We start from the raw sequence: 115,343 nt of genomic DNA, 5'->3' as shown, positions 1-115,343 counted from the left end.
AAGGCGTCGACGTCCCAGGCGTCCCACATGTTGGGGAAGTCCGGGTGGAGTTGGAGGAGGTTGGCGGCCGTGCCGGGGGCGACGGTCTCGCGGTCGGCGTCGAGGTCGTAGGCGGACACGACCAGGCCGCGGGCGTCGATCTCGATGCGCAGGAGGCCGTTGGCGAGGACGTAGCCGCCCTCGGGCCGTTCGGAGAGGGTCACGCCACCGGGGGGCTGGGCGACGGCCGCGCCCGCGGCGGGCACGCCGTTCCTGCCGTGCGGGGCCGAGTTGAAGACCAGGGGCCGGTCCCCCTCCCCCGCCAGCGCCCGTTGGGCCGCGTCGATGACCTCGTTCAGTTCCGCGGCGATCCGCCGGTAGGTCGCCCGGGCCTCGCGGTGCACCCAGGCGATCGACGAGCCGGGCAGGATGTCGTGGAACTGGTGGAGCAGGACCGTCTTCCAGATGCGGTCCAGGTCCTCGTAGGGGTAGGGGAATCCGGTGCGCACGGCGGCGGTGGCCGCCCACAGTTCGGCCTCCCGCAGGAGGTGTTCGCTGCGCCGGTTGCCCTGCTTGGTCTGCGCCTGGCTGGTGAGGGTGGCGCGGTGCAGTTCGAGGTAGAGCTCGCCGACCCAGACGGGCGGGTTCGGGTACTCGGCCTGGGCCTTGTCGAAGAACGCCTCGGGGGTCTCCCAGACGACGGCCGGCGCGCCCTCCAGGTCGCGTACCCGGGCCGCCTTGGCGACCATCTCGCGGGTCGTGCCGCCTCCTCCGTCGCCCCACCCGGTCGGTGCGAGGGAGTGCCGGGCCCGGCCCTTGTCCTTGAAGTTGCGGGCCGCGTGGGCGAGTTCGCTGCCCTTCATCGAGCAGTTGTAGGTGTCGACGGGCGGGAAGTGGGTGAAGATCCGGGTGCCGTCGATGCCCTCCCACTGGAAGGTGTGGTGCGGGAACCTGTTCGTCTGGGACCAGGAGATCTTCTGGGTGAGGAGCCGGGTCGAGCCCGCCGCCCGGATGATCTGGGGCAGTCCGGCGGCGAAGCCGAAGGTGTCGGGCAGCCAGGCCTCGTCGTTCTCGATGCCGAACTCGTCGAGGAAGAACCGCTTGCCGTGCACGAACTGACGGGCCATCGCCTCCGAGCCGGGCATGTTGGTGTCCGACTCCACCCACATCCCGCCGGCCGGCACGAACCGCCCCTCCGCGACCGCCTTCTTCACCCGCGCCCACACCTCGGGCCGGTGCTCCTTCACCCACGCCCACTGCTGGGCCTGGGACATGGCGAACACGAAGTCGGGCTCGTCCTCGATGAGGGCGGTCATGTTGGCGGTGGTGCGGGCGACCTTGCGGACCGTCTCGCGCAGTGGCCACAGCCAGGCCGAGTCGATGTGGGCGTGTCCGACGGCGCTGATCCGGTGGGCGGAGGGCGCGGCGGGCACGGCGAGGACGTCGGCGAGGAGGGAACGGGCGCGGGCCGCCGTACCGCCCACGTCCTGGAGGTCGACGGCGTCCAGGGCGCGTTCGACCGCGCGCAGGATCTCGTAGCGGCGTGCGCCGTCGGCCGGCAGTTCGGCCATCAGCTCGCCGAGCACCTCCAGGTCGATGACCAGGTTCCACACGGTCTCGTCGAAGACGGCCAGGTCCATGCGGGTGAGCGTGTACTGCGGCTCTTGGCCGGCGGTGTCCTTGTCGCCGAGCAGGGTGGGCCGGAAGGGGTGGTAGTCGAGGATGACGGGATTGGAGGCGGCCTCGATGTGCAGCCGTACCTCCTCGCCGCCCTCGGCCGGGGTGCCGACGCGGACCCACTGGTTGCGTGGGTTGAGGCCCTTCACCGGGGTGCCGTCGGGCCGGTAGACCAGGCCCTCGCACTGGAAGCCGGGCATGTTCTCGTCGAAGCCGAGGTCGAGCAGGGCCTCCACGGTGCGGCCCGCCCACTCCTCGGGGACGGTTCCGGTCACCCGGAACCAGCTGGTGCCCCACGGAGCACCCCACCGGGCGCCCACCGCGATCGGCTCGGGCTCGGCCGCGAGCCCCTCGTCGACCGGCACGGGTTCGCCGGGGGCGTGCCAGACGGCGACGTCGAGCGGCACGGACTCGGGGTACACGGCGGGGCGGATGCGCTCGTCGAGGACGCGCCTCAGGCGGGCTTCGACCAGGCTGCGGTCGTCATGCATGTGGGGTGCTCCGTTTGTTCGTTACCGGTTACCAGGTGTGCGTGACGGTCACGGGGTCCGACGAGGTGTACAGCTCCCCTACCGCGCGCACTTCGAACCGTGCCGCGTCCTCGCCCTGCTCCGGCTGGAGCCCGGTGAGGTAGAAGGCCCGCTGGCCGGTGGCGCCGAGGAAGCGCCGGGAGCCGTCGGGCAGCAGCCGGTGCAGGGTGTGGTGGCGCACCGCGCCGGGGGCCGGGTCCCAGGCGAGGCGGAGGTCGCCGCCGCTCGCCGCGGTGATCCGCGGGGCGGTGGGCGCGCCGGGGGTGCTCACCGCGTCCCGCACGGCGATCCCGCCGAGCCGCCACCGCACGGGTCCGGCGCTCGCCGTGAGGCGGACGCCGAGGGCGTGGACGGTGCCGGAGAGGCCGGTGATCGGGACGGTCGCGGTCGACCAGCCGTCGTCGCCCGATTCCACCGGCAGATAGGTGTACGGCGGTGCCGCGCCGGCGCTGTCCGGCTCGGCGGTGGCGACGGCCAGTTCGACGTCCACGCCGCCGGCGTCGGTCCGGTACGTCAGCTCGACCACCGTCCCGGCCGAGATCGGCAGCCGGGTCGTGTACAGGTCCAGCACCACGGGCTGGTCCGGGTCACCGGCCACCAGCACGCTGCTGCCGCCGCGCCAGGCGTCGGCGAAGTCGAAGGTCACGGTCGGCCTGGTGCCCGCCGTCCGTACCGCCCACCGCCGGGAGGGCAGCCGGTCCTGGAGCCCGAGGTGGTTCCAGGCCGCGTCCGAGGTGACCTGCCCCTCCTCGTACCAGCGCAGTCCGTGCCCGGTGTTGAAGACGCTCGCGAACGGCACCGCCGACACCGTCGACCGGTCCGCCACCGACACGGCCGGCGCCCGCCAGGGATCCGTGCTGTCGGGCTGGGAGGGATCCAGCGACCGCCCGGTCCAGAACCGGTCGTCGGCGGCGTGGAAGTCGCCGGGGGTGCGGGTGGTGGGGAGGTGGTTGCGGGTCCACTCGGGCCGGTAGAAGCCGATGGACGTGACGTGTGCCGAGCCGGCGGGCACGATCGCGTCCCAGTTCACGGAGGTGTTGGAGCCGTTGGACTCGACGTCGACACCGGCCCACAACTCGTAGCGGCTGCGGCCGAGTTGGACCGCCTTGGTGCCGGAGGAGGCGAGGGTCGAGGTGCTCCACCGGAAGTCCACGAACATGTCGTCGGCGGCCTGGAAGAAGGCCTGGTTCTGGCTGTTCAGCGCGCCCTGCCAGCTGACCGTGCCGTTCACGGTCATCGCGTCGTACCAGGTGACACGCTGTCCCTGGGCGGCCGCGAGCGACTTCAGTTCGGTGACGAAGCCGAGCATGTCGGTGCCGAGGGCGGTGTTGCCGCCGCTGGTCTCGGCGTTCACGAACCAGCCGTCGAAGCCGTAGGCGGCGGCCAGGGCGACGAGTCGGTCCGCGAGGGGGTAGTGCCCGGCGGAGTCCTTCTGGACCAGGTCGCGGGTCCACTGGAGCCGGCCGCCGTAGGCCGTGGGCGGCAGGAAGATGTTGCCGAGGACGGGCACGCCGTGCCGGTGGGCGGCGTCGACGATCGGCGCGTTCGGGGCGAGGATCAGCCCCTCGCCGGCCGAGCCGCCCCAGAACACCAGTTCGTCGAGGTACGCCCAGTGGGTGAGGGCGTAGTAGTCGGCGGTGGCCGAGCCCTGGGAGGGGTTGCTGGAGGTGGGGCCGAAGGACACCAGCGACTGGACCAGGGCCTGCCCGGAGCGGGCGGTGGTGTTGGCGGGGGTCGGGGTGAAGCGGGCGGCGAGCGGAACGGAGGCCGCGTTGAAGGCGAGGTCGGGGTCGCCGGCCGCCGTCCAGGTCTTCAGGCTGCGCCAGGTGATCCCGGTGCCGGGACTGCCGGACGGGAAGGAGTCCGGGTAGAAGTAGGCGGCGTACGGCGGGTTGGCCGTGGCGGCGGCCTCGGCGGCCTTCGAGGTCGCGGCCGTGGCGGGGGTGGGTAGAAAGGCCGCCGCGGTGGCGGCGATCAGGACGGTGCGTCTGCTGGGGTTCACGAGCGGGTGCCTCCTTGTGGGGTGGGGAGTACCTGGTCGGGAGTGACGACTTCGGTGATGCCGCGCGCGGTGAGATGGTCCCGGTCGGACGCGCGGGTGTCGAGGACGGTGGTGGGGCGGGCGCCGTCGGCGGCGAGCCGGAACCAGGCGTCGAAGACGGGTCCGCCGGGTGCGCACCGGGAGCGCAGGGCCGGGTCGGCGGGTACGACGAGAGCCGTGCGGCGGGCCGTGGCCGTCGTCGGCTCGGCCGCCGCGAGGACGTGGGCGATGTCCTTGGGTTTGCGGTCGTTGGTCAACAGGCCCAGACCGTATTCGAGTTCGGGGAAGTCGGCGAGGGCGCGGCTGACGTCGTGGGAGCACCACCAGGTGATGCCCCACAGGTCGGGGCAGTCCAGTACGGCGGTGATCGTCGCCTCGGCGAAGGCGGCCGCGTGCTCGGCGGGGATCAGCGGGGCGGGCGCGCCCACCTCCTGGAGCCAGACGGGACGGTCCGGCCGGTCGGCCCAGGCCTTGCTCAACTCCACCAGATACGCGCCGTGCTGGCCGGTCTGCGGGGCGGTGCGGCCGTGGCGCTGGGCGGTGCCGTTGAACACCCAGGAGTGCACCGCGGTGAGGTCGCCGAGCCGGGCCGAGTGGGCGGGGGTGAACGGCTGGTCGTCCTGGTACCAGGCGGCGTCGTAGGAGGCGTGCAGATGGAGCCTGTCCGGGGCACCCTCGGCGCAGGCGGCGAGCAGCCGTACCAGCCATCGCTCCGCCTCCTGCTCGGTGATGCGGTCCGGATCCGGATGCGGGCCGGCGGCGAACTGGTTGACCTCGTTGCCGACGGTCATGCCGATGAAGTTCGGCCGGTCCGCGAGGGCGGCGGCGAGGGTGCGCAGATAGGCGGCCTCCGCGTCCACGGCCTCCGGGTCGGTGAAGAGGTTGCGCCGGTGCCAGGTGCGGGTCCAGGCGGGCAGGAAGTCGAAACTGCTCAGGTGCCCCTGCAGGCCGTCGACGTTGACGTCCAGGCCGCGTTCGGCGGCCGCGTCGGCGAGGGCGAGGAGCTGTTCGACGGCGCGCGGGCGGATCAGGGTGCGGTTGGGCTGGAAGTAGGGCCACAGCGGGAAGACCCTGATGTGGTCCAGGCCGAGCGCGGCGATCGAGTCGAGGTCGGCGCGGACCGAGTCCAGGTCGAAGTCGAGCCAGTGGTGGAACCACCCTTCGCTGGGGGTGTAGTTGACGCCGAAGCGCGGCAGGGCAGGAGGCATGTGCGGTCTCCTTGCGGGAACGGGGGTTCAGCCTTTGACGGCGCCTTCGCCGACCCCGCGGAAGAAGTACCGCTGGAGGCAGGCGAACAGGGCGATCAGCGGGGCCACGGCGATCACGGTGCCGGCGGCGACCAGCCGTTCGTCGTTGGCGAAGGTGCCGTGCAGGTAGTTGAGGCCGATGGTGAGGGTGAACTTGGAGGGGTCGCTGAGCACGATGAGCGGCCACAGGAAGTCGTCCCAGGCGCCCATGAAGGCGAAGATCGCGACGACCGCGACGGTGCCCTTGACGGCCGGCAGCGCGATCCGCAGGAACCGCTGCCAGACGTTGGCGCCGTCGACGTAGGCCGCCTCCTCGATCTCGTAGGGCAGGTTGAGGAAGGCGTTGCGCATCAGCAGCACGTTCATGGCGCCGACCGAGCCCGGCAGCACGACGCCGATCAGGGTGTTGTTGAGGCCGAGTTCGCGCATGGTGGTGAACTGGGCGATGATGATGCCCTCCACCGGCACGAGCATCGCGAGGATGAAGACCAGGGTGGTGATCCGGCGGCCCCGGTAGCGCAGCCGGGCCAGGGCGTAGCCGGCCAGTGCCGAGCCGACGCAGTTGGTGACGACGCTCGCGCTCGCGACCTTCAGCGAGTTGAGCACGTAGTCCCAGACGGGGATGGTGTCGGCGACCCGCTGGTAGTTGTGCAGGGTGGGGTGCTCGGGCAGGAAGCTGGGCGGCGAGCTGAAGATGTCCTCGGTCGGGCCCTTGAGCGAGGTGGACAGCTGCCACAGGAACGGGCCGACGGTGACCGCGAGGACGAGCAGGAGCAGCGCGTACCGCAGGACCAGTTCGCCGACCCGGACGCGGCGGCCGTGCTCGTCGGTCACGCTCATGGGCGCTCCCTGCGGTCCGCGCGCAGCACGAGGAGCATCAGCGTCACCGTCACCACGAAGACGACGACGGAGAGCGCCGAGGCGTAGCCGACCCGGCCGGTGAGTCCGGTGCCGGTGCGCTGGACGAGCATCACGAGGGTGGTGTCCTCGCCGGCCGGGCCGCCGGTCGGGCCCGCCATCAGGTACACCTCGGAGAACACCTTGAAGGCGGCGACCGAGGAGAGCGCGGCGACCAGGACCATCGTGGAGCGCACGGCGGGCACGGTGACGGCGAGGAAGCGGCGCACCGCTCCGGCGCCGTCGACGGCGGCGGCCTCGTGCAGTTCGCGCGGGACGTTGGCGAGCGCCGCCAGATAGATGATCATGTAGTAGCCGAGGCCCTTCCAGACGGTGACCGCCATCGCGCTCAGCAGGAGCAGCCACTGGTCGCTGAGGAAGCCGATCCGGCCGATCCCGACGGTCTCCAGCAGGGAGTTGACCAGCCCGCGTTCGTCGAGCAGCCAGACCCAGATGAGCCCGACCACGACGATCGAGGCGACGACCGGGGTGTAGAACGCCGACCGGAAGAAGGCGATGCCGGGGATGTTCTTCTGCACCAGCAGGGCGAGCAGCAGCGGCAGCACCACGAGGGCGGGCACCACCCCGAGGACGTACAGGGTGCTGTTGCGCAGGCCGGTCCAGAACATGTCGTCGTGGATCAGCTCGCGGAAGTTGGCGAGACCGACGAACTCCCCCGGGATCAGGGTGCGGCGGTCGGTGAACGAGTTGACCACTGTGGAGACGAACGGATAGAGCACGAAGGCGCCGACGACCAGCAGCCCGGGGGCGGCGAACAACCAGGGGCTGGTGGGCAGTTGACGCCGCACCCGCGAGACACCGGCCATCCGCGTCACCCCTGCTGCCGGAGCAGGGTGTCGCAGGCCTTGACAGCGTTGTCGAGGGCCGCCTCGGGGCTCTCCTTGCCCTGCAAGGCCTTGGCGACCTCGTTGCGCAGCGCGGTCTTCATCTGGTCGCTGAACAGCACCGGCGTGTAGTTGACCGCGTTCTTCAGGGACTTGGCGGCGGCGATCCGAACCCGGGTCACGTCGGTGCCGTCCTCCTTGGTGAAGTACGGGTCGTCCAGGGAGCCGGCGGTGCTGGGGAAGATGGCGACCTGCTTGGCGAAGGACATCTGGTTCCGCGCGTCGGTCACGAAGTGCGCGAAGGCGACGGCGGCCGGGGTGTGCTTGGTCTTCGTGTTGACCATCACGCCCATCACGTACATGTTGACGTGCCCGGTGCTGGTGATCTGGTCGGTGATGCCGATGTTCTTGTACAGGGTCGGCGCCTGCTTCTTGAAGTTGTCCAGGTCCAGGGCGCTGCCGGGGTTCATGGCGACGGCCCCGGTGAGGAACTTCTTGCCGGAGGACTCCGGGGTCGCGGTCAGCGCCTGCGGGTCGAGCGCCTTGGCGTCGTACAACTCCTTGTACTTGGTGAGCAGTTCGACGCCCTTGGTGTCGTTGAAGGCGAACCCGGTCCCCGCCTTGTTCATCAGCTCCACGCCGTAGCGCCCGAAGTCCTCGATCGTCGGCACGTTGGCGAGGGTGGCGACCTTGCCGTCGCTCTGCCGCGCCATCTTCAGCGCGTCGGCGAAGAGGTCGTCGTACGTCGTCGGCGGCTGCTCGGGGTCGAGGCCGGCCTGCTCGAACAGGGACTTGTTGTAGAAGAGCGGCCCGGTGTTCAGGTACCAGGGGAAGGCGTACGTCCCGGTCATCCCCGGTATCTGATGACTGGCCCAGGCCCCGTCCAGATACTCGGGCCTGTACTTGGCCGCGGCCTTGTCGAGGTCGAGGGCGAGGCCCGCCTTGGCGAGCGGGGCGACCAGGTCCGGGGAGACGTTGACGACGTCGGGGAGGGTGCCGCCGGCCGCGTCGGCACTGATCTTGTCGGCGTAGCCCTCGGCCGGCTGGTCGATCCACTTGACATGGGTGTCGGGGTACTTCTTCTCGAAGTCCGCGATGACGCCCTCGAAGTACGACTTGAAGTTCGCGCGCAGATTCCAGGTCTGGAAGGTGATGTCGCCCTCGACCTTGCCCGAGGCGTCGGAGGATCCGCCGCCGTCCTCCCCGGAACCGCAGGCACTCAGCGGCAGGGCGAGGACGGCGGCAGCGGCGAGGGCGAAGGCTCTGCGGGAGATGCGCATGGTCCGTTGCTCCTTTGCGGCGGGGTCGGATTTGCGGCGGCGGTCTGAGGTGCCGCGCCAGACCTTGCATGCCGTTTCCGCGCCGCGTCAATGGATTCGGCACAGCTAAAGTCATTAGTGACTCAAAACCCCTGCTCAGAAAGGTGTTGCCAGCGCATTGCGGCAGATCACTAATACGCTTTAGGGTGTTGCCACTCAAGCGCATTAGCGGTTCACGGTCCCGACCGAATGAGGAAGTGAGTTGGCGGAGAAACGCACCCCCGCGCGCCGGCCGACGATGAAGGACATCGCGCGCCGGGCCGGAGTCTCCGAGAGCGCGGTCTCCTTCGCGCTCAACGGCCGTCCCGGGGTCTCCGAGACCACCCGGGCCCGGGTCCACCGGGTGGCCGAACAGCTCGGCTGGCGGCCCAGCACGGCCGCCCGCGCCCTGTCCGGCGAGGGCGCGGCCACCGTCGGCTTCGTCCTCGCCCGCCCCGCGCACTCGCTCGGCGTGGACTCCTTCTTCCTCCAACTGGTCTCCGGCATCCAGGAGGTGCTCGCCGAACGCCACCTGGGCCTGCTCTTCCAGATGGCGGAGGACGTGGCCGACGAGTGCGCGGTCTACCGCCGCTGGTGGGCCGAGCACCGGGTCGACGGCATCCTGGTGGTCGACCCCCGCGCCGACGACCCCCGCCCCGACCTCCTCGACGAACTCGGCCTGCCCGCCGTGGTGATCGGCGGCGCCCCCGACGAACGCCATCCCGGACTGTCCACGGTCTGGGCCGACGACGCGGCCGCGATGGCCTCCGTGGTCGACGAGCTGACCGCACTCGGCCATCGCCGGATCGTGCACATCGCGGGCCTGCCCGGCCTCGCCCACACCCAGCGCCGGATCCGTACCCTGCGCACCGAGGCGGAGGGCCGGGGCCTGTCCGAGGTCCGCTCGGTCACCACCGACTACTCCGACGCCGAGGGCGCCGCCGTGACCCGCCGCGTCCTGCGCACCACCCCGCCCCCGACCGCCCTCATCTACGACAACGACGTGATGGCGGTCGCCGGCGTCGCCGCGGCCGCCGAACTCGGCTACTCCGTCCCCGACGACATCTCCGTCGTCTCCTGGGAGGACTCCGCCCTCTGCCGCATGGTCAAGCCCTGGCTCTCCGCCCTCTCCCGCGACAGCACCGAGTTCGGCCGCACGGCCGCCCGTGAACTGACGTCCTTGCTGGACGGGGGCGCGGCCCGGGCGGTACGGGTACCGGTGCCGCGCCTCGCCCTCCGGGGCAGCACGGCACCGGCCACCCGCTCCTAGACCGACGACCGGTACAGCCCGAACTCCGCGATCCGCACCCCCGCCCGCGCCGCCGTGACCCGTACCCGCCAGCGCCGTGCGCGGACCGGCTCCGTCAGCCGCAGGATCCGGCTCGCGCCGACCGTGCCGGCCGTGGCCACCGGGGACCAGGCGCCCGCCGTGTACGCCTCGACCACAAGGCTCTCCACCTGCTGCCCGAACCGGATGTCCTCGGCCAGCCGGACACGGTCCACGTCCAGCTCGCGGCCGAGGTCCACGGTCACCCCGCCCGGTGTCACGGATCGCCGCGCGCCCCGGGTCAGGTCGGCGGGCAGTTCCCGGTCCACCCGCTCCCGGAACTCACGGAGCCGGACGACGTCCGTGGCGTGCAGCAGGCCGTCGGTGTCCGGTGGGACGTTGAGCAGGAGGACGGCGTTGCGGCCGACCGAGCCGAAGTAGATCTCGGTCAAGTCGTCGACGGATTTGGGTTGTTGGTCGGCGTGGTAGAACCAGCCGTCGCGGATCGACACATCGCACTCGGCCGGCCACCACTGCAGGTAGTCGGTCTTCGGCTGGGCGGTGACCAGGGCCGCACGGCTGCCCTCGTCGGCGGTGTCGTAGGAGAGGGCCCAGTCCGTGCGGCCGTACTGGTTCTCCTTGACCGGGAGGACGCTCCACTCGTCCTCGCGGGCGAGGCCGCCCTCATTGCCGACCCAGCGGACGTCGGGCCCGGTGACGGCGATGGACGCGTCGGGGGCGAGGGTGCGCACCAGCGTGTACCAGCTGTCCCAGTCGTAGTTCTCCACCTTGCCCGGCGGGATGTGGCCCTGGGCGCCGTCGAACCAGACCTCGTCGACCGGGCCGTACTCGGTGAGGACCTCGTAGAGGGTGTTGAGCATGTGGGCGCCGTAGTCGGTGGCGTCGAGGGTGAGGAAGCGGGACGGGGAGCGGCTGTCGCCGTCCACCAGGGTCGGGATCGTACGGGCGGACCGTGCGCTGCCGTTGGCGTACACGCCGTGCAGGTACTGGTTCTCGTCGGCCGGGGAGAGGTAGACACCGACCTTCAGGCCGTACCGGCGCATGGAGTCCGCGAAGGAGCGGAGGACGTCGCCGTGGCCGTCCCGCCAACTGCTCGATCCCACGGTGTGGTCGGTGTAGCGGGACGGGTAGAGGACGAAGCCGTCGTGGTGTTTGACGGTGAGGATGGCGAGGCGGAAGCCGCCGTCGCGCAGGGCCCGGGCCCACTGGTCGGTGTCGAGGCCGGTCGGCTGGAAGACGTTCGGGTTCTCGTCGCCGGTGCCCCACTCCAGGCCGGTGAAGGTGTTCACGCCGAAGTGCAGGAAGGCGGTGCGTTCCAGTGCCTGCCAGGCGGTCTGCCGTGCGGTGGGGCGGACTTGGGAGGCCTTGCGGACCAGGTCGGCCGGGGTGTCGTCGGGGGTGACGGGGATACGGGAGAGGTCGGGGTCCGCGGCGGTGGCGGGGAGGGCCGGGAGGCCTGCCGTCACCGCCAGGGTGGCTGCCGAGGCGACGAAGACGCGCCTGGAGAGATCCATGGGGGTGCTCCTCGGGTCAGGAGAGGTGCCAGAGGGCGGGGGTGCGCTGGTCCGGCGGGTACTGGACCGGTCGGCCGTCGTCGGTCACGGACAGCGCCATGCGGGTGATCGCGTTGATCAGGTGGTAGCCGTCGGCCGCGGGCTCCAACTCCCAGCGCTGCAGGGTGTTCGTGCTGTCGCAGGGCGCCCAGGTCGCCTCGATGCCGGGCTGGAGCGGGACGTTGAGCGTGAGCCTGCCCCCGCTCATCTCCAGGCAGCCGCCGGCCCCGCGCAGGGTCGCGTAGCCGTCCGCCGTGCGGAGCACGGACAGGGTGTACGACAGCCCGTCCGCGCGGAAGGTGTACGTCCCGTCGGCCACCGGTACCGTCGTCAGGTCCCGCCACCCCGGTGCGTGTCCGACGGCCGTGCCGCGCGCGGTGAACTCGGCGTAGGTGGCGTCCGGATGCGGGGCGCCCCAGGTGGCCTGGGCGATGTGGCGCAGGGCGGGCCAGAGTTCGGTGGCCACCTCGTTCTCGGTCTCGCCGCGGCCGTTGTCGGGCCAGAGGCTGATCTTCGCGCCGGTGATGCCGGTGGCGGAGGTGAGTTTCTCGCCCTCGAAGGAGCGGGGGTCCCAACTCTGGTCGTAGAGCGCCTCGGTGTCGCTGTGGAAGCCGCCGCGGACGAGATAGAGGGAGTACGAGGCGTTCATCACCGGGTAGCCCTGGGCGATGAGCGCGCTCGGTTTCACGGCCACGTTCAGCCAGTGCTCCACGGTCGTCCCGGCCGCCACCGGGACGGTGTTGGCTCCGGTGAGGCCGTCGTTCCAGATGCGCAGGTGCCTGCCCTTGCCCGCCGCGTAGGCCTGGACGCGGTTGACGAAGTCGACGTACGCGTCCTGCGGGGTGGCGCCGGGGCCGTACCTGTCCCGCGCGTACTGGAGCATCTGCGGGTACTTGGCGTAGTCCGAGCCGAGCATGTACTCGTCGGCGCCCATGTGCCAGGACTTCGCGGTGAAGACCTGGGCGTACTCGTCCATGAGGCCGGTGTAGTAGTCGAAGGCCTCCGGCCGGGTGACGTCGAGCCGGGCGGGCTGCTTCACGCCGTCGGAGTCCGTCAGTTGCAGGTCGGGGCGGTTCTCGATCCACGGGTCCATGTGGCCCGGGGAGTTGATCTCGGGGATGATCTCGACGTGGTAGCGGTCGCCGAGGGCGACCAGCCGTCGTATCTCGTCCTTGGTGTAGTAGCCCCAGGTGTTCGCCTCGGGATGGGCGTCGCTCTTCACCTTCAGCTCCAGGAGCAGCTGGTTGAGCTTGTGGTACGCCATCTCGCGGACCAGGTTCTCCAGCCAGGGCAGGGAGACGTGGATGTAGCAGGCGCAGACGCCGACGCCCCGTTCGCGGTAGCGCGGTACGTCGACCGTGTGTCCGGCCGGGATCCGGTCGCCCTGGGCGAGGAGCTGGAGGAGGGTGCGGGTGCCGTAGAAGGCGCCGGTCTCGGTCGCGCCGGTGAGGGACAGTTCGCGGCCGGAGCGGAGTTCGTAGCCCTCGGCGCCCAGCGTGGGCCCGGCGGAGGGGCGGACGTCGATCACGATGTCGCCGGGGCGGGAGGCGCCCGTGACGACCGGGACCGCCCCGTGTCCGGCCGTGCGGAGATCGTCGGCGAGGGTGTCGGCGACCCTGCGGCCGGCGGCGCCGGAGGCGACCAGCCGGGTCCCGGGGCCGAACGCGTAACTCCCCTGCTCCGGCGTCCAGTCGGTCAGCGCGGGCACGGTGACCGGGGTCTGCTGTCGCTCCTGCGCGACCGCCGGGACCGGGGTCGCGAGCAGGGTCAGCGCCGCCGCGAGCCCGAACAGCCGCAGCAGTCTCCTCCTGAGCTCACCCATGCCATTCCACCTTGAACACCCAGACATGCCGTCCCGCCCGCCGGGCCGCCTCGGGTACGTCGACGACCAGGGCACCGTCGCGGACGGTCCAGGTCAGCGGCCGGTCGTGGCCGAGCATGGTCACCTTGTCGCCGCTGCGGACCGGCACCGGTGCCTCGACGGTGAGCCGGGCGCCCGGCCGGGTCAGGGAGTGGATGTAGAACGCCTCGTTCGTGCGGACCGTGAACCGCAGGTCCTCGCCGAGTGCGGCCATGCGCGACCAGTACGTCGTGCCGTGGATCGCCTCGCCGTTGACCGCGAGCCAGGCGCCGGTCTCGCGCAAGCGGGTCTGCATGATCTCCGGGATGGTGCCGTCGGCGCGCGGGCCGATGTCCAGCAGGAAGTTGCCGTTCTTGGAGACGATGTCGACCAGGCTGTGCACGATCTCCTCGGCGGTCATGTAGGCGTCGTCCGGGGTCGCGCTGTTGTAGCCGTAGCTGCGGGGGTCCAGGCCGCGGCTGGCCTCCCACTTGGCGACGACCGTGTCCGCGTACGTCGTGTACTCGGGGGTCGTGTAGTCGTGGAAGCCGATGCCCGAGCGGTCGTTGACGGTCACGTCCACCGGGCGGGCGCGGTTCTTGGCGTGGTTGAAGTACTCGGCGAGGACGTCGACGCTGTCGTTCGCGCCGCCGATGTCGCACCAGATGATCTCCGGGTCGTAGCCGTGGATCAGTTCGAGCATCTGCGGGGCCTGGAAGTCCTTCACGTAGTCCTTGCCCGCCGTGTACCCGGTGTACGGCAGCGGCTCCAGCGTGTACGGGTTGCGCGGGGCGTGGCCCATCCAGGGGCTGTCGGGGTTGAACCACTCGGGCATGGAGAAGTAGAGGCCGGGGTGGAGTTCGGGCGTGTGGCGCCGGGACGCGGCGAACAGTTCCTTGACCAGGTCCCGTCGGGGGCCCAGTTTCACGGCGTTGCGGTCGGAGACCTTGGTGTCCCACAGGGCGAAGCCCTCGTGGTGCTTGGACGTCAGCACGTGGTACTGGGCGCCGGCGTCCCGGAACAGCTCCACCCAGGCGCGCGGGTCGAACTTCTCGGCGGTGAACCTGGGGATGAAGTCGTCGTAGGCGAAGTCCTCGCCGTAGGTGTTCCGGTGATAGGTGTAGGTGGGGTTGTTCGGGTCCTGCATCTGGTCCCAGTACCACTCGGCGTACTGCACCCCGACCGGCGCCCAGGCGGGCACCGAGTAGACGCCCCAGTGGATGAAGATGCCGAACTTGGCGTCGTTGAACCAGTACGGCGCCCGGTGGCCGGCCAACGAGGTCTCGGTGGGCCGGTAGTCGGCGGTGCCGAGCGTCAACGTGCGCCGGGCCGAGGTGATGTGGCCGCCACGGCCGTGGACACCGACCGTGCCGTCCTGCTCGGTGCCGGGCGCGGTGCCGGTGCGGTTGCGGATGCCGACGCGGACGCGGGCCTGTTCGCCGGGGTCGAGGCGGCGGACGCGGGCGGGCTCGACGGTGCGGGCACCGGGGACGGCCACGCGGACGGACACCGCGTCGCCGGCCAGGATCGGGACGGTACCCGCGTTGACGACGGTGGCCTCGACGCTCTGGGCGCCGGTGGCGGCCAGCAGGGAGCTGGTGGAGCGGGCGTCGCGCAGGACCAACGCCCTGCCCTGCGCCGCGGGTTGGAGGGAGAGCGCGAAGACGTGCAGGGAGGTCTTGCCGGCCTCGGCCGGATCGGTGACCGGCAGGGTCAGGGCGACCGCCTCGCGCCGCGGGTCGGTCCACACCTCCGAGGTGCCGATCCCGACGCCGTGCTCGTCCTTGGAGCCGTCCGGCCGGTAGCGGTACGGCGCCGCCAGCGGACCGCCCACCGCGTACCAGTCGCCGCCGCTCAGCCCCGCGGTGGTGGTCGTGCCGTCGGCGTAGTGGACGGTGGCCGTGCCGGAGGCGTTGCCGTAGCTGCCGGCGGTCAGGAAGACGGCCGAGAGGTAGTGGCCCGGGGGGAGATCGATGCGCTGGCCCCGCGCGACAACGTTGTTCCTGGCGCCCGCGGCCGCGGCGGGGAAGTCGAAGGGGATGCCGTCGACCTCGACCCGGCCGGCCGGGAGCTCCTCGCCGGGAAAGGTGTAGCCGGAGCCGTCGAAGTCACCGCCCCGGGCGGCGGCGGTGTCGATGCCGTCGTTGTCGTAGAGGGAGTCGAGCGGGACGGGGACCGGGTCGGGGACGGGAACCCAGGAGGCTGCGGCCGCTCCGTCCGCTCCCCCGCCGCTCCTCGCGCCGGCCGGTTCGGCGGCCTGTGCCTCGGCCGTCGCGGAGAGGGAGAGGGCGCTCGCCGCGGCGGCACCGGCCGCGACCCCGAGGACCTGGCGTCTTGGAACAGGAGACATGCTCATGCGCGGCTCCATTCATCGGATGTCTGATGATTGAGCGGGCCCAGAGGCCTGTCAATGGGGCGTGCATGTGCGGGAGTTGAGTCAGTGATCGGATGATCTGCGAAGAAAGTGCGTGGACCGAGTTCCGCCTGGCACGGCGTCCGACCTCGGCCCCCGCGGTCCCCGCTCTCGACGCGCGGCCGGTAACGGGGCAGAGTGCCCTTTCATACCGACGAGTAGGCCCCTTTCCGTACCCCTAGGAGCACCCGTGACCAGCTGGACCGGCCGGACCGCCGCCGAGATCGCCGCCGCCGTCCGCGAGAAGCGGGTCACCCCCCGGGAGGTGGTGGCCGGGCATCTGGAGCGGATCGCCCGGCTGGACGGGCGGATCGGCGCGTTCCGGAAGGTCCGGGCCGACGCGGCGCCGGCGGAGGCGGACGAGGTCGCGGCGCGCGCCGATCTCGCCGAACTCCCCCTTGCCGGTGTGCCGGTGGCCGTCAAGGACAATCTGGCGGTGCGGGGTGAGGCGCACCGGGACGGTTCCGCCGCCACGCCGGACACCCCGGCCGACGCCGACCATGTCACCGTGGCCCGGCTGCGGGCGGCGGGCGCGGTGGTCGTCGGGCTGACGAACGTGCCCGAACTGTGCGTCTTCGGCACCACCGAGGGCGTGCACGGCACCGCGCGCAACCCGTGGGACACCGCGCGCAACGCCGGCGGCTCCTCGGGCGGCAGCGCCGCCGCGGTCGCCGCCGGGATGGTGCCGATCGCGCTGGGCAACGACGGCATGGGCTCGCTGCGCATCCCGGCGGCCAACTGCGGCCTGGTCACGATCAAGCCGGGGTTCGGGGTGGTCCCGGCCGGGATCGGCAACGGCGACTGGTTCGGCATGTCGGAGAACGGGCCGCTCGCGACCACCGTCGAGGACGCCCGGCTGATGCTCTCGGTCCTGGCGGAGAACGGGTTCGAGAGCGCGGAGCAGCGCCCGTCGTACAAGATCGCCGTGTCGGTGCGCAGCCCGCTGGCCGGGGTGAGCGTGACCAAGCCGTATACGAACGCGGTACGCGAGGCGGCCGGTCTGCTGGCCGGCACCGGGCACCGGCCGCGGCCCGCCGAGCCGCCGTATCCGATGTCGCTGAGCATCACCTCGCTGCGGCACTGGACCGCGGGGACGGCGGTGGACGCGGCCGCGCTGGATCCGGCGCTGCTGACCCGGCGGACCCGGGTGCACGCGGCCCTCGGACGCCGTTTCCTCGGCAGCGTGCGGGGCGGCGACTCGCGTGAGCGGCTGCGGGCCCGGCTCGCCCCGTTCTTCGCGGAGCACGATGTCGTGCTCGCCCCGGCCCTGGCCCGCCGCTCCCCCAAGGCGGGCCCCTGGCACGAGCGCGGCTGGCTGCGCAACGTGCTGGTCAACACCAACTACTCGCCGCTGACCCCGCCCTGGAACCTCACCGGCTGGCCGGCGATGTCGGTGCCGTTCGGCTCGCTGCCCTCGGGCGCCCCCTGCGCCGTACAGCTGGTGGGGCGGCCGGGTTCGGAGGCGGTGCTGCTGGAGGTGGCCGGGCAGCTGGAGACGCTGCGGCCGTGGCAGCGGACGGCGCCGCTCGACTGAGCCCGGCCGGCCCTTGGGGTCGACGCCCCCGCTGGCCCGGAACAGCGAAGCCTGACGCGGCTCACAGGGCGCGGTACATGATGTGCAGGCCGACCGGCCCGTGCCGGGGGTGGTCGTAGGCCCGCGGGACCGTGCCGAGGATCGTGAAGCCGAGGGAGGTCCACAGGGCCACGGCTGGGTTGGTCTCGACGACGGCGTTGAAGACCATCGCCCGGTAGCCGTGCGCCCGGGCCTCGGCGAGGACGTGCTCGGCGAGCGCGCGCCCGATGCCCTGGCCGCCCCGGTCCGGATCGACCATGAAGCCGGCGTTGGCGACGCCGGCGGCGGGGCCCCCGTAGTTCGGGGTGAGGTAGGCGGAGCCGACGACGGCGCCGGTGGGGTCCTCGGCGACGTAGACACGCTTCGCCGGGCTCATCCACAAGGCGCGGGCCGCTTCCTCCGAGGTGTCGGGGTCCCATCCGTACGTCTCGGCGGCGGCGACGATCCGGTGCCAGAAGGGCCAGATCTGCGGCCAGTCGGCCGCGGTGGCTTCTCTGATCAGCATGGGCGTGAGTCTCGCACGCCCATGCGCGTCGGCGATCGCGACGGAACTGACCGGCTGGTCAGTCCACGCTGGGCAGGATGTGGGGCTCGGCGAGGTCCTCCTCGTAACCCGCGAGGCGGATCGGGGCGGACCGGGCCCACACGTCGAGGCTGCCGAGCTGTCCGGGCCTGCTGCCGGCGCGCTCCGTGCGTTCCTTGGGGCGCTGCTCGCGATTCGTCTTCTCCGGTGTCACCGCGCACTCCTTATGTGTCGGTCACCCTCGGGGCGTACCGGACGGTCTGCGTACCGGTGCCGGGCGCCCGCGCGGGTCTGGATGGAAGGCCAGTTCGGACGCGGTGGCGCCGGTAACTCAGAAGAGAGCAGGCCGTTGTCTTCCGGCTTGTCCCGGGACGGACCGTGGGTGTGGGTGGGACCCCGTACTGCTGTCCGTCCCCCCTAGATTAACCAAATGAGCGCAGGTCCGCTCGATAGGGAGTGCAAACAAGCTGTAACTATCGCGAGTCGCTCCGCACTTCAGCGGCCCCGAAATACACCCGTTCGTAACATCATGCCCCGTTTACGGTCCACCCGCTCGGCCTAGCCGAACGAACACACCTTCGAAACCGTGGGCCCCCGCTCCCTTCACAGGCTGCGCAGTTCAGGTTGCGTTGGCCGGGTCGAAAACTCGACATGATCCGATGGCGCAGGACAACGGCTGTCTCGCGGAAGGACTGACGCATGGAGCTGCGCAGCGTCGAGGAGCTGATGGATCTGCTGTACGCCTGCCGGCACCAGCGCGCCCTGCGCACCGCGGCCCTGCTGCGCCGTGGCCGCCCCGCCGACAAGGAACTCCAGGTGGCGGGCCTGGTGCACGGCATCGAGGAACTGCTGGGCCCCGCCGACGGCGCCGCGCACGCCGTACGGCACCTGCTCGGGGAGCGCGTCTACCACCTGGTCCGCGGCGACGGCGTCCCCGCCGACGACGACGTCCTGCGGCTGCGCCAGGCCGACGAGGAGAGCCGCGGCGCGAGCTTCGACGCGGGTGTCCTGGAGGACTGGCGGACCGTGCTCGAACTGGTCGCGGCCCGCAACTCCCGCCTCGGGGCTGTCGACTGACGGTTCGTCATGAGACGGTACGGCGATGACGTCGTCGTACGGGCTCAGGGGCAGGGCGGCCGTCGTCACCGGCGGCACGCGCGGGATCGGGCGGGCGGTCGCCGAGGCGCTGGCGGCGGCCGGGGCACTGGTGTGCGTGAGCGCGCGGGACGCCGGCGAGGTGCGGCGGACGGCCGCGGAGCTGGGCGGCATCGGCCTGGCCGGCAGTGTGGCGGAGCCGGAGCACGCCCGGGAGCTGACCCGGCTGGCGCTCGACCGGTTCGGGCGGCTGGACATCCTCGTCAACAACGCCGCGACGAACCGCCCGTACGGACCGCTCATGGACGCCGACCTCGGGGTGTGGCGGGAGGCGTTCACCGTCAACGTCGAGGCGCCGTTGCGGCTGACGCAGTGCGCGTGGCGGGGCTGGATGCGGGAACACGGCGGCTCGGTGGTCAACATCTGCACGGAGGGCGCGGCCCATGTCGGCCCCGACGTCGGCGCGTACGGCACCAGCAAGGCCGCGCTGCTGCATCTGACCCAGCAGCTGGCGGGGGAACTGGCACCCCGGGTGCGGGTGAACTCGGTGTCGCCGGGGCTGGTGCGCACGGAGATGGCGCGGTTCATGTGGGAGCCGCGGGAGGCGGAGATCGCCCGGGGGCTGCCGATGGGACGGATCGGTGAGCCCGGGGACGTGGCGGGTGCCGTGCTGTGGCTGGCGTCGGACGCCGCCGCGTGGGTCACCGGAGCCGACCTGGTGGTGGACGGCGGCACCCGGGTGAGAGCGGCGCACACCGCGCGATAGCGGTCGGCTGTGCCCGAGATCGAGTCGGCAACGCGGCTGCCCCCGACGGGCGACGGGCCCCTGGGTGGGCCCGTATGGGATCGAACCACGAAGTACGCGTGACCTGCGCACCGGGCACACCGGCGCCTGCCTGAACAGTAGGGCGCCGGTGCCGGAGGCCGCCAACGATTAAGCGGGGGTCACCACTTGCCCGGCGCGTAGTCCTTCAGGAAGACGCCGTACACGTCCTCGCCGTCCTCGCCGCGCACGATCGGGTCGTAGACCCTGGCCGCGCCGTCGATCAGGTCCAGGGGTGCGTGGAAGCCCTCCTCGGCGAGCCGCAGCTTGTCGAAGTGCGGGCGCTCGTCGGTGATCCAGCCGGTGTCGACGGAGGTCATGAGGATCCCGTCGGACTCGAACATCTCCACCGCGCTGGTCCGGGTGACCATGTTCATGGCCGCCTTCGCCGCATTGGTGTTCGGGTGCCCGGCGCCCTTGTAGCCACGGCCGAAGACACCCTCCATCGCCGAGACGTTCACCACGTACGACCGGCCGCGCGCCGCCCTCTTCGCGGCCGCCGCCATGGCCGGGCGCAGCGCGCTGATCAGGATGAACGGCGAGGTGTAGTTGCAGAGCTGGGTCTCCAGGAGCTCCACCGGGGAGATCTGGTCGATGGTCTGCACCCAGGTGTTGCTGTCGACGACGTCGGGGACGAGTCCGCCCGCGTCGATGGCGGTGCCGTCGAGGTGCCGGGCGACGCTGGCGTTGCCGGCGACGAGCGCGAGGTCGGCGACCTTCTGGGCGTCGAGGCCGCTGGTGCCGATGGGCAGCGCGGCGATGCCGTCGACGGCGCCGGAGTTGAAGGCGCCGATGACATGGTGGGCGGGGAGCTCACCGGCGGGCAGCGGGGCGCTCTCGCCGTCGACCAGGGCGGCGTAGGCGGCGGGCAGCCGGCGTACGGTCTGGGTCGCGTTGTTGACCAGGATGTCGAGCGGCCCCGCCTCGGCCACCCGCTCGGCCAGGGCGACGGCCTGCGCCGGGTCGCGCAGGTCGATGCCGACGACCTCCAGCCGGTGCAGCCAGTCCGCCGAGTCGTCCATCGCCGTGAAGCGGCGGATGGCGTCCTTGGGGAAGCGGGTGGTGATCGTGGTGTGCGCGCCGTCGCGCAGCAGCCGCAGCGCGATGTACATGCCGATCTTGGCCCGGCCGCCGGTGAGCAGGGCGCGCTTGCCGGTCAGGTCGGCGCGGGCGTCGCGCTTGGCGCGGTTCAGCCGGGCGCAGTCCGGACAGAGCTGGTGGTAGAAGTAGTCGACCTCGACATAGCGGGTCTTGCAGGTGTAGCAGGAGCGCGGGCGCTGGAGTATCCCCGCGACCCGGCCCTCCTCGGTCTGCGAGGAGGGCAGCAGGCCCTCGGTCTCGTCGTCGATGCGCTGCGCGGAGCCGGTCGCGGTGGCCTCGGTGACCGCCTTGTCGTGGGCGGTCTTGGCGGCGCGGCGGTCCTGGCGGCGGCGCTGCTTCACCGTGCGGTAGACACCGGCCGTGGCCCGGCGCACCGTGATGGCGTCCGGGTGGTCGACGTCCAGCTTGTCCAGTTCCTCGAGCACGCCGAGGCAGACCGCGAGCCGCTCGGGGTCGATGCCGGGGCCGTGGACCACCGCGTCCACCGCGTCCTCGGCCGTCGAGCCGTCCTGTGTCACCGTCATCGCGCTGCCGCTTCCCTGATCCACCACCGGCGCTCCGACTCGCGCCCGCTTTCGAACGGGGAATTTTACGGAGCACCGGGCCCCAGGACCAAACCCGCCCGAATGACGGATGACGGACGGCCCCGAGAAGGCCCGCCTCTCCGGGGCCGCGGATCAGGGTGCGGTGGCGGCGTGCGGCCCGTGGTTCGTGTGCGCGGGGAGGTAGATCGTCATTCGGCACGCCGTTCGCATGAGCGGTAGCGGGTTCGATGTACGCGGGCAGCGGTCTTGGGCGGGCGCGCGCTGTTCGCCGCACGGCCGCAGTCGTCCGTCGGCACCCGCCCGTCCGAACGGCGACCGGAGCCGCGGGCTGTGCACCGCCGACACCAGCACCGACACGCCTTCCACGAACCGTGCGCGGCATAACGCCCACCGCCCGAGGCGGTCACGAACCGCGAGCCGCCGCCACAATCCGCCAGTCGCCGACACCGTCACCGCCACCGCCGTGCGCGGCACGATGCACGCCGGTCCACGGGCCACAACCCGCGAACCGCCGCCGCAAACCGTCTCCGCCGACGCTGAACTAACCCCCGCCTTGACGAAGCGAGGGCGGGTAACACAACCGTCTGCCGCCTTCACCGAACCTGTCGCCGCCATGACGAACCGCGGGCGGCGCGCCGGGGTGCGCGCCACCCCGCCGTGGCGGACCCCGTCTGGTGCACGGCGCCGCTGCCGCGGACGGGGGCGCGGCAGCGCGGCGCGCCCCGCCGTCGGCCGGTCGTCAGGTGTCGCAGACCGCGATCAGGGAGTCGACCTCGTCGGTGACCGCGCGGGCGAGGACGTCGAGGTCGGGGACGGCGGTGGCGTCGGCGACGAGGCCGTAGTGGACCTGGTTGCGGTAGGTGGAGATGGCGACGGCGAGGGACTGGCCGGGGGCGAGCGGGGCCAGGGGGTAGACGGCGGTGAGGGGGTGGCCGCCGAGGCGCAGGCCCAGGCCGGGCAGCGGGACGCTGGTGACGAGGATGTCGAACCAGAGCCGGGCGGCCTGGCCGACGAGCGGCCCGCCGAGCCGGTGCCCGAGCGCCGGCACATGGTCGGCGAGCAGGGCGACGGCACCGGCGCCCCGGTTGGGGCCGGCGTCCTTGTTGCGGACCATCGCCGTGCGGACGCGGCCGAGGCGGGCGAGCGGGTCGGGGTCGTCGACCGGGAGCCGTATCAGGTAGCCGGAGAGCCGGTTGCCCTGTGGGGCGACGGTGCGCGGGCGGCGCTTGGAGACGGGGATGAGGGCGCGCGGGGCGACGCCCTCGGTGCCCTCGCCGCGCTCTTCGAGCCAGCGGCGCAGGGCGCCGGCGACGACGGCGATCAGGACGTCGTTGACGGTGCCGCCGACGGCCTTGCGGACGCGGTGCACGTCGTCGATGTCGAGGTCGACCCCGGCGATGGAGCGGGTGCCGGTGGGTTCGGACTTCAGGGCGGCCGAGGAGCTCACCCCGAGCGCGGACAGGGCGACGGAGGCGCCGATGTCCAGGGCCCGGCCCACGTCGGAGAGGGCGCCGCGCACCAGCTCGGGCACCTTGCGGACGTCGGGCAGGGCGATCATCGGGCGCGGCGGCTCGATCGCGCGGGCGGTGCGCTCGGGCAGGTCGAGGGGGTCCATGACCCCGGCGGCCAGTTTGAGGGCGCGCAGCCCGTCGGCGAGGGCGTGGTGGAACTTGAACAGCACCGCGAAGGAGACGCCGTCCTCGCCGGGCAGCACATGCGCCTCCCACGGCGGCCGGCCGCGCTCCAGCGGGCGTTCCATGAGGCGGCCGGCGACGGTCTGGAAGTCGGCGGTCGGGGCGTGCAGCCGGACGTGGTTCAGGGGGTCGAAGTCCGGGTCGGTCTCCCGGGCGGCGCCGCCGAACGCCAGTGGCTGCCAGACGTCTCTGATGCGCATGCGCAGTCCGGGCACGGCGGCGGCGCGGGCCGCGAGCAGATCGGCGGCGTGGGCGCCGGCGGTCGGCGAGTGCGCCGAGAAGACGCCCAGCGCGCCGAGGTGCATCGGGTGCCGGTCGGACTCGATGTTCCAGAACGCCAGATCGAGAGGGGCGAGCAGATCAGCAGTCGCAGTCATCAAAGAGGGTGCCTCGTGTCGACGGAGGGTGGATCAGCAGTCAAACGCCGACTCATGATTACGGTCAAGTACGATCACGCTACGCTCAGTTAACAGCAGATTAAGTCCCGCCCCCTCCGAAAGAGGCGGGACTCAAGGGACACCTGAGGTCACCTCAGCGCCGGTGGCGCCGCCTCGGGTGACGTACCCCACTCTGACGGGCGCGAGCCGACCGTGAACGCCAGCGATCGCAGGGAGCGCAGCGAACCGGTCGTCAGATACGTCCGGCGGTAGTCGGTTCCGTCGGTGCGGGCCCGCTGGATGTAGCGGTCGGCGGCCGAGGTGCCCGGCGCGGTGACCGTGAAGCCGCCGCTCGGCCAGTAACGGCGGTCGAGGCGGACGTCGACCCGGTCGAAGACGGGGGTGGACAGGCCCCAGGTGCTGTAGCCCGGCTGGACGGGGAAGAGGCCGATGGACGACAGCACGTTCCACGCGGACATGGTGCCGAGGTCGTCGTTGCCGGTCATCCCGGTCGGCCCGTCGGTGAACAGGGTCAGCGCCGCGTGCACCACGTCGGTGGTCTTCCAGGGCTGGCCGGTGGAGAGGTAGGTGTACGGCGCGATGAGGTCCGGCTCGTTCATCGGGTTGTAGACGGCCGCGTTGTAGTAGGCGTACGCGTTGCCGTGCACCCAGACCTCGCGGGCGGTCCTCGCGGGGTCGGCGAGCAGCTTGTCGTACGCGAAGAAGGAGTCGAGCCGCCGGTTGGTGGCCTGCTCGCCGCCGATCAGGGAGATCACGCCGGGCAGGTCCTGCGGGACCAGCCACTGGTACTGCCAGGCGGTGCCCTCGTGGAAGCCGATGCCGCGGGCCGGGTCGGGATTGCCGGTGAAGGCGCCGGCGGCGTCGCGGGCGCGGAAGAAGCCGGTGGAGGGGTCGAAGACGGTGCGGTAGTTCTGCGCCCGGGTGGCATAGCGGGCCGCGTCCGCGCCGTGGCCGAGGTCCCGGGCCATCTGGGCGAGCATCGCGTCGGACAGGGCGTACTCCAGGGTGACGGAGGCGCCGTGGTCGTAGTCGGAGTCGCCGACCTTGGTGTGCGGGCGGCCCTTGAGGTAGGGCGCGAAGCCGTCGGCGAGGTACTCGGCGTTGGCCTCCCGGCCGATCCCGGGGTTGGCGGCGGGCGGCACGCCGTCGGCGTTCTTCCTCAGCGCCCGGTACGCCCGCTCCTCGTGCCCCTTGAGCAGGCCCAGCTGGTAGGCGGTGGTCAGGAACGGGGTGACCGGGTCGCCGGTCATGATGTTCGTCTCGACCGTGCCGTAGCCCCACCGGGGCAGCCAGCCGCCCTCCTCGTCGACCTTCAGCACCGACAGCGCCATGTCCCGGGCCTCGCGCGGCGCGAGCAGGGCGAGCAGTTGGGCCTGGGTGCGGTAGGTGTCCCAGAGGGACCAGTTCTGGTAGTAGGTGAACCCCTTGGCCCGGTGGATCCGGCGGTCCCAGCCGGTGTAGCGGCCGTCGGCGTCACTGCCGACGTTGGGGGCGAGGAAGGTGCGGTACAGCGAGGAGTAGAAGGTGCGGCGCAGGGTCGGGTCGCCGCCCTGGACGCGCACGTCGGCGAGCCGTCGCTCCCAGGCGTCCCGGGCCTGCCGTCGTACCGTGTCGAACGAACGTCCGCCCTCGGTGCGCAGATTGACCTCGGCGCCGTGCGGGTCGACGTACGACAGGGCGGTGGTCGCCTCGACCGTACGGTCCCGGGTGGTGTCGAAGCGGACGTAGGCGCCGCCGGCTCCGGTGCGGGAGCCGGGGGTGATCGCGGTGCCGTTCCAGGTGCCGTACGCGGTGAAGGGGCGGTTGAAGCGGGTGACCGTGTAGACGGTGTAGGGGGCGGTGTCCCGGCAGAAGCCGTGGCCGGTGATCCTGGTGCGGACGGTGTGGTCGTCGAGGATCTCGATCTCGCCGCTGACCGGCTTGTGCAGCGACTGGGCCGCGTTGAGCAGGACGTTGGCCTGGTCGGTGGCCGGGAAGGTGTAGCGCTGGACGCCGGTGCGGGCGGTCGCGGTGAGCTCGGCCCGGATGCCGGAGTCGAGGCCGACGCGGTAGTAGCCGGGGCTCGCCTGCTCGTCGCCGTGGCTGAACCCGGCGGCGTACTTGGCGTAGTCCGTCCGGGTCACGTCCCCGGTGGTGGGCAGGACGGGCAGGTCGCCGCCGATGGCGCAGCCCACGCCCGAGAGGTGGACCAGGGAGAAGCCGCGGATCAGGTGCTGGGAGTAGTCGTAGCCGGTGCTGTGCCCGGTGTCCGGGGAGAGCTGCACCATGCCGAAGGGGACGGCCGCGCCGGGGAAGGTGTTGCCCTCGTCCTGGGTGCCGATGAAGGGGTTCACCAGGTCGGTGAGTCGGCCTTCGGCCGGTTCGGCGGCCACTGCGGCGGGGGTGCCGGACAGCACGGACGCTGTCAGCACCCCGGCCAGGCACACCCGTGTGCGCCGGGTCCCTCTCATGTCGGATGACCTCCGAAGCTCGACATCGATGTCTGCATCGTGAGGGGGAAAGACCGAAAAGCCCGGTAAGGAGGGGTTTTCGCGCGCAGCGCGTCGCGCACGTGACGGGCCCGGCGCGCGGTCGGCGCCGGGCCCGTCACGGACGAGAAGATGGGGGTTACGTGACCAGCTGGCCCTTCCCGAGGGCGATGATCCCGCCCTTGGAGACGGTGTACAGCTCCCCGTCCCGTTCCGGGTTGACGCCTATCGTCGCGCCCGGCGGGACCTCCACGTTCTTGTCGAGGACCGCGCCGCGCACCACCGCACCGCGTCCGACGATGACGTTGTCGTGCAGGATCGACCCCTGCACCACCGCGCCCGGGTCGACCCGCACCCCCGGTGACAGCACGGACCGGGTGACCTGGCCGCGGATCAGGCAGCCCGCGCTGATGATGGACTCGCTCGCCATGCCGCCGGCGTTGAACCGGGCCGGGGAGAGCTGGTTGGAGTGCGTGTAGATCGGCCAGTTGCGGTTGAAGAGGTTGAAGGCCGGCCGCTCGGCGATCAGGTCCATATGGGCGTCGTAGTACGCGTCGAGCGTGCCGACGTCCCGCCAGTAGCCGCGGTCGCTCCTGGTCTCGCCGGGGACGTGGTTGGTGCCGAAGTCGTAGAGCTGGGCCTCGCCGCGGGCGGTGAGCTGGGGCAGGATCGAGCCGCCCATGTCGTGCACCGAGTCGTCGTCCTCGGCGTCCCGGTGCAGCGACTCGATCAGGGTCTTGGTGCTGAAGATGTAGTTGCCCATGGAGGCGAACACGGTGTCCGGGGCGTCCGGCAGCCCCGGCGGGTCCGCGGGCTTCTCCAGGAAGGTCTCTATGGTCTGCCCGTCCGAGCCGGGCTTGATCACACCGAACGCCGAGGACTCGGCGCGCGGCACGCGGATGCCCGCGACCGTGACCCCGGCGCCGCCCTCAATGTGCTGCTGGAGCATCTGCCGGGGGTCCATGCGGTAGACGTGGTCCGCGCCGAACACCGCGACGTACTCGGGCTGTTCGTCGTTGACGAGGTTCAGGGACTGCAGGAGCGCGTCGGCGCTGCCCAGGTACCAGCGCGGGCCGAGCCGCTGCTGCGCCGGTACCGGTGTGACGTAGTTGCCGAGCAGGCTGGACATCCGCCAGGTGGTGGTGATGTGCCGGTCCAGCGAGTGCGACTTGTACTGGGTCAGCACGCAGATGCGCAGCACGTCCGCGTTGACCAGGTTGGACAGAACGAAGTCGACCAGACGGTATGTCCCGCCGAAGGTGACAGCTGGTTTCGCGCGGTCGGCGGTCAGCGGCATCAGGCGTTTGCCTTCCCCACCCGCCAGCACGATCCCGAGTACCGAAGGTCCACCACGACGCATGGCCGCTCCCCTCACCCTGGTGCTCCATGCTTGCCCTGGGAGCACATCCGCTAAGCCTGCACCGGGATCGCGTCGAACAGGCGGCCTGTTCGTTACGCCTGTCATTACGCCTGCTTGAGGATCTCCTCGTAGAGCCGGACCGTGCGCCGGGCCACCGCGTCCCAGCCGAACTCGCCGACGGCACGCTCGCGCCCGGCCTCGCCCATCCGCCGGGCCGTCTCCCGGTCGCCGACGACCGCGTCCAGCGCCCGCGCCAGGCCCGCCTCGAAGTCGTCGTCGAGATCGACCAGCAGGCCCGTCTTGCCGTCCTCGACGACCTCCGGGATGCCGCCGACCCGGGACGCCACGACCGGTGTGCCGCAGGCCATCGCCTCCAGGTTGACGATGCCGAGCGGTTCGTACACCGAGGGGCAGGCGAACACGGCCGCGTGCGTGAGCAGTTGGATGACGTCGGCGCGCGGCAGCATCTGGGGGATCCAGTGCACGCCCTCGCGGACCCGGCTCAGCTCCTCGAAGAGCTCGCGGAACTCCCGGTCGATCTCGGGTGTGTCCGGCGCCCCGGCGCACAGCACCACCTGCGCGGCCGGGTCGATGTCCCGTACGGCGCGCAGCAGGTGCGGCACACCCTTCTGCCGGGTGATACGGCCCACGAACAGCACGTACGGGCGGCCCGGGTCGATGCCGATCCGGTCGAGCACGTCGGTGGAGCGGTCCGGCCGGTACAGGGCGGTGTCGATGCCGTTGTGCACGACGTGAACCTTGGCCGGATCCAGGGCGGGGTAGCAGCCGAGGATGTCGGCCCGCATGGCGCCGGAGACCGCGATCACGGCGTCGGCGGCCTCGACGGCGCTGCGCTCGGCCCAGCTGGACAGGGCGTATCCGCCGCCGAGTTGCTCGGCCTTCCAGGGGCGCAGCGGCTCCAGCGAGTGCGCGGTCACGACATGCGGGACGCCGTACAGCATCTTCGCGACATGGCCGGCCAGGTTGGCGTACCAGGTGTGGGAGTGGACCAGGTCGCGGCCTTCGAGACCCGCGGCCATGGCGAGGTCCACGGAGAAGGTGCGCAGCGCGTCGTTGGCGGTGTCCAGGGCGGACCAGGGGCGGTGCCGGACGACGCCGACCCCGCGGCCCTCGCCCCAGCAGTGCACCTCCAGGTCGACCAGGGGCCGCAACTCCCGGGCGAGGAACTCCACATGAACACCCGCACCGCCGTAGACGTCCGGGGGGTACTCCCGGGTCAGCAGTCCGACTCGCACCCGCAACCCCTCGCTCTCCACGGCCGGTTGGTCCATGGTCACCCAGATGCGGCGCGCGGGGAAGAGCGCGGTGGTTGTGTGAAACAACAGTCACCGCAGACCCCGCCGCCCGGTACCCGGTAGTAGAGGCAGCAGCTGCGCCGCCGGAAGGCCGGGCCGGTGCGGGTGCCGGTGGCGCTCAGCCGGGGGTGCGCGAAGAGGGCGTCGGTGAGGGCGCGGGTCCGGGCGGCCGCATCCGTACGGTTGTTCGCACGCGCCCAGCGGCCCAGTTCCCGTGCGGCCCCGGCCAGCGCGGAGCCCGCGTTGCCCCGGAGCAGGCCGGTGGCCACGCCGTAGCGGGCCCGCACGGCCTCCTCCAGGGGTTCGAGATGGCCGTGTACGACGGCCTCGGTGAGCGTGGCCGGATCGGCGCCGCCGGGCAGCGGGCGCACCTCGGTGAGCCAGAGGTCGTCGGGGGCGCCGGCCCCGGTGTCCCAGCGGAGCAGGCGGGGGTCGAGATCCGGGAGGCCGCCGTACCGGACGGCGCAGCCCAGGGCCACGGACCAGAGCCGCGCGGCCAGCGCCTGATGGGCGATGGAGGCCGCGACCCGGAGCTCGGAGGTCCGCAAACCCCTCGCGACAGCCTCGACACGGAAAGTCAGGACATCTCGATAAACATCCGACCTGGGATTTTTATAAGCCTTTGCGAGGGTCGGCAGCTCGTCGATCAGCGCCGCACCCGGATCTCCGGCCGCCGGTCGGACCGTCCGCAGCACGAAGAAGCCGCCGAGCGGCCGGAGCGCGGCAAGATCGGGGTCGAGGTCCACGAACAGCAGTAGTACCAGGGTTCTTAGGATTCCGGCTGCCCGCTCCTCCACCCGGCGTCACCCACCCTGGGGATGATCAGGGCCCTCTCCTACTCCATCGGTAGTACGACTCATTGGGTGCTCAGGTACGACGACGGGAAGCACCGGGGACGGCAGAGTGTTGCTCATGGAAGCCGACCGATCACCGAGCGGGGCCTCAGGGCCGCGCCTGACGCAGAGGAGCCGTACATGAGCGCCCTCGCGTTGTCCGTCTTGCTCTCCTTCGTCTCCGCCGTCGCCTACGCCGGCGGGGCGATCGTGCAGGAGCAGGTCGCGGTCTCCTCCCCCGACGAGCAGTACGCGCCGCTGCGCCGCCCGAGCTGGTGGGGCGCGATGGCGCTCAACGGCCTCGGCGGCCTGCTGCACGTCGTGGCGTTGGCCTACGGCCCGCTGAGCCTGGTCCAGCCGCTGGGCGCGCTCACCATCGTGTTCGCCCTGCCCATGGCGGCCCTGTTCGTCGGCCGCAGGGCCGGGGCGACCGCCTGGCGGGGCGCGATCATGGCCACGGTGGGTCTGGCCGGACTGCTCTCCCTGGTCGGCACCTCCGACTCGCACACCCTGGACTCCGCCGGGCGGATCGGGGTGTCCCTGGTCACCGGCGGCGCGGTGGTCGCGCTGATGATCGCGGGCCGGGCCGCACACCGGCACCCGGCGGTGCGCAGCGTGCTGCTCGCCACCGCGTCCGGCATAGCCTTCGGCATGTCCTCGGTGTTCACCAAGGTCGTGGCCATCGACTGGGACGGCGGGATCGCCGTCTCCGACCTGCTCTGGCTGGGCGTGATCGGCGTCTACGCCGTCGCGGGCGTGCTCATCTCGCAGTCCGCCTACCGCGGTGGCGGCCTCGCGGCCCCGCTCGCCACCCTCACGGTGGTCAACCCGGTGCTGGCGGCCGCCGTCGGCATCACGATGTTCGGCGAGGCCTTCCGCTACGGCACGACGGGCACCCTGCTGGCGCTCGGCTGCGGTGTGGTGGCCGCGGGTGGCCTGATCCTGCTGACGACCGAGCGCCTGGAGCACACCCCGCACCCGGCGGAGACGGTCCCGGAGCCGCTGCCCGAGGCGTCCCCCGAGCCGCTGGTCGAGGCACTGGTGGAACTGGCGGAGGCGGGGCTCGCGGAAGCGGGACTCGCGGCCGCGGGCCCGGCGACGTCAGGTCCGGCCGAGCCGGCTCCGGAGCCGGTGGGCGGCGCGGTGCTCGCCGTCGGCGACGTGGCGGGCCCGGCGGGCCCGGCACGGATCGAGATGCCGCAGCAGCGCACCTCGTCCCCGGCGGAGGTGCCCGACGTCCTGCTGCCCGCCGTCGACTACGTGCACGGCCCGCTCCTCGACCGACGCCGGACGCGGGTCAAATACTGACGCCGCCGGCCCGGAGATAGGCGACCGGGTCGATGTCCGAGCCGAAACCGGGCCCCGTCCGCACCTCGAAGTGCAGATGCGGGCCCGTGGCGTTCCCGGTGGAACCCGAGCGGCCGATCCGCTGGCCGACGGACACGCTCTGCCCGGCCCGCACGGAGATCGCCGACAGATGGGCGTACTGCGAGTAGCGGCCGTCGGCGTGCCGGATCACCACCTGGTAGCCGTACGAGCCGCCCCAGCCCGCCGTGACGACCTGTCCGGCCTCGACGGCCTTCACGGAGGTTCCGGTGGGCACGAGGAAGTCGACGCCGGTGTGGTAGCCCTTCGACCAGTGCGAGCCGGACGCGTGGTACGGCGTGCCGATCGGGGCGTCGACCGGGGCGACGACGGAGTGGCCGGTGCGCGGGGCGGCCTTCTTGGTCTCGGCGGCCGGCTTGGCCTTGGACTCGGTCTTCGTCTTCGCCTTCGGCTTGGCCTTCGTCCCCGTCTTCGTCCCGGCCTTCGTCCTGGCGGCGGCCTCACCGGTCAGGCTGAGCCGCTGGCCCGGCAGGATCAGGTCGGGGTCGGAGCCGACGGTCGCGCGGTTGGCGGCGTACAGCCGGTGCCAGCCGCCGTTGACGTCGTGTTCCTCGGCGATCCCGGAGAGCGTGTCACCGCGCACCACGGTGTACATCTCGGCCTTCCCGGCCCGGGACTGGGGTGTGGTCTGCGGCTGTACGTCCCGTACGGAACTCTTGGCCGGACGGGTACGGGTGCTCTCGGTGTGCACGTCCGGCTCGTCGCCGCCGCGCGTGAGCCCGCCCCGCACCGAACAGACGGGCCAGGCACCCGGCCCCTGCCCGTCGAGGACCTTCTCGGCCACGGCTATCTGCTGGTCCTTGGTGGCGAGGTCGGCACGCGGCGCGTATCTGGTGCCGCCGAACGCCTCCCAGGTGGACTGGGTGAACTGGAGCCCGCCGTAGTAGCCGTTGCCGGTGTTGATGTGCCAGTCGCCGCTGGACTCGCAGGCGGCGACCTTGTCCCAGGTCGACACGGAGGCCGCGTCGGCGCTCCCGGCGGCGGCCAGCGGGATCGCCAGACCGGCGCCGCCCGCCGTGACGGTGAGCGAGGCCCGGTTGATCCGGTTCGGCTGGTACCGGCGGTGCCGGCCGCGTTCGGCCATGTCTGGAGCCCCCCTCGCCACACGCGTCAGGAAGGCCAAAAGTAAGCGCCCCGAACAGGCCATGACAAGACGGCAATCAGCCGCCTCTCGCCCCTGGCGAAACGGCCGTCACGCGGTGAAGGGACGGCGCGGGAACCGGAACTGACGCCTCTTCAACACCACGCGCTCTCCAGCGCCTCTCCCGCACCTCTTCCGTACCTCTCCGAAGCGTTCGGTGAGGCTACTGAGGCGTCGGCCGCTGCCGTCCGTATCTGCAAGTGCGGCCGGTCGAACGGCGAGTCAGGATGGCCTTTGGGCAATACTGGCGGGCACGAGCGACGGCAGCATCTCTTGCACGTGCTACGGGATCGACTTGATCTTTGAGGAGCAGGCGGTATGAGCACTACGGCGCAGATCGGCGTCACGGGTCTGGCGGTCATGGGCCGCAACCTCGCCCGGAACTTCGCGCGCAACGGCTACACGGTGGCGTTGCACAACCGCACGGTGTCCAAGACACACGAGCTGGTGGAGAACTTCGGGGACGAGGGCGACTTCATCGCGGCCGAGACCGCCAAGGAGTTCGTGGCGGCGCTGGAGCGGCCGCGCCGTCTCGTCATCATGGTCAAGGCCGGCGGCCCGACGGACGCGGTGATCGAGGAGTTCGCGCCGCTCCTCGAACCCGGCGACATGATCATCGACGGGGGCAACGCGCACTTCGCGGACACCCGGCGCCGTGAGCAGGCGCTGCGCGAGCAGGGCATCCACTTCGTCGGCATGGGCGTGTCCGGCGGCGAGGAGGGCGCGCTGCACGGGCCGAGCATCATGCCGGGCGGCCCCAAGGAGTCGTACGACTCGCTCGGCCCGATGCTGGAGAAGATCTCGGCGAAGGCGGTGGCGGACGGCGCGCCCTGCGTGACGCATGTCGGCCCCGACGGTGCCGGGCACTTCGTGAAGATGGTGCACAACGGCATCGAGTACGCCGACATGCAGCTGATCGGCGAGGCGTACCAGCTGCTGCGCGATGTCGCCGGGTACTCCCCCGCGCAGATCGCGGACATCTTCCGCACCTGGAACACGGGCCGGCTCGACTCGTACCTGATCGAGATCACGGCCGAGGTGCTGGCGCACGTGGACGCGGCGACCGGCAAGCCGTTCGTGGACGTGGTGGTGGACCAGGCCGAGCAGAAGGGCACCGGCCGCTGGACCGTCCAGATCGCGCTCGACCTGGGCGTGCCGGTGTCGGGCATCGCCGAGGCCGTCTTCGCGCGGTCCCTGTCGGGCCACGCCGATCTGCGGGCCGCGTCCCGCGGGCTGGCCGGGCCGAAGCCGGCACCGCTCTCCGAGGCGGAGGCGGCGGCGTTCGCCGACCGGGTGGAGCAGGCGCTGTACGCGTCGAAGATCGTGTCGTACACGCAGGGCTTCCACGAGATCCAGGCGGGCAGCGACGAGTACGACTGGAACATCGACCTCGGGGCCGTCTCCTCGATCTGGCGGGGCGGCTGCATCATCCGGGCGGCGTTCCTCGACCGGATCCGCGCGGCGTACGACGCCCGCGCCGACCTGCCGAGCCTGCTGTCCGACGAGACGTTCGCGCGGGAGATCGCGGGGGCGCAGGACGACTGGCGCGAGGTGATCATCGCGGCGACCCGGCAGGGGGTGGCGGTGCCCGGCTTCTCCGCTGCGCTCGCCTACTACGACGCCCTGCGGGCCGAGCGGTTGCCTGCGGCGCTCACGCAGGGGCAGCGGGACTTCTTCGGGGCGCACACGTACCGGAGGGTGGACCGCGAGGGCTCGTTCCACACGCTGTGGGGCGGGGACCGGAGCGAGGTCTCGGCGTAGCAGCGGGGGTTCCGCTCGTCGGGTGGGTGCGGGTGAACTGTGGTTTCGCGCAGTTCCCCGCGCCCCTGGCCGGCTGGTGCCTGGCTGATGACGGCTGTCCAGTGCGGGTGCGTGGTGGGATTTTGCGCAGTTCCCCGCGCCCCTGGGGGTGGTCCTGGGCTGGTGGCGGCCGTCGGGTGCGGGTGCGTGGTGGGGTTTCGCGCAGTTCCCCGCGCCCCTGGGGTGGTGCCGGGTTGGTGACGGCTGTCGAGTGCGGGGCTGCCTAACGGCGGTTCTTGGCGTGCCGCTGTGTGATGCCGGTTGGGGGCTCGCTCAGGTGAGGGGTGGGCCCGGCTCGGGGGTGGGGACTGGTTCGGGGTCCGGGGGGATGGGGGATGGTGAGGGGTTCGGTGGGGCGGGGGGTGGTGGGATCGGGGTTGGTTCGGGGGCCGGTGAGGGTTCGGGGGTGGGTACCGGGGTGGGGTAGGGGTCCGGTGGGTGTGGGGTGGTCATGGTGTCCTCCGGCCAGTGGCTGGACTTCGCCTCTGGGGGTCTATGTGCCACCTACCCGACCGGTGGGCCGGGCACTCACGCCGGGCGGACCGCCTTCGCCGCGGTGGCCAGGCCGGGGCGGGGGCTGGACAGGATCGGGACCGTCGTGGTGGTGAGGTCGGCGGCCGGGGTCATGGAGGCCTGGGCGAGGACGATCACGTCGGTGCCGGTGACGGTGTCCGCGGTGGTCGCGACCAGGCGGGCGCAGCCCTCGGTGTCGCCGGCCTCGAAGCGGGTCCAGGCGTCGGGGACGAGCTGGGCGCGGGCGCGGACCGGGCGGTTCGCGCGGCGGGCCTCGTCCTCGATCAGGGCGAGGGTGGGGGCCAGGGTGCTCTCGACGGTCGCGAGGACGGTGACGCGGGGGCCCGCTGCCACCGCGGCGGCGGCCATCGGGCGGTCGCCGCGGACGACCGGTACGGCCACCTCGGCGGCGGCCCGCTCGGCGACCTCGCCGATCGTCGAGCAGGTGCAGAGCACGGCCCGGACATCGGCGTTCGCCGCCGCCCGGCGGAGGGCCGCGGTGACGTCGCCGGCCACCGCCTCGGGGCCCTCGCGGCGGGCCCGGGCCAGGAGTTCCGGTGCCACGAGGTGTCGTAGCTCCAGACCCGGGTGGTGCTCGTCGCGCAGGGCGTCGAAGACGGGGATGTGCAGGGGCGAGGTGTGGAGGAGGGCGAGCATGGGCGGGGCCTCAGAACCGGCCGGGGTGGGCGACCAGCCACTCCTTCGCCGCGCGCAGCAGCTCGGGGTCCGGTGTGGGCGCCACGTCGGGGTGGCGCTCGGCCCACCTGACGACGTACGGGCAGAGCGGGGCCACCGGGGTGTCCTCGCGCTCCGAGATCGCGTACAGCTCACGGGCGAGGGAGCCCGCGATGCCCTTCCCCTCGTGCTCCGGCTCCACGATGGTGTGGACGGGGACGAGGGCCCGGGAGGGCGACTCCAGGACGAAGTACTCGATGTGCCCGACGACCTCGTCGCCGGCGACCGCCTCCAGGCGGCCGGCCGCCCGGTCGTCACGGATCTCGATGTCGCTCATGTCGCCCTCCTGGTCCTCGGTCAGGCCGACACGGCCTGCGGGCTGCGCTGCTGGTCCGACCCCGGTACCGGCTCGGACGGGTCGGCGCCGAGGGCCACGATCCGGTTGCCGTGGTCGACGTGCACGACCCGCGGCCGAAGCGTACGCGCCTCGGCGTCGGTGACCTGAGCGTAGCTGATGATGATCACCAGGTCGCCGGGGTGGACGAGATGGGCGGCCGCCCCGTTGATCCCGACGACCCCCGAGCCCCGCTCCCCCTCGATGACGTACGTCTCCAGCCGGGCGCCGTTGGTGATGTCGACGATGTGGACCAGCTCGCCGGGGAGCAGGTCGGCGGCGTCGAGGAGGTCCACGTCGATGGTCACCGATCCCACGTAGTGCAGGTCGGCCTGGGTGACGGTGGCGCGGTGGATCTTTGACTTGAACATGGTGCGCAGCATTCGCAACTCCCAAAGGACGGCTCCCCGCCAGCTTTCTGCAGGTCAGGGGCGTTCGTCACTGTACATCGGCACGCCTTTGACCCGAAGGCTTTCCGGACGGTCCAGCGGATCGCGAGGGGAGAGACGCACGCCGGCGTCTCCCGGCCGCCCGGGAGCGGCCGGACTGTCACGCCGGACGGGCGCCGGGTTCCGCGACCGCGCTGCTGATGAGGCGGCGGGCGGCCTCGTCGGTACGGGCGATGTCGTGCGTCACCAGGCGGTCCTGGCACAAGCCGCGCAGGCCGGAGACGAGGAGCGTGGCCCCGGCCCGCGCCTGCTGCGGCGAGTGCCCGAGCCTGACGTAGGCCGCGACGATGGGGCCGACCATGACGTCCACGGTCTCGGCCGCGATCTCGCCGTACCGGTCCGGATCGGTGGCGGCCAGGCTGAGCAGCTGCAGCAGCATACGGATCGGCCCTGACTGCTCCCCGACGGTCATCGCTTCCCACAGGGCATGGGCCGCCGCGTGCAGTCCGGCGCTGTCGCTGACGTCGTCGAACATCGCGTGGACATCGGGTCGGCTGGTGGCGAGCGCCTGGGCCAGCAGGTTCTCGCGGCTGCCGAAGTAGTAGAGAAGCATGCGCTTGGTGGTTCCGATCGACTCGGCGAGCGGACTCAACGACATCTGCGCGACACCGTCGCGCTGGAGATGGTGCACCACCTGCTTCAGCAGCTCGGAACGCTTCTCGGCATTGACGGGACGAGGCACGGCTTTGACTGTACCGATCGGTACGAGTATGGTCCAACCGACGTAGACGTACCGATCGGTACATTCATCGAACGACGCCGTCCCGCCGGCCGGGCGCGGACAGCCAGGAGGAGCATCGTGCGACTGGTCGGGGTGGTCCTGTGAAGCACCGGATCGAGCATCCACGAGGCATCTCCGCGGCCAGAGCCCTGGCCGAGACCGTCACCATCCCGGCGGTACTCTTCCTCGGCCTGCTGTTCTGCTTCCCCACGGCCTTTCACCAGCCCCAGCCCGACCACGCGCAACTCGCGATCGCCGGCCGCACAGTGGAACGCAGGGTCGACACCGCTCTGCGGGAGCAGCATCCCGGCCGGTTCGACGTCACCGCCGTGACGGACGCCCGAGCGGCCCGCCAGGCGGTACTGGACCGGGACGCGGTCGCAGGCTTCGCCGCACAGGGCGGACACGCCGTCCTGTATGTGGCCAAGGCCAACGGGGTGGCCCTTGAGCAGGCGCTGACCAAGGGCTTCACCCAGCTCGCGGCGCACAACCACCAGCGGCTCACGGTCACGGACGTGGCACCCACAATGCGCAAGGACGGGTCCGGCACGACCCTGGTGTACTTCGGAATCGCCTGGAACGTCCCCGGCTACATACTCGCCACGACCCTGCTGCGGGCGGTGACCTTCGACCGGCGCAGGAGACTGATGACGGTCGTGGGCGTCGCCGCCCTCTTCAGCGTCACGGGTTTCTACGTCGGAGTGGGGCTGGGCTTCCTCCCCAACGCCCCCGCGGCCCTGGCGATCTCGTTCCTGCTCACCACGGCGGTGGCCACGTTCTCCCTCGGCATGGCACCTTTCGTCAAGCACTTCTTCCCGCTGGTGGGTCTGGGGCTGTACGTCGTACTGAGCGTGCCCTCCAGCGGTCTCGTCCCCGTCCCGCTGCTGCCGAGGTTCTTCCAGGGCCTGCACGCCGTCATGCCGCTGGGCAACGCGGTCGACGGCCTGAGAGGAGTCATGTACTTCAACGATGCGGGGGTGCTGAGGCCCGTCGTCGTGCTGTGCGCGTGGATCATCGCTGGTATGGCGCTGCTGGGCCTCGACGCATGGCGGCACCACCGTGTGGCCGGGCGGCGGGGAGCGGTGGCCGAGCAGGAGGACGTTCCGGAGCCGCCGGTGGAGGACCCGTCCGTGGAGGCGCCCGCGCCGACCGCGCTTCCGGTCCATCCGCACCACTTCGGCGAGCCGTTGCCGATGCTGGAGGGCACTGTCCGCGACCTTGAAAGGCAGCCCGTTCACCGTGCCGCGGTGACCGTCATGGACACCGGCGGCCGGCAGCTGGTGCGGACCACGACGAACTCGCGGGGCGAGTACGCCGTGACCGGCCTGCCCGAGGGCTGTATCAGCGTGGTGGTCTCCCACCCCGGCCGAGATCCGCTGGTCCACCAGAGGTTCCTGCAGTCCGGAGTGGCCGTCCGGGCCGACTTCTCCCTGCGTGACCGGCACAACGGGACGTCGGCTCACGCGGCCCCGCAACGCCTCGATCTCGATCACGCGGGCCACGGATCCTGAGCAGGTGCGGCACCTGCCTTGACAGCGTGCGGAGAGGTGCTCACGATGAAAACTATGGAAACCTATTCCGTTTCAAAAGTTTCCACAGCCGACGAACAACGTGCCGAGGTGATCGTCGAGACGGCCGGCCGGTTGTTCCTGGCACCGGGCTCCGCGCGGGTGAGCATGGACGATCTCGCCCGTGAGCTGGGGATGAGCAAGAAGACGATCTACCGTCACTTCCCGGACAGGAACAGCCTGCTGGCCGCGGTGCTGGACCGGCAGTTCGCGGCGGTGGATCGCACCCTGGTGGCGGCTGCCGAGAACGCTGAAGGGCAGCCGTTCGACGCGCGGGTCCAGCGGTTCCTGATCGCGGCGGGCACCGAGCTCGGGCGGATCGGCGCGGCACAGCTCGCCACGGGGCGCGGCGGCGACGCGATGCTGCGCCGGTACGTGGAACAGCGTGTGGACGCGGTGATCTACCGGCGCATCGACGAGTTGTTCCGGGACGGTCACCGGCGGGGACTGCTGTCGGTGCCGCCCGAGCTGCTCGGTGAGATCACGCGTGGCGCCTTGGAGCGGCTGTTCACCTCCCGGCTGCCGTACGAACTGGAATGGACCGCGGCGGACCTGCTGCGGGCGACCGTCGACACGGTGCTGCACGGGGCGATCCGCTCCGCCGGTCCCGCGCTCGACGGCGAACGACTCGGGACGGTGATTCCGACGGCCCGGGACGACGACGAGGAGGTGAGCCCATGACCGGGACACCCGGCAGGGTGGCACTGGTGACAGGAGCCAGCAGCGGAATCGGCGCGGCCACCGCACGCCTTCTGGCGGTGCGCGGGATGCGCGTCGTCGTCAACTACCTCAGCAACGCCGAGGCGGCCGATGAAGTGGTGGCCGGCATCGAGGCCGCCGGTGGCCGGGCCATGGCCGTGCAGGCCGACGTACGCGAGGTGGCGGCGGTCGAGAGCCTGGTGGAGCGGGTCGGGGCCGCCTGGGGCGGCATCGACGTACTGGTGCACAACGCGCTGATCCCGTACGCGGTCAAGTCGTTCCAGGACATGACATGGGAAGAACTGGGCGGCAAGCTCGACGCCGAGATGCACGCCGCTTTCGCGGTCACCAGGGCTGTTCTGCCCGCCATGACCGAACAGGGCTGGGGACGCATCGTCTACCTCGGTACCGGCCTCAGCCGCCGGCCCCGGAAGGGCATGATCGCGCTGGGGACGTCCAAGGCCGCGCTGGAGCAGTTCGCCCGGTACCTCGCCCAGGAACTGGGACCACAGGGCATCACGGTCAATGTCGTCGCACCCGGCCCGGTGGAGACCCGCACCGCCGATGACGTGCTCGACGACGCGACAAGGCAGCAGCAGGTGGCGGCCACTCCCCTGGGCCGCCTGGCGCACCCGGCGGATGTGGCCCAGGCGGTCGCCTTCTACGCCGCCGAGGACAACGCCTTCATGACGGGCACCACGGCCGCGGTCAACGGCGGAATGGCCATGTACTGACTCCTCGCCGACGCCCCGGCGCACGGCGGTGACACGATCAAGGACAAGCGCTCATGCACACGATCGATCTCGCCTACGTCGGGCGGGGCCTGCACGAGGAACTGGCCGCCTACATCGCCGACCAGGAGAGCTTCTACGCCGACGAGGGCGTCCACGTCTCGCTGCGCGACGGCTGCACGTGGGACGAGGAGCGGTTGCGCCGGTGCGCCACCATCGGGCTCGGCCGGGCGCTGCTGTCCCGACTGACGGACGGCACTCCCTGGGTCGCCCTCAACGTCAACACCCACCGGCCGCTGTTCTGGTTCCTCGCCCGCTCCGGCCTGACCTCCCTGTCCGACCTGGCCGGCCGACGGCTGGCGGTGCACGCCCCGCACACCGCGCCGGGCTGCTTCACCAGGATCGTGCTGCGCCGGGCAGGCCTGGACCCGGACCGTGACATCAAGACCGTCGTCCGCCCGCCCGGCGACTACGGCATGGACCTGCGCCGGCTGCGCGAGGGCGAGATCGACGCCGCCCTGGTCGGCAGCACCATGGCGCCGGAGGCGGTGGCCGCCGAACACGGCTGGAATGTGCCGGCCTGGGTCGGAGACCACTTCCGGATCCCCACCGTGGGCCTGGCCGTCGACCCCACCTACACCGACCCGGACGGCCCCGCGGTCCAGGCCGTCCTCCGGGCGCACCGGCGCGCCCTGAAAGTGATCCACGACGACCCCGACACCACGGTGCGACACATGCGGACGTTCCTCGGCGGGCACACGGCGGACGAGGTCCGCGCTCACTACGAGACGTTCATCGCACCGCATTTCACCATCGACGGCCAAGTCGATCTGCCCACCGGCGACGCCGCGATCAGCGCGGTCGCCGCCGAACTCGGTGTTCCCGCCGTCGTCACCGCGGCCGAGTTCTACGGCAGGGCAACCACCGCGTCCTAGCGGTGGGTTCCGGGACGGCAGCCACCAGCCTCCGCGCGGCCTCTCCCCGCAGAGGGCGATATCCAGGGTGAGGGGCACCAGCGCCTCTCCGAGTGTCAGTGCGTGGTCTGGTTCTGTTCGGTCTCCTGGTCCTGGCCCGCTGCCCAGGAGGCGAGGAGCGACAGGCTGTCGTGCGAGGTCGTGCCCGGTTCGGCGGTGTAGGCGATCATCGTCAGGCCGGGTTCGGCGGCCAGGTGGAGGAGGTCGTAGCGCAGTTCGAGCGCGCCCACGACCGGGTGCTGGAATCGTTTGGTGCCCCGCCCGTGGGCGCGTACGTCGTGGCGGGCCCACAGCTCGCGGAAGGTGTCGCTGCGGGTGGACAGTTCGCCGGCGAGATCGGTGAGAGCGCGGTCCGACGGGCTCGCGCCGGCGGCAGCCCGCAGCTGGGCGGTGAGGTCGTCGGCGACTTCGTCCCAGTCACGCCAGAACTGCGGGGCGCGGGGGTCGAGGAACGTGAAGCGGGCGAGGTTCGGAGCGGTGCGCGCACCGATGGGGAGCACGCTGTACAGGGCGCGGCCGAGGGAGTTGGCGGCGATCATGTCGAGGGTGGGGCTGCGGACCAGCGCGGGGACACCGACGAGGGCGTCCAGGACCGTCTGCAGCTGCGGGGCGATCGCCGCGGGCGAGGTGCGGCGGGGACGGGATGCGGTGGCCGGCCGGCCCGCGCGGGCCAGGTCGACCAGGTGGGCCTGCTCGGCGGCGTCGAGTCGGAGCGCCCGGGCGATGGCCCGCAGGACGCTGTCGGAGGCGTTGGTGAGGGCACCGCGCTCCAGCCGGACGTAGTAGTCGACGCTGAGCCCGGCCAGCGCGGCGACCTCCTCGCGGCGCAGCCCGGGCACCCGGCGCTTGCGTCCGGCCACGGGCAGCCCGACCGACTGGGGGCTGATCCGCGCCCGGCGGGAGGCCAGGAACTCCTGGATCTGGCTGCGCTGGTCCATACCTCCACAGTAAGCACAGGTGAAGCGGTTGAAGAGGGCCTGCCAGTACCCCCTTCGACACGTCCTGCCGCATCGACCGCGCTGTTGGTTGCCTTGAGGCCATGACCAGTAGGACCACGTCTGAAAGGACCGCCATGACTCTCGGAACCGCGGTGATCGTCGGTGTCGGACCCGGCATCGGCCTCGCGATCGCCCGTACGTTCGCCCATGCCGGACACCCGGTCGCCATGCTCGCCCGCGACGCAGTGAAGCTGCGCGCCTACGCCGCCGAGCTGGCCTCCACCGGCCAGGAGGTCCGCGGCTACGCCGCCGACGCCGGCGACCCCGACGACCTGCGTGGCGCGATCCACCGTGCGATCACCGAACTGGGCGCTCCCGACCTGCTCGTGTACAACGCCGGTGTGCGGCGCGAGGACTCCCCCCTCGGCGGTGACGACCAGGACTGGGCCGATGTCACGGCCGTCAATGTTCTGGGCGCCAGGGTCGCGGCCGACGCCGTGCTGCCCGAACTGCGTGGCGGCCGCGGGAGTCTGCTGTTCACGGGCGGCGGCTACGCGCTGTCGCCCTCCAAGGAACACGCGTCCCTGTCCGTCGGCAAGGCCGCACTGCGCGCCTATGTGCACGTGCTCCACGACCAGTTGGCGGGCACAGGGGTGCACGCGACGAGCGTCACGATCACGCGGGACATCGGCGGCGGCGAAGCGCGCTTCGACCCGGCGGTGCTCGCCCAGGCCTACCTCGACCTGCACCAGCAGCCCGCGGGCGCCTGGCAGCCCGAGCTGATGCGGTACTGAATCCTCCCAGGGCCGCTGTGCACCCGGCCTCAGCGCCACCAGCGGCGGGCCGGGTGGCTTGGCGAAGGGGAGCGGCGCGTGTGTGCCTCACCCTGGGTGTCCTGGCAGAGAGCGCCGTCGAGTCGCCTGGTTCACACCTCCTTGGCGAACATGCGGTCCAGGAAGCGGTCAGGGTGATTGACGAACGCGCGGGTCAAAGCGACAGGCTCGGCCTGGTCGTATGGCACCTGCTCGATGGTGCCGTCGGATTCGATCTGCAGGATCCGTGCGCCTGGCATGGCCAGCAGGATCGGCGAATGGGTAGCCACCACGAACTGGCACCCCTGCGCGAGGAGTTCCCGGATCCGGACGATCATCGCCAGGCATCCGTGCACCGACAGAGCCGCCTCCGGTTCGTCCAGCACGTACAGACCGTTCGGGCCGAAACGGTGGTGGAGCAGGTCCAGGAACGACTGGCCGTGGGAGCGTTCGTGCAGAGAACGGCCGCCGTAGGCGCGCAGCAGTTCCCCCGAGCCTTCGTCCAGCCGCTCGATCTCGGTAGCCACGTTGTAAAGGCTTTCGGCGCGCAGGAAGAAACCCGTGCGAGGCCTGCGGTTCCAGCAAACAGTCAGGTGATCACCCAGATCGGACTCGGTGGACCGACTGGCGAACCGGAAGGACCTGGAACCGCCCTCGGCGTTGAACCCGACGGCCGTGGCCAACGCCTCGATCAAGGTGGACTTGCCCGAGCCGTTGTCGCCGACCAGGAAGGTCACCGCGGGGTCCAGATCAAGCCTGTCCATGCCGGCGAGATGGGTGACGACCGGCAGACTGAAGGGGTAGCGGTCGACACCCACAGGCGAATCGAGCGCGACATGGCGGACAAATCCCCGGTCATGGCGGGTCATCGACTGCCCGCTCCGGTCCGGTCCAATGTCGCAGGGTCTGTCGGAGTCATGCCCTGACCATAGATCCAAGCACTGACAGCCCGCCGACCACCGGCCCCTCCCAGCCGATGGGCTCGGCCCGCGGTGTTCCGCACGGCGCGGACCCTGGTCCGGGCGAGCCGGTAGGAATCGGCCCCGGTCTCGATGACGGTGCCATTGAAGGTGAGCCGGTCGCCGCGGGTATGGCTCTGAGCTGCAGAAACGCGCAAACGTCAGATCTTGGACGTGAACATGGTGGGCGGCATTCAGCGCTCACGAGGAGTGGCGTCCCTCACCTCGATCTCGTCGCCCCTCTCCCCCGTCTCGCGGACCGCGACCGCGTAGGTCGTGGTCGGTCGGTCGGTGGGCCGGCCGGTCCTGAGGCCGGGGCTGAGCGAGACGGCCGAGGGGTGGATCCGGGCGCGGCGGGCGATGTGGTCCTGGACCGCGATCCGGATCAGCCGGTCGCGGGCGCCGGTTCCCGGAGGGAGGGCGTAGAGGTCGTTCACCGTGCCCGGCAGCCAGTCGAAGCGATCGACGTCCTGCGCCGACAGCCGGGTCACCCCGTGCTCGGTCGTGGACAGACCGAGCCCGTCGGCGTAGCGGCGGTCCCGGAGGAAGGCGCGGCGCGGCAGCGGGTCGGCGGCGGCCACCCGTCCCTTCGGGAGGAGGATCTCCACCAGCCGGAAGGATGCCAGCAGGCGGTCCGCGCAGGAGAGTTGGACGTCGAACACGGGCAGCCGGCGGGCGCCGTCGTCGAAGCCGGCGAAGCGGGCCGCCACGTGTACCTCTCCGGTGGCCGGGATCGGTGCGTGGAGGTCGAACGAGGCGATGCGGTGCGGGAACGCGGCCATGTCCGGGCCGATCGCGGAGGACCAGCGGTCGAGGCGGTCGTGCGGGATCACATGCAGCGCCGCGTCCAGCAGGCCCGGGTGCAGCAGACCGTACGGGACCGAGCCGCGGCCCGCGTCCAGGACTCCCGAGGCCGCGCCGGGCACCTCCCGTGCGGCGACCAGGTACTGAAAGGCGGGGCCGTGGAAGAGGGTCCCGGCGGTGTAGGGGTCGGCCGCGGGGCCGGCTTCCTCGCCGAGCGGGGCGAAGGGGGTGGGCGGGGCGTCGCTCCGGGCGCCGACCACGACCGTGGCGGTCGCCGCGGGCTCGAAACGGGAGAGGGCGGGGGTCGCCGCCTCGCGCCAGGCCAGCAGCGTCACGGCCGGTCCGCCCTTGCCGGGAGTGACCTCGGTGCGCAGGCGGACCGGTTCCGCGGCCCGGATCCAGCGGTGCAGGCGGACGTCCCGCAGGGCCACGACAGGCCGCCCGGTGTACTCCTGGGCCGCCCTGGCGAGGAGATCGAGGGTGCACATGCCCGGCAGGGTCGGCACCGTCCAGGTCGGGCGGTGGTCGGCCAGCCAGGTGTCGACGGCGGGGTCGAGCACCGTCTCGGCGGCGGACGGGCCGTCCGGGAGAGCGACGGGGACGGCCGCGCGCGGGCCCGGCGAGGCATGGGTGGTACGGGACGCGTGGGGTGCGTCGTCGTCCACCACGCGTATGCCCAGGTCCCGCACGTGGTAGATGCGGGTCCCGTCGACCCACAGCCAGGCCTCGGCCACGGCGAAGTCGGCTCCCCGCTCCCGGATCTCCAGCTCCACCGTGACCCGCTCGTTCGCCGGGACGACCTGCCCTCGGTACGTCCACGCCAACGGGCGGTCGGCGGTGAGGAGTTCGAAGCGGGGACGTCGTAGCCCGGCGGTGGCGCCCGTCTCGATCAGATAGGTCCGCAGGAGCCGGTACATCGCCTCGACGCCGAGCGAGCCGGGCTGCACCGGGTCCGTGAAGAAGTGCGCCTTGAAGAACCACTCCCCCGGGTCGACGTCCTTCTCGGCGCGCAGCCGACCCAGACCGGCCGCCCCGCCGTCCGGCCAGAAGCCGGTCACCCGGTCCAGCACGCGCAACATCGGGCCCGTCGCCGACACCGGTTCGAGGACCGGTGCGCCCGGCTCGTCGAGGCGGGAACGTTCGGTTGCCGTCGTCGGCAGTCCGGCCTGGTCCGCGAAGGCTTCGGGCGGGAAGAAGCCGAAGACGGTCGTGGACCGGAACACCGGGCGGCCGTCCGCCGCGCATTCCACGTCGAAGGAGACGATCACCATGTCGCCGTCGCGGGAGATCTCCCGCAGTTCGGCACGGGTGCGCACGGTGGCGGTGTCCGGGCCGATCGACCCGCTGACGGTGGCGGACCCGTCGAGGTTGCGGAACAGCAGGTCCCGCTCCGAGGCCAGGGCACAGCCCACGTAGGAGGCGAGCCAGCCGCACGGTTGCAGGGCGATCTCCATCAGCACGGCGGTGGGCAGCACGGGAGAGTCGTTCTGCTCGAAGTACCAGCCGTCCGCCCGGAGATCGTATTCCGCGACGACGGCCACACCGGCGCGCATGGCCCCGGGCGGGCCGTCGACGGAGACGATCCGGGTGACGAAGTGGTACGGCGGTCCCGGCAGCCGGGGGACGCGGCGGGCGTCCTGCGCCGGGCCGTACAGCTCCGGGAACGCCTCCGAAGGGCGGCCCCAGGCACTGGCCAGCAGGGCGGGTTCGGGCCGCGCCGTCCCGGTGAGTTCGCGAGCGCCCGTCGCCGACCGGTGGGCCAGCGGCCAGTCCGGCACCAGGCGTACGGCCAGGCCCCGGGCGAGGAACGCCTTCACCCCGTCGACCGTGCACAGGACGTCGGCGACCAGGGTCGGCTCGCCGCCGTCGGCCAGTTCGCGGACGAACACCTCGTAGGTCAGCAGGCGGCTCGACGGGGTGACCTGGCCTCGGCACAGCATGGGGGAGGCGGTGCCGGGGACGGGTTCGAAACGTCCGCCGTCACGGTCGACGGTGAGGCCGAGCGCGGCCAGGTAGAAGGACATCGCCTGGAAGCAGCCCTCCAGCATGAGGGTGCCCGGCATGCAGGGGTCGTTCTTGAAGTGACCCGCGAAGAACCAGTCGTCGGGGGCGACGGGGGTCTCGGCGCGCAGGTAGCCACGCTGCCAGGGGCCGCCCGCGGGGTCGAGTTCGGTCACCTCGCCGAGCAGCAGCATGCGGCCGTCGGCGATACGCGGCGTACGGACGTGCGCGAGGGTGGCGCGCAGCCCCGGGCCGAAGCAGTGGTAGGGACGGCCGTCGGCGAAGGCGCGGACCGCCCGCCGGTCGAAGGCGCGGCCGGCGGCGGGCAGCCGGGGAGGCGGCGGGCCGGCCGGGGCGTCGGCCTCCGGGTCCCACAACACACCGCCGGTGCCTGCCAGTTCCGCGTCCGTGAAGAAGCCCGCCTGACCGTCGCGGACGGTCAGGCGCAGTTCGTCGCCGACATGGCAGTCGTACTCGAAGAAGAACAGCCGGACACCGTCGTGTTCGCCGTGGCCGACGATGCGGATCTCGAAACGGAGGGTCTCACCGGGGGCGGGCGGGCTGCCGTGGAAGGTCAGCTCGCAGCCCAGCAGGCGGTACACGCGGTCGCCCGCGTGCCCGTTCAGGTCGGCGCCGAGCCAGCTGATGAGCAGCAGGTCCGCCTGGCCCGCCTCCACCATGAGCCCGGCGGGCATCCGGCCGCTGGGGTCCAGGTACCAGCTGTCCGGCCGCACGTCCGTCTCGGTCCAGACGGTGCCGGTGCCCATGGAGGCGGGCACCGCGTCGATACCGGTGACGCGGTCGGCGAGCAGCATGGGCGGCTGCGGCATCCGGGTCTGTCGGGGGTGGTCGTCCTGCGGCGCGAACCGCGGGCCGAAGAGGTCGGAGACGCGGCCGGTGGCGAGATGTTCCAGCTGTTCGCGGGTGAAGCGGGGGCCCGGGCGGTGCGCGGGAGCCGGCGGCTGTACGAGGGCGGGCGGCTGGACGGGGGTGGGAGCACCGTGGCGCAGGAGGGTCTCCGCGCGGTGCCGCATGGCCAGGAAGTGCTGGTGCACCTCTGCCTGGTGGGCCATGTACTCCTCGAACGCGGAGGCGAGTCCCCGCTGGTGAGCTGTGGTTGCTGCCAGGAGAGGAGTCAGGGGGGTGTCGGCGACGGCCGTGGGAGCCACCGGAGCGGGAGCGGGCGGAGCGGCGGAGGTCGCGAGGACCGCAGCAGCCGGGGCCGCGGGGCCGACGGCGGCCGGAACAGCCGGGTGGGCCGGGCCCGCGACGGCCGAAGCGGCGGGGGCGGCGAGGACGGTGGGCAGAGTCGCGGGGAGCATGGGCGCGCGGGGCATCTCCTGGGAGCCGGTGGCGGACCGTTGGGGGGCGGGCGCCACCGGCGGGACGGGCGGCAGCCGGGGCGCCCGGGGCATCACCTCGCCGTCCGTTGCCTCCGGTGAGGCCGGTGCGTCCGGTGAGGCTGGTGCGTCCGGTGAGGCCGGTGCCGTCGGCGGGCCGATGCGGACGGCGGGTGGGTGGGCCGGGAAGGTGAGCCGTGGGGTGTCCGGGCGGCGGCGGGCGGGGACGGCGGCGAGGTGGCCGAAGAGCGCGTCCGCGGCCAAGGGGACGCCCGCGGCGACGAGTTCGGCGGCCGTGCGGACGAGTCGGCGGATGTCCTGGCCCTCGGACGCGTCCAGTGGTACCGCGAGGTGGTCGCGGTCGCCGAGGATGCGGTCGATCCAGCCGGTGCACAGGCCGCGCGGGCCGTGTTCGACGAAGACCCGGACCCCGTCGGCGTAGGCGTTCTCCACCATGCGTTCGAAGTCGATGGTGCCGACGGCCTGTTCGGTGAGCGCGTCGGCCGCGGACTCGGCCGTCGGGGTGTACCGGGCACCGGCCGCGCCCGTGTGGAAACGGACGCCAGGAACCTCGTGCGTCGGCCGCAGGTGAAGCCGCCGCCACTCCTCACGTACCTCCTCCACCTCGGGGGCGTGGACGGCGATCTCGTAGTCGAGCCGGATGGCATGCCCCGTGGGCAGGGCGGCCAGCAGCCGCTCGCACTCCTTCTCCTCGCCGCCGACCACACACACGTCGGGCGCGTTCACGGCCATCAGGTGCACGGCCCTGCTGTCGCCGAGCAGTTCGCGTACGGCGGCCACCGGGGCGTTGACGATGTGACTCGCCCACCGGTCCCCCCGGACCCCGGCCTTGGCCCAGGCGCGACGGACCGCTTCGAGCCCGCCGACCACCCCGTCGGTGAAGACCGGCGAGCGGCGCAGATCGGCGACGAAGGCGCGGACGTCCCGCCAGGCACCCATGGAGACCAGTGCCGCAGACTCGCCCGAGGAGTAGCCGAGTACGGCGGCCGGTGCGAGGCCGAGCAGCCCGCGGGTGATCTCGGTGTGGAACTGGGCGAGCAGAGCCGCGCCCCAGATCTGGTCGAGGACATGACCGTGCGCCGGACGGCCGGCGTCGGCGGCGCTCCGGTAGGCCCAGCCGACGGTGTCCGCCAGCGGGCCGCAACGGGACTCCAGCCGGGCGGTGACGGCGGGGAACGCGCGCATGAGGTCGCGTCCCATGCCCGGGTAGGCCGCCGAGCCGTTCGTGTAGACGAAGGCGACCTCGCCGTCGAGGGGCCGGTCGCGGTAGGCCACGCCGTCGGGGCGGATGCGCTCACCGTTCAGCCAGCACCGGGCGGCGTCCGCGCGGGCGGCGTGCTGTTCGGGGCTCGCGGCGACGATGACCAGGCGGGCGGGGCCGGTGTCGGACTCGTGTCCGGCCGCGAGGGCGGCGAGGGTGCCGGCCAGGTCCGCGCCGGAGTAGACGTGCAGCCGGGGTGCGGGTTCGGCAAGCCAGGGGGCGCCGTCCGTGTCGTCCACGGCGCGCAGCCGGGCGCGGGCGGGCGCGGCGTCGAGGGTGGTGACCACGACGGAGGCGGTCCGGATACCGGGGGCGGGGACGGCCGGTTCGCCGACGGCACCCGGCAGGGCGCGGTGGTGCAGCGCGAGGGCGGCGCAGGCGACCCCGAGCAGGCCGGTGGCGGCGTGCGGGGCGCCGAAGAGGGCGGCGGGGTCGAAGGTACGGGGGCCGGTGGGCGCGCCGACGGTCAGGTCGGCGGGGTCCGGGGTGTCCTCGGTCAGGAGTGCCAGCACGGGGTCGTCGTCGTGGCGGGCGTCGCTCAGGCGCTTGAGCACCAGGGCGACGGCCGCGTCCCCGGCCGGACGGTCGATGCCGAGTTCGGCGAGCGCTGCCCGGTGCACGGGCTCGTGCGAGAGGTCCACGGCACCGATCACGGCGGCGTCCGCCTCACCGGTGGCCAGGGCCCGGGCGGCGAGGTGCAGGGCCACCAGTCCGGAGGCCTCCTCGGCGCTGACCGTGAAGCTCGGTCCGCGCAGGTCGAGTTGGGCGTTGAGGCGGTTGGCGACGACGTTGGGCATGGTGCCGAGCACGGTGGCCGCGTCCAGCGGTGGCGCGAAGGCGTCGGCGGTCCGACTCCCGGCGCGGGCACGGGCGTTGTGCCGGGCGACCTCGGGGTCGCAGCCCATGCCGACCAGCACCATGGTCCGTTCGGCGGGCAGGTCGGTTCCGTGCACCGCCTCTCGCGCGGCCTCCATCACGAGCAACTGCTGGGCGTGGGCGCGCTCCAGGTCGTGGGGCGGGAAGCGGAGACCGGTCAGCTCCACGTCGACGGTGGCGCGGGGCCCGGCGGCGGGGGTACCGGTGAGCAGGGCATGGGTGAGGTCGTGGACGCCGTGTCCGTCACCGACCCGGGCACCGATCGCGACGACGGCCACGGGATCGGTTTCCGGGTCCGGGGCCGCGTCCGGGCACGGGGACGTGCGGGACGGGTGTGTCACGAGCGGGCGCGCGGTCCGGGACGGGTGTGTCACGAGCGGGGCGGTCCGGGCGGGGGTGTCCGCCCGTCCTTCCCACGCGTCGACGACCAGATGCGCGTTGTTCCCGCCGAACCCGAACGCGCTCACGGCCGCCCGGCGCGGCCCCTCCCAGGACTCGTTCCGCCGCAGCAGCCGCAGCGGGGTGCCGTCCAGGGCGTCGGTCGGCTCGTCGACGCCGACGGTCGCCGGGCGGATGCCGGTCCGCATCGCGCCGAGCACCTTCAGGAGCCCGGCGAGCCCGGCCGCCGTCACAGGGTGGCCGAGGTTGGACTTGACCGACCCGACGGGCAGGCCGTCGCAGCCGTCGAACACCCGGCTCATGGACCGGATCTCGACGGCGTCGCCGACCTGGGTGCCGGTCGCGTGGCACTCGGTCAGCGACACCGTGCGCGGATCGAGCCCCGCCGACGCGTAGGCCGCCCGCATGGCACGGACCTGGCCGTCCTCGGCGGGCGTGAGCAGCCCGCCCGTACGGCCGTCGTTGGAGAGGCCGATGCCCCGGATCACTCCGAGGACCGGCCGGTCCTGGGCCACGGCGTCCGGCAGGCGCATCAGGGCGACGCAGGCCGCGCCCTCGGCCGGTACCAGCCCGTCGGCGCCGCGGTGGAAGGGCCGGCTGCGGCCGGTGCGGCTCATCGCCGACAGGGCGCGGAAGCCGAGGTGGAGGAAGAGGTCGTCGGCGCGGTTGACGGCGCCCGCCAGCATCAGGTCGGCGGTGCCGTCGTGCAGCCGGTCGCAGGCGAGCTTGACGGCGTACAGCGCGGAGGCGCAGGCGGCGTCCAGTGCGTGGGCGCCCGCGCCCAGGCCCAGGGCCCGCGCCGCGAGGTGGGCGGGCAGGCCGGAGGAGAAGCGGTTGCGGGGATCGGGGCGCGGGCCGTCGGACGCGCCCCACAACTCCCTTATCTCCGACGATTGTTGGGCCCGCCACACCTGCTCGGCGTACCGGGCGTGTCCGGCGGTCGGGAAGGACAGGTTGCCGAGGACGAGCCCGGCCCGGGGCAGCGGGCCGCCGTTTTCGTGCCCGCTGCTGCGGAGCGCCTCGCGTGCGCTGTGCAGGGTCCACCGGAACACCGGGTCGAGGCCGGTGATCCGCTCGGGTCCGAGCAGGTAGGCGTCGGCGTCGAAGACGGAGTCGAAGTCCCGTACGTAGCCGCCCGGTCCGCTGTGTCCGCGGCCCTCGGGGGCGGTCGACAGGCTCACCCGGCCGGCCTCGATGTTCGCCCAGAAGGCAGCGGGGTCGAGCGCGCCGGGCCATACGCAGCCCTGTCCGACGACGGCGATCGGTTCGAATCGCCGCGGGGGTGGTGTGAGTCGCATGGTGTGTGCTGTCTCGCTCTCCGGTGGCGGCCGGTCAGGAGGGGCGCAGGACGAGGGTCACGCCGAGCAGTTCGGCGCGTACGGTGCCGTCCTCGTCGAGAAGACCGAGGTCGCATCGGGCGCTGTCGTCCCGGACGTCCACCTTCCGGACCAGGCAGCGGACCGGACCGGTGGCCGGCCCGGTGCGATGCGGCCGGAACGCGTCGGCGGACATCGGCAGCGTCGCCCCGCCGAGCGCCGACTCCGCCCACAGCACGGCCAGTTGGAGTCCGCCGTCGATGACGGCCGGGTCGGTCCACCACGGCCGTCCGGCGTCCCAGCCCAGTTCGAGCAGCCCGCTCAGGGTGCCCGACGCCCCGCTGGGCGAGATTCCGTCGATCGAGCGCAGGGCCTGGAAGCGGGGGCCGTGGAAGAGGACCCGGCCGTCGTAGATCTCGGCACGCTGCACGGGCCGCAGATCGGCCGGTGCGGTCCAGGCCGTGGGCTCGGAGGCCGCCGCGGCCTCGGCGCTGTAGTGGGCCACGCCGGTGGCACCGAGGAGGCGGAGCGAGTCGTCGTGCCGCCGCTCCACGGCGAGGCGGTGGCCGGTGCCGGCCAGGTCGTCCAGGGCCACCCTGCGCAGCACGTTCACGTTCCGCAGCCCGGTCCCCGCAGCGCCGGTGAACCATTCCAGGGCCATGGCCAGGGGCAGCACGGGGGTACCGGCGATGGAGTGGTCGAGCAGGTGGGGATGGGAGCCGGCGGTCAGCCGTACCGAGGGCGCCGTCCCGCCGCGCGCCGGGCCGGCGAAGGCCTCGGCCGCGCCCCGGCCCGCCACCACGACCTGGGTGTCGGGGCCGGGGGCCGTGAAGAGTCGTACGAAGGCCCGCGCGCCCGCGTCCACCGGGATCGGCTCGATGCCCTGGCCGCGGAAGTGCTCCTCCAGCTCGGGCCCGACCATGCCGCCCTGCCAGGGGCCCCAGGCGATCGCGCTCACCCGGCACCCCGGCCGGGCGGCCCGTTCGGCGAGGGCGACCTGGTTGAGCACCTCGTTCGCCATGGCGTAGTCGCTCTGGCCCGCGTTGCCGTGGCGGGCGGCGACCGACGAGAACACGCACAGCGCGTCGAGCGGGTCGTCGGCGGTGGCGGCGAGCAGTGCCCGCAGTCCCCGGGCCTTGGTGTCGAAGACGCGGTCGAAATCGGCGTCGGTCTTGTCGCCGAGCCGCTTGTCCGCGAGCACTCCGGCGCCGTGCACGATCCCGGTGACCGGCCCCCATTCCTCGCGGATCTCGTCCAGGGCCCCGGCCAGGGCCGTCTCGTCCCGTACGTCCACGGCGAGGTAGCGGACCTTGGAACCGGCCTCCTCCAACGCGGCCAGCGTGGCCCGCACTTCACGGGCGGCCAGTACCGCCGCCACGGTGGCGCGCACCTCGGCGGGGCTGCCGCCGCCCCGCTCGATCACCGCGCGCCGGAGCGCCGGCTCGTCGGCCGCTCCACGCAGGTCGGCGGGTTCGTCGTCCAGGGGGCTGCGGCCGAGCAGCGCGATACGTGGCTGGTGGGCGCGGGCGAGGGCCAGCAGCGAGGCCGCGGTGACCCCGCGCGCCCCGCCGGTCGCGACGATCACCGAGTCGGGTCCGACGGTCCCGTCCTCCGCGCCGGACTCGCCCGGTCCGGTGATCTCGACATCGCGGAGCGTCAGCCGGGTGCCGTCGGCGCGCAGCCCGACGTCCACGGTGTCCCCGCCGGTGAGCAGTTCCCGTACGACGGCCTCGGCGACGGCCTCCACCGTACGGCCCTCGCGTGCGCAGTCGATCGCCTTGGCCGAGACGCCGGGCCACTCCCGGGCGGCGGTCCGGGTGAGCGCGGCGAGCCCGCCCGCCCAGGCCCCGGTCCCGGCACGGCCACCGGTGCCGAAGTCCCCGCCGGTGTCCTGCACGGTGACGAACACGCCGGTGCCGTTCTCGAAGCGGGGCGCCACGGTCCGGGCGGCGCGGAACGCCGCGTGGTGGACGGCGAGCGCGTCGTCGGGTGTCGCCGTCCCCTGCGGTCCGCCGAGGAAGACGACACCGTGGGCGTCGTCCGGTACCTCGGTGACGACCGTGGCCGACAGGCCGTGGCCGGTCAGGAGCCGGACGATGTGCGGGGCGACGCCCGTGCCGTCGTCCGTGACGGCCAGCGTCCCGCCGTCCAGTCCGGCCGGTTCCAGGCCGGACGCGGGGGCTGGAACGGCTCGTACGGCGTGGTGGGCCAGGGGAACGGGGGTGGGGATGGGGGCGGAGGCGGGGGCGTCGGGAGTGGGCCGGGGAGCCTCGGGAGCGTCGCCGTCGCGCAGCTTGCCGACGATGTCCCCGACCGTCCGCAGCCGGCCCAGCTCCGAGGTCTCCACGGCGGGCAGGTCCGGCGCCTCGGTCCGCAGCGCCGACAGGATCTGCACCCGCTTGATCGAATCGACCCCGAGGTCCGCCTCCAGGTCCATGTCCGATGCCAGCATCTCCACCGGGTAGCCGGTCTTGTCGGCCACGATCGACAGGAGCAGGTCCTCCAGGTCGACGGCAGGAGCGGCGGCGGGGGCCGGAGCGGGTGGCGGAGCGATCGGGGTCACGTCCACGGCAGGGGGCGCGGGGACGAAGGCGGGAACAGGTACAGGTACGGCTACCGGGACCCCTGAGACCGGTGCGGGGACCGGTGCCGGGGCCGGATACACACCGCCGCCGTACGAGCCCTCGAAGGCGCGGAGGAACGCCAAGTGGCTCTCCGCCATGAGCCGTTGGTAGGTCGCATGGGCGTCGGCGGCCTGCTGCTGATAGCGGGCGTGCGCTTCGGCGGTCTGCTGCTGGGCGGCCACGACGGGGTGTGCCGCCGACACCGCGGCGGGTACGACGGCTGCCGGGACCTGCGCCGGGACCGGAGCCGGGACCGGGTTCGGCGGCGGGAGTTCGGACGCGCCGCCCGCCGGGGGGTAGGGGCGCCCGTGGTTGGTGCCCTGGATCGGGGTGGTCATCTGGGGCCTCCGGCCGGTCGCTTCTGCCGCTTGTGCACGGTCGTCGATGTCGTACGGCGCCCACAGCGCCGCGAAGTCCACTTCCAGCCCCCGCAGGGCCAGGCGGCCCAGCGCGTCGTGCAGGCTGGTCAGGCCGTTGCGGCCCTTGGCGTCGAGGCTCACGGCGAGGTGCGGCCGGTCGCCGAGGATCTCACCGGTCAGCCGGGTGAGCACGGCACCGGCCCCGACCTCGACGAAGGTGCGGACGCCGGCGGCGTACATGGCCTCGATCTGCTCGGCGAACCGCACCGGCCGGGCCAGGTGTTCGGCGACGCGGTGCCGGATCGCGTCCGGGTCGGCCGGGTAGCGGTCCGCGTCGGTGTTGCCGTACACCTCCGACCGGGCTTCGGCGAAGGGCAGTTCGCGCAGGAAGTCCAGGAAGGGCCCGCCGGCCGGTGCCACCAGCGGACTGTGGAAGCCGGTGGCGGCGTGCAGCCGCTTCGCGGTGAGCCCGGCGGCGAAGAGCCCGCGCTCGGCCGCTTCGATCGCCTCCTCGGTGCCCGAGAGGACCGTCTGCCGGGGGCTGTTGTGGTTGGCGACCCAGAGCCCGGCCGGGAACGGAGTGGGCAGCGCGGCCTCGATCTCGTCGGCCGAGCCCGCCACCGCGAGCATCGCGCCGGCTGTCGCCGCCGCGTCGCGCATCAGCTCACCGCGTCTGCGCGCCATCCGGACCAGGGTGTCCGCGTCGAAGACGCCGGCCGCGTGCAGCGCGGTCAGCTCGCCGAAGCTGTGCCCGGCGAGGCAGTCGGCCCGGACGCCGACCGCGTCGAGGACCGACAGCAGCGCCAGACTCTGCACGGCGAGGGCGGGTTGGGCCCACTCGGTCTCGGTCAGGAGGGCCTGCTGGGCCGCGCGGTCGGCGTCGTCGAAGACCGGGGCGGGGAAGACGACCCGGTGCAGCGGGCGGTCCCCGACCGGAAGGCCCGCCGCCCGGTCCCAGGCGGCCTGCGCCTGCGGGAGGTGCATGGTCACGTCGGCGCCCATGCCGACGTACTGGCTGCCCTGCCCGGAGAAGAGGAAGGCGACCCGGCCGGGGGCGGTGGGGCCGGTCGCGTAGTGGATGCCGTCGGGTGTGGAGAAGCCGGTCCCCTTGACGACGAGCGCGGCCGCCTGGCGCAGCTTGTCGGCGAGGTCGGCCGTGCTCTCGGCGGTGACGGCGAGCCGATGAGGCCGTGCGGAGTCGAAGGCGAGTTGTGCCCCGAGGGCGACGACAGGCAAGTCCCTTGCCTCGGTGGCGAGTTGCTCCATGCCCGCCAGCAACTCCGCCGTGGAGTCGGCGGCCAGCAGGACCAGTTCCGTGGGAGCGGTACGCAGCAGCGGGGCGCGTCGGGCCGCGCTCCCCTCCCCCGGGTCCCCCGGGACGTACTCCTCCAGGGTGAGGTGGAAGTTGCTGCCGCCGAAGCCGAAGCTGGAGACGGCGGCCCGGCGCGGGTGGGACGGGTCGCGTACCCAGGGGCGGGCCTCGGTGTTGAGGTAGAGGGGCCCGCTGCCGAGGTCGAGTCTCGGGTGGGGGCGTTCGACCTTGATGGTGGGCGGCAGCACCCGGTGGTGCACGGCCAGGGCCGCCTTGAGCAGGCCGGCCGCACCGGCGGCGGACTTGGTGTGGCCGATCTGCGACTTGACGGAGCCGAGCGCGCACCAGGGGCCGTCCTGGCGGCCGGTCTCGCCGAGCACCTCGCGCAGTCCGGTGTACTCGGCGAGGTCCCCGGCCCGGGTGCCGGTGCCGTGCGCCTCGACGAGCTCGACGGTGTCGGGGCCGTAGCCCGCGGACTCGTAGGCCCGCCGGACGGCCCGGGCCTGGCCCTCCGGCAGCGGGGCGTAGACGGCGGTGGCGCGGCCGTCGGAGGAGCTGCCGATGCCGCGCAGCACGGCGTAGATCCGGTCGCCGTCGCGCTCGGCGTCGGTCAGCCGCTTCAGGGCGAGCATGACGAGGCCCTCGCCGAGGACGGTGCCGTCGGCCGCGTCGGAGAAGGGGCGGCAGTCGCCGGTCGGGGACAGCGCCGGCGTCTTCGAGAAGCACATGTACATGACGATGTCGTTGAGGGTGTCGACCCCGCCCGCGATCGCCATGTCGGCCTTGCCGAGGGCGAGTTCGTTGACGGCGGCGGACAGCGCGGCGAGCGAGCTGGCGCAGGCCGCGTCCGTGGTGTGGTTGGTGCCGTGCAGGTCGAACTTGTTGGCGATGCGTCCGGCCACCACGTTGCTGAGCAGTCCGGGGAAGGTCGCCTCCTGCCAGGGCACGTAGTGACCGGCGATGCGCTCGCAGATGGCCTGGGCGTCCGGCTCGGGCACGCCGTGCTCCCGCAACGCCTTGAGCCAGACGGGGCGTTGCAGCCGGTTGGACATGCTGTAGAGCAGTTCCAGCGCGCCGGTGCCGAGCATCACGCTGACCCGGTCGCGGTCCAGGACCGTCAGGTCGCCGCCGGTGGCGTCGGTCAGCACCTGGTCGGCGACCATCAGGGCGAGCAGCTGGGAGGTGTCGGTCGCCTCCAGGGTGTTGGGGGGCACGCCGTAGGTGAGGGCGGGGAAGTCGACGGGGTCGAGGAAGGCTCCGCGGCGGCCGTAGGTGCGGTCGGGGGCGGCGGGGTCCGGGTCGTAGTAGTCCTCGACGAGCCAGTGGGTGGGCGGTACGTCCGTGATCAGGTCCCGCCCGGTCACGACGGTGCGCCAGAAGCCGGCGACGTCGGGCGAGCCGGGCAGCAGTGCTCCGGCGCCGACGATGGCGATGGGTGTCTGCGCGGGGCGATGGGGTTCGGGCATCGTTTCCACCTCGGGTTCTGAGGCATGGCAAAGCCGACAGGGATGGCAGGGGGTGCGAACAGGTGGGGGAAGCCGGGGAGTTGTTCAGGAGAGCGGGCGCGGTGCGAAGACGAACGCCTCCGGGGGCACCGGCACTCCGTGGGTGCGCAGCTGGTGCGCGCGGGTGAACACCGCCGCGCCCTCCAGCAGGTTGCGGGCGATCTGTACGGCGGGACGGCCGCCGGGCCCGGCGAGGAAGCTGCCGGCGGTCCAGCGGTTGAAGGCGCCCATGGCGGGCCCGCACCAGATCTGGTAGTCGGCCCGGCGGGCCGGGTCGCCGTCGATGGCCCAGCGGCTGGACAGGCCGAGGTACCAGCGGAAGACCAGGGCCATCCGGTGCTTGGGGTCCCGCTCGGCGCGGGCGATCTCGGCCGGGTCGCGGCGCTGCCAGAACCGCAGCACCTCGCTCCAGACGTCGTCGAGGGAGGCGCCGAGCACCTGGCGTTCCAGCCGCTCGCGCTCCTCGGCCGGCAGCGCGTCCAGGGAGGGGTAGGTGCGGTAGATCTCGTACAGGCGGCTGCCCCGGTTGGCGAACATCGTGCGCCGGCGCAGCACCTGGACCTTGGCGCCGAGCTCGAACATGTCGGCGGCCGGCGCCGTGCTCACGTCGGCGAGGTCGGCCCCGGCGAGGAGTTCCTTGGCGTCCTCGGAGATCCCGGCCTCGTCGGCGATCTGGTTGACGGTGCCGGTGACGACGTAGGCGGCGCCCAGGGCGTGGGCGGCGGCCACGCTCGCCGGGGTGCCGAGACCGCCGGCCGCGCCGACCCGGACCGGACGGTCGTAGCCGTATCGGGCGGTGATCTCGTCGCGCAGGGCGAGCAGGACGGGCAGCAGGGAGACCAGGGGACGGTGGTCGGTGTGCCCGCCGCTGTCGCCCTCGGCCGTGATGTCCTCGGCGACCGGCACCCGGGCCGCGAGCCGGGCCTCGTCGGGCGTCAACTGACCTGCTCCGACCAGGTGGTCGAGTAGGTCGGCCGGTGCGGGTGACATGAACTTCGCGGCCACCTCCGGCCGGGACACCTTGGCGAACACCCGGGTCCGGCGGACCACCCGGCCGGTGTGGTCCGCGCGCAGCCCGGTGGCCGAGCAGCGGACGACCGCCGGGGTGAGGTCCATGAACGCCGAGGCGGACACGATCGGCACACCGCGGCGCAGGAGCAGGTCCGCGACGCGGTTCTCCACGGCGGGTTCGTTCGGCGAGTGGATCAGGTTCACGCCCCAGTTGGGGCGGTCGCCGAGGGTGGTGACGAGGTCGTCCACGGCGGCCTCGACCCGCTCGGGGGCGAGTCCCCCGGCGCCGAAGAAGCCGAGCAGGTCGGCGCGGGCCATGGCGGTGACCAGCCGGGTGGTGGCGATGCCGTTGGCCATCTCACCGGCGACATAGGCGAATCGGGTGCCGTGGGTCTCGGCGAAGGACCGGTCGCCCAGCCATTCCGGGTACAGCGGAGGCACCGTCCCGACGGCCTCGCCGGGACCGCCGACCCCCAGCCGGCCGCTGTCCGGGTCCCGCACGACGCGGACGGGCCGCCGGACCGAGCGGACGGCCGCCGTGATGTCGGCCGGGGCGAAGCCCGCCGGGAGATCCACGGGGCCGGAGCCCGGCGCGGCACCGGCGGGGGCGGAGCCCGGCGGAACGTCGCCGAGGGCGGAGCCCGGTCGGGCATCGACAGGAGCCGTGGGCAGCACTGTGGTGGTCGGGGGGTACATGGCATGCCTTTCTGGGTCTGTGTCGGTGTCGCAGGGGCGCTCAGAGCCGGACCCGGAGTTCGCGCAGGCCGCGCAGGCCCGTCCGCTCCCGCCACCGCGGCTCCGCCGCGAGCCGGAGGTGCGGGTGGCGGCGCAGCAGTGCGGTGAAGGCGACGGTCGCCTCCATCCGGGCGAGCGGCGCGCCGACGCAGAAGTGCGCGCCGCCGCTCAGCGCCAGGTGCCGGTTGTCACGGCGGGCGATGTCGAACCGGTCCGGGGCGGGGAACCGCTCCGGGTCCCGGTTGGCCGCGCCGAGGCTGAGGACCAGCCGGGCGCCGCGCGGCACGCGCACCCCGTGCAGGTCGAGGTCGGTCAGGGCGCGCCGTCCCACGGCCTGGGCGGGGCCGTCGTAGCGCAGCATCTCCTCGACCGCCGGGGGCACCAGGTCCGGCCCTGACGAGCGCAGCAGCGCCAGCTGGCCGGGGTGGCGCAGCAGCGCCAGCATGCCGTTGGCGATCATGTTGGCGGTGGTCTCGTGCCCGGCGACCACCAACAGGGCGGCGGTGGAGAGGAGTTCGTCGGAGCTGAGCCGGTCGCCCTCGGTCTCGGCTCGGATGAGCCCGCTGAGGATGTCCTGGCCCGGCGCCCGGCGGCGTTCGGCGACCAGGTCCCGGAAGTACGCCACGATCCGGCGTCGGCCGCGCAGCCCACGGGCCACCGTCTCGGGGGTGACGACGGGATCGACGAGGTGGGCCATGTCCTCCGACCAGTCGCGGACGTCGTCGCGGTCGGCCTCGGGCACGCCGAGCATCTCGCAGATGACCGCCAGGGGCAGCGGGTAGGCGAAGTCCGCGACGAAGTCGCCCTCCCCCGTCCCCCAGTCGTCCAGCAGCCGGTCGGTGATCCGCTCGATCCGCTCGTGCAGGTAGGCGATGGACCGGGGGGTGAACACCTTGTTGACGAGGGCGCGCAGCCGGGTGTGGCCGGGCGGGTCCATGAGGATCATGGACGGGGTGTCGCCGCCCGCCATCCGCTCGGTGTGCGCCTCGCCGTCGGGGGCGGTGCCGCCCCCGTTGTCGGCCCCGAGCCGGGGGTCGCGCAGCAGCGTGTGCACGTCCGCGTGGCGCGTGAGGAACCAGAAGCCGGGTGGGTTCCAGTGCACGGGGTCGGTCTCGCGCAGGGTGCGGTAGAGCGGGTAGGGGTCCGCCTGGACGGCGGGGTCGGTCGGGTCGTAGTGCGGGACGGTGGGGGACGGCGCGCCGGTCATCCGGCGCGCTCCAGGCTGATCCGGGTGGCCTCGGCGACGGCCTTCAGGTGCGGCCGCATGAAGAGGGTGAAGTGGTTGCCGGTGACGGGGATGACGGACAGGTCACCCAGGTCGACGGTGTCCCAGCCGTTCGGCGCGTCGAAGTGCATCGGGACGCGGTGATCCTCCGGGGTCAGCGGTGCGAATCCGGCCTCCGGCTTGACCAGGACCACGGACAGGTCCGAGGGCTGCGGCTCGTAGAGCGCGAAGGCGCGCAGGCCCGCCTGGTAGGTGGCCACCAGGTCGACGAGGTGGGTCTCGTACGACTCCGGGTCGCGGGCCCCGAGCGCGCGGGCGATCTGCGCGCCCTGCTCGTCGAGGGGCCGGGACCGGTCGACACCGCAGCCGCAGGCGTCCAGGGCCAGGCAGACCATGTGACGCAGTGCCAGGAGTTCCTCCACCGACCGCAGGTCGTCGTCGGCGGGCGCGCCCCGGCCGGGCAGCGGTACGTAGGTGTCGTACAGGACGACCCGGTGGACCGGCTCACCGCGTTCCCGCAGCTGCCGTGCCGCCTCGTAGGCGATCATCCCGCCGAGGGAGTGGCCGCCGAGGAGGTACGGGCCGTGCGGCTGGACGCGCTGGACGTCGTCGGCGAAGAGGACCGCGAGCTCCTCCAGGTCGTCGAGGGGCTCCTCCTTGCCGTCCAGGCCCGGGGCCTCGAAGGCGTAGCAGGGGCGGGCGTCGCCCAGCGCGCGGGCCAGCGAGGTCAGATAGAGCGCGGACCCGCCGATGCCGCCCGCGCAGAAGAAGGGGCGGGGCGAGTTCAGCGGGAGCAGGTGGCCGGGCGGCGGGGCGGGGTGCTCGGCGACCGGGGTCTCGGGTTCCGCGAGGTGGCGGGCTGCCGCGTCGATGGTGGGTACCTCCAGGAACAGGGTGTGCGGGATGCGGTATCCGAGCCAGTCGGAGAGCCGCGCCTGGAGCGCCGCCACGGACAGCGACTCCAGGGCGTACTCCTCCAGCGGCCGGGAGGTGTCCAACTCGGCTTCCGGCAGCCGCAGTTCGGCGGCGATGTGGGTGACCAGCCAGTCGCGTACGACGGCCGCGGTCGGGCCGTCGGCGGGCGTGGACGTCTGCTGGGCCGGAGCGGTGGCCGTGGAGCGGTCCGGGGTCGCGAAGTGCCGGCGGGCCAGCTCCTGGGCCTGGGCGACCACGCACTCGACCAGTTCGAAGGAGGGCAGACCGCCCGCGTAGTAGGTGTGGTGGCGGCCCTGCATCGCCTCCAGGCGGTCCAGGACGCCGGCGCTCAGGTCGGCACTGCCGAAGTGCGGCATGAACGACCATGCCCGGTGCAGGTGCGTCTCCTTGAGCCGGCCGCCGAGGGCCGCGATGTCGTCCCGCAGCCGCTCGGAGACGTCGTCGGAGACGCCCTCGGGGTCGCCGTAGGAGTAGAAGGTGTGGACGTCGCTGTCCGGGTAGCGGTGGTGGTAGGCGACGCAGTGGCCGGTGGCGGTGCTGCTGTCGTTGTGCTGCTTGAGGAAGTGGAAGGCGGAGTCGGGCAGGCCCGCGGCGGTGGCGACGGTCGTGTGGTACGCGTTGCTCCTGATGCGGGCGGCGAGGGCGCGTTCGTCCTCGGTGGCGTCCAGGACCGGCAGCATCCGGTCCAGGGCGACGGTGAGCACCAGGTCGTCGGCCTCGATCAACTCCCTGTCCGTGCGCACCCGTACGCCGTCCGGGTGCCGCTCGACCGCCTCGACGCGCACCCCGAGCCGCAGGTCCCGCAGTTCCTCGGCGACCCGGCGCCACAGGGTGGCGAAGCCGCCCTTGACGGTGAACGCGCCCGGGTGGCCCAGGAGTTCGGGCTTGTTGCCCAACAGGCCTGTCATTTCGGCGTACTTGACGAAGTACAGCGCGGGCACGTCGTCGTCCGGGTAGCCGTAGCCGGCCGCCGTGTAGCCGGTGCCGAAGGACGCGGCCATGGACTCCAGGCCGTGCTCGGCCAGCCACTCCCGTACGGGGGCGGCGAGCGCCTTCGCGGAGTGCGCGAGTCCCGGCTCGCCGATGCGCGGGAACTCCCGTTCGCGCAGGGCCTGGTAGCGGCGGAAGGCGTCCGTGCGGAAGAAGGAGGTGTCCTGCGGGGCCGTGGTGCCCCGCTCGGTGTCGAGGATCCGGTACGGCGTCGTCGGCTCGGTCGACACGCCCAGTTCGGTGGCCAGTTCGGCGACCCGCTCGTACTCGGTGGTGCAGATGTGGCCGCCGAGGTCGTAGGCGTGGCCGTCGATCTCCACGCTCTCGCACTTGCCGGCCACCGACTCCGCGGCCTCCAGGACGGTGACCAGGTGCCCGGCCCGCTCCAGTTCGCGGGCGATGGTCAGGCCGCTCGGCCCGGCGCCGACGACGACGGTCCGGCGCTTGGCCAGGCGCGGCCCGCCGCTCTTGCGGATCGGCGTCAACAGCCGCGTCAGCTCGGGCGGTTGGCGTTCGCCACGGCGGGCGTGGGAGGCGGCCTGGTAGATCAGCGCCCGCAGGTGGCCCAGGGAGGCGGTGGTGTACGGCGAGCGGGCGAGGGCGATGCCGAGGTCGGGCGGGGCCAGGCCGGGGTCGAAGGCGGTCCGGTCGACCGTGTCGTCGTCGGCGAGGGTGTCCAGGCGCAGGTCACCGAGGTCGAACCAGGGGCAGCGGCCCTCGTCCCAGGGGCGGGCCGGGTCGAGGGCGGTCGCGGTGGTGCCGGGGGTGCCGTCCAGGGGGTGGAGCTGGGCCTGGAGGACGCAGCGGACTCCGGTGGTGCGCAGGCGGGTGCGCAACTCCTCACGGAGGAAGCCGGGTTCGCGGGTGTCGCCGGGCGGGCGGGGTATCTCGTTCGGCGCGTCCGGCGGCCACCACAGGTCGCCGTGGTCGAAGTCGCCCCGTACCAGCGGCTCGTCGGCGGGGTGGACGCGGAAGCGGATGAGCCACTGGCGGCCGTCGGCGGCGACGAACCCCTGGGGTACCTGGGAGTGGAAGTCGTAGGTGGCGTAGGAGCCCGCGGTCCTGATGTTGTTCCAGATGACGGACCGGACCTCGGGCTTCTCGGCGATGACGCCGGCCCGTTCCTCGGGAGTGCCGAAGCTGCGGCGGAAGGTCTCGGCGGTGGAGGCGAAGAAGGTGGGGCCGGTGTTGAAGGTGAGGTCGAGCAGACCGGCCTCACCCTCCAGCAGCCGGAGTGTGAGGCCCCGGACCGTCGGCTTGACGTCGTCGGTGCCCACGGAGTTGCTGTAGCGGGCGAGGACGGGGAAGCCGCGGCCGGGGCGCAGGAAGCCGTGGGCGGGCAGGTGCGGGGTGTCGAGCAGGGTGAGGGTGCCGCGGGCCGCGGTGGAGGTGGCGTGGAAGAAGCGGTCCCGGCGGCCGGCGGAGGCCACGGTGAGCGCGGACATGTCGATCAGGACGCGCCGGAAGTCGTCGTCGACCTCGTACATCCGCGGGTCGCGGGGGCCGGTCGCGAGGAGCAGGCCGTTGTCGGGGTTCATGAGGGTCCCTCGGTGGACTGGCTGAAGGTCTCGTTGCGCTGCACCGACACCAGGAGGGTGCCGGGCTCACGGTCGATCTCGCCGCTCAGCAGGGCCGCCTTGCACACCCGGCGCCGCACCTTGCCGCTGGTGGTCTTGCGGACCAGGCCGGGCCGGCCCAGGACGACGGTGTGGCAGGAGAGGTGGTGGTCGGCGTAGACGAACTTGCGGACGCTCGCGCAGATCTCGGCGGCGAGGTCGGCGTCCATCCGCTTGCGGCCGGTCTCGGCGAGGACGACCAGGCGTTCGGTGTCGTCGTCGCCCCGCACGTCCCCGGGGAACGTCTCGTCCGGGCCCAGGGCGAAGGCCACGATGCCGCCGGGCCGTATGTCCGGGTGGCACTCCCGGACGCTGTCCTCGATGTCGGAGGGGTAGACGTTGCGGCCCCGGACGATGATCAGGTCCTTGATCCGGCCGGTCATGAAGAGCTGGCCCTCGTGCAGGAAACCGAGGTCGCCGGTGCGCAGGTACCCGGTCGGGTCGTCGTCCCCGTCGACGGTGGCGTGGAAGATCTCGCGGGTCGCCTCGGGGCGGTCCCAGTAGCCGGCGGCGGTGGTGGACGAGCGCACCCAGATCTCGCCGACTCGCGTGGGCGGGCAGGGCGTTGCGGTCTCCGGGTCGACGATCCGGATGCGGTCCCCCGGCTTGCTGGAGAAGCCGCAGCCGTGGAACTCGGCATGGCGGCCGAGGCCGGGGGCGCCCTCCTCGACGGGTACGACGTCTCCCTCGGCCAGCGCCTGTTTGTCCAGCCGCAGCACACCCTGGCCGCGGTTGGTGACGCTCGCGGTGTTCTCGGCGAGGCCGTAGGCGCCGTAGAAGACGTCGGGCCGGACCTTGGTGACGGCGAACGCGTCGAGGAAGGCGCGGATCGTGCGGGTGCGGATCGGTTCGGCGGCGGTGATCGCCATCTCCAGGGCGGAGAGGTCCCAGCCCGCGCGCATCTCGGGGGTGGTCTTGCGGACCGCGAGGTCGTAGGCGAAGTTCGGTGCCGAGGTGATGGTGGCCCGGACCCGGGACATGACGTCGAGCCAGATCGAGGGCCGCTGCAGGAAGGTGAGCGGCGACAGGATGTGGGTCGTCGAGTTGCCGACGGCGGTGCTGAGGATGACGTTGATCAGACCCATGTCGTGGTACTGCGGGAGCCAGAACACACCTCTGGTGTCGTCGTCGAGGCGCAGGTCGACCACGTTGGCGGCGATCTCGTGGACGAGGTTGCCGTGGGTGACCATGACGCCCTTGGGCGTTCCGGTGGAGCCGGAGGTGTACTGCAGGAACGCGGTCTCGGCCGGGTCGGCGGGCCGGTACCAGGCGTCGGGGTCGCAGTCGGTCCGGCCCCGGCGACCGGGGCGGCGGTCGGTGCGGTACCAGGGGATGCGGGGCCAGTGGTGCTCGGAGCGGCCGAGCAGCCGGCCGACGGAACCGGCCCGGCGGGTACGGTCGAAGAGACCGTTGGTGAGGGCGGCCTTGGCGCCGGAGCTCTCGACGATGGCGTTGAAACCGGCCAGGTCGCGGGTGAGCCGGAACGGGTTCGGGGGGTAGACCGGCACCGGCAGGACGCCGGCCGCCAGGCAGCCCATGAAGGCCTTCACGAAGTCGAGCGAGGGCGGATAGACCAGCACCGCACGGTCACCGGGGGCCAGTCCCCATGAGGTCAGGGAGCCGGCGATGCCGTCGACCGCCTCGGTGAGTTCTCCCGCGCGAAGCGTCTCGGCGTCCTCGCCGTCGTCGTCGACAAAGGTGAAAAGAAGCCTGTCCGGATCCTTTTCGTAGAGATCCCGTAGGGCGGAGAGCAGGGAATTTCGCTGTGCGGTGACAAACGTCATTGGGCCGTCCTGTGAAGGGGAACACCAAAAGACTGATCACGCCGGCGAAAGGTCAGCCAGGCGTTGTTGCACAGTCAAGAACCTACGGGTGGTCCAGTCCATTGTCAACGGGGACCGGAACGACCAACTCCGCCCCCTTGAACTGGTTTTCCGTCGGCAATCCGGACATTGGGTGCGCCCTACATGGGCATTCGGGCCGCTTTTTGCTGTGCGTTTCCCAAGAAAGGAGACGAGTTCTCCGGGGCGTATCCGCACGACACCTCCGGCGACACCGGGAGACTTTCCCCGTATACGACTGTTAATTTTCATGACTTTTCTTTCGCCGTTGATTTGGCACGTGTAAACGGCGGATGACGATTCGCCCGGCGGAGGTTTACGCCGGCGCGGGACGCGTCGTGTGCGACGCCGGTTCCCGCCCGCCGGTGTGGTTCGTCCCACTGCACCGGGGCCGAACCGTGGCGGCCCGTGCCCCGTGTTGCCGTCACGTTCCGGCACACGGAAGCAGCCACGGAGAGGCGTACGAAAGCACGCTCGAAAGGTGACCACGACATGAAGGCTCTGCGTATCGTCCTGATGACCCACGGCACCCGCGGTGACGTCCAGCCGCTGGTCGCGCTCGCCCGGGAACTCGTCCGGCGCGGCCACACGCCCGTCCTCGCCGTCCCGGCCGGCTCCGCCGGCATGGTGCGCGCCGCCGGTCTGCCGCTGGAGCGACTGCCGGTGGACTGGCGGGAGTACCTGTCCCGCCCGGCGCCGGAGCGGAGCTGGGTGACCTCGGGCGACAGCGTGGAGTTCCTCGCCGGGCTGCGCAAGGTGATGGCGGCCCACACCGCCGACATCGCCCGCACCCTGTACCGGGCCTGCGAGGGCGCCGACCTGATCGTCTCCGGTTCGCTGACCGAGGACCTGGCGGTACTGATCGCCGAGGCCCGCCGGATCCCGCTGGCCCTGCTGCACCTGTTCCCGGCGCGGGCCAACCACGCGGTGCCGAACCCCTTCGTGACCAGCGAGGTGTCCGACGTCCCCGGCGCCAACTGGCAGACGCACGTCGACTACGAGAACGCGTCGTGGGAGCTGCGCCGCGAGGGTGTCAACAAGCTGCGCGCGGCCTTCGGGCTGGCCCCCACGGACCTGTCGACCCCGCTGCGCGCCCGGATGCTCGGCGCCCTGGAGATCCAGGCCTACAGCAGGCTCATGGTGCCCGGCGTCGAGTGGCCCTCGTACCGGCCGTTCGCCGGATGGCTGGAGATGGCGGGCCAGGACCGGGCGCTGGCCGCGGAACACGGCCTGGACCCCGGCCTGGAGAACTGGCTGGACGCCGGGGACGCACCCGCGTACTTCGGCTTCGGCAGCATGCCGGTGGCCGATCCGGCCGGCGTGCTCGCCACCATCGAGCGGGCCACCGGGGAACTGGGGCTGCGTGCCGTGGTGACCGCCGGATGGGCCGGGCTGCCCGCCGACGCCGTCGGCGACCCGTCTCGGATCCGAGTGGTGGACAGCGCCGACCACAGCGCACTGCTCCCCCGCTGCCGGCTCGCCGTGTACCACGGCGGCTCCGGGACCACCGGGTCGGTGATCCGGGCGGGCATACCCGCCCTGGTGGCCGCGGTCTCGCTCGACCAGCCGATGTGGGGCGAGCTGGTGCGGCGACGGGGCGTGGGACTGCACCTGCCGCTGCACGGCCTGGACGCGGAGCGCCTGGCGGGCGCGCTGCGTCGTCTGCGGGAGCCCGGACCGGTGCAGGCCGCGGCGGATCTCGGCCGCGCGGTCCGGGCCGAGGGCGACGGCGTGGCCCGCGCCGCCGACCTCGCCCTCGCCTTCGCCCACCGCGGCCGCAAGCCGCGGGTGCTGGCACGGACGAGCGGGCTGTGGCGCCCGGTACGCGCGAGCTGACATCGAGGAGCGCGGACGACCGGGAGACCGATGGGCCGACGGGCCGACGGGCCGACGGGCCGACGGGCCGACGGGCCGACGGGCCGACGGGGCAACGGGGCAACGGGGCAACGGGGCAACGGGGCAACGGGGCAACGGGGCAACGGCAGCAGATCGCGGTTCATCGCCGTACCTCAAGCGGAGCGCTCGGGCCCCTTGGGGGCGGTTCCGTGGGCGGTCTTCTCCCACTTGAAGGGCGCCCGGATCAGCTGCCACAGCCCGCGCCAGGCGGCGAAGGCGTGCAGGAGCCAGTAGGCGGGGAGCAGCGCCGCCGTCCACCAGGACATCCGGCGCCTGCGGGCGGCCATGATCATCCCCAGGGCCATGAGCCCGGTGCTCCCCCACATGGCGACCGCCGGGAGCGCGCAGCCGGACCGCCCCGCCCAGGCGGCCCCCGCCAGCAGGAAGGCGCACGGCCAGCACATGAAGACGAGCGGGGTGCCGAGGACGATGCCGAGCAGGGACACCAGACCGGACCGGCCGAAGCGTCGCAGGGTGTCGGCGGGGCGCCGGGTGTAGACGAGCCCGGTGAGCAGATAGCCCTTGAGCCAGCGGGTGCGCTGCGTGATCCAGGCCCAGGGCCGCGCGGGGCACTCCTCCCAGGTGGTGGAGTCGGCGATGTCGACCCGGTGGCCGGTGGCCGCGAGCCGCAGCCCGAGATCGGCGTCCTCGGTGACGTTCCAGGCGTCCCAGCCGCCGACCCGGCGCAGTACCTCGGTGCGCAGGTGGTTGCTCGTGCCCCCGAGCGGCACGGGCAGGCCGAGGCGGGCCAGGCCCGGCAGCATCAGGTCGAACCAGAACGCGTACTCCAGGCTGAACAGCCGGGTCAGCGTGTTGCGGCGCTCGTTGTAGTAGTTCAACTTGGCCTGCACGCAGGCGAGCCGGTCACCGCCGGCCGCGAACTGCCCGGCGACCTTCCGTAACTGGTCGCGCTCCGGCCGGTCCTCGGCGTCGAAGATCACCAGCAGCTCGCCGCGGGCCAGCATCAGCCCGAGGTTGCAGGAGCGCGGCTTGGTCTGCGGCGGGCCCGGCGCCAGCGGGACGACGCGGACGAAGTCCGGGGGCTGTACGGCCCGTACGGCACAGGCCGTGGCCTCGTCGCGCCGCTCCACCAGGACCAGGATCTCCAGCTTGTCCCGGGGGTAGTCCAGGTCGGCCAGCCAGCGCACGGTGTCGCCGATGACCTCCTCCTCCTGGTAGGCCGGCACCAGGACGGTGTAGGTGGGCAGTTCGGCGTCGGGCAGTTCGCGGCCGGGGGCGGGCGGGGACTGCGCCGACACCGTCGCGAGGAACAGCTTGAACAGCAGGCCGAGGGCGAAGAACCCGGCGACGGTCGCCACGACGACGTCGAGGCCGCCGGTCAGGAGCGCGCCGGCGACCACGAGGAGCAGGGCCCAGCCGGCGGCCCGCTGCCAGGGCCGCACCCCGGTGCGGGCGGCGTGCTCGGGGTGGGCACGGGTGAACGCGTTGGCCATGTCGTCGGCGACCTCGTCGAGGCGGGTGTCGACGATCAGTTCCTGGATCTCGCGCCGGGGGGTCTCGCGGAACACCAGGGTCTCGCCGGGGAACCAGGCGCTCAGGTCCGGCGCCCCACCGGCGCCGGCGACCAGGACTCCGCCGGGCGTGCGACGCAGCGGGATCCAGTCGCCGGCGAGCATCGCGGCGGCGGGGATGTGGGCGGAGCAGGCGGGATCGACGCCCTCGACGGACTCGGCGGACTCGGCGGACTCGGCGGACTCTGACTCCGGGTGGCGGGCGGTGACAGGGTGCATGGGGGCATGCCTCTTCATCACGAGGACGGGGGGGAACCGGGGAGGAAGAACCGGGGGGAAACCGGGGGGGGAAGGGCTGATCAGACGGATTTCCGGTAGGCGCGGAACGCCAGCAGGCACACGCCGACCATCAGCGCGGCCAGCAGAGCGAGGCCGCCGAGTCGGGTGAGGGCGGCCGTCCGGCCGGGGTCGGCGGCGAGAGCCGAACGCCCGGCGACCAGGGCCCAGTCGACCGGGTTGCGGACGGCGACCTCGCGCATCCAGCGCGGCATCAGGCGGGCCGACATGAAGGCCGTCGACAGGAAGGTGAGGGGCAGCAGCAGGAAGGTGTTGAGCGCGATGACGGTCTCGCGCCGCCGGACCAGCAGGCCGAAGGTGTGCGAGAGGGCGCTGAGGGCCATGCCGAGCAGCACGGCGGCCGTGATCAGCACGGCGACGCCCGGGGCGCCGCCCGCGTAGTGCGCGCCGCCGGCGAGGCCGAGCAGCACGATGATCAGGGACTGCACGACCGTGCTGAGCGCGTGTTCCACCACGACACAGCTCACCAGTGCGCCACGGCGCACCGGGGTGATCAGGAAGCGGTCGAGGGTGCCGCGTTCGATCTCGTCCAGGGTGCCCATGCCCGCCCAGGAGTTGAAGGAGAGGGCGTTCATCACGACGATGCCGGGCACGAGGTAGTCCAGGTAGGAGGCCGCGCCGAAGCCGGGCAGTTCGACGACGCGCTGGAACAGGCTCCCGAACAGGAAGAGCCAGACGACCGGCTGGACCATGGTGATGACCAGGTAGCCGGGTTGCCGTACGACCACGCCGAGCCGCCGGTGGGTCAGCCACCAGGTGTCCCGCAGCACGCGCTTCACGCGGGGACTCCGCTCGGCTCGGTGGGCGCCGGGGCACCGCGGCCGACGTGCCGCAGGTACACGTCGTCCAGCGAGGGCCGGGCGACGGTGACGGCGGCGACGGGCAGTCCGGCCCGGTCGAGCGCGGTGAGGGCCGCGGGCACCGCGGCGGCGCCGTCGTCCGCGCGGGCGTTCAACCGCCGTCCCACGACGGTGACCTCACGCAGGGACGGCAGCGCGGCGAGCATCCGGCAGGCGAGCCGTCCGTCCTCGTGGTCGGGCGTGGTGGCCAGGTCGATGCGTACGGCGTCGCCCCGCAGTCCGCCCTTCAGTTCTTCCGGGGTGCCCGTGACGACGATCCGCCCGTGGTCCACGATGGCCAGGCGCTGGGCGAGCCGGTCCGCCTCCTCCAGGTGATGGGTGGTCAGCAGGACGGTCAACGGGTGATCGGCGACCAGTCCCTGGATCTCGTCCCACATCGCCGTTCGGGACTCGGGGTCGAGGCCGGTCGTGGGCTCGTCGAGGAAGAGCATCCGGGGGGTGTGCACCAGGCCTAGGGCGATGTCCAGCCGGCGCCGCATGCCTCCCGAGTAGGTGCGCACCTCCCGTCCGGCGGCGTGGCCGAGGCCGAACCGGTCGAGCAGTTCCGCCACCCGGTGCCGGAGCGGGCCACCGCGCAGGCCGTACAGCCGGCCCTGGAGGGTGAGGTTGTCGCGCCCGCTGGTCATCGGGTCGGCACCGGAGCGCTGGGCGACGACGCCGATGGCACGGCGCACCCGGTCGGGGTGGCGCAGCACGTCGTGTCCGGCGACCCGTACGGCTCCGGAGTCCGGGCGGGTCAGGGTGGTGAGGATCTTCATGGTGGTGGACTTGCCGGCGCCGTTGGGGCCGAGGAGCCCGAAGACCCGGCCGGGTTCGACGGTGAAGGAGAGCCCGTCGAGGGCGCGGACGCCTCCGGGATAGGTCTTGACGACGTTCTCCGCCTCGATGGCGGGAACCGTGGCAGTGGGGGGAGGGACGGACATGAACCGCCTCACGTCTGGTCGAACGTGGTCTGCAGGACGGTGCGGGCGGCGCCGGTGACGCCCGCGACGGCCAGGGTGATCTCCAGCACGTGCAGGGCGTGCCGGGCGCCGAGCCGGGGGCCGGTGCCGGTCCGTACCGCCTCCGCCAGGTCGGCGATGCCTCGGGCGAAGTCCATGACGTGCCCGTGGTGGCGGTCGTAGCGGTGGGGGTGGTCCGCCGGGCGGACGAGGGGAAGCCGGCGTGGTCCGGTCAGGTAGTGGGGCGTCGACTCCGACATTCCGACGCGCTCGCGGAGGGTGACCGCGGCGCCGTAGTCCCAGCAGTCCGGGACGGAGAGGACCCCGTCGTCGCCGATGATCCGCAGCGAGTGGTCCTCGGGGGCGACGGTGCCGCAGGTCAACCGGGCGACGACGCCGGAGCCGAAGCGGATGAGGGCGCAGCCGAAGTCGGGGGCGAGGGCCGCTGGGTCCAGGCCGGGGGCCTTGTCCGGCTGGATCAGCGCGGCGTACGACACCACCTCGCAGGCCGGTCCGAAGAACGCGGTGAGCCAGGTGAGGTAGTAGGCGGCGTGCTCCAGGGCGGGGCCGACGCGGAACTCGTCGGCGTAGGGCCAGGGTGCGCCGGAGGGGCTCGCCCAGTCGCGGAAGTTCATCTGGTGCACGGCGCCGTCGTCCAGTTCCGCGTAGACCAGGCGGGGCCGGCCGACGAGGCCGCGGGCCAGGGCCGACCGCACGGTCTCGGCGGTCTCGCCGAGCAGGGAGCAGGGGGCCGAGGACAGGACCAGGCCGTGCCGCTCGGCGTACTCGACCAGTTCCGTGGCCTGCCACAACTCCTCGGCGAAGGGCTTCTCCGAGTAGACGTGTTTGCCTGCCTCCAGACAGCGGCGGGAGATCTCGTAGTGGCTGTGGGGGTTGGTCAGATTGACGGCGACGGTGACGTCGTCGTCGGCGAGGAGTTCCTCCAGAGAGGTGTACGACCGGATGCCGTGGTGGTCCGCGAACCCGCGGGCCCGCACGTCGTCACGGTCGTAGACCCCGCGCAGAACCAGTTCGGGGTGGTTGGGAAGGGTGGCTAGGTAGAAGTCAGCGACATATCCGCATCCGATGAGAGCGATCCCTGTCGCTTCCGGGGTGAGGCCGTCCACGGGTGGCTGTACCTGTCCTTCCGCGCGGCACGGCAGCGCGCAGCCGGGGCGGAGTACTTGAGGGGGGGCGGAGTGCTCGGGGAGACGGAGTGCTCGGGGTCGCACGGCACGTCGGCCGGGCCGCGCGGCGGAGGCCGCGCGGCCGGAGCCGATGTGGTCGGGTGGTGCCGGGCCCCGCGGTCAGACCTTCAGGGAGACGTATTCCTTGCCCTGGTCGTTCTCCACCACGATCCTGGCGACGTCGTCGATCGGTACGGCCGCCGAACCGTCGAGGTTGGCGCCCTTGTTCCGGTCCGCGACGACCCAGCTGCCGGCGATCTCGCGGCTGCCGTCCTTGGACTCCACGATGAGGCGGCAGTGCTCGCCCACCGGGATCCCGGCGACCGAGGCGTTCACCCGCACCCAGGAGGCGGCCGGGGTGACCCGAACCGTCATCCGGCTGCCGGTCGTGGCGCTGGTGCCGGAGGCGGACCTGGTGCCGACGGGCGGCAGGGTGGCGGGCGCCGAGATCGAGGACTGCGGCGGGTCGGCGACCTCGCCGGTGGTGCCGCCCATGTTCTTGCCGATGAGCACGCCGCCGCCCAGGACGGCCACGGCCGCGACCGCGGCCACCGCGGCCAGGACCGTGCGGTGCCGGCGGACCTCTCCGTCCCGTTCGCCGCGTGCCTGCCGGAGCGTCCGCTGGAGCAACAGGTCCCCGCCCTCCGGCGGACCGTCGAGGAACGCCTCCGGCGGCACCTCGCCGAGCGCTGCTTCCATCTCCCGCAATCCGTCCAGTTCCTCGCGGCATCTGTCGCACGACGCCACATGTTCGTCGACGGCCCGCACCTCCCGCTCATCGAGCGTGCCGAGGACGTAGGCGCCGAGCAGTGCGCTGTCGTGTTCCTTGATGCTCATGCCGCCACCTCCTTCAACGCGACGAGCTTCGCTGTCCCGGGTTCGTCTCCGTACAGGTCCCGCAGTTGTTTCAAGGCATAGTGTGATCGGGATTTGACGGTCCCGGGAGGTATTCCGAGAGACTCGGCGGCCTCGGCGACACTACGGCCCTGGAAGTAGATCTCGTTGAGGACGTCCCGGTGGTCCGGGGAGAGCCGGTCGAGGGCCTCCATGACGAGCATCGAGTCCACCACGCCTTCCGCGTGGTCCTTCTCCACCGGGGTGGTGCCCACCGACTCGGCGACCTCCGTCGGCCGTGCGGCCTTCGCCCGGAACCGGTCCATGATGATGTTGCGGGCCACGGTCAGCAGCCAGCCGCGGACCGAGCCCTTGCCGTTGACCAGGGACTCCTGGTTCTTCCAGGCGCGGATCAGGGTCTCCTGGACCACGTCCTCCGCGGCGGCGTGGTCATTGGTGAGCCGCTTCGCGTAGGCGAGCAGGGCTCTGCCGTGCTCCTCGTACAAGGAGCGGATGAGCACCTCGTCGCTCGTTCTCTGTTTGTCCCGCGCGCGGGACCACAGCGCCGCCATCCACTTTCTCCCGTCCTCTCCTGGGCTGACGCGCACAACACGGATGGCAGCCGGAGGTGGTTCGATACGGAGCCGATCAGTTTTCGGGAATGTCCCGTGGTCCTCTTCGCCGCGTCAGGACGCGCGGCAGTGCCGCCCGTCGTTGAGACAGCCGACCAGTCGGGACATCTGCCGATCGGTCATGACGTCGATGAACATGCCGTGGTCGGTGCGCGGGTCGCGCTTCTCCTCCGGGAAGGAGTCCACGGCGTACCGGACGCCGGCCGGCACGGTGTAGGTGAGGGTGACGCGCAGCTGCGGGATGGCGAAGGTGGCGTGCGGACACACCCCGTCGGCCGCGGGGAACACCACATGGGTGCGGTGGTCGGCGCTGTCGGTGGACAGTCCGTCCCAGCAACTGGGGAAGTCCAGGGTGCGGGTGGGACCGCTGCCCTGGGGGCACAGCGTGTAGTCGATGGTGAAGCGGTCCTGGAAGCCCGAACACCCCCACTGGGCACGGACGTTGGCGTCGCCCGTGTAGAGCGCGACCGGGTCGCCGGTGACCAGGCGCAGGAACCGGGGCATGGCGACGACCTTGCTCACCGGGTTGCCCCGGAAGTCGATCACCACCGAGGACGGAGTCAGGATCTGCCCCATGTTGTCGTCCAGACCGCCGCCCATGGCGTGGGCGTCGGTGCCCATGCGGTCCAGCCGGCGCAGCACGGGCCAGTAGTACGTGGAACGGTCGCCGCCGACGCAGGTGGTACCGGCCGCGGCCAGTTCCGAGTTGCTCGACAGGTAGTTGGTCGACACGTTGCCCACGTAGTCGTGGATGTGGTGTGCCGAGCCCCTGACCCCGGGCGAGACCACGAGATTGTCGGCGTTGCGATGGCCGTTCTCGTTGCGGCCGCAGTCCTCGGTGTAGGTACCGGTGGAGGCGTCCGGCTCGATGGCGGGAAGCACGCTCAGGCGCACCGAGGCGATGTCGACGTAGCGGTCGGCGGCGGGCGCGGTCTGCGCCACGGCCGGTCTGCCGGTGGCGATGAGACCGGCCGCCACCACGGCCGACACACCGACGACGGCGGGCAGGAGGATTCGGATGAGACGGGCTCTTGAACGGAAGAGTCGGGTCCACACCCGAGCAGCGTCGCAGGGTTGTCCAGACCAATCAAGTTCAGACTTCAAGCATGACGAAATCTCTACCCGACGCCCCGAGCCGTCAACTGGTGTTGAACGGCCGGTCAGTTGAAGAGCTGGCCGCGGACCGCTCCGTCGGGGAACTCGGCGGTGTGCAGGTTGGAGTAGAAGCCGGTCGGGTTCTTCTTGATCTGCGTCAGCACCGAGGGGTCCTGGACGGCGGCCGTGCCGGAGATGGCGAAGATGTTCTGCGGGACCGGGGTGACGAACAGCGGGATCCGCACGTCTCCGTTGTGGCCCGTCGTGCCCTGGTGGATGTGGCCGGCCAGCGGGGCACCGATGTTCACCCAGGCCAGGGAGTAGCCGACCCGGCCGTTCTCGGGGTACAGGAACGTGATGGCGTGACCGTCCGGGTCGCCGACCCGCTTCGGGTCGGCGGTGGGCACCTCCTGACCGCCGTCGGCGAGCGCGCGCAGCTTGCCGCCGCGGATGATGCTCAGCGGGTTGACCGGCTTGGCCAGCGGCCGCAGCTGGCCGCGCACGGCGCCGCCCGGGAACTGCGCGGTGTGCAGGTTGACGTAGAAGTCGGCCGGATCCGTGCGCAGTCGGCGCGCGAGTGCGGCATCGGTCACCGAGGTCTGGCCGGCGGCGGACTGCACGGTGGACGGCATCTGAGTGGTGAACAGGCCGACCTTCACGTCACCGTCGGTGCCGACGGCACCCTCGTGGATATGGCCCAGCGTGGGCCGGTCGATGCCGTTCCAGGACAGCGCGAAGGTGATGCGGTCGCCCTTCACCTTGACCAGCGCCACCGCCCTGCCGTCCGGGTCCCCCACCGCGGGTCCGCCCTTGACGGGGACCTCCTGGTCGCCGGAGAGCTGAGCGATGAGGGAGACGGCGGGCTCGGTCGCCGGCACGGCGGCGGCCGAGGACCGCGCGCCGGAGCCGTGTCCGTCGTGGGCCAGGGCCGGCGACGTGGCGCACAGACCGGCGACGAGCACGGCCACCGCCGCCGAGAGGGACAGCTTGCGCATTTCTTTTCTCCGTCCGGGATTCGGTCCGTTGTGATGCCCGAACCACGGCCGGAGGCGGCCGGCGGTTCAATTCCGGGACCATGTCCGGGAACTGAACCCGAAAGGCCCTCGGCGCGTGTGGGACGCGGGGACACGGCCCCCTCGAATTCACCGCTGAGAGAGGTCACCACAATGCGCGCACGGACGGCTCTGATCGCGATTCCACTTGCTCTGGCACTGGCTGCCTGCGGCGGTGGAAAGGACAGCGACGGCAAGGGGAAGGGAGCCGGCGGCACGAAGGAGGCCGTCGCCGTCAAGGAGTCCGGTCTGGGCTCGATCCTGGTCGACGGCGAGGGCCGGACCCTGTACGCCTTCACCAAGGACAAGGACGGTGCGAGCAACTGCGACGCCCAGTGCATCGCGGTGTGGCCCGCGTTGACCGGCAGCGCCAAGGCCTCCGCCGGCGAGGGCGCCCGGCCGGCGCTGATCCAGGAGGCCCGGAAGTCGGGCGGCGCGGTGCAGACGACGTACAACGGCTGGCCGCTCTACTACTACGTCGGCGACGCGGCGCCCGGTGACGTCAACGGGCAGGGCCTGGACGGGGAGTGGTTCGTGGTCGGGGCGGACGGCAAGCTCGTGCGGAACGGCACCTGAACGCACCCGCCCGTGCGGTGGACGGCACGCGAGCCCCGATGGGCGGCCCGCGTGCCGTCCGCGTTTTCCTCCGGAACGCCCGACCGCCTTTCTCCCCCGACCCGTTGAACCGTCCCGGCCCGGCAGGCGTTCCTGGGGCGAGGCAGGACGGACCCGCCGAACCCGCACCCCAGGGAGGAGCCCATGGCCGAGATCGACATGCCCGGAGACGAGGTGGAACGCCTCGGCCAGTTGCTGGGGCGGGTGATGGACCTCATCGAGACCAAACCGACCGGGTTCAACGCCGAGGACGTGGGCCGTCCCCTGGTGGACGCCGGCTCCAACTTCGACAGGAAGTGGGGCGACGGGCGGACCCAGTTGAAGCGGAACAGCAAGGACCTCAAGGACGCCTGCGAGGCGATCGTCAAGGCGTTCGCGGACGCCGACGAGCAGATGGGCTCGCAGCTCACGAACACCGACGGAAACAAGTCCTGAGACGGCGACGGCCGGACGACCCAAGGAGCACGGTCCCATGACCAACGGTTCGCAGACCTTCGGGATCTCCATCCCGGAGAACTGGACGGAGTACGACCTCGGCGGAGACACGCTGTCCGAGCGCCGTGCCGAGATGCTGCGGCAGACGCCGGACAAGCCGACGCGGGACGCCGTCAACCAGGCCTTCCGCAACGCGCGCCGGATCATGGAGGGGGCCCGCCGGCGTGGTGCCGTCTACGCCGCGGGCACCACCACCATGTACGAGGACGGCCTGCTGATGGCCGGCCTGATGGTGTTCAGCCTGACCCCGCCGCCCGGCGAGGACTTCTCGGCGCAGGGCCTGGCCAAGCAGTTCTCCGCGTCCGGGGAGCGCAAGGGCGAGGGCACGGCCCGTACCTTCACCACGGAGACGCTGCCGCAGGTCGGGCCGGTCGGCCGGATCGTCGGGGTCGAGGAGAGCGAGATCGGCGGCGGCGTGTCGTACAAGGTGGTGGTGATGCACACCGTGGTGCCGGTGCCCGGCAGCCGGAACGTGCTGATCATCACCTGCTTCAGCCCCAACCTGCCGGTGGCCGACCAGCTGTACGACCTGTTCGACGCCATCACGGGCACGTTCGCCTTCGGCGAGGGGGCCGTGGTGGGTGCCGCCCGTTGAACAGGCGTCGGTATTAGGTGAGTTCGCCCCCTGGCCGGTTGGGCCAGGGGGCGGATTCTTGTGCTGGTTCATGAGCGACAGCCACGACCTGCCGGTTGTCGTCCGCGGCTTGGTCGTGGCTGGTCGCGCAGTTCCCCGCGCCCCTTTCGGGGCGCTTCGCGGGGCGCTCGTCTACGGGGTGGTCGTCTTCGGGACTCGGACGGTGAGGAAGCGGCCGTCGCCGGTCTGGAGGTGGGCGCGGCCCGGTTCGCTGTCCTGGCCGATGAGGCCGCGGGGCAGACGGGCACCGACGAGTTCGCCGTCGCTGATCGAGCGCGGGGCGAGGAGGGCTCCACAGCGGTTGCGGCGGACGATGGTCTGCCAGCCGGACAGGCCGCCGAGCAGGACCTCGTTGTTGCCGGCCACGATCAGGCCCCAGCCGTCCCCGGCGCTGCCCCGGGCGAGGGAGGCGAGGTCGTTGTCCAGCTCGGAGTTGATCATCAGTTCGGCGTCGTCGACCAGGATCGCGCCGGCCGGGGTGTCCACCTTGCCGAGCGCGGTGCGGAAGTCGGCGACCTCGACGTCGGCGTCGGTGAAGACGTCGACCACGCCGGGGTGTCCGGCGAGCCTCCGGAGTGGCGAGCTGCGGGGTGCGACCACCACGATCTTGGTGCCGAGTGCGAGCAGGGAGCGGGCCATGGTGAGCAGGACGGTGCTGCGTCCGGAGCGCGGTGGTCCGGCGATCAGGAAGGACGGGATCTGGGTGAGGTCGGTGCCCTGGGCGGAGAGTTCGTCGCCGCCGACGCCGACCATCGCCCACAGCGGGGAGACGCCCTTCGGCCTGCGTTCCAGGGCCTCCTCGAAGCCGAGTTCGTCGGGCAGTACGTCGACCCGGAACGGCCGTCGTGCGTCCGGCACCCCGGCGTCCCGTTCGGTGGTCTGCCCGCCCAGTGCGGCGAGCGCGCGGGCCTGGCCGGCGCCGCTCGGGTCGGCTCCGTCGACCAGCGCGATCTGGGCGGTGGTCGCGTCCCTGGGCTGGAGCGCGCGGCCGGCCGGCAGGTCCTCCGGGACGGACCGCACCTGGAGGCCCACCATCGAGTAGTCGCTGCGTTCGTTCAGGCGCAGCACCAGTTTGTCCTCGGTGGTGGACGAGAACCGGTTCTGGCTGAGCACCCGGTCACCGGCGAGCACCAGGTGGACGCCGACGCTGGCGCCCTCGCGCATCAGCAGGACCAGGGCGTCCAGCACGCTGCCCTGGTCGAAGGAGGCGTACTCCCGGTCGAAGGCCTCGAACCGGTCGAGCATCAGCACGATGTGCGGGGGCCGTTCTTCCTCCGGCAGGTTCCGGCGCAGTTCGGTGAGGTCGGCGACGCCCTGCCGGCCGAGCAGCGCGCGCCGCCGGGTGACCTCGGCGGTGAGCCGGTTCAGCAGTCGTACGACCCGCTCGGCCTCGCCGCGGTCGACCACCGCGCCGCAGTGCGGCAGGCCGGTGAGGGCCTGGAGGGCGCCGTTGCCGCAGTCGAGTGCGTAGAGGTGGAGGTCGGCGGTGCAGTGGGTGCGGGCCAGTGAGGCGGCCAGGGTGCGCAGGGTCTGCGAACGGCCGCTGCGCGACGAGCCGATGATGTGCAGATGGCCCATCCGGTCGAGGTCGAAGACCAGTTCCCGCTGGGTCTGTTCGGCGGGGACGTCCACCAGGCCGTACGGCACCGCGGGCAGGTGCCCCGGGGCGGCGGGGGCGGCGGTCAGGTCGGCGAGGGCGAGGACATCCGGCAGCGGCGGCAGCCAGGGGCGGCGCGGGGCCGGTACCGCGAGCTGGAGGGCGGCGCCGCGCACGGCCTCGACCAGCACGGACAGGTCCGTGACCGGCTGTACGGCGCGTTCGGTGACGGCGGTGCGGGGCAGCGGGTCACCGAGTTCCTCCCAGTGGAGTTCGGTGAGCACGGGGGCCGGGGCCTCCTCGTCGACGGCCGCCGCGTCGAGGCGACGGCCGCCGATCCGGCCGGTCTGGAACGGCAGCAGCGCGGCGTGCCCGAGCCGGGCGTAGGCGCGGCCGGGGGTGCGGGGCGAGAGCTGGCCGGAGTCGGGGGCGTCGATGATGTCCCGGCTCTCGGAGGTGTCGGTGGTGCGCAGGGCGATCCGCAGGTTGGTGTTGGCGCGGATGTCGGCGGTGACCGCGCCGGAGGGCCGCTGGGTGGCGAGCATCAGGTGGATGCCGAGGGAGCGGCCCCGCTGGGCGATGTTGACCAATCCGGAGACGAAGTCGGGCAGTTCGCGGACCATCGAGGCGAACTCGTCGATGACGAGGACCAGTCGGGGCAGCGGCGCGAGGTCGGGCTGCCGGGTGCGCTTGTCGGTGTAGTCGTCGATGTCCTTGGCGGCGGCCTGGGCCAGGATGTGTTCCCGGCGCCTGAGTTCGGCGCCGAGGGAGATCAGGGCGCGTTCCACGAGGTGGGTGTCGAGGTCGGTGACCATGCCGACGGTGTGCGGCAGGTCCTCGCACTCGGCGAAGGCGCTGCCGCCCTTGTAGTCGATGAGCACGAAGTTCAGCTCGTCGGGCCGGTTGGCGACGGCGAGGCTGGCCACCAGGGTCTGGAGCAGCTCGGACTTGCCGGAGCCGGTGGTGCCGGCGATCAGTCCGTGCGGTCCGTCGGCGGCGAGGTCGACGGCGAACGCCCCGTCGACGCCCGCGCCCAGGACCGCCCGGGTGCTGCGTCCGCCGAGCAGCCAGCGGGCGGCGACCCCGTCGGGTACCGGCGGTTCCAGGCCGAGGACGTCGAGCAGTCGTACGGATCCGGGCAGCAGGCTCTCCTCGGCCTCGTCGCCGATGTCCCGCAGCGGGGCGAGGGCGCGGGCGACGCCGACGGACCAGGCACGGCCGGGCGCGTCCATGAGCACGTCCTCGACCGGGTCGGCGCCGGTCTGCTCGACCCGCAGCCGCCCGTCGGTGCCGGCCACGGCGACGGCCTGGCACTCCTCGGGCAGGAAGCGGGCCTCGGCGTCCACGCACACCGTGTACACGCCGACGGCCGGGCCCTCGCGCAGGATCTGGATGACGCCGGGCAGGGCGCGCAGCCGTCGGGCGCCGTCGAGGAAGACCAGCACATCCGGCTCACCGGCGGCGCCGCCGCGCGCCGCCCGCTCCCCCGCGGCCTGCCGGGCGGCGATGACCGCGCAGATCTCGGCGATCCGGCGGCCGGTGGACTCGGCGGTGGCGCCGACCATGCTGCGGGTGTCCTCGCCGAGCGGGGCGGTGTGCGGCAGCCAGTGCACCCAGGACCAGCGGTCCTCTCCCCCACTGCCCGCGAGGAAGCAGATCCGCAGGTCGGTCGGGCTGTGCAGGGTGGCGGCCTGGGCGGCGAGCCAGCGCACCAGCGGCTCTGCCGCCTCCTGGCCGGCCACGCCGAGCACCCCGGCCGTGCGCAGCGGCACGGTGACGGGGACGGCCCGGGTGGTCCGGGTGATGCGGCGGCGGTGCTCGGCCTCGGCCGGGTCCTCCAGTTCCACGTAGGCCGGGCGGTCGGCGACGCCGAGCCTCAGCAGCAGGAAGTCCTCGTCGCGCCAACGGCGTTCCCACAGCCGCAGCCGCGGTCCGGCGGCGATGAGCAGGGTGCTCGCGGGGTCGGGGCTGGCGGCCCGCCGGGCACGCTGCTCGGCGAGCACCGCCTCGGTGACCTCGGTCTCCAGTGCGGTCTTCTTCCGCTCGTACTCGGCGACCTGCTGCTCGTGGCTCTCCTTGCCGCGCTTCTTGCCGTAGAGCTGGTTGACCAGGGCGAGGACCGGGGAGAGCAGGCCGAAGACCAGGAAGCGGGTGTTGTGCGACACCGCCACGGACACCAGGGACATCGCCAACGGCGCGAAGATCAGAGGAAGTTGGATCTTCCTGCGGGGCGGCTTGCCGGGCGGCACCGGCAGCTTGAACCGGTTGCGGACGGGCGGCGGCAGCAGCCGCGGGGGACGGTTGTAGTCGAGGCCGACGCCGTCCTCGGAGGGGACGAGGGCGGCGTCGGGGAAGGTGGGGGCGGTCAGTTCGAGGAGGGTCGGACCGGCCTTGAGGACACCGCCGGCCGGCCAGTCCGTCCAGTCGGGTACGGCGGTGTCGTCGAGGAGCATCCGCTCGCCCGGCGCGGAGCGGACGGACACGGTGCCGTCGGCGACGACCTTGAGGTGGGCGGCCGTCCCGGCCAGGCCCTCGGCGGTCAGCCGGACCCGGCAGGCGTGGCCGGCGCCGATCTCGTAGTCACCGGGCGGCAGCCGGAACACGGCCCCGGCGTCGGTGCCGCCGACCGCGCGCACCTCGACGACGCCGTCCGGTTCCCGGCCGGGCACGGCCACGGGCGCGTCCAGCGAGAGCAGACTGCCGGCCCTGAGGCCGCTGCTGCCCACCGGCTGGTCGGACGGCAGCTCGGTGCCGCTGTGGAAGAGGGCGGGCGGCGCGTCGGGGGCACCGCCGCGCAGCCGTCGGCCGAGTTCCTCGGCGAGCTCGCCGACCGGAACCGACGGGTCGGTCTCGATCATGATGTCCGCGGTCTGGCCCTGCTGCGGGTCGACGGCGGTGACGGTCAGACGCATGGTCGGTGCTCCTCGGTGCACACGGGGGAGGCAGGGGGTGCGGGGGTGGTGCCGACGGCGGCCGGGCCGGGCCCGCTGGGAGGGGTCCGGCCCGGCCGGCGTGCCTGGCCTACTTGTTGAGGCTGCTGCCCATGTCCTCGTCGAGCTGGTTGAAGCCCTGGCCGACGCCGTCGAGGAACTTGGAGATGCCCGTCAGGCCGTCGATGACCTGGAGGTAGTGCTGACGGAACTCGTCCACGAAGGGCAGGAAGTACTTCTTCGCGGCGGGAGTGTTGTAGCCGTCCTCGGTCAGTGCCTGGAGGTCCGCCGCGATCTTCTGCAGCTGGGCCACAGCCGTCTGGTACTCGTTCATGGTGTTGGCGGAGGCGGCGGAGGTCTTCTCGTCGTTGACGATGTAGTCGGCCATCGGAATTCTCCCGTTTCTGTTTCGGAATTTCGCTGTCTCTTGGTCCGGCGCCCTACACACGTCCGGGGCGCCGGAGCGGTTCAGAGGGTGATGGGCTTTTCGTCGTTGGAATGCGCGAAGTCGATGTCGGCGTTGTTGTTCAGGCCGCCGAGCACCTTGGTGGGAATGGTGGAGACGGCCGTTTCCGGGCCCTTGGTCTTGAAGATGTGGGTGTTCTCCAGCTGTTTGTTGCCGAGCGAGCTTCCGATGCCGTTGCCGATACGGATGCCGGCGTTCTCCAGCGTGGTGAGCGGGTTGGCGTGGTTGACGCCGATCTGGTAGGCGGCGCTGACGCCCTGGTTGAAGACGCCCTTGAGGACGCTGGTGACGCCCTCGTAGAGGTACTCGCGGGTCTCGGTGACCGGCACGGGACTGCTGGTGTACGAGTAGTACTCGTGGACGGGTGAGTGCTGTTCGTTGACCGAGCCGACCGGGTCGACGTGGGTGACGACGTCACCGCCCGCGTCCTTGACCTTGGCGGCGCCGTTGCTGCCGACGTCGACGCCGAAGGTGCTGCCGTCGGGTTTGGTGACGGTGCCGGTCACGCCGCCGTTCTTGACGTTGACCGTGGTGGTGTCGCCGCCCGCGGTGCTGGAGAAGGTGGCGTGGCCGCCCGGGTGCTGGGTGATCGTCGTGCCGTTGCCGGCGTCGTGGGTGGTGGCGGTGCCGTTGTTGAAGGTGGTGGTGTGGCCGCCCTGGGGCGGGGTGACCACGGGCGCGCCGGTGTGGGTGGTGATCGTGGTGCCGTTGCTGAGGGTGGCGTGCGGGGGCTGGACGGGGCCCTCGTGGCCGGGCGGCAGGGTGGGGGTGTTGACGCCCGGCCCGGACAGGGTGCCGCCCTTGCCGATGGTGACGGTGTCGTTCGGGCCGTTTCCGCCGCCGGGCACGGAGACCTCGAAGGTGCCGTTGCCCTTGGAGTTCACGTCGAAGTCGCCACCGTGCACGGTGGACTTGCCGCTGCCCACCGGGACGTCCACGCTGGGCCCGCCGTTGTTGCCGCCCACGGTGAAGGTCTCGGGGCCGTGCGGGGGCGTGTCGGTCAGCGGGTTGAGCGGGCCGTCGACGACACCGGACTTCTGGCCCGCCGTGCCGGCGTTCTCCCGGCCGTCGGGGGACTTGGTCACGGTGACGTGCCCGGTGTCGACGGTGGTCTTGCCGCCGACGAACCCCTCGTGGGACACGCTCGGACCGCCCCCGGGCGTGGTGACGGTGATGCCGCTGTTGCCGTCGCCGTGGATGGTGCTGACCGGGGTCTGGCCGGGGCCGTTGCCGATCGGGCGGCCCGCGGTGTCGATGGGCAGGCCGGTCCGGGGGTCCAGGTGGGTTCCGGAGGGGCCGAGTTCGTGGACGCCGCCGGGGCCGAAGGTGCCCTGGGCCGGTCCGTAGGTGGTGGTGAACTCGCCCTCGTGGCCGGGGGCGGTGTTGTGCGTGACGACACTGCCGGGCTCGGCGACGGGGTCGGCGCCATGGGTGGTGATGGTGGGGCCGGTGTGACCACCCGGTCCGGGAACACCGTTGGACAGGGTGTTCTCGCCGCCCGTGACATCCGCGTGGTGGCCGAACAGGCCCGGGCCCTCCTCCGGCGGGGTGTTGACCGTGACCTGGGTGTTGGTGCCGGTGATCTCGGCACCCGACGGCGAGTTGTGGACGGTGGCCTGGCCGTTGCCGTCGATGCTGTGGCCGACACCGGAGTTGTCGTGGACGGTGCTGGTGGTGGGGCCGTTCGGGCCGTCGGTGACGGTGGTGGTGAAGCCGCCGTCGGAGTGGCTGATGGTCTGCCCGTCCGCGGTGACGGTATGGCCGCCCGCGTTGGTGACGGTCGCGTCGCCCGGGGTGAACTCGGTTCCCCCGCCCGGGTGCTGGGTGACGCGCGGCGGCGGCACGTTGCCGGTGGAACCGTCGGGCCCGTGGGAGCCGAGGGAGCCGTCGTGGCCGACGGTGACCGTGGACGGGCCGCCGCCGTCCGGCTGGTGGGTGAAGACGACCTCCCCGTTGCCGTTCACCGTGGTGGAGACGCCTTGGGTGTCGATCCCGCCGGGCGACAGCGTCGCCTGGCTGCCGCCGGCCCCGGGGTCGGTGATGGTGGCGTTGCCGTTGTTGTCGGGGTGGACGGTGACGGGGCCGTTGGTGACGGTGCCGTTGTCGTCGACGCCGAAGGTGCCGCCGTTGTCGGCGGCGGTGGTGCCGTTCGGGCCGTGGTCGACGGTGGTGTGGTCGCCGGCCGGGGCCGACGTGGTGATCGCGCCGTTCGGGTCGACGGTGCCGTTGGCGGCGTTGTTGCCGCCGACATCGGTGTGGGCGCCGTTCTGCGTCAGGGTGGAGTTGCTGCCGTCGGCGGTGGTGACCTGGGTGGGGTGGCCGGCGCCGGACAGGGTGACGGTGACCGCGGGCGGCTGGGCGGTGCCGTGCGGGCCGTTGCCGACGGTGGTCGGGGCGCCTGCGCCGGTGCTGACCGTGGTGCCGCCGTGGCTGACGGTGGAGGTGCCGTCGGAGCCGTGGCTGATCTGGATCGAGTGGGGCCCGCTGGTGGTGGCGGTGGTGCCGTTGGGTCCGTGACTGACCTGTGCGGTGCCGTGGTCGAGGGTCGTGGTGCCGTTGTTCACCGAGACCGTGGCGCCGTCGTGGCCGGTGACGGTGACCGTGTGCCCGCCGCTGCCGTCCACGCTGACGGTGGTGTTGCCGAGGGTGACCGGGTTGCCGGGGGTGGGCTGCGGAGCGCCCTCGACGCCGGGGTTGCCGCCGGTCGGGTGGGTGGTGATGCGGCCGTCCGCGCCGACGTTGAACTCCTGGCCGTTGTGCTGGACGACCGCGGAGCCGTCGGGGCGCACGGTGGTGCCGCCCGCTGTGATGCCCTCGCCGGGGGTGTGGTGGATGCCGCCCACGTCGAATCCGCCGCCTCGGCCGACGCCGAACCCGTTGCCGTCCGCGCCCTGGACGGTGAAGCCGTCCGGGGAGAAGCCCACCGTGTGCGTGCCGTTGGTCGCGGAGCCGCCGCCGGTGCTGTGGTCGGTCTTGATGCCGCCGACGGCGATGTCGCCGTTCGGGTGCACCGTCACCGGCTGGTGCCCGCCGCCGCCCGGGGTCACGTCCAGCGTGCCGGTGTTGCCGTGGAACTGCACGGTGTCCGCGTTGGCACCCCCGGTGTGCACGGTGAAGCCGGTGTTGTCCAGGGTGGTGGTGTGCCCGGGCGCGGTGACGGTGGCGCCGCCGCCCGGGGGCAGGTGGGTCGTGGTGGCGCCGTCGGTCACGGTGACCGGCTGGTTGGTGTGCGGCGGCGGCACCGTGACGCCCTGTCCGCCCGGCCCGCCGTTGTCGACGTGGATGGTGCCGCCGTGGTCGACCGAGGCGAGCGAGCCGTCGGGGAAGGCCACCCCGTGGTCGAGGTGGCCGGCGTCCGCGGTGAACGTCGTGTTGCCGAGGTTGACATTGACGTCGCCGTTGACCGGGTTGTGGGTGATCACGGGGGCGGTGCCGCCGTCCGGGTGCGGCGTGTTGAACACCGAGTTGATGCCGTTCTGGTTGTCCGCCGAGATTCCGGGCGCGTGCACCGCGCCGAAGCCGGGATGGTCGGTGACCCCGACGCCGCCGGGCGTGGAGATCTCGTGGCCGTTCAGGGTGAACTGCGGTGCCGGGCCGTTGCCGTCGGCGCCCGGCGTGCTGATCGTCGTGGCGCCGTTCTCGTGGCTGACGCTGCCGAAGGAACCGGACGTCGTGAAGTCGCCGTTCGGCTTCAGCTCGGTGTTGAGGGGGGTGTCACCCGGGCTGCCCGCCACCGGGGTGTCGATCTTCGTCGTCGTGCCGTTCGAGGTGACCTTGTCCCCGGCCGGCGACTTGATGGTGTTGGTGCCGTTCTTGGTCTCCGAGGTGAAGCCGTCGGGGGTGGTGGTCTTGGTGGTGGGCGGCGGCGCCGCGTGGTCGCCGGCGAAGGGGAGTTCGGTGTGCGCCGGGTCGGGCTTGGGCGAGCCGGGGTCGATCTTCGCTTCGGTCTTGGTGCCGTCCGGCGTGGTCGCCTTGGTCTTGAGGATGCCCGTGGCGGGTTCCGAGGTGGTCGAGCCGTTGATGCCGTGGAAGCCGGACTTCTGCGGCAGTTCCTTGCCGTTGACGTGGAAGATGTCGGTGGCCTTGAACTTGCCGTTGGTGAAGCCGAGGCTCTCCGTCGAGAACGCCTTGTCGATGTTGCTCTTGAACTTGCCCTTGGTGGTGAAGGCGTCCTTGAACCGGTTGGCGAACCTGGTCCCGCCGAACAGCGAGAGCACACCGCCCGAGGCGGCGCCGATGAGCGAGCCGATGGCGGCGGGCCCCAGGTCGAACTTCTTGCCGTCGGCCGCCGCCGTGATCCCGGCCGCCGCGAACCCGAGCGTGAACTCGGTGCCCACGTCGATACCGGCCTTGCCGAGGGCCGCGAGCGCCGGGTTGGCGCCGAGCCCCACCAGGCCTTTGCCCAGCGGGCTGATGACCTTGCGGAACAGCGTGGAGCTCTCGATGATCTTCGCCAGGGCGCCCGAGATCGTCCCGGCGCCCTTGCCCAGCTTGGCCAGCACCGGCGCGAGCTTGGCCAGTTTGGTGACCACTCCGCCGACCTTGCCGAGCGCGCCGAGCAGCACACCGCCGGGCACCAGCGTCAGGATGCCGATGATGATGTCGCCCGCGTCGAACTTGCCCTGCGAGGCCATCCGGATCAGGGAGACGCCCAGCAGGGCCGCGCCCAGCAGCACGCCGACGAGCGGGAAGAAGACGGCGACGATCCCGACGATGATGCCCGCGATGATCTCGATGAACGGGTTGTCCGCGAGGAAGTCACCGATCTTCTTGAAGAAGCCGCGCTCCGGGATCGCCTCGGCCGCCGCCTCGTCCAGGATGACGGAGGCCCGGCGCGAGCCGTCCTCGCGCAGCCGTTCCGCGTCCCGGCCCAGCGCCTCGGCGGCCGACAGCCGGCTCTTGGCCTCGTCGACCTGGCCCTGCTGGGTGTCGTGCGCCTGCACCTGGTCCGGCGTGGCGTCGGCGGCCAGCGCCGGTACGTCCGACTTGGCGGTCGCCTCCGCCTCCTGGCCCTCGTCGATCGCCCGGTCCAGCATGTCCTGGGCGTTCGTCAGGGTGTCGGCGTACGTGGTGTAGGCCTCGGCCGCGTGCCGGAAGGAGTCCCGGGTCTTCTCCAGCATCCCCGGGAGATCCTTGTTGATCTTCTCCCGGAGGGCGTCCATCGCCTTGCCCTTGCCCTGCCGGATCGCCCCGTCGCCGCGCAGCAGGTCGACGGCCTCGCCCGCGCCGTCACCGAGGTCCTGGTACGTCCTGGCCAGCGTCCGGATCGCGTCCGGATCACCGGGGGTGGGGTCGTTCGCGAACCCCAGGACCTCCCAGCCAGTGGTGTGCCGTCGTGCCATCTCCACGCCTCCCCGCTTCTCGTTCGTTCGGCGCCCTGTGCACGGCCGAACTCACGGAACGGTTCAGAGAGTTTGAACCGACCGGCGACTCCACGCGTGTGACGGCCGACGCGCTCCCAGCCGCGCGTCGACGCCCCTGACGGAGGAGGACGAGAAAGATGCGAGACGCACCGGCGGCGACGAATCGGGTCCGGCGGACGGACATGCAGCGCAGGACGGCACAGGCGGTGGCGGTGTGCTCGCTCGCGCTCGTCACCTGGATGGCACTGCCCGCGCCCGCCCACGCGGCGGTCCCGCAGCGGCCCGGGCAGGTGCTGCGCGCCGACGAGGTGACGAAGTTCTACGTCGTCAGGTCGCCGAAGGAGAACGGCGGCAAGACGGACACCCTGTTCGACATCGCCCAGCGCACCCTCGGCGACGGCAACCGGTTCGAGGAGATCCTGGTGCTCAACAGCGGGCGCCTGCTGCCGGACGGTTCGGTGTTCGTCAGCCCGGACCAGCTGGTGCCCGGCTTCGCGCTGATCCTCCCCGAGGACGCGGCCGGTTCCGGCGTCCAGGTCGGCGTCCTGCCGCAGTCGAAGTCCTCGGGTTCCGGGCGTAGCGCGTCGGCGGCCGCCCCGAGTACGGCGCCCACGACGGCCGCGAAGGCGAGCGGACCGCTCGCCGGGGTGAGCGGCCGGGTCCCGATGCCGCTGCTGGTCGGCGGCATCGCCGGGGTGACCGCGCTGACCGTGGTGATCGTCGCGCGGCGCCCGCTGGGCCGGGCCGCGCGCGCCACCGGCTCCGGTGCGGCCCGGGCGGGCCGGGTACTGCGCCCCCGGCTGCCGCGGGGCATGGCACTGGCCCTGCGGCGACGCCGGCGGGGTGCGCTGGCCCGGCGCCTGGCGGCGGACACCCGTACTCCGGTGATGGTCCGTCAGGCGCTGCGCGAGATCGTGCCGGTGACCATGTCGGAGACGACCCGGCCGGTACGGGTGTACAGCGTCCTGGCGGAGCCCACCAAGCTGCTCGCCTCGGTCTCCGGCGCCGACCACGCCCCGGCGCCGTGGACCGCGCTCGCCCCGACCCGCTGGGAGCGCACGGGCCTGCCGTCGGTCGTCGAGGGCGAGTTGTCGGCCGATCCGGGGCTGGCCATGCCGCATCTGGCCCGGGTCGGCGTGGGCGAGCGGGACGCGCAGGTCATGGTCGACCTCGGGCAGATCAACGGCTCGCTGAGCGTCTGCGGTGACCTGACGGTCGCCCAGGACACCGTCGCGGCGCTGGTCCGGGGCCTGCTGGAACTTCCCCAGCAGCGCACGGTCGTGGTGTCGGTGGACCCGGGCGCCAGTTCCCTGCCGGGCCTCAACGGTCTGGTGCGGGTCCGCTCGGTGACCGATGTGAAGGGCCGGGCTCCCGACGAAGTCCTCAACACCGCCGAGGAGTTGGGCGTCGGCCTGGTGCGGGGTGCGGCTCGGACGGGTGAGGTCACCGGGTTCGTCGTCCTCCTGGACCCGCCGACCGCCGAGGAGGCGCGCACGCTCGTGGACCTGACCTCGTCCGACGGCGGCGGCTGGATCGTGCTCACGGTCGGCGACGTCCCCGGGGCGCACTGGCGCTGGTACGCCGAGTCCGACGGCAGCGTCGACCTGGGCGTGCTGGGCCTGAAGGTGGTCGTTCCGACGCAGACCCTGGCGGGCGCGGGCCGCATCTGACGACCGCGGCAGACGCACCGGCCCGGACACCGACCGCCCGGCGGGGTCACCATCGACCCGCCCCAGCGAAGTCCGGGCCCCTCATCTCCGCCCCGGCAGCCGGCCGGCCTCCTCCCCGGCGGCCGGGGCGGACCCCTCTCCCGCACACCGCGGATCACCGGCAGAAGGTACCGGGACGGCCGGACCGCTCCGCCAAGGACGGTGCCGGCGCGGGTCTCGCCCGGGATCAGGTGCTCACGGTCGGCACCGCGGCGGGCTCGACGGGCCGGGGCCCGAGCTCGCGCCCGGGGGTCGCGCGATGGCCGAGGGCGGCCAGGAGCGGACTGGTCATCAGCGTCGTGATGACGGCCATCAGCACCAGGACGGTGAACACGCGCTGGTGGATGACGCCCGAGGCCAGTCCGAGGTTGAGGGCGATGAGTTCGGTCAGGCCACGCGTGTTGAGCAGGGCGGCGACGGTCGCGCCCGGCCGCCGGGGCAGGCCGCCGAGGCGGGCACCGAGATACCCGCCGCCGAGCTTGCCCACGCAGGCGACGACGCAGACCACCGCGAGCAGGACGAAGTCGCCGAGGCGCAGCGATCCGACGTCGAGGGCGAGGCCGGTGGTGATGAAGAACAGGGGAAGCAGCAGGGATTCGACCGCGTGGACGGAGGCGGCCACGAAGGGGACGGGGGCGCGATCAGCGCTTGAACCGGGGCGCTGGGGCGGATGGGGCATGGCGGCACCCGCGAGCAGACCGCCGAAGACGGCGTGCAGTCCGAGGGCGGTGGTCGCCGCCGCCGCGCCCGCGGCGAGGGCGAACGCGACGGGCAGGTGGTAGGGCACCGCGCCGGTGCCGCGCAGCCAACGGCGCAGCAGCGGCCGGACGACGGCGAGCAGCACCGCGGCGAGCGCGAGCAGCAGGACCAGTCGCAGGCCCACCTGCCGCACCCCGGACCGCCCGCCGTCCGTGGATCCGGCGCCGAGTGTGATCGCCGCCAGGGTGAGCCAGGCCACCACGTCCATCAGACCGGACGAGGCCAGCGCCACCGTGCCCGCCCGGGTGCCGTCGAGAGCCCGGTCGCGGACGATCGCGGCGAGTACCGGCAGCGCGGTGATGGAGACGGCCACCGCGATGAAGAGGACGAACGTGCCGCTGCCCGCGTGCGGTTCGCCCGCGGCGCTGAACGCGGCGCGCCCCGACACGGCCAGGGCGGCGCCGAGGCCCATCGGCAGCACGAGGGCGCCGACCGCGACCGCGGCCACGGCGCGCCCGGACGCCTGACCGCGGTGCGCGGTCAGGCTCTGTCCGACGGAGAACATGAAGACCGTCACCGCGACCTGCCCGAGCATGCCGAGGTACGGCAGGATGTGCGCCGGGAACAGCCGCGCGGTCGGATCGCCCGGCAGCCGGCCGAGCAGGCTCGGACCGAGCGCGATCCCGGCCAGGATCTGCCCGATCACCGGGGGCTGCCGCAGTGCGCGTGCCCCCGCGCCGAACAACGCGCACGCGAACGCGGCCACGGCGAGCGCGGCCAGGACCGCGGCGGTCGTCGAGTCGTCGAGCATCGTGGACCTGCCTCCTTCAGTGGTCACAGGGCACGTCCGGGAGTCCGGCCGGATCGGCGCCGGGGCGGATCCGGCCGGACTTCTGGACGTGGTCGGGTCAGGTCGTCACGAGGGTGTCTTCGTGGCGGTGGGCGGGAGTTGACCCGCGGGTACCTATTGCGGGGGCGTGCCGGCGGCGGCCGTCGGGACCGTGGCCGGGCCGCGGCCCGAGACCCGGTGGCGGGCCTTGCGTACCGCCGTGTCCGCGGCGTCCAGCAGGTATCCGTACGCGAAGATCGCGATGACGCCATGGGTGCGCAGGTTGAGAACCCAGGTCAGGCGCGTGTTGACGCTCATCGGGATCCGGTGCGTCAAGGGGCGGCGGGCCGAGGGCCGGCGCAGCGCCGCGGGCGCGATGCGGTCGAGCGGCGAGACGTCCACCACACCTGCCGCGCCGGCCGTGAACACGCGCCACAGCCGCGGCAGCGGACGCGCGATCGAGATCTGGCAGTGGAAGCCGGGGACCTCGCTGCCGTGGTCCAGCCGCCAGCGCGCCCGTTCGGCGATCTTCCGCTGGATGTGCGACTGGACGCGTTGCACCGTCTCCGGCGGCAGCCAGGCCCATGGCTGGGACCTGCTGTAGAACAGGCGCTTGCTCAGCCGGTGGCGCAGCCGCCGTTCCCGCGGGCCCTCGCGCTCCGTCTCGCCGTCGGTCCGCACGAGCCAGGTAGCGAAGTCCGAGCGCGCGGTTCCGGTCGACCAGAGCACGACCAGGTCCGCCAGGTGGGTGAGCAGGAAGTAGCGCGGATCGTGGATGGCCCGTGTGAACTTCTCGCGCAGCATGTTGCGGATCATCAGCCAGTCCTGCCGCGCGTTGCGGTTGATCCGGTCGATGTACGCGCGCTCCAGCGTGCCGCCGTGCACATGGGACTCGATGACGTTCGTGAGGTGCCACAACTGCTGGCAGGAGAGGCCGATGCCCTGGCTGTAGTAGGCGTCGATGATCGAGGAGGAGTCCCCGACCATGCCGTAGCCGTCCGGGTGCACGAACGTGTCGGTCATGTACTGGGTGTTGCGGTACATCCGGAACTCCAGGAGCCGCGGTTCGGTCAGCACGTCCCGCAGCACCGGGTAGCGGTCGATCAGGCCGAAGAACTGCTCGCGGGGCGTGTCGCCCGGCAGCGGGGTGCGCTGGTCGAAGATCACACCGACGCTGATGCGGTCCTTGGACAGGCGGATGACCCAGATCCAGTAGCCCTCTCCCCACAGGTGAACCGTGTATTTGTCACGCGGGGTCGATCCGCCGTTCGGATCCCTGTACTCCCAGACCGGCGCGAACTGTTCGTCGGTGATGCCGCTGAACTGGCCCCAGACCGAGGTGGTCTGGAAGCCGTCCCGCGCGATGATCTCCTTCTCGATGGCGTGGCCGAACTTGCGCGCGAGCATCCGGTTGCGTCCCGAGCAGTCCACGATCCAGTCGGCGACCACTTCCCCGGTGGCCGAGGTGGCGCGGTCCGCCCAGTGCACGACGTTCGGAGCGTCCGCCTCGACCCGCACATCGGTGACGCGTGCGCTGTCGAGGAACCGGATGTGCGGGTGTGCGCGCACCGTGGCGCGGATCTCGTCCTCGGCCTCCGGTCGCACGATCTGCTGGTCCACCGCCAGGCAGCGGAACCACAGTTTGTCCTCGGCGCTCTTGAAGAGGTAGTGGTCCCGGTGGTCCTCCGACGACTGGGCGAGGGTGTGCTCGCTGAGGGGCGCGATGCTCCATTCGCTGCGCGGGGCGAAGCTCTCGGCGCCCTCCATGCCCTCGGTGAACCAGACTCCGAGTTTGACGAAGCACTCCTCGTCGAGGAAGGTGTCGAGCCGGCCGATCGTGCGCGGCAGGGCCGTGGACACCAGGAACGACTCACCGACCTTGAAGCTGCGCTTCTGGTTGACGATGTCGTCGATCAGTACGACGTCGATGCCGCGCTGGGCCAGTGACAGCGCGGTGAACATGCCGATCAGTCCGGCACCGACGACCACGGCTTCCGCCCGCAGGGGCTCCTGCGGCGCGTTCACGACCGACCGTCCAGCAGGTCGAGGGCGCGACGGGTGTCCCCGTCGAACGCGTCGCGGACCGGGAGCCAGCGCTCCAGCACCCGCGCCGCGGCGTCGGCGGGGCCGCCCGGGAGGCCTTCCTCGCGCAGGGCATCGGCGCACTGCGCGAGTTCCGGCCCCCATCGCCAGGCGCGTGCCGCGACGCTGGGCAGCATTTCGTCTTCGAGTACTTCGGTCAAAGGCGAACGGGTTATCAACGATGCCTCCCCGATGAGCGGTTCGATGACGCCGTGGGCGTCTGCGTATGCGTAGGCGATGCCTGCCAACACGTATGCGGCCTTCTGATACGTGGCGTAGGACGTCTTGAGTGCCGAGGCGGCGCCGAGCGAACCGCCCGTGTCCAGCGCCCGAATTCCGGTCCCCTCGAAAAGCGAGATGATCCGGGCGACGTCGTCCTTGTCTCCGGCAAGGTGCAGCCGGACGCCCGGAGCGTCCTGCGGACACGGTCCGATGACACTGCCGTCGACGACGCGGATGTCCGCCGCCGCCAGGTTCCCGGCCAGGGCGAGCAGGGCCGGGCGGGTGGTGCCGTTGGCGTCCAGGAACAGTCCCCGGAATCCGGTCCCGGCGACCGCCGCGGCGACCCGCGGCGCACCGTGCGGCGGGCAGATCGAGACGATCACGTCGCTGTGCGCCGCGAGTTGTGCGAGGTCGTCCACCCCTTCCAGGCCGAACTCCTCGGCCCGGCGCACCGTGGCGGCGCTTCGATTCGCACGGCACCACAGCACCCGGTGGCCCGCGGCGGCCAGCGCGCCGCCGAACCCAGCGCCCATCCGTCCGGGGTGCAACAGGCCGACCGTCGCGGTCTCGGCATGGCTCATCCGTGCCCTCCTCGTGGCCCGAAGTCCGTTGCAGCTACGACTACATGGCGGGAAAACAGATGTCGAGAAATTGAATCCTTCGGATACCCGGAAGCGTTCGGGGACCGGAAATTCGGCTACAGATTCCCGGGGCTCCGCACGGTGCCGAAATCCGCCGCTAGCCTCGGATCGCGCTAACAGGAAACATCTCGGGTTCAGAAAGGGAAAACATGCCGAGCGACTTCGGATCCACCGTGACCCGCGGCGCGTCGCGGGCCCGCCGGTACCTGATCGAGAACGACCTGCCGTACAGCGACGAGATCGAACTCAGGCCCTCCGGCGTGGAATTCGCGGACGGCGGGCATTACGGGGTCGAAATCCCGGTCGTCAACAGCTTCAAGGTGCTCGACGCGACCCTCCGCCTGCTGCAGGCCGAGGGACTGCCGGTCACCCGCTTCAACGAGACGCTCGGCGCGATGCTGCTGTCCGACTCCGAGGTCGAGGACATGCTCGACCTGTGCCGGGAGAACGGCGCCGGAATGGTGTTCGCGCTCGGCCCGCGGCCGGAGTACGACCGCAAGGCGGCCTTCTACCGCGGCGGGTTCGGCGCCTCCCAGGGCCGGCGGATCAACAACAACGACGCGATCGCGCAGAGCGTCGAGGAGGCGTACCGGCTGACCGAGCTGGGCTGCCGCGGCCTGATCTCCTACGACCTCGGCGTCATCCGGCTGCTGTCGGACATGCGCGCCGCCGGTGAGCTGCCGGCCGACCTCATGCTGAAGGCGTCCTCGCACTGCATCGTGTCGAACCCGATGACCTCGCGGATCTACGCGGAGAACGGCGCGGACAGCGTCACCACCACCCACGACCTCGGGCTCGGGGTCCTCCAGGAGATCCGCAAGGGCTCCCCGCAGCTGACCATCGACCTGCCGACGGACGTCTACGGCAGCAAGGGTGGCTTCATCCGCTTCTACGAGGTGCCCGAACTGGTGCAGATCTGCTCGCCGATGATGCTGAAGATCGGGGCGAGCGCCCAGTCCCACCCGCACGACCCGGTCAACGACAACACCATCCGCCAGCGTGTCCAGCGCGTCGCGCTGTGCCTGGACTACCTGGCCAAGTCCGGCATCGAGGCGAAGTACATCAGCGACCTGTCACCGCACCGCTGCCTCCCCGCGCAGGCATGAGGCTGGTCGACGCGCAGGTCCACGTCTGGGGCGCCGACTCACCGGCCCGGCCGTGGCCGGCCGGTGGTGCGGCGACCGCCCACCGCGCCGGGCCGGTCACGGCGGACGAGACCCTCGCGGTGCTGGACGCCGCGGGGGTCCACCGCGCGGTGCTCGTGCCGCCGTCCTGGGAGGGCGATCGCAACGATCTGGCGTGGACGGCCGCGGCGCGCCATCCCGACCGGCTGGCGGTGATGGGCCGGATACCGCTGACCGGCCCCGCGGACGCGGAGCCGCTGGCTCGCTGGCGGGACCGGCCGGGCAGCCTGGGCATCCGGATCACGCTGCACCGCGATCCGTGGCGGTGCCGGTTCCGGGCCGGTGACCTGGACTGGTTCTGGACCGCCGCGAACGCCGCCGCGCTGCCCGTGATGGTCTACGCGCCCGGCATGAGCGTCGCGCTGGGCGAGGTCGCCCGGCGCTTCCCTGATCTGCGCCTGATCGTCGACCACCTGGCCGTGCCGGTGGACGCCAAGTCCCCCGGGGCGTTCGCCCACCTCGCCGACCTGGTCTCGCTCGCCCGGCATCCGCGGGTCGCGGTCAAGGCCACGGCGTTGCCCTGTCATTCACGGCTGCCGTTCCCGTTCCCCGACCTCCACGAGCCCCTGGAGCGCGTGTTCGACGCTTTCGGCCCGCGCCGGATGCTCTGGGGCAGCGACTGGACCCGGCTGCCGTGCCCCTACCGCGAGAACGTCGAGCTGTTCACCGACGCCCTGTCGTTCCTGAACCCGGACGACCTCCGATGGATCATGGGAGCCGCGGCCCTGGACTGGCTGGACTGGCCGACCACCCCAGCAGGGCCGTGAACAGGGCGGGACTCAGCCGGCCGGGGTCAGGTTCGGTCGGCCGGCAGGCCCTCGGTGAGGCCGGCGTCCTGGGCGATGAGGGCGGCGCGCACGCGGTTCCCGCAGCCGAGCTTGGTCAGCAGGCGGCTGATGTGGGCCTTCACGCCGCCCTCGCTCAGATGCAGCGCGCGTGCGATCTCGCCGTTCGCCATGCCCTGGGCCACGAGCCCCAGGACCTCGCGCTCCCGCGGAGTGAGGCCGCCGATGAGTCCACGCGCCCGCTCGACGCGTTCGGTGTCGATCCGGGCGACACTGTCGAGGACGTGCTTGGCGGCCTCCGGGCACAGGACCGCCCCGCCCCTGGCCACCACCCGTACCGCCGCGACCAGGTCCTGCGGGTTGCCGCTCTTGAGGAGGCAGCCGGCGACACCGGACCGCAGGACGCGGTCGAGGTGCCCGCCGCCCGGTGCGGACGCGAGCACCACCACGGCGGTCGAGGGGGACAGCCGGCGCACGGTGCGTGTGACCCAGGCCCCGCGCGTGCCCGCCATGCCGCTGTCGATCAGCAGCACACCGATCCGGTGGCGCAGCGTCATCTCGATCACGGCGCTCTCGTCGCCCGTGTCCGCGACGACGTCGATGCCGTGGGCCGGCTCCAGCGCGGCCCGGATGCCGCCGCGTACCAGCACCTCGCGATCGGCTATGCCCACCGTGACGGTGGCCTCGGCGCGCCGGCCGATGCCGCCGGATGGTGTCGCGTGGGACAGCGTCGTGCGCCGCGCGGCGGGTGCGGGGGCGGTCCGCAGCGGGGATTGTGCCATGTCGACTCCTCACAAGCGCATGGTGCGTCGGGCAGCGCTCCCGGCGCCGCTGCCGGTCTCCACCCTCGTCATCACCGGGGGGCCGCCCGATGCGAGACCCGCCCACGACACGGCCAGGACACGACATCGGTTCAGTGACCCTGGCATGCGGCACTTACTTACGACCGGTTGAACAGTCCAGACTGATAAATCTATTGTTAGTAGGTATGAAGACAGGCATGCCCGCCGACGGCGGCGACATACGCGACCTGAGCGAGGCAAACCGGCTCGCATCCGAGCTGCGGCTGGCGGTGGGCCGTGTCACGCGGCGACTGCGGCAGGCGCACGCGGTGGGCGACATGTCGCTGTCGGGGGTGTCCGTGCTCGCGCGGCTCGCCGCCGACGGGCCGGACTCCCCGACGGCCCTGGCCGAGATGGAACGGGTACGGCCGCAGGCCATGGCCAGCACCCTCGCCCAGCTCGAACAGCGCGGTCTGGTCCGCCGCAGCCCCGATGCCGCGGACGGGCGCCGGAGCATCGTGGCCGTCACCGAGGAGGGGCGGGCCGTGCTCGCCGAGCGGCGCTCGGAATCGGTGCGGCGGCTCGCGGCCGTCCTCGACGAGTTCTCCGCCGCGGAGCGGGCCGCGCTCGCCTCGGCCCTGCCGCTGCTCGACCGGCTGGCGGCCCGGCTGTGAGCGCCCGCGAGCGGCTCGGCTCACTGCGCTCGGCCCGCCGCAGTGACCTTCCGGCCGGGCCCGGCTACAAGTGGGTCGCGCTGTCGAACACCACCCTCGGCGTGCTGATCGCCACGATGGACGCGTCGATCGTGATCATCTCGCTGCCGGCGATCTTCCGCGGGATCGGCCTCGACCCGCTCGCGCCGGGCAACATCGGCTATCTGCTCTGGATGATCCTCGGGTACCTGCTGGTCTCCGCGGTGCTGGTGGTCGTGCTCGGGCGGCTCGGCGACATGTTCGGGCGGGTGAAGATCTACAACCTGGGCTTCCTGATCTTCGCGTGCGCCTCGGTCGCGCTGTCGCTCGATCCGTTCCGGGCCGGGGCGGGTGCCCTGTGGCTGATCCTCTGGCGGATCGTGCAGGCCTTCGGCGGGTCCATGCTGACCGCCAACTCGGCCGCGATCCTCACCGACGCGTTCCCGGCCCGGCAGCGCGGCATGGCCCTGGGCATCAACCAGATCACGGCACTGGCCGGCCAGTTCCTCGGCCTGCTCGCGGGCGGTCTGCTCGCCGCCGTCGACTGGCGGGCGGTGTTCTGGGTGAGCGTCCCGGTCAGCATCACGGGGACCGTCTGGTCGTACCTGAGCCTGCGGGAGACCTCGACGGGCCGCCCCGGCCGGATCGACTGGCTGGGGAACATCACCTTCGCGGCCGGCGCCGGCATCCTGCTGGCCGGTATCACCTACGGCATCCAGCCCTACGGCGACAGCGCCACCGGCTGGGGCAACCCGTGGGTGCTGAGCGGTCTGATCGGGGGCGTCGCCCTGCTGCTGGCCTTCTGCGTCATCGAGAGGCGCGTCGCCGAGCCCATGTTCGACCTGGCCCTGTTCAAGGTCCGGGCGTTCGCCGCGGGCAACCTGGCCGCCCTGCTCACCGCGATCGCGCGCGGCGGGCTGCAGTTCATGCTCATCATCTGGCTGCAGGGCATCTGGCTGCCGCTGCACGGCTACGACTTCGAGGACACCCCGCTGTGGGCCGGCATCTTCATGCTTCCCCTGACGCTGGGCTTCCTGATCGCGGGGCCGGTCTCCGGCTATCTCTCGGACCGGTTCGGCGCCCGGTTCTTCTCCACGGCCGGGCTGGTCGTCGTGATGCTGTCCTTCCTGGGGCTGCTGGCACTGCCCGTGGACTTCGACTACGGGCTGTTCGCGGCGCTCCTGCTGCTCAACGGGCTCGGCCAGGGCATGTTCTCGGCGCCCAACACCTCCTCGATCATGGGGAGCGTGCCGGCCGAGTACCGGGGCGTCGCCTCGGGCATGCGCTCGACGTTCCAGAACTCGGGTACGGCGCTGTCGATCGGCGTGTTCTTCTCGCTGATGGTCTCGGGGCTCGCCTCCTCACTGCCGGATACCCTGAAGAGCGGCCTCATGGCACACGGCGTGCCGGCCGGCTCCGCCGCGCACGCCGCGTCGCTGCCGCCGGTGAGCACGCTGTTCGCGACGTTCCTCGGCAACAACCCGATCCAGCACCTGCTCGCCTCCGAGGGCGTCCTCGACCATGTGTCGGCGGCCCAGCGCGCCGTGCTGACCGGGCACACCTTCTTCCCGCAGCTGGTCTCCGGCCCCTTCCACCACGGCCTGGGCATCGTCTTCGGCGTGGCCGCGGGCATGGCGCTGGTCTCCGCCGTGGCCTCCGCGCTGCGCGGCGGCCACCGGGCCGCCCAGGACCACGAGGAGCCGAAGGACCGGCAGCCGGCCGGGGCGGACCGGCCCCGGCACAACACACCGTCGTGAAAACGGGTGTGCCCCGGCGGAGGTCCGCCGGGGCACACCCGCTCCGGTCACGGGTAGGAGGTCAGGTTCGCCACGTTGGTGGACGAGTTCGACGGTCCTCCGGTGTTGTTGACGACGTGGCTGATGGTGCCGGTGCCGCCGAGGGAGACCGTCACCATGTCGGTGAAGCGCACGTCGGCGTTGTTCGGTGCCTCGATGGCGTGCGCCGCGACCACGCCCGGGTTGACGTTGAAGTAGCAGTAGCTGCCGAGGCCGTAGGCCTGATGGCTGGTGACCGAGTCGGCGACCTTGTAGGCCGCGTAGCCCTGCGTCGAGCCGTTCATCCAGGACGACTGGTTGGGCGGGTCGTAGGGCATCTCGTTCTGGTAGAAGTACGTCCGGCCGCCGTTGCCGTTCCAGATGGTCTGGTACTTCTGGAAGTGCTCGACGAACAGGCCGTACATGGTCACGTTGTTGCCGTTGACGACCAGTCCGGTGTCGGCGGTGTTCGTGGTCCAGCCGACTCCGGTGCCGTGGTCGGCGCGCCAGATCCACATGTGGTCGCCGATGACGTTGCCGCTGTTGACGACCAGGCTCGTGGTGGCCTTGCCGACGCCCGCGCCGCCGACGCGGAAGTACACGTCGTGCAGCGAGGTCGGGTCGGCCGCGTGCGAGGCCGAGGAACCACTGGGGCCGACCTCCATCAGGGTGCTGGAGTTGGTGGTGCCGGCGTCGAAGAGCAGTCCGGCGACCTGGACGCCGTCGACGTCGGCGACCTTCATGGCGGTGACGCCGTTGTCCGGGACGAGGGTGGCGAGCCCCAGGCCCAGCACGACGGTGTCGGCGCGGTTGATCTGCAGGGTCTGGTCGAGGTGGTAGACACCCGGGGTGACCAGGAGGTTCTTGCCCGCCGTCAGGGCCGCGTTGATCTGCGAGGCGGTCGCGCCCGGCTTCACGACGTAGAAGGTGTCCAGGGAGAGCGAGGTGCCCGCCGTGGTTCCCGAACTCCAGCTGGTGCCAGTGGAGTTGGTGCGGGTACCCGGCACGAACACCTGGTAGGCGCCGACGCCGTCGACGTACAGGAACGGCTTCTCCCGGCTCACCGGGCTCTGCGCCACCGTGGTGTACGGCGGGCTGGGGAAGCTGGTCGCGGGGACCCCGGTGCTGCCGGTGAAGACCATGTTCCAGTTGGAGCCGGTCCAGCTGCCCAGCTGGGAGTTGCGGGTCAGCCACTGCTGCTGGCTGCCGGAGTTGACCTGCCCGTTGATCTGGCTGTCGGCGATCAGGCCGCCGCTGGACCAGCCGCCGTCGTCCAGGGCGAGGTTGCCGCGCAGATGCATCCGGCGGTAGGCCGCCGCCTGCGAGACCGCCCAACGGTCGCTGCCCGAGGTCGGGTTGACGGAGAGGTTCTCGGCGCCGCGCCAGAAGTTCTGGGTGGCGTTGCCCTGGAACCAGTCGGCCTCCGCGTGCACCGCGCCGTTGATGGAGACCGCGTCGGGCGACAGGCCGAGACCGAGCACCTGGGTGTAGAAGCCGACGTTGACGTCCGCGCTGTAGGCGCCCGGCTTGAACATCACCGCGTAGCGCTGGGAGCCGAACTGGTTGGTCTGCTGCTGCTGGAAGATCGAGTCCAGCTTGCTCTGGATCGTCGAGGCGGACATCGACGGGTCGAAGACGACGACATTGGAGCCGAGGTCAGGGTTGCTCGTCTGAGCCACGGGCACGACCTGGAAACGCTGGGCTGCGGTGCCGTTGCAGGTGTACTGCACGAACTGCACGCTGTCGGCGGTCGAGGCGCCGGGATCGTCGAGGCACTTGCCGCTGTTGCGGTTGACGAAGTGGTAGGCGCCGCCGCCGTCGTCGACCGGCAGCCACTGCTGGTTGCTGCCGCCGCCGTAGGTCCACAGCTGGACGGCCGCGCTGTCGGCGGTGGAGACGCCGGTGACGTCCAGCACCTCATTGGTGTTGTTGGCGTTGTTGATCCGGACATAGCCGCCGCTGGTGGAGGTGAGACTCCACTGCTGTGCGGTGGTGTTGTTGCAGGTGTACTGCTGGACGACGGTGCCGTCGGCGGTGGCGGCCGCCTTGGCGTCCACGCACTTGCCGCTCGCCGCGTTGAGCAGCGTGACATTGCCGGTGGGCAGCTCGGCGGCGGACGCGGGCGAGGAGGCGCCCGCCGCGGTCAGCAGGGAGGCGGCGACAACGGCCACCGCGGCGGCGGCCGTTGATCTGCGCCGCCGGAGAAGGCGAAGCACGGGTTCTCCTAAGGACGAGAAGTACGAGAGGTGCGGGAAGGGCGGGAAGGGCGGGGGGTCAGCCCGTGTACCCGGCGAAGACGCGCGTGTAGTCCCAGTTCGACTGGCTCACGCCCGAGCAGCTGTCGGCGGAGCCGCCGGTGCAGGGCCGGTCGCGGTTGGCGGACCAGAAGGTGAGCCGGGCCAGGTGGTGCTGCTGGGCGTAGGCGAGGATGGTCCGGAAGTCGGCCACCGTGACGGTCTCGTTGTTGTCGGTGACGCCGTTCATGGACGAGATGCCCATGTCCCGGTAGGCGGTGTCGTCGCTGCAGCCGTACGCGGACTTCAGCGCGTTCTTCAGGCCCTCGGCCGCCTGGGTGGTGAGGTTGCCCATGTTCTGCCCGGCGCCGCCGAAGTCGAACGGCATGATGGCCCAGGCGTCCACGGTCAGCCCGGAGGACGCGGCCCGGTTGATCAGACTGGTGTCGGGGCCGCTCTGGCCGGTGCCGATGGTGATGTACACCTTGAGACCGGGGTTGTTGGCCTTCACCGTCTTCAGCGCGTCCACGGTCCGCTGCTGCACGGTCCCGTTGCTGTAGGCGTCGGCCTCCAGGTCGATGTCGATCGCCTTGAGACCGCCGTAGGCGTTGATGACCTTCTGGTAGGCCGCCGCCAGCTCGCTCGCGCTGGAGCAGGAGCTCTCCAGCTTGTTGCCGCTGTAGCCGCCGAACGACGGGATGACGTCACCACCGTTGGCGCGCACCGTGTTGACGGTGCTCTGGTCGACCCCGCCGGTCAGCGCCCGGCTGCCGTCCCACTGCGGGTTGCAGTAGCCGTTGCTGAGGACGAACGCGAGCGTGTAGTACTTCACGCCGGTCGCGTTGGTGATGGTGGTCGGGCTCGGCGGGTCGCCCCAGCCGTTGTAGAGGTACGGCGCCACGGCCATCGGCGCCGACGGGGTGGTGCCGCCGCCGGCCGCCGGGGCGGTCCACTTCTGGTTGGAGCCGCCGGTACAGGTCCATATCTGGGCGCGGGTGCCGTTGGCCGAGGAGTTGCCGGTGGCGTCCAGGCACTTGTTCGCCTGCGGGTTGACGATGTCGTGGGCGGAGGTGACCGTCCACTGCTGGTTGGCGCCGCCGCCGCAGGTCCACAGCTGGGCCTTGGCGCCGTCGGCGGTCGAATTGCCGGTGACGTCGAGGCACTTGCCGAGGGCGCGGATGGTGCCGTCGCTGCCGACGGTCCACTGCTGGGCCGCGGTGCCGTTGCAGTCGTAGAGCTGGACGGCCGTGCCGTCGGCCGAGCTCGCGCCGGCGACGTCGAGGCACTTGCCGGCGAGGCCGGTGATGGTTCCGGTGGCGGCCTGCGCGGGGGACGCGGTGAGCAGGCCCGCGGAGAGCGTCAGGGCGGCTGCGGCGACAGCCGTGGGCAGAGGTCTGGCCATTGCGGGGGGTGGCCTTTCACGCGGGGGGATGGCGGCACCCGGGACCACGTTCACCTTGTGAAGGTCGAACGCGCTCACGGGGCCTTCGTGACCCGTGAACCTAAAGGTATGGACCACTTCCGTCAAGTGGTGAAGTAAGAGTTGAGGAAAGGGACTTGTACGCCCCGGGCATGAGGGGGCGACGAGTTCGGCCGACGGCCGCTACCCGTACCCGCTGCTGGAGGGCCCGGTGGCCGGTGCGGGCCGGCGCTTCGGCACGCCCGGCGCCCCGGACGACGAGTTCATCACCGACCGTCTCGCGTCGCGTCCGCACGCGGACGAGCGCGGCGTCCGCCGACCGCCCCGGCGCCGGGGCGGTCGCGGGACACCCCACGACCGCCCCGGCGCCGCCCGGGCGTTCACCTCTCGCACGCGGCGGCGTCAGGAAACCGCCGGTACGGCGTCCGGTGCCTCGTCGTCGCGCTCGGCGTCCCGCTCGGCGAACTGTGTGCGGTACAGCTCCGCGTAGCGGCCGGCCGCCGCGAGGAGTTCGTCGTGGGTGCCGCGTTCCACGATCCGGCCCGCCTCCACCACCAGGATCTGGTCGGCGGCCCGGACGGTGGACAGCCGGTGGGCGATGACCACGGCCGTACGCCCCTCCAGCGCCTCGGCGAGGGCCTCCTGGACGGCCGCCTCCGAGGTGTTGTCGAGGTGGGCGGTGGCCTCGTCGAGGATGACCACGCGCTGGCGGGCCAGCAGCAGCCGGGCGATGGTCATGCGCTGGCGCTCGCCGCCGGAGAGCCGGTAGCCGCGCTCGCCGACCACCGTGTCCAGGCCGTCGGGCAGCGACCGTACGACCTCGTCGAGGCGGGCGCGCCCGAGGGCGTCCCACAGCTCCTCGTCGGTGGCGGCGGGCCGGGCCAGCAGGAGGTTGGCGCGGACGGTGTCGTGGAAGAGGTGGCCGTCCTGGGTGACCATGCCGAGGGTGGCGCGCAGCGAGCCTGCGGTCAGGTCGCGGACGTCGGCGCCGCCGATGCGGACGGTGCCCTCGTCGACGTCGTACAGGCGCGGCAGCAGTTGCGCGATGGTGGACTTGCCGGCGCCGGAGGAGCCGACGAGGGCGACGGTCTGGCCGGGTTCGGCGCGGAAGGAGATGCCGTGCAGGACCTCGGCGCCGCCGCGCGAGTCGAGGACCGCGACCTCTTCGAGGGAGGCGAGGGAGACCTGGTCGGCGGCCGGGTAGGCGAAGCGGACGTCCTCGAACTCGACGGCGGCCGGGCCCTCGGGGACCTCGCGGGCGTCCGGTTTCTCCTCGATCAGCGGCTTCAGGTCGAGCACTTCGAAGACGCGCTCGAAGCTGACCAGCGCGCTCATCACCTCGACGCGGGCCCCGGCGAGGGCGGTGAGCGGGGCGTACAGCCGGGTCAGCAGCAGGGCGAGGGAGACGACGGCGCCCGCCTCCAGGGTGCCGCGCAGGGTGAACCAGCCGCCGAGGCCGTAGACCAGGGCGAGGGCCAGCGAGGAGACCAGGGTCAGCGAGGTCATGAACACCGACTGGGAGGTGGCGGTGCGCACGCCGATGTCCCGGACCCGGGAGGCGCGGGCGGCGAACTCGGCCGACTCCTCCTCGGGGCGGCCGAAGAGCTTGATCAGGGTGGCGCCGGGGGCGGAGAACCGCTCGGTCATCCGGGTGCCCATGTCGGCGTTGAGGGCGGCGGCCTCGCGCTGCATCCGGGCCATCCGGCCGCCCATCCGGCGGGCGGGCACCACGAACACCGGCAGCAGCACCAGCGCGAGCAGGGTGATCTGCCAGGACAGGGTGAGCATCACGGCGAGGGTGAGCACCAGCGTGACCAGGTTGCTGACCACGCCGGACAGGGTGCCGGCGAAGGCGCGCTGGGCGCCGATGACGTCGTTGTTGAGACGACTGACCAGCGCTCCCGTACGAGTACGTGTGAAGAACGCGACGGGCATGCGCTGCACATGATCGAACACAGCCGTACGCAGGTCGAGGATGAGTCCCTCCCCGAGCGTCGCCGAGAGCCGCCGCCCGAGCACCCCGAGCGCCGCCTCCGCGAGCGCGACGAGCGCGATCAGCAGCGACAGCCGTACGACCGTGCCGGTGTCGTGCCCCGCCACGATCGCGTCGACGACATGGCCGGCGAGGACGGGGGTGGCGACGGCGAGCAGGGCGGTGACCACCCCGAGCAGGACGAAACGGACTATGCCCGCCCGGTGCGGGCGGGCGAAGACGGCGATACGGCGCAGCGTGGCCCGGTCGAACGGGCGCCGCTCCTGCTGGGCGGTCATCACGCTGTGCAGCTGCATCCAGGCGGTGGTCTCCATACTCATGGGAGAGAACGTAGGACCTCAACCATCGTTGAGGTCAATGTCCGCTCGCCGTCCCCTCGTACGAAGGACCCGATGAGCCCTCCGAAGGTTCCGCCCGGCTCCGCGAAGCCCCAGGTGAGCCTCCTCGCTCAGCCGCTTCCCGGCCGTCATCCGGTGTCTCCTCTTCCGCCACCCGCAGTTGGGTCGGCGCGGAAAACCTCTCCCGGTGTGACAGCGGTAAGAATCCCCGGCTTCCGTGCGGGCCGTCTCCCCCGGCTCGTCCGCCGCATCCCCTGGCGGCACATCCTGACCCTGATTCCGCTCGCGCTGGTCGCGGTGATCGCGGTGCAGCACTGGCCGGTCCTCGTCGAGGGCTTCGGCCATCTCCGCGACGCCTCCTGGCCCTGGCTGCTGGCGGCGGGCGCCGCCACCTGTCTGACCTGGGTGGCCGCGGCCTTCACCCGGCAGGGCGCGGTGATCCAGCCGCTGCCCCGGTGGCGGCTGCTGGCCACGCAGCTCGCGGCGGGCTCGGCCAACCACCTGCTGCCGACGGGCCTCGGCTCGGGCGCGGTCAACCTGCGGTTCATGACGGTGTGCGGGGTGCCGCTCGCCACCTCCTCGGCCGCCCTCGCCCTGTATCTGCTCGCCGAGTCGATCGCCCGGGTGGGCCTGATGGCCGTGCTGTTCGTGGCCTTCCCGGACGCGCTGCGGCTCGACGGCCTGCTCCCCGACGGGGACGTAGGGCCGGTCCTGGCCGTGGCGGGCGCGCTGCTGGCCGCCGCGGTGGGCGTGCTGTTCCTCGTACGACGGGTGCGCGAGCCGGTGTTCCGGTTCGTGCGGACCGCGCTGAGCGAGGCCCGCTCGGTGCACACGCGTCCGACGCGCGCGCTGGCGCTGTGGGGCGGCTCGCTGGCCTTCCCCGCGCTGCAGGCCGCCGGGCTGGTGGCGGTGGGCAGAGCGCTGGGCCTGTCGGTGCCGCCCGCGCACATGGCGCTGGCGTACCTGGCGGCGACGGTCGCCGTCGCGCTGATCCCCACGCCGGGCGGCCTGGGTTCGGTGGAGGCGGCGCTGATCGTGGCGCTGGTGGCGGCGGGCGGTCCGGTGGCGGTCGTGACGGCCGTGGTCCTCGCGTACCGGATCATCACCGTGTGGGTGCCGTTGCTGCCGGGAGCCCTGACACTGGGAGCGCTGGTACGACTGAAGGTCATCTGAACGCGCCGCGGAGGAGACACCACATGCCGGTCCGCCTGGAACGCAAGGGTCACGTCAGTACGGTCGTGCTCTCCCGGCCCGAGGCACGCAACGCGGTGGACAGGCCGACGGCGGCGGAACTGGCCGCCGCCTTCCGGGAGTTCGAGGCGGACGACACCGCCCGGGTGGCCGTGCTGTGGGGCGAGGGCGGCACCTTCTGCGCGGGCGCGGACCTGAAGGCGATGGGCGGCGGGAACCGCAACCGGGTGGCGGAGGACGGTGACGGCCCGATGGGACCGACCCGGCTGCGGCTGTCCAAGCCGGTGATCGCCGCGATCGCCGGGCACGCCGTGGCCGGCGGCCTGGAACTGGCCCTCTGGTGTGATCTGCGGGTCGCCGAGGAGGACGCGGTGTTCGGCGTCTTCTGCCGCCGCTGGGGCGTGCCGCTCATCGACGGCGGTACGGTACGGCTGCCCCGGCTGATCGGCACCGGCCGGGCGATGGACCTCATCCTCACCGGCCGCCCGGTCCCGGCCGCCGAGGCCCATGCCATGGGCCTGGCCGACCGGCTCGTCCCGCCCGGCCGCTCCCGCGAGGCCGCCGAGGAACTGGCCGCCTCGATCGCGGACTTCCCCCAGGCCTGCCTGCGCAGCGACCGCGCCTCGGTACTGGACCAGGAGGGGCTGGACGAGGAGACGGCGATGCGCGCCGAGATCCGCCACGGCATGCGCGTCCTGACGGAAGGTCTGGAGGGCGCGGCGCGGTTCGCGTCGGGAGCCGGGCGCCACGGGTCCTTCACAGGCGACTGAGCGGGCACACGCACGGGGCCCGTCACCGACGGCCGGCCGGCCAACCGCACGGGTCCCGTCACCGCCAACGGAACAACCACCCGCACGAATCCCGTCACCAGCGGCCCTCCCACCACCCGCAGGGGTCGGTCACGGACGGCCGACGCCGCCCCACCACCCGCACGGGTCCGTCACAGACGACCGCCCCACCACCCGCACGGGTCCGTCACGGGCGGTCGGCCAGCCACTCCAGCGCCGCCCGGCCGGTCCTGGCCCCTTCTCGGGCCGCTGTTCGGGCGTTCTGGCCCGGGTGCCGTAGGCCGCCCGCCGTGAAGACGCCGGGGCGGTCGGTGAAGGGGCCGTCGGTGAGGGTGAGCCGGGCGCGGCGGGTGAGTTGGTTCTCGGGGGCGAAGTCTCCGGTGAAGACGACCGTGTCGCAGGGCAGGACGCCGGTGCGGCCGTCGCGGTGGCGGATGCGGACGCCGGACAGCTGCTCGTGGCCGAGGATCTCGGTGACGGTCGTGCCGGTGAGGAGGGGGACGCGGGCGCGCAGCCGGGCGTCCAGCGCGCGCAGCGAGTCGGCGCGCGGCCGGTCGGTGACCATCGCGACGAGTTCGGTGCCCGCCGCCCGTACCGTCCAGGCGGCCGCGTAGGACACGTCCTCGGCGCCGACCACCACCGCCCGCTCGCCGATCGGCTGCCGGTAGCGGTGGACCGCCTGCTGGAGTTCGCCTCCGGTGCGGACCCCGGCGGGCCGGGTGCCCGGGATCAGCCGTGCCGCGCGGGGGCGTTCGTAGGCGCCGGTGGCGAGGACCACGGCCCGTGCGGTGACCGTCTCCGGGCCCCGCTCGCCGACGGTGGCGAGGGCGAGCGGGCCGGTCCAGTCCAGGGCGGTGATCCCGGTACGGACCACCGCGCCCGCCGTCGCGGCGGCCTCGACGAGCAGGCGGGCGTAGGCCGGTCCGGTCAGCGGCCGGGTCCAGGTGCCGAATCCGCCGTGGGCGCAGTGCCGGGCCACTCCCCCGGCCTCCTGTTCCCGCTCCAGCACCTCCACCCGGCCCGCTCCGCCTGCGGCCAGCCGGGCGGCGGCCGCGAGACCGGCCGGCCCCGCGCCGACGACGAGGACGTCGACATGGCGTTCGGCGGTCGTCATCGGGTGTGCCCGGCCTTCTTCTCGAACAGGTCGCGTACGGTCGCCCCGCAGTGGAAGCCCTGGCACCGTCCCGCCCCGGCCCGGGTACGGCGGCGCAGGCCGGCCAGGGCGCGCGGCGGGACCGGGCCGGTGAGGGCGTCGCGGATCTCGCCGAGGGTGACCCGCTCGCAGTGGCAGACGATGACGTCACCGCCCCGCTGGTAGGGGCGGGGGAAGGCCTCGCCGAGGTTCGGCATCCGGACCGGTGGCAGTTCGACGGGGTCCTTCAGGTCCAGGCCCGAGTCCCGCAGGAGGCCCATGACATGGGCGGCGACGGCGAGGGAGGCGGTGAGACCGGTGGAGCGGATGCCGCCGACGGTGACGTAGGCCTGGCCGGGGTGGGCGGAGATGCGGTAGTCGTCGTGCTCGGTGGCCGCGCGCAGTCCGGCGTAGACGGCGGTGACCTCCTCGTCGAGGAGTGCGGGCAGGATCCGGCGGCCCTTCTCGCGCAGCGCGGCCAGCCCGTCGGCGGTCGACCGGGGGGCGGACCTGTCGTCCAGGTCCTCGGCGGTGGGGCCCAGCAGGACGTTGCCGTAGACCGTGGGGGCGACCAGGACGCCCTTGCCGAGGGCGGTCGGGACGGGCAGCAGGATGTGCCGGACCAGGTCGCGGGCGGGCTTGTCGTAGACGATCAGCTGGCCCCGGCGCGGGGTGACGGTGAAGGCGCGGTGGCCGAGCAGCCGGTCGAGGGTGTCGGCGTGCAGGCCGGCCGCGTTGACCAGGTGGCGGGTGTGCAGCGGGCCGCGCGAGGTGGTCAGGGTGTGCAGGCCGTCGTGCCGGGCCGCCCGCTCCACCCGGGAGTCGAGGTGCAGGTCGACACCGCCCCGGACGGCCTGGGTGGCGTAGGCCAGGGTCGTGCTCCAGGGGCAGACGATGCTCTCGCCGGGTATGTGGAGGGCGCCGAGCGCGCCGGGGCCGAGGTGCGGTTCGCGGGCGTACAGCTCGCGCGCGTCCAGCGGGCGGGCGTCCTGGTAGTCGTTGCGTACGGCCTTGCGCGCGAGGTCCGGAAGCGCGGCGAGTTGCTCCCGGTCCCAGGCGACCAGGAGGGCGCCGACCGGCTCGACCGGGATGCCGGAGGCGGCGGCGTAGGCGGCGAGGAGCCGGGAGCCCTCGCGGACCAGGCGGGCCTCCAGGGTACCGGGGTGGGCGTCGAAACCGGTGTGCAGGATGGCGGTGTTGGCCTTCGAGGTGCCCTGGCCGACATCGTCCTGGGCCTCCACCAGAGCCACCCGCAGGTGCGGTCGGGCGGCGAGTTCGCGGGCGATCGCGCTGCCGACGACTCCGGCGCCGACGACCGCCACGTCGTACGGGACCGCGGGCAGCGGCCCCTCGGCGGTGACCGTCATACCGGCGCTCCCGATCCGGCTCCCGCTCCTTCGATCAGCGCGGCGACGGCGGACCGGAAGACGCCCAGGCGGTCGGCGGCCTCGGCGGCGGAGATGCGCGGTTCGTAGACGGCGGAGGGCGGGTCGTCGGGGATGAAGTCGACGGGGTCGCTGCCGAGATGGGCCAGGGCGCCCACGCCCAGGGCGGTGGCGTCGGGCAGGGTGGACACCTCGACCGGGCGTTGCAGCAGGTCGGCCTGGGTCTGCATGAGCAGCGCCGAGCGGGTCAGGCCGCCGTCTGCGCGGAGCGCGGTGAGCGGGGTGCCGAGGTCGGTGCGGGCGGCTTCGGCGAGCTCCACCACCTGGGCGGCGAGGCCCTCGCACAGGGCGCGCACCAGATGCCCGGGGCCGGTGCCGAGGCCCAGTCCGGTGAGCGAGCCGCGCAGGTCGCCGCGCCACCAGGGAGCGGCGAGCCCGGCCAGCGCGGGCACGAAGGTGACCCCGCCGGTGTCGGGGACGCCGCCGCCCACCCGGTCCAGGTCGGCGGCGCCGGAGATGACGCCCAGGTCGGTGAGCCAGCGTACGGCGGAGGCGGCCGTGTACACCTGGCCGTCCAGGCAGTAGCCGGGCTGTCCGCCGAGCCGCCAGGCGACACAGCCGACCAGGCCGGAGGTGGAGCGCCGGGGGGTGTCACCGGTGTGCGCGAGCAGGAACGCGCCGGTGCCGTAGGTGCACTTGGCGCCGCCGGGTTCGGTGATGCGGTGGGCGAGGAGGGCTGCCTGCTGGTCGACGGCGAGTCCGGTGAGCGGGATCTTGTCGCCGAACTCCTTGGTCGTGCCGACCAGTTGGGCGTTGTCGACGATCTCGGGGAGGTGTTCGGCGGACAGCCCGTAGAGGTCGAGGGCGCGGGAGGACCACTCCACCCGGTCCAAGTCGAGGAGCTGGGTGCGGCTCGCGGTGGCGGCGTCGGTGACATAGGCGCCGGTGAGCCGGTGGACGAGCCAGGCGTCGGTGGTGGTGACGACCCCGTCGGTGGTGAGGTGGCGGCGGATCCAGGCCATCTTGGGCGCGGCGAAGTAGGGGTCGAGGGGCAGGCCGGTGAGGGCGCGTAACTCCTCGGCGTGCTCTTCGAGTCCGGCGCAGACGGTCTCCGCCCGGCGGTCCTGCCAGACGATCGCCTCGGTGAGCGGGCGCCCGGTGCCGGGGTCCCAGGCGAGGACCGTCTCGCCCTGGTTGGCCAGGCCCAGTGTGGTCACCGGTTCGCCGGCCTCGGCGAGCGCCCGGCGGCCCGCCACCAGCACCGAGTGGTACAGCTCCTCGGGGTCCGCCTCCACCAGGCCGCCGGGCAGGTGCCGGGTCCGTACGGCGGCGAAGCCGGTGCCGATGACGCCCCGTTCGGGGCAGATCACCAGGGCCTTGGTGCCGGACGTGCCCTGGTCGACGGCGAGCACCGGACCTGTCATCGAGCCTCCCTGACGATCACTGCTCGACAGCCTGCCGCAGGGGCGCGGGCAGCACAAGCGCGCACGGGTCCACCCGGTACGAACCCGCGTGCGGATACGGCAGGATGAGCGGTTGCACAATCGAATGGGAGGTAACCGGTGAACCGAGCGCTCACCGTCGATGACCTGGTACTGGCCGGAATCGCCCTCGCGGCGGGCCTGTTGCTGGCCTTTCTGTCGCGCGGGATGCTGCGCTGGCTGGCCAAGCACGCCAAGCGGACCCGTTGGAGCGGTGACGACGTCATCGTGGACGCGCTCCGCACGGCGATCCCGTGGGCGGCGATCACGGCCGGGGCGGCATCGGCGGCGGCGGTGCTGCCGCTGACCAGGTCGGTCCAGCACCACACCAACCAGTGCCTTCAAGTGGTGCTCATCTTCGCGGTGACGGTGTCGGCCGCGCGGGTGATCGCCGAACTGGTGCAGTCGGTCACCCAGTCCCGCTCGGGGGTCGCCGGTTCCGCCACGATCTTCGTGAACATCACCCGGGTGCTGGTGCTGGCGATCGGCTTCCTGGTGGTGCTGCAGACGCTGGGCATCTCCATAGCGCCCCTGCTCACCGCCCTGGGCGTGGGCGGTCTGGCGGTCGCGCTGGCCCTCCAGGACACCCTGGCGAACCTGTTCGCGGGCATCCACATCCTCGCCTCCAAGACCGTCCAGCCGGGTGACTACATCCAGCTGAGCAGCGGCGAGGAGGGCTATGTCGTGGACATCAACTGGCGGCAGACCACGGTCCGCCAGCTCTCCAACAACCTGGTGGTCATCCCCAACGGGCAGCTGGCGAAGACCAACATGACCAACTACACGCGTCCCGAGCAGCAGTTGACGATCCTGGTGCAGGTGGGCGTGGGCTACGACAGCGACCTGGACCATGTCGAGCGGGTCACGCACGAGGTCATCGCCGAGACCATGACCGAGATCACCGGCGCGGTCCCGGACCACGAGCCCGCCATCCGCTTCCACACCTTCGGGGACTCCCGGATCGGCTTCACGGTGATCCTGGGCGTCGGCGAGTTCAGCGACCAGTTCCGCATCAAGCACGAGTTCATCAAGCGCCTGCACCGCCGCTACCGCGAGGAGGGCATCCGCATCCCGTCCCCGGCCCGTACGGTGGCGCTCCAGCAGGGGGCCGTGGTGATCCCGCAGCAGCGCGTCACGGACGACCTGCCGTCCGGTCTCCCGCACACCGACTAGCCCCCTGCCGGCCCGTCAGAGGGTCGCGGAGTTGTCGTGGTGGTGGCCGCCGCGCAGGCTGTGCGGGGTGGCCAGGGACGGGGTGACCGGGGTGACGGTCCAGTCGGGGTGGCCGGGCATGCGCGGGGTCGTGGTGCCGTAGAGCCAGTCGCGGAGGAAGCCGGTCAGGTCCTGGCCGGTGACCTCCGAGGCCACCGCGATGTAGTCCGCCGTCGAGGCCGAGCGGCGCCGGAAGCGGTTCAGGAAGGTGCGCTCGACCGCGTGGAAGGCGTCCTCGCCGACCAGCTCGCGGAGGGCGTACAGGACCAGGACGCCGCCGAGGTAGCGCTGGTTGTCGAAGAGGTCGACCGCGTTCGGGGCGGCCACCGGGCCGGAGTCGTGGCGCCACTGGTCGCCGCGGGCGTAGGTGTCCTTCATCCGGGCCTCCAGGGTGGTCAGGCCCAGGGAGTCCGGCCAGCCGCGTTCGTAGCGGTAGAGCAGCCCGTAGAAGTCGGCGTGGCCCTCGTTCAGCCACAGGTCGGCCCAGGTGGCCGGGGAGACCAGGTTGCCGAAGTAGGAGTGGACCAGCTCGTGCATCATGTGCGAGCCGATCTTGGGCTCCGCCTGGAGCAGGAAGTTCGGCTTGTAGAGGGTGAGGGTCTGGGTCTCCAGGCCGGTGAAGTCGAAGGCCTCCGGGTCGTCGGAGTTGCACGGCAGCAGGCCGTACGTCTCGAACGGGAAGGCCGTGCCGAGCCGGTCCTCCAGCCAGGCCACCTGGCCCGGGGTGAGGGCGAGCGCCGGTTCCAGGGCGGCGGCCCGGGCCGCCGGGACGACGTCCCGCAGCGGCAGTCCGTGCGGGCCCTGCCGGTCCTTGACCACATAGTCGCCGACGGTGATCTGGACGAGTTCCGTGGCGATCGGGGACCGGGAGCGGTACGAGTACGCCGTACGGTCGCCCGGGAGGTTCTCGGTGCGGGTGAGCAGGCCGTTCGCGACGCCGCGCACGCCGTTCGGGACGGTTATGCGGAAGGTGAAGTCCGCCTTGTCCGAGGGGTGGTCGTTGCACGGGAAGACGGTGTGCGCGGCGTTCGGCTGCGGGCAGATCGCGAAGCCGTCGGCGGTGGGCACCCAGGCGGTGTACGGGAGGGTGCGGCGCGGGTCGGCCGTGTACGTCACGCAGACGGTGACCGTGTCCCCCTCGCACAGCGGCCGGGCGGGCGTGATCCGCAGCTTCTCGTCGGCCTGCTCGTGGGCCGCGTCGCGGCCGTCGACCCGCACGTCGGATATGTCCAGGCCCAGGGCGTCCAGGGAGAACCGGGACAGGTCCTGGGTGGTGCGGACGCGCAGGGTCGCGGTGGCGTCGACCAGACGGGTGGTGGCGTCGTAGGCGAGATCGAGGTCGTAGGAGAGGACCCGGTAGCCGTCGTTGCCGAGGGCCGGGTAGACGGGGTCGCCGAGGGTCTCCGGGCCCGGGGCGGGCGGGTTGCCCCCGGTCCTCGCGGCGCCGCTTTTCTCCCCCGCGGAGAAGGGACGCGCGAGGGCCGGGGCCCCCGTGGCCAGTACGGTCGCGGTGCCGAGCAGGGCGGCCGCCGGGGCCGTCACTCTGGTGCGATATCTCATGGTCCGCTTTCGCTCGGGCGGCCGGGTGGTCGGTCCGGCCGCCGGTCGTGGGTGGCTCGTTCTTCTTGACCACTCTTTTGACCGATCCGGTTGCCCGGCGTACGACAACCGGACAAACGGATCTTCCGAGTCGCGGACCCCTGTCGAGCGCGGGTCGCTCACGAGATATCTTGATGTCGAGCAATGTTGCAGACGTGGAGCGGAGCACCCGGTGACTGACTCGACCATCATCTACACCTACACAGACGAGGCCCCGGCCCTGGCGACGCATTCGTTCCTGCCGGTGGTCCAGGCGTACGCCTCGCAGGCCGGTGTCGCCGTGGACACCCGCGACATCTCGCTGGCCGGACGCATCATCGCCCACTTCCCGGAGTACCTAAACGAGGACCAGCGCGTCCCCGACGCGCTGGCCGAGCTGGGCGACCTGGCCAAGACCCCCGAGGCCAACATCGTCAAGCTGCCGAACATCTCGGCGTCGATCCCGCAGCTCAAGGCCGCCGTCGCCGAGCTCCAGGGCAAGGGCTACGCCCTCCCGGACTACCCGGACGACCCGAAGTCCGACGAGGAGCGCGAGATCCGCGCCCGCTACGACAAGGTCAAGGGTTCCGCCGTGAACCCGGTCCTTCGTGAGGGCAACTCGGACCGCCGCGCCCCCGCCTCCGTCAAGAACTACGCCAAGACCCACCCGCACCGCATGGGCGCCTGGACCCCCGAGTCCAAGACCGACGTGGTCACCATGGGCGAGAACGACTTCCGCTCCACCGAGAAGTCCGCGGTGATCTCCGAGGCCGGCAAGCTCAAGATCGAGCTGGTCGCCGAGGACGGCACCACCACGGTCCTCAAGGAGTCCGTACCGGTCCTCGCGGGCGAGGTCGTCGACGCCTCCGTGCTGCACGTCGCGCAGCTCAACGACTTCCTGGCCGCGCAGGTCGCGCGCGCCAAGCAGGAGGGCGTCCTGTTCTCCGTGCACCTGAAGGCCACGATGATGAAGGTCTCCGACCCGATCATCTTCGGTCACGTGGTGCGCGTCTTCTTCCCGAAGACGTTCGCGAAGTACGGCGAGACGCTCAAGACGGCCGGCCTGTCCCCGAACGACGGTCTGGGCGGCATCCTCAAGGGTCTGGAGAACCTGCCCGAGGGCGCCGAGATCAAGGCCTCCTTCGAGGCCGAGATCGCCGAGGGCCCCGCCCTCGCCATGGTCGACTCGGACAAGGGCATCACCAACCTGCACGTGCCCTCGGACATCATCATCGACGCCTCGATGCCCGCCATGATCCGCACCTCCGGCCACATGTGGGGTCCGGACGGCCAGGAGGCCGACACCCTCGCGGTCATCCCGGACTCCTCCTACGCCGGTGTCTACCAGGCCGTGATCGAGGACTGCCGCGCCCACGGCGCCTTCGACCCGTCCACCATGGGCACGGTCCCGAACGTGGGCCTGATGGCGCAGAAGGCCGAGGAGTACGGCTCCCACGACAAGACCTTCGAGATCGCCACCGCCGGCACGGTCCGCC

General features: G+C 72.3%; 75 protein-coding genes and 2 pseudogenes (2 of these 77 running past the window's edge). 24 read left to right on the top strand and 53 right to left on the bottom strand.

Annotation, left to right across the window (positions count from 1 at the left end):
* The 6 genes in view from ACIPSJ_RS33690 to ACIPSJ_RS33665 are tightly spaced (at most 28 nt apart) and all read right to left on the bottom strand, a layout consistent with a single transcriptional unit that may run on beyond the window.
* Window positions 1-2,147, bottom strand: the 5' portion of a protein-coding gene (locus ACIPSJ_RS33690) for an alpha-mannosidase (protein WP_401351460.1). The gene continues 865 nt to the left of window position 1, outside the view; only the first 2,147 of its 3,012 coding nucleotides appear in the window; the start codon lies at window positions 2,145-2,147; its stop codon lies off the left edge, out of view.
* 28 nt (window positions 2,148-2,175) lie between these two features.
* A complete protein-coding gene (locus tag ACIPSJ_RS33685; protein WP_401351459.1) occupies window positions 2,176-4,188 on the bottom strand; it encodes an endo-beta-N-acetylglucosaminidase in 2,013 nt (670 codons plus the stop codon).
* On the bottom strand, window positions 4,185-5,435 hold the full coding sequence (locus ACIPSJ_RS33680) for a glycosyl hydrolase (RefSeq protein WP_401351458.1): 1,251 nt from the start codon (window positions 5,433-5,435) through the stop codon (window positions 4,185-4,187). Before ACIPSJ_RS33680 ends, ACIPSJ_RS33685 begins: the two co-directional genes overlap by 4 nt.
* A 27-nt stretch (window positions 5,436-5,462) precedes the next feature.
* Window positions 5,463-6,314, bottom strand: coding sequence for a carbohydrate ABC transporter permease (locus ACIPSJ_RS33675; RefSeq protein ID WP_359225696.1), 852 nt, complete (start codon window positions 6,312-6,314; stop codon window positions 5,463-5,465).
* Complete coding sequence (locus ACIPSJ_RS33670) at window positions 6,311-7,198, bottom strand: sugar ABC transporter permease (RefSeq protein ID WP_359225693.1); 888 nt, start codon at window positions 7,196-7,198, stop codon at window positions 6,311-6,313. Before ACIPSJ_RS33670 ends, ACIPSJ_RS33675 begins: the two co-directional genes overlap by 4 nt.
* A gap of 5 nt (window positions 7,199-7,203) precedes the next feature.
* A complete protein-coding gene (locus ACIPSJ_RS33665; RefSeq protein ID WP_401351457.1) occupies window positions 7,204-8,496 on the bottom strand; it encodes an ABC transporter substrate-binding protein in 1,293 nt (430 codons plus the stop codon).
* A 241-nt stretch (window positions 8,497-8,737) separates the two neighbouring features.
* Here ACIPSJ_RS33665 and ACIPSJ_RS33660 point away from each other — a divergent pair, with 241 nt between their 5' ends.
* Window positions 8,738-9,784, top strand: a complete 1,047-nt coding sequence (locus ACIPSJ_RS33660; RefSeq protein WP_401351456.1) for a LacI family DNA-binding transcriptional regulator — start codon at window positions 8,738-8,740, stop codon at window positions 9,782-9,784.
* On the opposite strand, the gene ACIPSJ_RS33655 is transcribed toward ACIPSJ_RS33660, so the two are convergent.
* From ACIPSJ_RS33655 to ACIPSJ_RS33645, 3 genes are read right to left on the bottom strand one after another with little or no spacing between them, the layout of a single operon-like run.
* Window positions 9,781-11,316 (bottom strand): alpha-L-fucosidase, encoded by a 1,536-nt coding sequence (locus ACIPSJ_RS33655; RefSeq protein WP_401351454.1) that lies wholly within the window; start codon window positions 11,314-11,316, stop codon window positions 9,781-9,783. The two genes, ACIPSJ_RS33660 and ACIPSJ_RS33655, sit on opposite strands and share 4 nt — an antisense overlap.
* Window positions 11,317-11,332: 16 nt before the next feature.
* Entirely contained in the window at window positions 11,333-13,177 is a 1,845-nt protein-coding gene (locus tag ACIPSJ_RS33650; protein WP_401351452.1) for a family 20 glycosylhydrolase, read from the bottom strand.
* Window positions 13,170-15,545 carry an alpha-L-fucosidase gene (locus ACIPSJ_RS33645; protein ID WP_401351572.1) on the bottom strand — a complete coding sequence of 792 codons (2,376 nt, stop codon included), beginning with the start codon at window positions 15,543-15,545 and terminating at the stop codon, window positions 13,170-13,172. The genes ACIPSJ_RS33650 and ACIPSJ_RS33645 overlap by 8 nt, the downstream gene beginning before the upstream one ends.
* Window positions 15,546-15,798: 253 nt before the next feature.
* Between ACIPSJ_RS33645 and ACIPSJ_RS33640 the strand changes: the two genes are divergently transcribed.
* Window positions 15,799-17,142: an amidase family protein gene (locus ACIPSJ_RS33640; protein WP_359225680.1), complete on the top strand. Its 1,344-nt coding sequence runs from the start codon at window positions 15,799-15,801 to the stop codon at window positions 17,140-17,142.
* A gap of 61 nt (window positions 17,143-17,203) precedes the next feature.
* Here ACIPSJ_RS33640 and ACIPSJ_RS33635 read toward each other — a convergent pair whose 3' ends face one another.
* Window positions 17,204-17,686 carry a GNAT family N-acetyltransferase gene (locus ACIPSJ_RS33635; protein ID WP_359225678.1) on the bottom strand — a complete coding sequence of 161 codons (483 nt, stop codon included), beginning with the start codon at window positions 17,684-17,686 and terminating at the stop codon, window positions 17,204-17,206.
* A 58-nt stretch (window positions 17,687-17,744) separates the two neighbouring features.
* Entirely contained in the window at window positions 17,745-17,918 is a 174-nt protein-coding gene (locus ACIPSJ_RS33630) for a hypothetical protein (RefSeq protein WP_189267454.1), read from the bottom strand.
* A gap of 485 nt (window positions 17,919-18,403) precedes the next feature.
* Here ACIPSJ_RS33630 and ACIPSJ_RS33625 point away from each other — a divergent pair, with 485 nt between their 5' ends.
* Both ACIPSJ_RS33625 and ACIPSJ_RS33620 read left to right on the top strand, forming a co-directional pair.
* A complete protein-coding gene (locus ACIPSJ_RS33625; RefSeq protein WP_401351450.1) occupies window positions 18,404-18,781 on the top strand; it encodes a hypothetical protein in 378 nt (125 codons plus the stop codon).
* A 25-nt stretch (window positions 18,782-18,806) separates the two neighbouring features.
* Window positions 18,807-19,565, top strand: a complete 759-nt coding sequence (locus ACIPSJ_RS33620; protein WP_401351448.1) for an SDR family oxidoreductase — start codon at window positions 18,807-18,809, stop codon at window positions 19,563-19,565.
* Between the two features lie 179 nt (window positions 19,566-19,744).
* Here the strand turns inward: ACIPSJ_RS33620 and ACIPSJ_RS33615 are convergent, their stop codons facing one another.
* From ACIPSJ_RS33615 to ACIPSJ_RS33590, 6 genes are all read right to left on the bottom strand, one after another.
* Entirely contained in the window at window positions 19,745-21,247 is a 1,503-nt protein-coding gene (locus ACIPSJ_RS33615) for an SDR family NAD(P)-dependent oxidoreductase (protein WP_401351447.1), read from the bottom strand.
* A 760-nt stretch (window positions 21,248-22,007) separates the two neighbouring features.
* Complete coding sequence (locus ACIPSJ_RS33610) at window positions 22,008-23,339, bottom strand: wax ester/triacylglycerol synthase family O-acyltransferase (protein WP_401351445.1); 1,332 nt, start codon at window positions 23,337-23,339, stop codon at window positions 22,008-22,010.
* 149 nt (window positions 23,340-23,488) lie between these two features.
* Window positions 23,489-25,810 (bottom strand): GH92 family glycosyl hydrolase, encoded by a 2,322-nt coding sequence (locus ACIPSJ_RS33605; protein ID WP_401351444.1) that lies wholly within the window; start codon window positions 25,808-25,810, stop codon window positions 23,489-23,491.
* Between the two features lie 157 nt (window positions 25,811-25,967).
* Window positions 25,968-27,188 carry a glucose-1-phosphate adenylyltransferase gene (gene glgC, locus ACIPSJ_RS33600; protein ID WP_401351443.1) on the bottom strand — a complete coding sequence of 407 codons (1,221 nt, stop codon included), beginning with the start codon at window positions 27,186-27,188 and terminating at the stop codon, window positions 25,968-25,970.
* Window positions 27,189-27,292: 104 nt separating this feature from the next.
* Window positions 27,293-28,444, bottom strand: a complete 1,152-nt coding sequence (gene glgA, locus ACIPSJ_RS33595) for a glycogen synthase (RefSeq protein WP_359223033.1) — start codon at window positions 28,442-28,444, stop codon at window positions 27,293-27,295.
* Between the two features lie 38 nt (window positions 28,445-28,482).
* Complete coding sequence (locus ACIPSJ_RS33590) at window positions 28,483-29,268, bottom strand: (2Fe-2S)-binding protein (protein ID WP_401351570.1); 786 nt, start codon at window positions 29,266-29,268, stop codon at window positions 28,483-28,485.
* 210 nt (window positions 29,269-29,478) lie between these two features.
* On the opposite strand from ACIPSJ_RS33590, the gene ACIPSJ_RS33585 reads away from it, so the two are divergent.
* The gene (locus tag ACIPSJ_RS33585) at window positions 29,479-30,645 is read left to right on the top strand and encodes a DMT family transporter (protein ID WP_401351442.1); all 1,167 of its coding nucleotides are present in this window, start codon (window positions 29,479-29,481) and stop codon (window positions 30,643-30,645) included.
* Here ACIPSJ_RS33585 and ACIPSJ_RS33580 read toward each other — a convergent pair.
* Window positions 30,635-31,807: a transglycosylase family protein gene (locus ACIPSJ_RS33580; protein ID WP_401351441.1), complete on the bottom strand. Its 1,173-nt coding sequence runs from the start codon at window positions 31,805-31,807 to the stop codon at window positions 30,635-30,637. The genes ACIPSJ_RS33585 and ACIPSJ_RS33580 overlap by 11 nt on opposite strands.
* Before the next feature lie 375 nt (window positions 31,808-32,182).
* Here ACIPSJ_RS33580 and gndA point away from each other — a divergent pair, with 375 nt between their 5' ends.
* Window positions 32,183-33,625: an NADP-dependent phosphogluconate dehydrogenase gene (gene gndA, locus ACIPSJ_RS33575; RefSeq protein ID WP_401351439.1), complete on the top strand. Its 1,443-nt coding sequence runs from the start codon at window positions 32,183-32,185 to the stop codon at window positions 33,623-33,625.
* A 567-nt stretch (window positions 33,626-34,192) separates the two neighbouring features.
* Here gndA and ACIPSJ_RS33570 read toward each other — a convergent pair.
* The 4 genes from ACIPSJ_RS33570 to ACIPSJ_RS33555 form a co-directional block, all read right to left on the bottom strand.
* Window positions 34,193-34,834 carry an aspartate/glutamate racemase family protein gene (locus ACIPSJ_RS33570; protein ID WP_401351438.1) on the bottom strand — a complete coding sequence of 214 codons (642 nt, stop codon included), beginning with the start codon at window positions 34,832-34,834 and terminating at the stop codon, window positions 34,193-34,195.
* A gap of 10 nt (window positions 34,835-34,844) precedes the next feature.
* Window positions 34,845-35,189 carry a GNAT family N-acetyltransferase gene (locus ACIPSJ_RS33565; protein ID WP_359223004.1) on the bottom strand — a complete coding sequence of 115 codons (345 nt, stop codon included), beginning with the start codon at window positions 35,187-35,189 and terminating at the stop codon, window positions 34,845-34,847.
* Between the two features lie 20 nt (window positions 35,190-35,209).
* The gene (gene panD / locus ACIPSJ_RS33560) at window positions 35,210-35,629 is read right to left on the bottom strand and encodes an aspartate 1-decarboxylase (RefSeq protein WP_359223002.1); all 420 of its coding nucleotides are present in this window, start codon (window positions 35,627-35,629) and stop codon (window positions 35,210-35,212) included.
* Between the two features lie 166 nt (window positions 35,630-35,795).
* The gene (locus ACIPSJ_RS33555; protein ID WP_359223000.1) at window positions 35,796-36,377 is read right to left on the bottom strand and encodes a TetR/AcrR family transcriptional regulator; all 582 of its coding nucleotides are present in this window, start codon (window positions 36,375-36,377) and stop codon (window positions 35,796-35,798) included.
* 140 nt (window positions 36,378-36,517) lie between these two features.
* On the opposite strand from ACIPSJ_RS33555, the gene ACIPSJ_RS33550 reads away from it, so the two are divergent.
* The 4 genes from ACIPSJ_RS33550 to ACIPSJ_RS33535 all read left to right on the top strand — a co-directional run bounded on the left by ACIPSJ_RS33550 (window position 36,518) and on the right by ACIPSJ_RS33535 (window position 40,349).
* A complete protein-coding gene (locus ACIPSJ_RS33550) occupies window positions 36,518-37,927 on the top strand; it encodes a carboxypeptidase regulatory-like domain-containing protein (protein ID WP_401351437.1) in 1,410 nt (469 codons plus the stop codon).
* A 108-nt stretch (window positions 37,928-38,035) separates the two neighbouring features.
* Window positions 38,036-38,665 (top strand): TetR/AcrR family transcriptional regulator, encoded by a 630-nt coding sequence (locus ACIPSJ_RS33545; RefSeq protein ID WP_401351435.1) that lies wholly within the window; start codon window positions 38,036-38,038, stop codon window positions 38,663-38,665.
* The gene (locus ACIPSJ_RS33540; RefSeq protein WP_359222996.1) at window positions 38,662-39,417 is read left to right on the top strand and encodes an SDR family oxidoreductase; all 756 of its coding nucleotides are present in this window, start codon (window positions 38,662-38,664) and stop codon (window positions 39,415-39,417) included. Before ACIPSJ_RS33545 ends, ACIPSJ_RS33540 begins: the two co-directional genes overlap by 4 nt.
* Before the next feature lie 53 nt (window positions 39,418-39,470).
* Window positions 39,471-40,349: an ABC transporter substrate-binding protein gene (locus ACIPSJ_RS33535; RefSeq protein ID WP_401351434.1), complete on the top strand. Its 879-nt coding sequence runs from the start codon at window positions 39,471-39,473 to the stop codon at window positions 40,347-40,349.
* 95 nt (window positions 40,350-40,444) lie between these two features.
* On the opposite strand, the gene ACIPSJ_RS33530 is transcribed toward ACIPSJ_RS33535, so the two are convergent.
* Window positions 40,445-41,326, bottom strand: a complete 882-nt coding sequence (locus ACIPSJ_RS33530) for a helix-turn-helix domain-containing protein (protein ID WP_401351433.1) — start codon at window positions 41,324-41,326, stop codon at window positions 40,445-40,447.
* Between the two features lie 134 nt (window positions 41,327-41,460).
* Between ACIPSJ_RS33530 and ACIPSJ_RS33525 the strand changes: the two genes are divergently transcribed.
* Window positions 41,461-42,120 carry an SDR family oxidoreductase gene (locus ACIPSJ_RS33525; RefSeq protein ID WP_401351431.1) on the top strand — a complete coding sequence of 220 codons (660 nt, stop codon included), beginning with the start codon at window positions 41,461-41,463 and terminating at the stop codon, window positions 42,118-42,120.
* Window positions 42,121-42,251: 131 nt separating this feature from the next.
* Here ACIPSJ_RS33525 and ACIPSJ_RS33520 read toward each other — a convergent pair whose 3' ends face one another.
* The 8 genes and pseudogenes from ACIPSJ_RS33520 to ACIPSJ_RS33485 form a co-directional block, all read right to left on the bottom strand.
* Window positions 42,252-43,007, bottom strand: a complete 756-nt coding sequence (locus ACIPSJ_RS33520; protein WP_401351429.1) for an AAA family ATPase — start codon at window positions 43,005-43,007, stop codon at window positions 42,252-42,254.
* Window positions 43,008-43,126: 119 nt separating this feature from the next.
* Window positions 43,127-43,219, bottom strand: a pseudogene (locus ACIPSJ_RS33515) (AAA family ATPase); the annotation flags it as partial.
* A 72-nt stretch (window positions 43,220-43,291) separates the two neighbouring features.
* Window positions 43,292-51,097 (bottom strand): beta-ketoacyl synthase N-terminal-like domain-containing protein, encoded by a 7,806-nt coding sequence (locus tag ACIPSJ_RS33510; protein WP_401351427.1) that lies wholly within the window; start codon window positions 51,095-51,097, stop codon window positions 43,292-43,294.
* A 34-nt stretch (window positions 51,098-51,131) separates the two neighbouring features.
* Complete coding sequence (locus tag ACIPSJ_RS33505; RefSeq protein WP_401351426.1) at window positions 51,132-56,876, bottom strand: SDR family oxidoreductase; 5,745 nt, start codon at window positions 56,874-56,876, stop codon at window positions 51,132-51,134.
* 84 nt (window positions 56,877-56,960) lie between these two features.
* A complete protein-coding gene (locus tag ACIPSJ_RS33500) occupies window positions 56,961-58,622 on the bottom strand; it encodes a PfaD family polyunsaturated fatty acid/polyketide biosynthesis protein (protein WP_401351424.1) in 1,662 nt (553 codons plus the stop codon).
* 40 nt (window positions 58,623-58,662) lie between these two features.
* Window positions 58,663-59,868, bottom strand: a complete 1,206-nt coding sequence (locus ACIPSJ_RS33495) for a cytochrome P450 (protein WP_401351423.1) — start codon at window positions 59,866-59,868, stop codon at window positions 58,663-58,665.
* A complete protein-coding gene (locus ACIPSJ_RS33490) occupies window positions 59,865-63,350 on the bottom strand; it encodes an alpha/beta fold hydrolase (protein WP_401351421.1) in 3,486 nt (1,161 codons plus the stop codon). The genes ACIPSJ_RS33495 and ACIPSJ_RS33490 overlap by 4 nt, the downstream gene beginning before the upstream one ends.
* The gene (locus tag ACIPSJ_RS33485) at window positions 63,347-65,212 is read right to left on the bottom strand and encodes a fatty acyl-AMP ligase (RefSeq protein ID WP_401351420.1); all 1,866 of its coding nucleotides are present in this window, start codon (window positions 65,210-65,212) and stop codon (window positions 63,347-63,349) included. The genes ACIPSJ_RS33490 and ACIPSJ_RS33485 overlap by 4 nt, the downstream gene beginning before the upstream one ends.
* A gap of 549 nt (window positions 65,213-65,761) precedes the next feature.
* On the opposite strand from ACIPSJ_RS33485, the gene ACIPSJ_RS33480 reads away from it, so the two are divergent.
* Window positions 65,762-67,105 carry a glycosyltransferase gene (locus ACIPSJ_RS33480; RefSeq protein ID WP_401351418.1) on the top strand — a complete coding sequence of 448 codons (1,344 nt, stop codon included), beginning with the start codon at window positions 65,762-65,764 and terminating at the stop codon, window positions 67,103-67,105.
* Window positions 67,106-67,278: 173 nt separating this feature from the next.
* Here the strand turns inward: ACIPSJ_RS33480 and ACIPSJ_RS33475 are convergent, their stop codons facing one another.
* The 8 genes from ACIPSJ_RS33475 to ACIPSJ_RS33440 all read right to left on the bottom strand — a co-directional run bounded on the left by ACIPSJ_RS33475 (window position 67,279) and on the right by ACIPSJ_RS33440 (window position 75,538).
* A complete protein-coding gene (locus tag ACIPSJ_RS33475) occupies window positions 67,279-68,916 on the bottom strand; it encodes a glycosyltransferase (protein ID WP_401351416.1) in 1,638 nt (545 codons plus the stop codon).
* A gap of 80 nt (window positions 68,917-68,996) precedes the next feature.
* Window positions 68,997-69,773 carry an ABC transporter permease gene (locus ACIPSJ_RS33470; RefSeq protein ID WP_401351415.1) on the bottom strand — a complete coding sequence of 259 codons (777 nt, stop codon included), beginning with the start codon at window positions 69,771-69,773 and terminating at the stop codon, window positions 68,997-68,999.
* Window positions 69,770-70,777, bottom strand: a complete 1,008-nt coding sequence (locus ACIPSJ_RS33465) for an ATP-binding cassette domain-containing protein (RefSeq protein WP_401351413.1) — start codon at window positions 70,775-70,777, stop codon at window positions 69,770-69,772. Before ACIPSJ_RS33465 ends, ACIPSJ_RS33470 begins: the two co-directional genes overlap by 4 nt.
* Window positions 70,778-70,785: 8 nt before the next feature.
* Complete coding sequence (locus ACIPSJ_RS33460; protein ID WP_401351411.1) at window positions 70,786-71,922, bottom strand: Gfo/Idh/MocA family protein; 1,137 nt, start codon at window positions 71,920-71,922, stop codon at window positions 70,786-70,788.
* A 180-nt stretch (window positions 71,923-72,102) separates the two neighbouring features.
* Window positions 72,103-72,819: a zf-HC2 domain-containing protein gene (locus ACIPSJ_RS33455; RefSeq protein ID WP_401351409.1), complete on the bottom strand. Its 717-nt coding sequence runs from the start codon at window positions 72,817-72,819 to the stop codon at window positions 72,103-72,105.
* Window positions 72,816-73,388: a sigma-70 family RNA polymerase sigma factor gene (locus ACIPSJ_RS33450; RefSeq protein ID WP_401351407.1), complete on the bottom strand. Its 573-nt coding sequence runs from the start codon at window positions 73,386-73,388 to the stop codon at window positions 72,816-72,818. Before ACIPSJ_RS33450 ends, ACIPSJ_RS33455 begins: the two co-directional genes overlap by 4 nt.
* 114 nt (window positions 73,389-73,502) lie before the next feature.
* Window positions 73,503-74,438, bottom strand: a complete 936-nt coding sequence (locus ACIPSJ_RS33445) for a DUF1996 domain-containing protein (protein ID WP_401351406.1) — start codon at window positions 74,436-74,438, stop codon at window positions 73,503-73,505.
* Window positions 74,439-74,608: 170 nt separating this feature from the next.
* Window positions 74,609-75,538 (bottom strand): CHRD domain-containing protein, encoded by a 930-nt coding sequence (locus ACIPSJ_RS33440; RefSeq protein WP_401351404.1) that lies wholly within the window; start codon window positions 75,536-75,538, stop codon window positions 74,609-74,611.
* A gap of 171 nt (window positions 75,539-75,709) precedes the next feature.
* Between ACIPSJ_RS33440 and ACIPSJ_RS33435 the strand changes: the two genes are divergently transcribed.
* The 3 genes from ACIPSJ_RS33435 to ACIPSJ_RS33425 all read left to right on the top strand — a co-directional run bounded on the left by ACIPSJ_RS33435 (window position 75,710) and on the right by ACIPSJ_RS33425 (window position 77,300).
* Window positions 75,710-76,171: a hypothetical protein gene (locus tag ACIPSJ_RS33435; protein WP_401351403.1), complete on the top strand. Its 462-nt coding sequence runs from the start codon at window positions 75,710-75,712 to the stop codon at window positions 76,169-76,171.
* Window positions 76,172-76,354: 183 nt separating this feature from the next.
* A complete protein-coding gene (locus ACIPSJ_RS33430) occupies window positions 76,355-76,645 on the top strand; it encodes a hypothetical protein (RefSeq protein WP_401351402.1) in 291 nt (96 codons plus the stop codon).
* A gap of 37 nt (window positions 76,646-76,682) precedes the next feature.
* Window positions 76,683-77,300: a hypothetical protein gene (locus tag ACIPSJ_RS33425; protein WP_401351401.1), complete on the top strand. Its 618-nt coding sequence runs from the start codon at window positions 76,683-76,685 to the stop codon at window positions 77,298-77,300.
* Window positions 77,301-77,471: 171 nt separating this feature from the next.
* Here ACIPSJ_RS33425 and ACIPSJ_RS33420 read toward each other — a convergent pair whose 3' ends face one another.
* The 3 genes from ACIPSJ_RS33420 to ACIPSJ_RS33410 form a co-directional block, all read right to left on the bottom strand.
* Window positions 77,472-81,848 (bottom strand): FtsK/SpoIIIE domain-containing protein, encoded by a 4,377-nt coding sequence (locus ACIPSJ_RS33420; RefSeq protein ID WP_401351400.1) that lies wholly within the window; start codon window positions 81,846-81,848, stop codon window positions 77,472-77,474.
* Between the two features lie 109 nt (window positions 81,849-81,957).
* Window positions 81,958-82,254 carry a WXG100 family type VII secretion target gene (locus tag ACIPSJ_RS33415; protein ID WP_393661911.1) on the bottom strand — a complete coding sequence of 99 codons (297 nt, stop codon included), beginning with the start codon at window positions 82,252-82,254 and terminating at the stop codon, window positions 81,958-81,960.
* 80 nt (window positions 82,255-82,334) lie between these two features.
* A complete protein-coding gene (locus ACIPSJ_RS33410; RefSeq protein WP_401351399.1) occupies window positions 82,335-87,674 on the bottom strand; it encodes a putative T7SS-secreted protein in 5,340 nt (1,779 codons plus the stop codon).
* A gap of 158 nt (window positions 87,675-87,832) precedes the next feature.
* Between ACIPSJ_RS33410 and ACIPSJ_RS33405 the strand changes: the two genes are divergently transcribed.
* Entirely contained in the window at window positions 87,833-89,365 is a 1,533-nt protein-coding gene (locus tag ACIPSJ_RS33405) for a hypothetical protein (RefSeq protein WP_401351398.1), read from the top strand.
* Between the two features lie 226 nt (window positions 89,366-89,591).
* Here ACIPSJ_RS33405 and ACIPSJ_RS33400 read toward each other — a convergent pair whose 3' ends face one another.
* The 3 genes from ACIPSJ_RS33400 to ACIPSJ_RS33390 all read right to left on the bottom strand — a co-directional run bounded on the left by ACIPSJ_RS33400 (window position 89,592) and on the right by ACIPSJ_RS33390 (window position 93,817).
* On the bottom strand, window positions 89,592-90,914 hold the full coding sequence (locus ACIPSJ_RS33400) for a cation:proton antiporter (protein WP_401351397.1): 1,323 nt from the start codon (window positions 90,912-90,914) through the stop codon (window positions 89,592-89,594).
* 153 nt (window positions 90,915-91,067) lie between these two features.
* The gene (locus ACIPSJ_RS33395; protein ID WP_401351396.1) at window positions 91,068-92,957 is read right to left on the bottom strand and encodes an NAD(P)/FAD-dependent oxidoreductase; all 1,890 of its coding nucleotides are present in this window, start codon (window positions 92,955-92,957) and stop codon (window positions 91,068-91,070) included.
* Entirely contained in the window at window positions 92,954-93,817 is an 864-nt protein-coding gene (locus ACIPSJ_RS33390) for a DUF1932 domain-containing protein (protein ID WP_401351395.1), read from the bottom strand. The genes ACIPSJ_RS33395 and ACIPSJ_RS33390 overlap by 4 nt, the downstream gene beginning before the upstream one ends.
* 209 nt (window positions 93,818-94,026) lie before the next feature.
* On the opposite strand from ACIPSJ_RS33390, the gene ACIPSJ_RS33385 reads away from it, so the two are divergent.
* Together ACIPSJ_RS33385 and ACIPSJ_RS33380 are read left to right on the top strand one after the other, a co-directional pair.
* On the top strand, window positions 94,027-94,983 hold the full coding sequence (locus ACIPSJ_RS33385) for a hypothetical protein (RefSeq protein ID WP_401351394.1): 957 nt from the start codon (window positions 94,027-94,029) through the stop codon (window positions 94,981-94,983).
* Window positions 94,980-95,828, top strand: coding sequence for an amidohydrolase family protein (locus ACIPSJ_RS33380; RefSeq protein ID WP_401351393.1), 849 nt, complete (start codon window positions 94,980-94,982; stop codon window positions 95,826-95,828). The genes ACIPSJ_RS33385 and ACIPSJ_RS33380 overlap by 4 nt, the downstream gene beginning before the upstream one ends.
* 26 nt (window positions 95,829-95,854) lie before the next feature.
* Here ACIPSJ_RS33380 and ACIPSJ_RS33375 read toward each other — a convergent pair whose 3' ends face one another.
* The gene (locus tag ACIPSJ_RS33375) at window positions 95,855-96,628 is read right to left on the bottom strand and encodes a LuxR C-terminal-related transcriptional regulator (protein WP_401351392.1); all 774 of its coding nucleotides are present in this window, start codon (window positions 96,626-96,628) and stop codon (window positions 95,855-95,857) included.
* A 206-nt stretch (window positions 96,629-96,834) separates the two neighbouring features.
* On the opposite strand from ACIPSJ_RS33375, the gene ACIPSJ_RS33370 reads away from it, so the two are divergent.
* Window positions 96,835-97,302: a MarR family winged helix-turn-helix transcriptional regulator gene (locus tag ACIPSJ_RS33370; RefSeq protein ID WP_401351391.1), complete on the top strand. Its 468-nt coding sequence runs from the start codon at window positions 96,835-96,837 to the stop codon at window positions 97,300-97,302.
* Between the two features lie 116 nt (window positions 97,303-97,418).
* Entirely contained in the window at window positions 97,419-99,077 is a 1,659-nt protein-coding gene (locus ACIPSJ_RS33365; RefSeq protein ID WP_401351569.1) for an MFS transporter, read from the top strand.
* Window positions 99,078-99,124: 47 nt separating this feature from the next.
* Here the strand turns inward: ACIPSJ_RS33365 and ACIPSJ_RS33360 are convergent, their stop codons facing one another.
* From ACIPSJ_RS33360 to ACIPSJ_RS33350, 3 genes are all read right to left on the bottom strand, one after another.
* Window positions 99,125-101,311 (bottom strand): RICIN domain-containing protein, encoded by a 2,187-nt coding sequence (locus ACIPSJ_RS33360; protein WP_401351389.1) that lies wholly within the window; start codon window positions 101,309-101,311, stop codon window positions 99,125-99,127.
* A 58-nt stretch (window positions 101,312-101,369) separates the two neighbouring features.
* Window positions 101,370-102,731: a ricin-type beta-trefoil lectin domain protein gene (locus ACIPSJ_RS33355; protein WP_401351388.1), complete on the bottom strand. Its 1,362-nt coding sequence runs from the start codon at window positions 102,729-102,731 to the stop codon at window positions 101,370-101,372.
* Window positions 102,732-103,151: 420 nt separating this feature from the next.
* Window positions 103,152-105,056, bottom strand: a complete 1,905-nt coding sequence (locus ACIPSJ_RS33350; RefSeq protein WP_401351568.1) for an ABC transporter ATP-binding protein — start codon at window positions 105,054-105,056, stop codon at window positions 103,152-103,154.
* Between the two features lie 213 nt (window positions 105,057-105,269).
* On the opposite strand from ACIPSJ_RS33350, the gene ACIPSJ_RS33345 reads away from it, so the two are divergent.
* The gene (locus ACIPSJ_RS33345; RefSeq protein WP_355717876.1) at window positions 105,270-106,253 is read left to right on the top strand and encodes a lysylphosphatidylglycerol synthase transmembrane domain-containing protein; all 984 of its coding nucleotides are present in this window, start codon (window positions 105,270-105,272) and stop codon (window positions 106,251-106,253) included.
* A 23-nt stretch (window positions 106,254-106,276) separates the two neighbouring features.
* Window positions 106,277-107,041, top strand: coding sequence for a crotonase/enoyl-CoA hydratase family protein (locus tag ACIPSJ_RS33340; protein ID WP_401351386.1), 765 nt, complete (start codon window positions 106,277-106,279; stop codon window positions 107,039-107,041).
* Window positions 107,042-107,255: 214 nt separating this feature from the next.
* On the opposite strand, the pseudogene ACIPSJ_RS33335 reads toward ACIPSJ_RS33340, so the two are convergent.
* From ACIPSJ_RS33335 to ACIPSJ_RS33325, 3 genes and pseudogenes are all read right to left on the bottom strand, one after another.
* Window positions 107,256-108,173: pseudogene (locus tag ACIPSJ_RS33335) on the bottom strand (NAD(P)/FAD-dependent oxidoreductase); the annotation flags it as partial.
* Window positions 108,170-109,558, bottom strand: a complete 1,389-nt coding sequence (locus ACIPSJ_RS33330) for an FAD-dependent oxidoreductase (protein WP_401351384.1) — start codon at window positions 109,556-109,558, stop codon at window positions 108,170-108,172. The pseudogene ACIPSJ_RS33335 and the gene ACIPSJ_RS33330, both read right to left, overlap by 4 nt.
* Entirely contained in the window at window positions 109,555-111,000 is a 1,446-nt protein-coding gene (locus tag ACIPSJ_RS33325) for an FGGY family carbohydrate kinase (protein ID WP_401351382.1), read from the bottom strand. Before ACIPSJ_RS33325 ends, ACIPSJ_RS33330 begins: the two co-directional genes overlap by 4 nt.
* 138 nt (window positions 111,001-111,138) lie before the next feature.
* Between ACIPSJ_RS33325 and ACIPSJ_RS33320 the strand changes: the two genes are divergently transcribed.
* Window positions 111,139-112,230, top strand: a complete 1,092-nt coding sequence (locus ACIPSJ_RS33320) for a mechanosensitive ion channel family protein (protein WP_401351380.1) — start codon at window positions 111,139-111,141, stop codon at window positions 112,228-112,230.
* A gap of 15 nt (window positions 112,231-112,245) precedes the next feature.
* On the opposite strand, the gene ACIPSJ_RS33315 is transcribed toward ACIPSJ_RS33320, so the two are convergent.
* Window positions 112,246-113,829 carry a M1 family metallopeptidase gene (locus ACIPSJ_RS33315; protein WP_401351379.1) on the bottom strand — a complete coding sequence of 528 codons (1,584 nt, stop codon included), beginning with the start codon at window positions 113,827-113,829 and terminating at the stop codon, window positions 112,246-112,248.
* A gap of 211 nt (window positions 113,830-114,040) precedes the next feature.
* On the opposite strand from ACIPSJ_RS33315, the gene ACIPSJ_RS33310 reads away from it, so the two are divergent.
* Window positions 114,041-115,343, top strand: the 5' portion of a protein-coding gene (locus ACIPSJ_RS33310) for an NADP-dependent isocitrate dehydrogenase (RefSeq protein WP_401351378.1). The gene runs 914 nt beyond the window's last position; only the first 1,303 of its 2,217 coding nucleotides appear in the window; the start codon lies at window positions 114,041-114,043; the stop codon falls past the right edge of the window.

Source organism: Streptomyces sp. NPDC090088 (assembly GCF_044747345.1).
GTDB lineage: Bacteria > Actinomycetota > Actinomycetes > Streptomycetales > Streptomycetaceae > Streptomyces.
Note: the sequence above shows the minus strand (reverse complement) of the source record. Positions and strands in the feature narration are given on the sequence as shown.

Coding starts and splice junctions, on each gene's coding strand:
- ACIPSJ_RS33680 (WP_401351458.1), bottom strand. CDS start 5,435: ATGCCTCCTGCCCTGCCGCGCTTCGGCGTCAACTACACCCCCAGCGAA.
- ACIPSJ_RS33675 (WP_359225696.1), bottom strand. CDS start 6,314: ATGAGCGTGACCGACGAGCACGGCCGCCGCGTCCGGGTCGGCGAACTG.
- ACIPSJ_RS33670 (WP_359225693.1), bottom strand. CDS start 7,198: ATGGCCGGTGTCTCGCGGGTGCGGCGTCAACTGCCCACCAGCCCCTGG.
- ACIPSJ_RS33665 (WP_401351457.1), bottom strand. CDS start 8,496: ATGCGCATCTCCCGCAGAGCCTTCGCCCTCGCCGCTGCCGCCGTCCTC.
- ACIPSJ_RS33655 (WP_401351454.1), bottom strand. CDS start 11,316: ATGGATCTCTCCAGGCGCGTCTTCGTCGCCTCGGCAGCCACCCTGGCG.
- ACIPSJ_RS33650 (WP_401351452.1), bottom strand. CDS start 13,177: ATGGGTGAGCTCAGGAGGAGACTGCTGCGGCTGTTCGGGCTCGCGGCG.
- ACIPSJ_RS33645 (WP_401351572.1), bottom strand. CDS start 15,545: ATGTCTCCTGTTCCAAGACGCCAGGTCCTCGGGGTCGCGGCCGGTGCC.
- ACIPSJ_RS33635 (WP_359225678.1), bottom strand. CDS start 17,686: ATGCTGATCAGAGAAGCCACCGCGGCCGACTGGCCGCAGATCTGGCCC.
- ACIPSJ_RS33625 (WP_401351450.1), top strand. CDS start 18,404: ATGGAGCTGCGCAGCGTCGAGGAGCTGATGGATCTGCTGTACGCCTGC.
- ACIPSJ_RS33620 (WP_401351448.1), top strand. CDS start 18,807: ATGACGTCGTCGTACGGGCTCAGGGGCAGGGCGGCCGTCGTCACCGGC.
- ACIPSJ_RS33615 (WP_401351447.1), bottom strand. CDS start 21,247: ATGACGGTGACACAGGACGGCTCGACGGCCGAGGACGCGGTGGACGCG.
- ACIPSJ_RS33610 (WP_401351445.1), bottom strand. CDS start 23,339: ATGACTGCGACTGCTGATCTGCTCGCCCCTCTCGATCTGGCGTTCTGG.
- ACIPSJ_RS33605 (WP_401351444.1), bottom strand. CDS start 25,810: ATGAGAGGGACCCGGCGCACACGGGTGTGCCTGGCCGGGGTGCTGACA.
- glgC (WP_401351443.1), bottom strand. CDS start 27,188: ATGCGTCGTGGTGGACCTTCGGTACTCGGGATCGTGCTGGCGGGTGGG.
- ACIPSJ_RS33585 (WP_401351442.1), top strand. CDS start 29,479: ATGAGCGCCCTCGCGTTGTCCGTCTTGCTCTCCTTCGTCTCCGCCGTC.
- ACIPSJ_RS33580 (WP_401351441.1), bottom strand. CDS start 31,807: ATGGCCGAACGCGGCCGGCACCGCCGGTACCAGCCGAACCGGATCAAC.
- gndA (WP_401351439.1), top strand. CDS start 32,183: ATGAGCACTACGGCGCAGATCGGCGTCACGGGTCTGGCGGTCATGGGC.
- ACIPSJ_RS33570 (WP_401351438.1), bottom strand. CDS start 34,834: ATGCTCGCCCTCCTCCACACCTCGCCCCTGCACATCCCCGTCTTCGAC.
- ACIPSJ_RS33565 (WP_359223004.1), bottom strand. CDS start 35,189: ATGAGCGACATCGAGATCCGTGACGACCGGGCGGCCGGCCGCCTGGAG.
- panD (WP_359223002.1), bottom strand. CDS start 35,629: ATGCTGCGCACCATGTTCAAGTCAAAGATCCACCGCGCCACCGTCACC.
- ACIPSJ_RS33540 (WP_359222996.1), top strand. CDS start 38,662: ATGACCGGGACACCCGGCAGGGTGGCACTGGTGACAGGAGCCAGCAGC.
- ACIPSJ_RS33535 (WP_401351434.1), top strand. CDS start 39,471: ATGCACACGATCGATCTCGCCTACGTCGGGCGGGGCCTGCACGAGGAA.
- ACIPSJ_RS33530 (WP_401351433.1), bottom strand. CDS start 41,326: ATGGACCAGCGCAGCCAGATCCAGGAGTTCCTGGCCTCCCGCCGGGCG.
- ACIPSJ_RS33525 (WP_401351431.1), top strand. CDS start 41,461: ATGACTCTCGGAACCGCGGTGATCGTCGGTGTCGGACCCGGCATCGGC.
- ACIPSJ_RS33520 (WP_401351429.1), bottom strand. CDS start 43,007: ATGACCCGCCATGACCGGGGATTTGTCCGCCATGTCGCGCTCGATTCG.
- ACIPSJ_RS33510 (WP_401351427.1), bottom strand. CDS start 51,097: ATGCGACTCACACCACCCCCGCGGCGATTCGAACCGATCGCCGTCGTC.
- ACIPSJ_RS33505 (WP_401351426.1), bottom strand. CDS start 56,876: ATGCCCGAACCCCATCGCCCCGCGCAGACACCCATCGCCATCGTCGGC.
- ACIPSJ_RS33500 (WP_401351424.1), bottom strand. CDS start 58,622: ATGTACCCCCCGACCACCACAGTGCTGCCCACGGCTCCTGTCGATGCC.
- ACIPSJ_RS33495 (WP_401351423.1), bottom strand. CDS start 59,868: ATGACCGGCGCGCCGTCCCCCACCGTCCCGCACTACGACCCGACCGAC.
- ACIPSJ_RS33490 (WP_401351421.1), bottom strand. CDS start 63,350: ATGAACCCCGACAACGGCCTGCTCCTCGCGACCGGCCCCCGCGACCCG.
- ACIPSJ_RS33485 (WP_401351420.1), bottom strand. CDS start 65,212: ATGACGTTTGTCACCGCACAGCGAAATTCCCTGCTCTCCGCCCTACGG.
- ACIPSJ_RS33480 (WP_401351418.1), top strand. CDS start 65,762: ATGAAGGCTCTGCGTATCGTCCTGATGACCCACGGCACCCGCGGTGAC.
- ACIPSJ_RS33475 (WP_401351416.1), bottom strand. CDS start 68,916: ATGCACCCTGTCACCGCCCGCCACCCGGAGTCAGAGTCCGCCGAGTCC.
- ACIPSJ_RS33465 (WP_401351413.1), bottom strand. CDS start 70,777: ATGTCCGTCCCTCCCCCCACTGCCACGGTTCCCGCCATCGAGGCGGAG.
- ACIPSJ_RS33455 (WP_401351409.1), bottom strand. CDS start 72,819: ATGAGCATCAAGGAACACGACAGCGCACTGCTCGGCGCCTACGTCCTC.
- ACIPSJ_RS33450 (WP_401351407.1), bottom strand. CDS start 73,388: ATGGCGGCGCTGTGGTCCCGCGCGCGGGACAAACAGAGAACGAGCGAC.
- ACIPSJ_RS33440 (WP_401351404.1), bottom strand. CDS start 75,538: ATGCGCAAGCTGTCCCTCTCGGCGGCGGTGGCCGTGCTCGTCGCCGGT.
- ACIPSJ_RS33435 (WP_401351403.1), top strand. CDS start 75,710: ATGCGCGCACGGACGGCTCTGATCGCGATTCCACTTGCTCTGGCACTG.
- ACIPSJ_RS33430 (WP_401351402.1), top strand. CDS start 76,355: ATGGCCGAGATCGACATGCCCGGAGACGAGGTGGAACGCCTCGGCCAG.
- ACIPSJ_RS33425 (WP_401351401.1), top strand. CDS start 76,683: ATGACCAACGGTTCGCAGACCTTCGGGATCTCCATCCCGGAGAACTGG.
- ACIPSJ_RS33420 (WP_401351400.1), bottom strand. CDS start 81,848: ATGCGTCTGACCGTCACCGCCGTCGACCCGCAGCAGGGCCAGACCGCG.
- ACIPSJ_RS33415 (WP_393661911.1), bottom strand. CDS start 82,254: ATGGCCGACTACATCGTCAACGACGAGAAGACCTCCGCCGCCTCCGCC.
- ACIPSJ_RS33410 (WP_401351399.1), bottom strand. CDS start 87,674: ATGGCACGACGGCACACCACTGGCTGGGAGGTCCTGGGGTTCGCGAAC.
- ACIPSJ_RS33405 (WP_401351398.1), top strand. CDS start 87,833: ATGCGAGACGCACCGGCGGCGACGAATCGGGTCCGGCGGACGGACATG.
- ACIPSJ_RS33400 (WP_401351397.1), bottom strand. CDS start 90,914: ATGCTCGACGACTCGACGACCGCCGCGGTCCTGGCCGCGCTCGCCGTG.
- ACIPSJ_RS33390 (WP_401351395.1), bottom strand. CDS start 93,817: ATGAGCCATGCCGAGACCGCGACGGTCGGCCTGTTGCACCCCGGACGG.
- ACIPSJ_RS33385 (WP_401351394.1), top strand. CDS start 94,027: ATGCCGAGCGACTTCGGATCCACCGTGACCCGCGGCGCGTCGCGGGCC.
- ACIPSJ_RS33380 (WP_401351393.1), top strand. CDS start 94,980: ATGAGGCTGGTCGACGCGCAGGTCCACGTCTGGGGCGCCGACTCACCG.
- ACIPSJ_RS33375 (WP_401351392.1), bottom strand. CDS start 96,628: ATGGCACAATCCCCGCTGCGGACCGCCCCCGCACCCGCCGCGCGGCGC.
- ACIPSJ_RS33370 (WP_401351391.1), top strand. CDS start 96,835: ATGAAGACAGGCATGCCCGCCGACGGCGGCGACATACGCGACCTGAGC.
- ACIPSJ_RS33365 (WP_401351569.1), top strand. CDS start 97,419: ATGGACGCGTCGATCGTGATCATCTCGCTGCCGGCGATCTTCCGCGGG.
- ACIPSJ_RS33355 (WP_401351388.1), bottom strand. CDS start 102,731: ATGGCCAGACCTCTGCCCACGGCTGTCGCCGCAGCCGCCCTGACGCTC.
- ACIPSJ_RS33350 (WP_401351568.1), bottom strand. CDS start 105,056: ATGGAGACCACCGCCTGGATGCAGCTGCACAGCGTGATGACCGCCCAG.
- ACIPSJ_RS33340 (WP_401351386.1), top strand. CDS start 106,277: ATGCCGGTCCGCCTGGAACGCAAGGGTCACGTCAGTACGGTCGTGCTC.
- ACIPSJ_RS33330 (WP_401351384.1), bottom strand. CDS start 109,558: ATGACGGTCACCGCCGAGGGGCCGCTGCCCGCGGTCCCGTACGACGTG.
- ACIPSJ_RS33325 (WP_401351382.1), bottom strand. CDS start 111,000: ATGACAGGTCCGGTGCTCGCCGTCGACCAGGGCACGTCCGGCACCAAG.
- ACIPSJ_RS33315 (WP_401351379.1), bottom strand. CDS start 113,829: ATGAGATATCGCACCAGAGTGACGGCCCCGGCGGCCGCCCTGCTCGGC.